Here is a 113,412-nt window from a genome sequence, read left to right as displayed (position 1 = left end):
GATTGCCCGTCAAGAATGTGGCCGACCTCGTGGCCCTCGCGAAGAGCAAGCCCGGCACTCTGACGTTCGGATATGCCAATGCGCTTGGCCAACTGTCCGGCGAAGCGTTCAAGCGGCGGGCGGGGATCGACATTGCCGCCGTCCCCTATCGAAACAGCCCGCAAGTCGTCACCGACATCATCGCACAACGCGTGTCCATGACATTCATGGATATGGCGCCGGCGGTCTCCCAGGTCGAGGCCGGTCAGGCCCGCGCGCTCGCGACCATAAGCCCGGACCGCGCGTCGCGTTTCCCCGATATCCCGACCATGAAGGAGGGAGGTGTCACGTTCATCAATATTTCCGCATGGAGCGGGCTCTTTGCTCCCAAGGATACGCCGCCCGAGATCGTTGCAAAACTCGCCGAAGGCGTGCGCGAGGTGCTCGCAGAACCCGAGATCCGCAAACGCCTCGCCGATATCGGCTTCGAGGCGCAGTGGATCGGGCCGGCGGATTTCGCCAAACATGTCAAGGATGACATGGAGCTCTGGGCGACGACAACGAGGGAAGCCGGCATCGAGCGCCAGTGAGTGATGACATGTCCGAGTATGAGATCTACGCGATCCGGTACGCCAGGAAGGACGAGCGCCGCTCGTCGGAGAACTTCATCGAGAACGACGCGCCGGACACTCCGATGCCGATCGACTTCTTCGTCTGGGCGCTGGTTGGCCGGGACCGTACGGTGATCGTCGATACCGGCTTCGACGAGAAGGCCGGCAAGGCGCGCAACTATGCCGTCACGCGACCGGTCGCCGAGGGGCTGAAGCAGATCGGGATCACCCCCGAGAGCGTCAAAGACGTCATCCTGACCCACATGCACTGGGACCATGCCGGCAATCACGATCTGTTGCCGCAGGCCCGCTATCACGTGCAGGAGCGCGAGATGCATTTCTGCACCGGCCGCTGCATGTGCGACGCCCAGCAAAGTAGGGCGTATAACGCCGAGGATGTCAGTTACATCGTCAGGCGAAACTTCGAAGGCCGTGTGACCCTTCACGATCCAAATTCCGATTTCGACGACGGAATATCGCTGCATTGGCTGGGTGGCCACACCGCAGGACTCCAGGTTGTGAGGGTGAAGACGCGTCGCGGGCACGTCGTGCTCGCCTCGGACGCTTCGCACTATTACGCCAACATCCTGCAGCGTCGGCCATTCCCGGTGCTGTTCGACATGAAGCAGATGCTGAACGGATTCGCGGTCATCCAGAAACTGGCCGACAGCCCGTCCCACATCATTCCAGGCCATGATCGGCAGGTGCTGTCGCTATTCCCTGCCGCGCGCGAAGGGCTCGACGGGATCGCGCGATTGGACGCCGATCCGATCGGACATCCCGCCTGAAACCCAATCAATCGAGAAGAAGGCCAGCGCGGGACGTGCTGTCCGGACCGAACACACAACAATTCGCCAATTGCGGAGATGACGGATCATGCCAATAAAGAAGTACGGGATTGCCATCGCCAACGAAACGGTGACCGCGGCGAACCAGGAATGGTTTTCCGCCATCAATCCCTATAGCCGCGAGGAATGGGCGTTCGTGGCGCAGGCGACCTCCGCGCAGGTCGCCGATGCGATCGCGGCAGCCAGGAGAGCCTATGACGCCGTCTGGAGCAAGACGACCGGGCTCGCCCGGGCGAATTTGCTGAACCGCTTGGCCGACCTGCTTGATGCGCAAGCCGAGCGCATGGCGATCATGGAGAGCACCGACAACGGCAAGATCATCCGCGAGACGCACGGGCAGATGCATTTTGCCGCGCGCGCCTACCGGTTTTTCGCGGGCTGCGCCGACAAGATCTTTGGCGATACCATTCCGCTGGACCAGCGCGATGTGTTCGACTTCACGCGTCGGGAACCGATCGGCGTTGCGGTTCTGATCACGGCGTGGAATTCGCCGATGGGCCTGCTCGCCAACAAGCTCGCTCCGGCGCTCGCGGCTGGCAATTGCGTCGTCATCAAGCCATCCGAGCATGCATCCGTGACGACGCTGGAATTCGCCGAACTGGTCCGGGAGGCCGGCTTTCCGGCCGGTGTCGTCAACGTCGTGACCGGCGACTACAGGACGGGGCAGGCGCTGCTCACGGGCGGCCGAATCGATCGGGTCAGTTTCACGGGGAGCCCGAATGTCGGTCGACAGATTGCAGCGGAGGCCGGGCGCTCGCTTGTCCCGGTGACGCTCGAGCTGGGTGGAAAGTCTCCCAACGTGATATTCGAGGATGCGGATCTCGATAAGGCGACGGTTGGTGCTCTCGCCGGCATTTTCGGTGCAACGGGGCAAACCTGCATCGCTGGCTCGCGGTTGCTTGTTCAGCGTTCGATCCATGATGAGATCGTGAAGCGGCTCGTCGCCCGCGCTCGGAAGATCAGGCTGGGCAACCCCTTGGACAAGACGACCGATATGGGAACCGTGGCGAACGAGCCGCAGTTCGACCGGATCCTCAAATGCATCGGCGATGCCCAGAAGGAGGGAGCGGTTCTCGCTTGCGGCGGAAAGCCTGCGACAGGCGGTGATCTGGGGAAGGGTCTCTTCATCGAGCCGACCATCTTCACCGCTGTCGAGAACAGGATGACGATTGCTCAGGAAGAGGTGTTCGGGCCCGTGCTGTCGATCATTCCCTTCGACACCGAGGAACAGGCGATCAGTATTGCGAACGATAGCAAGTATGGCCTGGCGTCCGGAGTCTGGACGACGAACCTGTCGCGCGCGTTGCGCGTCTCGCGGGCGGTCCACGCAGGAACTGTTTGGGTGAACACTTACCGTGCCTCCAGCGCCATGGCTCCTTTCGGCGGGTTCAAGGAGTCCGGATTTGGCAAGGAGCGCGGCGTCGCGGCACTGGACGAATTCCTGCAGACCAAGAACGTCATGATCGATTTCTCAAACGAGGAGCGTGATCCGTTTGCCCTCAAGCTGTGAGGCGAACACCGCAAATCGTCTGAGAGACAAGCGCAAGAATATTTCGTGAATAGAGCGGCGCGAATGCCGCTCCCTGCAATCTCCAGAGACGTCGTTGGTCTTTCCGGAGACAAGCGGCGGTCGATGAGATCACCGTGCGCCCTTCTCGGCGTTTCCTCCCTGGACTTGTGCTCCGCAGTCAACATGGCTGCGGAGCTCCTTTCCCCGGCACATCGCGCAATCGACGCCTCGCGGATGAGGACGGAGAGGCAATTTCCTCGTCCAAGCAACGTCGGCCAGCAGGGAGGGGGCTAGCGGTGTGTCGTCGGCGACCGTGCCAATAAAATGCATTATTTACGGGTATCGAGGCCGCTCTCACGGCCTGCACGTGCCCGTTTTTGCGAATTTTCGGCCCTCATCTCCAAATATCGCTGAAAATCTCAGGAATCAGGCGTTGACCGCCGTCAAATAGAATGCATTATGCATTTCATGTTGGTCACCGAAGCCCAGGGCAAGGCGCTGCTGCGCGCCGCTGCCGTCACCACACCTTCAAGCCACGAGCTCCGATCGCTGGACGAGGTCCGCGATTGCCGGGTCTATTTCCCGGTCGCCGTGAAGGCGCAGGTCGCCGCCGGAGGTCGCGGCAAGGCCGGCGGGATTCAAAAGGCGAATTCTCCGGCCGAACTGGAAAGCGCGTTCGCTGCCATCATGGGAATGCGGTTCGGCGGCGAGGCGCCAGCGTCCGTGCTGGTTGAATCCTGGCTGGACATCGAGCGCGAGCTCTATCTCGCAGTGGCGATCGACAGCCGCGTGGGCGGGTTCAGCGTGCTCTATTCGCCGCGCGGCGGGATTGACATCGAGGATGGACCGCCGCCGCTGAGCTATCCGGTCGGGCTCGCCCGCAATTTCCGCGCCCACGCCTTTCGTGCGCTCCTCGAGCCCGTGGAGAGCGATGCCAAGGTGCGCGAGCGCGTGATCTCCACGGCGCGGCGCCTGCTCGAGATCGCCCAGGCCAACGAATGCACGACGGTCGAAATCAATCCGCTGGTCGTCTGCCGCGGCGGCGCGTTGATCGCGGCGGACGCCAAGGTCGTCCTCGACGAGGCCGCCGCCTTCCGCAGAGCCGCAACCGCGGCGACCATCGCGGCCGCGCGCGACAAGGCCGAGCGCGAGATCCGGCTGTGCGAAGAGGCCAACCTGATGCTGGTCTGGCTCGACGGCGAGATCGGCCTGATCTCGGGTGGCGCCGGCATGACGATGGCCGCGATGGACGCGATCGACGGCGCCGGCGCGCAGCCGGCCTGCTTCCTCGACGTCAGCGGAAATCCGACCCCGGCGGGCTTCGGGCTTGCCTTCGATCTGCTCGACCGCGCACCGAACGTGAAAGGCATTCTGGTCAGCATGTTCGGTGGCGGGCTGCACACCGATCGTGTGGCGAGAACCCTCGTCGAGCTTCTGGCCAGGCGAGCATCCTCGAAGCCGGTGACGCTGCGCCTCAACGGCACGCGCAGCGATCTGGCGACGACGATCCTCGGCGAAGCCGGCCACCGCAACCATGCGACGCTGGAGATGGCCGTCGCCGACATCGTGAAGAAAGTTGCGGGAGCGCGGTCATGAGCATTCTCCTCGACTCCGATGCGCGCGTGCTGATCGTCGGCATCACCGGCAAGTTCGGGACGTTCTCGGTGAAGGATCTCGCGCAGAGCCACACAAGGGTCGTTGCCGGCGTGGCGCCGGGGCGCGGCGGTCAGGCCATCGAAGGCATTCCGGTGTTTTCGAGCGTCGCGGCTGCGATGCAGGAAACGCACGCCAATGCGGCGCTGATCTATGTGCCGGCCATGGTTGCGCTCGACGCGGTGCTGGAGACGATCGAGGCAGGCTGTCCGCTGATTGCCTATCCCGGCGACGGGCTTCCGGTGCTCGATGCCATGGAGATGCGTGCGGCAGCGCTGGAGCACGGCGCGCATCTGGTCGGGCCGAATTCGCCCGGCCTGATTTCGCCCGGCAAGGCCAAGCTCGGCTTCATGCCCTCATTCTGCTACGCGCCCGGGCCGATCGGCGTGATCTCCCGAAGCGGCTCGCTCTCTTATGAGGCCTGTTTCCGCCTGTCGCAGGCCGGCCTCGGCCAGACCAGCGTCATCGGCATCGGCGGCGATCCGGTGCGCGGCGTCAATGCCGCTGAAGCCATCGCGCTGTTCCACGACGATCCGGAGACGCGCGCCATCATCTATCTCGGCGAGATCGGCGGTTCGGAAGAATACGCGCTCGCCGACTATGCAAAGCGACCGGATGCAAAGCCGTCGGCGGCGCTTCTGGTCGGCCGCACCGCGCCCGCCGGCAAGAAGATGGGACATGCCGCCGCGATGATCGGCTCCTATGCCGAGAGCTGGGCGGCCAAGGTCGAGGCACTCGACCGCGCCGGCGTGGTGATCGCGCGTGACCTCGACGGCCTTTCGGCTGCGGCGGCTTCCGCATTGGCCCGCGCCATGAAACCCGCAGCCTAGCAAACCTCAAACTCATAACAGGGAATGGAGACCACAATGGCAGACGTCATGGAAAAAGAGGTCGGTCACGCACCGGCGGAGGGAAAGATCACCGACGAGGCGATCGCGCAGGCGCGCAGCATGATCGGTCTCCAGCTTCGCCCCGAAGGCCCGTACCTTCAGGATGCGACCGAAGACACCATCCGCAATTTCTGCAACGGCATCGGCGATCTCAATCCGCTCTACCGCGATGCCGAGCACGGACGCCAGAGTCGCTACGGCACCAATGTCGCCCATCCCATGTTTCCGATGGCGTTCGGCTGGATCGGCCGGACCCGCTGGGGCCTGCCCGGTGTGCACGGCTTCTACGCCGGCAACGACTGGGAGCTGTTTCGCCACATCCGTCCGGGCGACCGCATCACCGCGATCGAGCGCGTCGTCGGCATCGAGGAGAAGGAGAGCAAGTTCTCCGGCCGCCTCGTGCTGCAATATGTCGAAGCGACCTATTCCAATCAGCGCGGCGACATCGTGGCCCGCGCGCTCGGCACCTGCACCCGCCACGAGCGCAAGGCCGCGCGCGATGCCGGCAAGTACAAGGACGTCAAGCCATACGAATACACCGCGGACGAGTTCGCGGCGCTCGACGAGGCGATCCTGAAGGAAGACGAGCGGATGCGCGGCACCGCGGTCCGTTACTTCGAGGACGTCAACGTCGGTGACGAACTGCCGCCGATCGTGCGCGGGCCGCTGTCGCTGATGGACACGATGGGATTCCTCGTCGGCTGCGGCCGCGGCCACACGCACGGCATCGTGCTGAAATCTGCCGTCAAGCATCCCGGTCATTTCTTCCGCAATCCCGAGGCCGGCGGCGGCATCGAATATACCGGCATCGGTCATCACCGCGAGTCCGTTGCCAAGGAGGTCGGCGTTCCCGGCACCTATGATTACGGCCCGCAGCGTTCCTCCTGGCTCGCAAGCCTCGTTACCAACTGGATGGGCGATGCCGCGTTCTTGAAGCGCGTGCGCACCGAGATGCGGCGCTTCAACACCATGGGCGACTCCACCTGGTGCAAGGGCAAGGTCAGCAAGAAGTACGTCAAGGACGGTTTTGCGCTGGTCGATCTCGAGATCTGGGGCGAGAACCAGCGCGGTGAACTGACCACGCCCGGCCTTGCCACCGTGATGCTGCCGTCGCGCGAGGTGAAGAACCGCGTGTTCTTCGACGGTTCGGCACTCGAGCTGGAGCTGCCGACGATCCGCTAGAGCGGACGCCAAGAACGTCCCGGGAGCACGATACGCAGTCTCGCATCGTGCTCCCGAAAACGCCGGCCAATAACAAAAAGGGGAAGCGTTGCCATGATGGACGAGGCCGTTGCGCCGCTGCTCGCCGGGGTGACCGTCGTCGAGCTCTCGCGCGGAGTTGCGGCTGGCTACGCCGGCCGGCTGCTCTCGACCCTCGGCGCCGAGACGGTTCTGATCGAGCCGCCGGACGGCAATCCGCTTCGTCTTGAGCCGCCGTTTCTTCCGCCGGCGGGGGAAGCCAGCGCGCTGTTCGCCTTCCTGGCTGCAGGAAAGAGGAGCGTGATCTGCGATCTCGAAACGGCAAGCGGGCGGGCAGGGCTGTCCGCCCTGCTGGCGACGGCCGATGTCTTCATCCACGACCTGGGGACCGACGAACGTGCGGGCCTCGAACTCGACGAACAGTCTCTTCGGGCGCGGTATCCAAAGCTGACCGACGTGTCGGTGCTGCCGTTCGGTGCAGTCGGGCCGAAGGCCGGCTGGCAGGCCGAGGAGATCAACCTGATCCACGCCTCGGGCGAAGGCTTCCTGCTGCCCAACGGCCTTGCCGCCGAGCTCTTCCCCGATCGTCCGCCGTTGAAAGTCTACGGGCATTTCGCCGAATACCAGGGCGGTGTGGTGGCGGCGCTCGGCGCGCTGTCGGCGTTGATCGGCCGTGAGCATGGTGGAGCCGAAAGCGTCGATGTCTCCGTGCAGGACGCCGCGCTTGCGGTGGGCGCATTTGCGCTCCAGCGTTTCGGCGACGGTTCGTTGGAACACCGCCGCACGCGCTCGTTCAAGTATGGCGGCGTGCTCGAATGCGCCGACGGCTATGTCGAGCTGCTGACGCTCGAGGAGCGGCAGTGGCGCGGCCTGGTCGAACTGATGGGCCGTCCGGACTGGATGCTCGACCCCGCACTCGCGGACCAACTGGAGCGCAGCCGCCGTGGTGCCGAGATCAACCGCGCCGTTCGTGCCTGGGCACGCGAACAACAGACCGCGGATATCGTCGCGCGAGCCCAGGCGCTCGGCGTCCCCATGGCGAAATATGCGAGCCCTGCCGAAGTGCTGTCCGGCACCCACGAACGTGCGCGGGAGCTGTTTCAGCCGGTGAAGATTCCGGGTGGTGGCTCCTTGCCGGTGCTGTCGGCGCCGCTCCACGTCGATGGCGCGGCGCTGCGCTTGAAAGCCGGGCCGCCGCGGCTGGGCGAACATCAGCATCTGATCACGACCAGCCGCCACCGTGACCGGTCGCCCATCGCTGCGGAGGCCTCATGAAACCGCTCGCCGGAGTTCGTATCGCCGACTTTACGCTGCACGCGGCGGGTCCGTTCTGCACGCACATCCTGTCGCAGCTCGGTGCGGAGTGCATCAAGGTCGAGAGCGCGGCGCGACCCGACATCTTCCGAAAGCCGCATCCGGTCTATGGCCGGATGGGGCCGGCGAGCTTCGATCAGGTCGCGTCCAACAAGCTCTCGGTGCGCATCAATCTGAAGGACGCCAGGGGCGTCGCGCTGGCCAGGAAGCTCGTCGGCGCAAGCGACCTCGTCTGCGAGAGTTTCCGGCCCGGCGTGATGGAGCGGCTCGGTCTCGGTTATGCCGCGCTGGCCGCGCTGAAGCCGTCGGTGGTGATGGTGTCCGTGTCCTCGTCAGGCCAGAGCGGCCCGGATTCGCATTTCGCCGGCTATGCGCCGCTGTTCGGAGCCTGGGGTGCGCTCGGCTATCTCACGGGTTACGAAGACGGCCCGCCAGTCGAGATGCGGCATGTGATGGATCACAGCGTCGGCATGAATGCGGCGATGGCGGCGGTGGCCGCTGTGTATCGCCTGCGTCGCACAGGCCGTGGCGGACATGTCGACGTGAGCGCGCGCGAAGTTGCCTGCTCGCTGGTGGGCGAGGCGTTGCTGTTCGCCGCGGCGGGAGGAAGCCCGGTGCGGATCGGCAACGATCATCCGCGGATGGCGCCGCACGGCGTGTTCCGGACCCGCGACGAAGATCGCTGGCTGACCATCGCGGTCCGTTCCGATGACGAATGGCAGGCCTTGGCGAAGCTGATGGATGCGCCGCATCTTCTGGCTGATCCACGGTTTCAGAGCGCCGCAAGTCGGCACGAGCACCGGCGGCCGCTGCACGGCGAAATCGAGCATTGGACGATGGCCTGCACGGCCGGCGAGGCCGAGCGCATGTTGCAGGCTGCCGGGATCGCGGCGCACGTGTCCTGCAACATGGAAGACATTGCGCATGACCGGCATCTGCGTGCGCGCGGAGCCGTCATCGATGTCGAGGATGGGACCGGCCACCGTCGCGCGGCGCTGAAGGCGCCGATCCGTTTTTCGAGGTCCGACGTCGGCATGACGCGCGGCACACCGCGTCTCGGCGAAGACGAGGATTACGTGTTCGGCGAGCTGCTCGACCTAAGCCGCGAGGAACGCCAGAGCCTGATGGATCAGCAGGTGATTTATTGACCGCTTGAAGTGGAGTTGCCGTGATGAGCGAGAGGCAAGCGCTGACCGGAGAAGACTGGCAGGCCTGGGTCGGTCGCAAGGAGACGATCCGGGAGCAGATCGCGCCCGACCGTGTCGCAGCGCTCGGCGCCACGCTCGGCATCGAGGGACACCATGCGGCCGGCGCGCCGCTGCCGCCGGGATGGCACTGGATCTTCTTCAATCGCTTCGTGCCGCGCCATGAGCTCGGAACGGACGGCCATCCCAAGCGCGGCGGCTTCCTGCCGCCGGTGTCGCTGCCGCGCCGCATGTGGGCCGGCGGACGGCTCACTTATCACAAGCCGCTGACCATCGGCGGGGAAGGCGTGCGCGAGAGCACCATTCTCAAGGTCGAGGCTAAGTCCGGCCGTGCCGGACAGCTGGTGTTCGTGACCGTCAGCCACAGCATCTCCTGCGACGGCGCCGTGTGCATCACCGAGGAGCAGGACATCGTCTATCGCGAGGCGGCAGCGCCGGGAGCGCCTGCGCCTGCGGCCACGCCCGCTCCACAGGATGCCGCTTGGTCGGAGGAATTCCGGCCCGACACCGTGCTCCTTTTCCGCTACTCGTCGCTGACGTCGAACGGGCATCGCATCCACTACGATCAAGCCTATGCGCGGGCTGAAGAAAACTATCCCGATCTCGTCGTGCACGGGCCCCTGACGGCGACGCTGCTGCAAGGCTTTGCGGCAAAGCATGCTGGAAGGCCGCTCAAGTCGTTCGAATTCAGGGGCGTCTCGCCGCTGTTCGTGAGCTCGGCCTTCAGGCTGGAAGGCAAGAGCGACGCCAGCGCGCTGGATCTCTGGGCGAGTAGCCCCAACGGTGCGCTCGCGATGCGGGCAGCCGCACAGGTCTGAGAGCCGCTTTCGGAGCGGGCGATAACAAAAAGAGTGCAGGGGAGGTCAAGGCGATGAGATCGGCGCACCTGTCTGTTGTCCCTGCGCAAGGATGCGAGGCGGAGTGCACGCCCGCGGTCGAGCTGCGCGGCGTCGGCAAGACCTTCAGCTCGCGCAACGGCCGGGTCGAGGTTCTCAGCGGATTGAACTTCTCTCTCAACAATGGTGAGTTTCTCGCCATTGTAGGTCCGAGCGGATCGGGCAAATCGACCGTGCTGAATTTGCTCGCCGGCCTCGATCGGCCGACCGCGGGGGCCGTGCTGTGTCAGGGCGCGCCGGTTGCTGCGGTCAACACCGGGATCGGCTATCTCACGCAGCATGACAGCCTGCTGCCATGGCGGACGGTCGAGCAGAACGTTGCCGTCCCGTTGGAGCTGCGCAATGTCGACCGCACCGAGATCGCCGCGCGCGTACGCGACTTGATCGCGCAGGTCGGCCTCGAGGGCTTCGAGCGGCATTATCCGAGCCAGCTTTCCGGCGGCATGCGCAAGCGCGCGATGTTGGCCCGCACGTTGATCTACGATCCGCCGGTGCTGCTGATGGACGAACCGTTCGGGCCGCTCGACGCCCAGCTCAAGCTGGTGCTTCAGGCCGAGCTTCTGAAATTGTGGTCGGCGCGGCGCAAGACCGTGGTGTTCGTGACCCACGACATCGTCGAGGCGATCACGCTCGCCGATCGCGTCCTGGTGTTCTCGCCGCGCCCCTGCCAGATCAGGCTCGACGAGCCGATCGCCATCCCGAGGCCGCGCGAGGTGCACGAGGTGCGATTCCATCCCGCATTCGAGGAGCATTACCGGCGGCTCTGGGCCGCCCTGGAAGCGCCAGTGAGGCGGCCGTCATGAGCACAGAGGCACTGTCCGAGACGCAGGCCGAACCGGCCCTCAGCCCATCCAGCCGCGTGTGGCTCTATCGCGTGATCTTCCTGATTGCGATGCTGGCGATCTGGCAGGCTGCGTCGGGTCCGTTGCTCGACCCGTTCTGGGTCAGCAGCCCGGCAGCCGTGTTCAGGACGCTGGTGGCATGGACGGCGAGCGGCCAGCTCGGCTATCACCTGATGATCACCTTCAAGGAGACGTTCGCGGGGTTCGTGCTGGGGGCGACGGCCGGCGTGCTGCTCGCGTTGCTGGTCGGTGCGAGCGACACCCTGCATCGCACGGTCGATCCGTTCGTCACGGCGGTGTACGGCGTGCCCAAGGTCGCGCTCGCGCCGCTCTTCATCATGTGGTTCGGCATCGGGCTCGCGCCGAAGATCGTGCTGGCCGCGATCAGCGTCTTCTTCCTGGTGTTCTTCTCGACCCTGCGCGGCGTGCGCGAGGTCGACCAGAAGATGGTCGATGCGCTCCGCACCATGGGCGGAGGCAAATTCGCGGTCCAACGCATGGTGATCTTTCCGTCGGCGCTGCCATGGCTGTTCACCGGATTGAAGCTTGGGCTGCCTTACGGCTTCGTCGGCGCGGTCGCGGCCGAGATGATGGCCTCCAATGCCGGCATCGGCTACCTCACGCAAAACTCGGCGGGGCAGCTCGACACCGCCGGCGTGTTCGCCGCGCTGTTCGCGCTGATGCTCGTCACCACGCTGCTGAATGAAGCGCTCGGACGGCTGGAGAGCTGGATCTTCCGCTGGCGCTGAGAGGGAGACGGTCACAACAACAAGACAAGGGAGGACATCATGATCACGCGTCGGACGATGCTGGGTGGTATGGCCGGAGGCGCGCTGGCCGGCGCGATCACGCGAGGCCAGGCGCAAGGCGCAGGCAGGCCGGTCACGATCGCGATCGGCGGCTACACGTTCGCTTATCTGCCACTGCTGGTGGCAACGGCGGCAGGCTTCATGAAGGACGCGGGCCTTGACGTCAGCCTGATCGACACCGGCAGCGGCACCAACAGCATGGCGGCGATCCTTGGCGGCAGCGTCGACGTTGCCGGTCTCGTGATGAGCGACGTGATCCTCGCCGTCGCCAAGGGCCAGAAGATCAACGCCTTCGCGCCGCTGATGTCGCAATATGCGAGCGACGCCGTGATCAGCCGGAAGACGGCGGAGAAGATCGGCCTCGCGCCGGAGATGCCGCTGAAGGAGCGCATGGCCCGTATGAAGGGCCTGACGCTCGCGATCTCCGGGCGCGGCAGCGGCACCGACAAGATCTGGCGCTATCTGCTGTCGCTTGGTGGACTCGACCCCGAGAAGGATGTGAGCCTCACGGTGGTCAAGCTCGACAAGATGTATCTGGCGCTGCGCTCCGGGCAGATCGACGGCTTCAACACCACGGCGCCTGCCAATAACCAGGCGGTGGAGGACGGCCTCGCGGTCTGGGCAGCGCGCCCGTCGCACGGCGAGGTGCCCGGCATCGAGAACTTTCTCTACACCGTGCTATGCGGCCGGCCGGATTTTCTCGACAAGAACCCGGAGGTCGCTGCATCGCTGGTCCGCGGGATGACCAGGGCATCGGAGCTGATCCGGAATGACCCTGCTGCCGCCGGCCAGCTGCTGCATGACAAATATTTTCAGCAGACGAATGTCGAGCTGATCAAGCACACGGTGTCGGATCAGCGCATGACGGTCTCGGTGCCGCCGACATTGTCGGAGCAGCAGTTCGCGCACAATATCGAGTTTGAGCTGAAATTCAGCGACGCCGTGCGCGGCGTCACCTATCAGCAGGCGATCAACCCGCGCTGGCTTGGGACGTGAGTGCCGCGTTGGCAGTGCACCCTCTCCCGCAAAGGGAGAAGGAAGAAAGCGCTAGCCGAAGCTCACATCGGCGCTGGTCTTGATCGCCGCGAAGCGGGCGAGGCAGCGCAGCGCGCTCTCGTGCTCGTCCGTGGTGCCGCCGGCGCAGCAGTCTTCCAACACCGTGCAGGCATAGTCGCGGTCATGCGCTTCGCGCGCACCGGTGTGGACCACGCCGTTGGTGGAGACGCCGGTGAGGATCAGATCGGTCACGCCATGGGCGCGCAGGATCGGCTCCAGCGAGGTACCGTAGAACGGGCTCACCCGGTGCTTGATGATGTCGAAATCATCGGCCTCCGGCTTCAGATCGGGATGCACCTCGGTGCCCCAGGTGCCGAGCTTGAACAGGCCGGCGCCCTTGGCGCGGGAGAAGATCGGCGAATTGGGCGGGCATTCCCGATAGTCGGGCGAGAAGCCGACGCGGACATAGCCGATCAGCGCACCGGCGGCGCGCGCCTTCGCGATCAGCGCCTTGGTGCGGCCAAGCACGTCACGCTCCTTCATCAGCGGGACATATGTCTTTGCGCCCGCGCCGTTCTCGTGGACGAGGTCGTTCAGCATATCCATGACGAGCAGCATCGGCTTCATAGCGTCTCCTTCTCAGAGCTCTTCGATTTGACTGGATTTTCGGACCTGGCCGGCATGCTGTTGCGCAGCTCGGTCCAGCCGGTTTCGATGTGCTGCCGCATCGTGAGCATGGCGCTCGCAGCGTCGCCCTCGATCACGTTCTTCAGGAGCTCGTTGTGCTCCTTGGCGGCGCGTACCGCACGGCCGCCGATGCGATTGATGACGTCGAACGGATATTGCGCCCACAGCACCTGCACGAAATGCAGCGTCTTCGGCAACCGCGCGAAATCGTACATGCGGCGATGGAAGCGGTAGTTGATGCCGCGCGCCGACGTGCTGTCATTGGCGAGCGCGGCCTCCTCGAACTGCCGCGCCAGCTCGCGCAGCTCCGCGATCTCCTCGGCAGTGATGTTGCGCACGGCGCTTTCGACCAGCTGGGTCTCGAGCGTGATCCGCAGCTTCAGGATCTCGGTGGAGGCTTCGACGTCGAACGGCGCCACGGTCGCGCCGCGGTAGGAGTCGCTCGCGAGATAGCCTTCCGCCTCGAGCAGCTTCAGCGCCTCGCGAACCGGCGTGATGCTGATCTTGAGCTCCTGCGCGATCTCGGTCTGCTTCAGCCGGGCGCCGCGCGGCAACCGCCCCGAGATGATGCCCTCGCGGAGATAGTCGGCGACCTGCTCCTCTTTCGTCCGATATTCCATTGGATGCCGCTGCCCCCCGCCTGATTTGCCCGCGACCACCATAGACGCGGCACCTCGGGGAGGATAGAAGTACAAACGATAATGCATAATGCATAATCGAGGTTGAGGCCCAATGTCCAGCGCTTTGTCCCGCTCCTTCCTGTTTGTCCCGGCCAACCGACCCGAGCGGTTCGACAAGGCGGCCGCGTCGGGCGCGCATCAGGTCATCCTCGATCTCGAGGATGCTGTCGCGCCAGCGGACAAGGGCGCGGCGCGCGGCTTCATCGCGCAGTGGAGCGGGCGGACCGACGCGATCGTACGCGTGAACGGTGCCGATACTCCGTTCTTCGCGGCCGACATGGACATGATCCGCCGCGCTGGCGTGACCAGGTTGATGCTGCCGAAGGCCGAGCCCGGCGCGATCAACCGCTTGGTGGGATCGCTGGATCGGCCCTGCCAGGTCATCGCGCTGATCGAGACGGTCAGGGGTTATGCGGAGCTGCGGAGTATCGGCAAGAGCGGCCTGGTCTCGCAATTCGCCTTCGGCAATCTCGACTTCGGCATCGATGCCGGCGTGACCGAGACCGCACAGGAGCTCGATCCGGTTCGCCTGCAAATCGTGCTGGAATCGCGGCTGGCCGGATTGGCTCCGCCGATCGATGGCGTGACGACATCGTGGACGGATCCCGCGACCTTCGGCGCGGCGGTCGGCCGCGCCAAGTCGCTCGGCTTTGCCGCAAAGCTCTGCATCCATCCGGCCCAGGTCAAGCTGGTCAACGAGGCCTTCCTGCCCACGGCCGATGAAGTCGTCTGGGCCCGCCGGGTGCTGGAGGTCGCCAAAGGTGCCAACGGCGCCGCGGTGGCGCTGGACGGCAAGATGATCGATGCTCCGGTCATCCGCCGCGCCGAGCTGATCCTGGCCGGCACCGCGTCCAGCGCGACATAATGCATAATGCATTTTTTCTTGACCGGGTCGGTTCCTCCCTCTAAAGATCATCGGAGAAAAACAAATATCGGGGAGGGCCTATGAAGAGGCGTGACTTTCTCAAGCTGTCGGGCGCCGCCGCGCTGGCGTCGGCCTATCCCGGCTCATCGCTCCTTGCCGACGAGATCGGCGTCGATGCCGCCACCAAGACCATCACCATCGGCGGGTTCACGCCGGTCACGGGGCCGGTCCCCTTCTACGCAATCCTGACCCACGCCGCGGACGCCTATTTCAAGAGCGTCAACGAGGCCGGCGGCATCAAGGGCTGGAAGATCAACTACGTGACGCTCGATGACGGCTATGATCCCGCGCGCAGCGTTGCCGCCGTCCGGCGCCTCGTCGAGGACAATCACATCTTTGCACTGGTCGCCGCGGTGGGCACCGCCACCAATGTCGCCGTCATTCCCTACGCCAAGGAAAACGGCCTCGCCATGATCGGGCCGATCGGCGGCGCCAGCGCCTTCTTCGCCGAGCCGAACATCTTTCCGCTCCTGCCCGATTACGGCTGGTCGGCGGCCTCCAATGCCGAGTTCGCTGTCAACGATCTCAAGCTGAAGAAGATCGCGCTGCTGTGGGAGAATGACGAGCTCGGCCGTTCGGCCAAACGCGGCTTCGATCTCTTCATGGAGGCCAACAAGCTCACGCCGGCGGAGTCGGTCCCATTCGAGGTGAAGACCACCGACTTCACCCCGCACATCCGCCGCGTCGCCAATTCCGAGGCGCAGGCGGCGATCCTGTTCGGCTCCAATGCCAATCTCGCGGCCGCGTTGAAGGCGGCCGACCGCCAGGGCGTCAAGCTGACCTGGTTTGCGCCCTTCTTCACCGCCGATCCCGCGACCTACAAGCTGACCGGCGATCTCCTCAACGGCGTCTACTTCTCCTCGTGGCTGCTGCCGGTCCACAGCGCCGAACCCGAGATCAAGGCCTATCGTGACGCCGTGACGAAGTACTATCCGAACGATCCGGTCGGCGTGTTCGGGCTCAACGGCTGGAGCAATGCCGCGCTGTTCGGCAGCATCTTCGGCGCGCTGGTCGACAGCGGCAAGCCGATCACGCGCGCCAATCTGGTCGAGGCGGGCAACACGCTGCGCAACGCCTCGGTCGGCGGCGCCCGCAAGGTGACCTTCACCGGTGCCGATCACCGCGGCACGCGTCAGGAAGCGATCCTGCAAGCGCAGGGCTCGTTCGTCATGGTGCGCGACTTCAAGCCCTATCCGGCAGTGGCCTTCGACGCCAAGCCGGCCTGAGCCAATCGTTTTCAGCGGGTGACCGCAAGACGCGGTCGCCCGCTGCTCGTCTCAACTACCAAGAAAAACAAGGCAAGAAAAACAAGGAAAGCACGACATGGCTGGATCGCCCTTGAGCGGGCCCTCGCGTCTCGACGGACAAACTGCCCTCATCACTGGAGCCGCCGGCGGCATCGGCCGCGCCGTGGTTGCCGCGTTCTGCGCCGCCGGCGCCGACGTCATCGCCACCGACATCGTCGAAGACGGCGGCAAGTTTCCGGAAAAGGCGAGCTATCGCCGCTGCGACGTGACGGATCGCGCGGCCGTCGAGAGGCTGATCGACGCGGAGCTGAAGGCGCGCGGCAAGATCGACATCCTCGTGCTCTGTGCCGGCACGATCGCCAATACGCCGCTGCCGCAGTCGACTGATGAAGAGTGGGACAGGATCCTCGCCGTCAACCTGATGGGCACGGTCAATCCCGTGCGCAAGCTCTATCCCGTCATGGCCGAGCGTGGTTTCGGCAAGATCGTTGCGCTCGGCTCGATCGCCGCCAAGATCGGCGGCGTCGCGTCGGGCCCGGCCTATGTCGCGGCGAAATCCGCCGTGCACGGCCTGATGAAATGGGTTGCCAAGAACGGCGCTGCCAAGGGCGTCTACGCCAACATCATCGCGCCGGGCCCGGTCGAGACTCCGATGTGGGCGACTGTCACCGATCGCGCCGCGCCGTCGCCGAACGGCGCCGTGCCGCTGGGGCGGTTCGGCCAGCCCGAGGATATTGCCCAGAGCATTCTGTTCCTCTGCTCGCCGGCGTCGAACTGGATCACCGGCACGGTGCTCGACGTCAATGGCGGCATGTTGATGGATTAGGCCCATGAGCGCAGCGAAGACCATCGGCTTCATCGGCCTCGGCGTCATGGGCGGGCCGATGTGCAGGAACATGGCGAAGAAGCATGCCGGTCGCGTGCTGATGCTCGACCGCGATCCGGCGGCGATCGCCGCTCTCTCCGACACCAGAGCGGAAGCAGCCGCCTCGCTCGACGCGCTTGCCGCCGCCGCGGACGTCATCTTCCTGTCGCTGCCGGGCGGACCTCAGGTGGAGGCGGTCTCGTCCGCGATCGCGCAGGCCGCGCGGCCGGGGACGACGATCGTCGATCTCAGCACCACGCCGGTCGCGCTGGCGCGCAGCGTCTCCGATCGGCTGAAGGCCAAGGGCTTCGCCTTCGCGGACGCACCGGTGGCGCGAACGCGGGAGGCCGCGCAACGCGGCGAGCTCAGCATCATGGTCGGCGCGGAGGCGGTCGTGTTCGCAGAGATCAAGCCGCTGCTCGATCATATCGGGTCCGACGTCACCCATTGCGGTGAGGTCGGCTGTGGCCAGGTCGTCAAGCTGATCAACAACGCGCTGGTGTTCGAGCACACGCTGGCATTAGCGGAGATGATGGTGATCGGCGAGCGCGCCGGCGTGAAGCCCGAGACGCTGCTCAGCGCCGTGTCGAAGGGGTCGGGCGACAGCTTCGTGCTGCGCAATCACGGCACCAAGGCGATGCTGCCGCGCAACTTTCCGGCAAAAGCCTTTCCGCCGGAATACGTGCTGAAGGACCTTGACTATGTGCTTCAGCTCGCCGCCGATACCGGCACCCGTCCCGGCGTTGCCGAGCTTGCGCGCCGCTATTACGACGCGGCGTGCCGGCACGGACTGTCGGGCCGCTATTTCCCCGGCGTGATCGAGTTCATCGAGCAGGGCGGCGTGCCCGGCGAAGGGCAGGGGTGAGCGTGGCCGGATTCATCAGAGACATCCTGCCGCTGCTCTGGTCCGGCATCATCTCCGGCTGCCTTTACGGCGTCGGCGCGCTCGGTCTCGTCATGGTGTTCAAGAGCTCGCGCGTCGTGAATTTTTCGCACGGCAATCTCGCCTGTCTCGGCGCCTTCGTGGTTTACGGCTTCTCCAGCGGCAGCCTGCTGAGCCTGTCCTGGGGCAGCGCGGTGGCGCTGGCGCTCGGCATTGCCTGCGCGGTTGCGGTCGCAAGCTATGCCCTGATCGCGCCGATCGTCTTCAAATCCGATCTCGCCTCGACCATCGCAACGCTCGGCGTCGGGCTGGTCCTGCAGGGCGCTGTGCAACTCGTGTTCGGTGCCGATATCGTCAATCTCGATCTTCCGGTGCCGCGCTTCGGCTTCAGCCTCGGCGCAGTCCGTATCTCGTCCTATGATCTCGCCGTTCTCGCCGTCACCATCGCGATCGTCGCCGGCTTGTTCGTGATCATCGAGCGGACCAAGCTCGGCGTTGCGTTTCGCGCGGTGTCGACCAATCCGTTCGCCTGCGAGGTCTGCGGGCTGAACCTCCGCTCGGTCCACCTGTTCTCCTGGCTCGCGGGCGCCGTCCTCGGTCTTGTTGCAGCACTTCTGATCGTGCCGACGACGTTCCTGAGCTCGACGACGGTGCCGTCCTTCATGCTGCAAGCCTTCACCGCGGCCGTGGTCGGCGGCTTCTCGAGCCTGCCGGGCGCCGCCGTCGGCGGCATCCTGGTCGGCATCGCCATGAACCTGTTTTCGTTCTACGTCTCGCCGGAATTCATGAACACGTTCCTGCTCGGCGTGATCCTGCTGACGCTCAACTTCTTCCCCAACGGACTTTTGGAAAGGGCGATCGGTGGCCGTGTCTGAGCTCGCCCACGGGTCGAAGGCCGGCGTGTCGGCGCGCAACGGCAATGTCGATGCCGCGCGGCTGTCGATCTTTGCCTTGGTCGCGGCGCTGGTGCTGCTGCCGCTCCTTGCCGGAGGCTTTCTGCTCTACAGCCTGTCGCTGTGCTTTGCGAACGCGCTGGCCGTTCTCTCTGTCAGCATGCTGGTGCGTTACGGTGGCGAGGTGTCGATCGGGCACAGTTTCTTCGTGGCGCTCGGCGCCTATGCGGTTGCAATCGTCGAGCACCGCCTCGGCCTGTCGATCGCCGTGAGCCTCCCGCTGGCGGTCCTGCTCGGCGCAGGTAGCGGCTTCGTCTTTGCATTCCCCTCGCGCCGGCTGTCCGGGATCTATCTTGCGGTGGCCACCATGGCGCTGGCGCTCGCACTGCCGGAGATCCTGATCGGCTTCGAGAAGTTCACCGGCGGCTTTGAAGGTCTGTACATCGCGCAGGACTTGATTCCCGGCGTCTCGAAGGCGTTGCAGCGCTACTACGTGGCGCTCGTGGTTCTGGTCGTCGTCTGTCTGGCGCTGGCGCATTTCCGCAAGTCGGCGCAAGGGCTGGCGCTGCTGATGGCGCAGGCCCAGCCGCGCGCGGCCGAGGCCATGGGGATCACGCGGAGCTGGGCGCGCGTCTCGATCTTCACGTTGAGCGCCGCGCTGGCCTCGCTGGCAGGTGCCATGACGGGCTTTGCATCGTCGACCGTTTCGCCGAACAGCTTTACCTTCTTCAGCGGCGTCTTCCTGCTGGTCGGCTCGGTCGTCAGCCTGAACAGGCTGTCACTGCCGGCGGCGCTGGTCGGCGGCGCCTTCATCACGCTGGTGCCGACCTATCTCGCGAAGGCCGGCGACTGGGTTCCGATCCTTTATGGCGTGGCGCTGATCGTCGTCACGCTGGCAGCGAATGCCGGTGACCTGCGCCGCTTCCTGCCACGCCGGAGGGGACGATGATGGCCGCCACCGGCAGCGGGCTCGTCGCCGAAGGCATCTCGCTCGGCTTCGGCGGGCTTCAGGTTCTCAGCGACGTCTCTCTGAATCTGAAGCCCGGCGTCATCACCGGTTTGATCGGACCGAATGGCGCGGGCAAGACCAGCCTGTTCAACTGCCTTACCGGGCTCTACCACGGCCAGCGCGGGCACAGCAGTTTTGGCGGCACGCCGCTGGACGGCATGGGTCCGGCGCCGCGCGCCGCGTGCGGCATCACCCGCAGCTTCCAGAATCTGGCGATGTGCCCGGAGCTGTCGCTGCTCGAAAACGTCCTGGTTGGTCTCACCCTGAAGCGTCGGTCCGGCTGGTTCAGCGCCTTCGTGCCGACGCCGGCGCAACGGGCCGAGCAAGAGGACACCGAGCGCCGCGCCATGGCGGCGCTGAATGAGCTCGGCATTGCGTCGGCCGCCCATCACAAGCCGTCTGATCTGCCGCCGGGAACGCTACGCCTCGCCGAGATCGCGCGCGCCATTGCCAGCGAGCCCAGGGCGATCCTGCTCGACGAGCCGGCCGCGGGACTGAACGCCGTCGAGACGCGTGACCTGATGCGCGCCTTGAAGCGGCTGATGCGGCCCGACCTCGTGCTCCTCGTCGTCGAGCACGACATGGACCTGATCATGGAGCTTTGCGAGCACATCTATGTGCTCAATTTCGGCAGGATGATCGCGAACGGCACGCCGGCGGAAATCCGCGCGCATCCTGATGTGATCCGCGTCTACCTCGGAGACGACGCCGATGACTGAGCTGTTCTCGGCGCGTGGTCTCGCGGTCAGCTATGGCAGGGCGCGCGTCGTCGAAAATGTCGATCTTGCCGTGCCGGAAAGAGGCGTGGTGGCGCTGTTGGGTGCCAACGGCGCCGGAAAGTCGTCGGTGCTCAAGGCCATCGCGGGCCTCGTGCCGGCAGAGGGCGAGATGCGTTTTGCCGGCGAGGACATCGCTGCGCTCGCCGCCCGGCAGCGCGTCAGGCGCGGCATCGTCTATGTCCCCGAAGGACGCCAGATCGTCGGCTCGCTCACGGTCGCCGAAAATCTCCTGCTCGGCGGCTTCTTCCTCGATGCGCGGGTGCAGCGACAGCGGCGCGATCTCATGCTGGAGCTGTTTCCCGAGATCGCGAACCGCCTGAAGTCGCCGGCCTGGATGCTGAGTGGCGGCGAGCAGCAGATGCTCGCGATCGGGCGCGGCCTGATGAGCGCGCCGCGGCTGCTCCTGCTCGACGAGCCGTCGCTGGGACTGGCGCCACTGCTGATCCGGCGCGTGTTCGAACGCCTGGTGACCATCAAGCAGGACACCGGCCTTGCCATCATGCTGGTCGAGCAGAATTTCCGCATGACGATGAAGGTGGCCGACGAGCTCTATTTCGTGCGCAACGGTGCCATCGTCGGTCATCGCAGCGCGGCAGACCTCGCCACGCCGGCGAGCCGGGCCGAGGCCGTGGAAGCCTATCTCGGCGCCGGCCAGCCGGCGCCGGCCTAAGGATATGGAGTGAGGGGATGCGTCTCGAAGGCAGAGAGATTGCGAGCGGACTTGCCTTTCCCGAAGGGCCGGTCGCGCTCGCCGACGGCAGCGTCATCGTCGTCGAGATCGAGGGCGGCCGGCTAACGCGCGTGCTTCCTTCGGGCCGGAAAGAGGTGATCGCGCATCTCGGCGGTGGTCCGAACGGCGCGGCCATCGGCCCGGACGGCAAATGCTATGTCTGCAACAATGGCGGCTTCTCCTGGCACAGGGACAGTCGCAATTTTGCTCGCCCGACCGGCCGCGCCGAAGATTACACGACAGGCCGTATCGAGCAGGTCGACCTTGCTACCGGCGTCGTCAAGACCCTTTACGACAGTTGCAACGGCGTCAATCTGAAAGGGCCGAACGACATCGTCTTCGACGACAAGGGCGGCTTCTGGTTCACCGATCTCGGAAAGACCTATGGCCGGCTGATGGATCGCGGCGCGGTCTATTATACGCGCACCGACGGCTCCATGATCAAGGAGGCGATCTTTCCGATCATGACGCCGAACGGCGTCGGGCTGTCGCCGGATGGGCGCACGCTCTACGTCTCCGAGACCGAGACGAGCCGGATCTGGAGCTATCCCATCACCGGCGAAGGCGAAGTCGCCAAGGAGCCATGGCCATCGCCGAACGGCGGTCGTTTGCTGCACGGACTGCCGGGCTACCAGCGGTTCGATTCGCTCGCGGTGGAAGAGGGCGGCAACATCTGCGTCGCAACGCTGGTGCGTGGCGGTGTCAGCGTGTTTTCGTCGGACGGCCGGTTGATCGAATTCCACGAAGCGGATGAGGTCTACTGCACCAACATCTGCTTCGGCGGCCCGGACATGCGCACCGCCTTCATCACACTCTCCGGCACCGGGCGGCTGATTGCTGTCGATTGGCCTCGGGCCGGTCTCGCCCTCAACGATCCCCTGACCGCACGCGGTTGAAGCCCGCTTAGACCATATTGCGGTCGGACGAATTCGGCCGATGGCTTGACTTGAAAGCCGCCTTCGCGCGCTCGCGTACGCGCTGAAAGACCACATAGAGCATCGGCACCAGGAATATCCCGATCGAGCTTGCGGCCAGCATGCCGGCAAACACGGCCGTGCCTACCGCGCGACGGCTGAGCGCGGCAGCGCCCGTTGCGATGACAAGCGGCAGCAGGCCGAGGATGAAGGCCGCCGAGGTCATCATGACGGCGCGAAAGCGCATATGGGCGCCCTGGACGGCGGCCTCATCGAGCGCCATTCCCGCCTCGCGCTGCTCTTTCGCGAATTCGACGATCAGGATGCCGTTCTTGGCCGCGAGGGCGATCAGGACCACCAGGCCGATCTGGCCGTAGAGATCGAGGTTGAGCCCCGCGACCTTGATGCCGAGATAGGATCCGAGCACGCCGACGACGACCGAGAGCAGAACGGGGATGGGGATCACCGTGCTCTCATAGAGCGCGACCAGGAACAGATAGGCGAACAGGACGGCCAGCATCAGCACGATGCCGGTCTGGCCGGCGGCCTGTTGCTCCTGATAGGCGGTGCCGGTCCATGCAAAAGTGTAACCGGACGGCAGCACGGCATCGGAGATCTCAGTCATGGCAGCCATCGCGGTGCCCGAGGAGATGTTCGGCGCCGGGCTGCCGTTGACGGTCACCGAGCGGTAGTTGTTGTAGCGGGTGATGACCTGCGGCCCGGTGACGATCTTCAGCGCCGCCAGCGATCGGAGCGGTACCATCTCGCCGGTGCTGTTGCGCACATAGATCCGCCAGATGTCCGAGGTGTCGGCGCGGTCGAATGCCTCGCCTTGGAGATTGACCTGCCAGGTCCGGCCGAACAGGTTGAAATTGTTGACGTAGATGCCGCCGAGCGTGGCCTGGAGAGCAGTGAAGATGTCGCTGATGGTGACGCCCAGCGCCTGGGCCTTGCGGCGATCGATATCGAGATAGAGCGACGGGTTGGTCGCGGTGAATGTCGAGAACACGCGCGCAAGCCGTGGATCGGCATTGGCGGCGCCGATCAGCGCGTTCGTGACGCTGGAGATCGCTGCTGGAGTCTGCCCCTCCAGCGCCTGCAACTGATATTCGAATCCGCCTCCGGTCGAGAGCCCGATGATCGGCGGCAGGTTGAACGGCAGCACGTTGGCCTCTCGAATCTGCGCGCCGGCTGCAAACATCCTGGCGATCAGCGCCTGTGCCGAATCCGCCGCCGCCTTTCTGTCGGCGAAGGGTTTCAGCCGCGCCACCACGAGCGCGCTGTTCGGCTCGGAGGCGCCGTCGAGCAGCGAGAAGCCGATCACTGCCAGGACGTGGTCGACGGCCGGTATCTGTTTCAGGATGTCCTCGACTTGCCGGGTGACCACGCTGGTCCGTGCCACCGATGCGCCATCGGGCAACTGCACAGAGGTGAAGAAGGCTCCCTGGTCTTCCTCCGGCAGGAAGCCCGTCGGCGTGACCAGCGACAGGCCGAAGATGCCGCCGGCAAAGACCGCCACGAGCAGGAGTGACAACGAGGCCATGCGCACCAGGTGGCGGACGCCGCCGCTGTAGCGATCGCGCACCCAGTCGATCCCGCCGAGCACACGGCCGATGAGACCCCGGCGCGGGCCGCCGTGGCGCAGCAGCAGGGCGCACAGCGCCGGGGAGAGCGTGAGCGCGTTCAATGCCGAGATCATCATGGCGGCGCTGATGGTCACCGCGAACTGACGGAACAGCGTGCCCGAGATTCCGGGAATGAATGCGATCGGGACGAACACCGAGAGCAGCACCAGGGTGATGGCGATGATCGGCGCGGTGATCTGCCTCATGGCCTTCTTGCTGGCCTCCGCCGGCGACAGGTCGGGCTCCTCCGCCATGACGCGCTCGACGTTCTCCACCACGACGATGGCGTCGTCGACGACGATGCCGATGGCGAGCACCATGGCGAGCAGGGATACCGTGTTGGCCGAATAGCCGAAGGTCAGCAGGACGGCGAAGGTGCCCACCAGGCTGACCGGTACGGCGACGGCCGGAATCGCCGTGGCTCTGAGGTTTCCGAGGAACAGATAGACCACGACCACCACGAGGACGAACGCCTCGCCCAGCGTCCGCAATACTTCCGCAATGGTATCGCGGACGAACGTCGTGGAATCGTATTGCACGAGATGGCTGAGGCCTGCAGGAAACCGGGCGGACAGTCGCTGCATCGTCTCCGCCACCGCGCGCGCGGTGGTCACCGCATTGGCGCCCGGCGCGAGATAGATCGCGATCGGGACGGCGGCGCGCCCGTCGATCCGCGCTTCGCTGTCGAGATTTTGCGCGCCCATCTCGACGCGGGCGACGTCCTTCACGAGCAGCGATGATCCGTCCGGATTGGCGCGCAGCACGATGTTGGCGAATTGATCGACGGTGGCGAGCCGGCCCAGTGTCTGCACGTTGAACTGGAACTGCTGATCGTTGCTGATCGGCCGCGCCCCGATACGGCCGACGGGAGCCTGGACGCTCTGCGCGCGGATTGCGGCGATCACGTCCGCCGGGGTCAGGCCGAGGCTGGTGAGCCGCTGCGTATCGAACCAGATCCGCATCGAATAGTTCATCTTGGCGAACAGATTGGCCTGGCCGACCCCGGGTGTGCTGGCGATGGCGTCGAGCACGTTGATGATGGCGTAGTTGGTGATGAAGAGCGGATCCTGCCGGCCATCGGCACTGTACAGCACCAGAAACTGCAGGATCGAGGAGGATCGCTTCTGCACCGTCACGCCCTGCTGCTGCACCTCCGTGGGCAATTGCGACAGCGCGCTCTGCACGCGATTGTTGACGTTGACGGTGTTGATGTCGGGATTGGTGCCGAGCGCGAACGAAACCGTCAGCGTGTAGCTGCCGTCATTGCCGCTGGTCGATTTCATGTACAGCGCGCGGTCGACGCCGATGACCTGAGCCTCCAGCGGCTGGGCGACGCTGCTCTCCACCACTTCGGCCGAGGCGCCGGGGAAGGTCGCGGCCACGGTGACCTGAGGCGGCACGATATCCGGAAACTGCGCCACCGGAATCTGCGTGAGCGCCAGCGCGCCGGCGATGGTGATGATGAAAGCGATCACCATCGATAGCCGCGGGCGGTCGACGAAGACGTCCGATATCATGGGCTGCCGTCCGCCGGGCGTGTCGGGGGAGGGGTGCTGCGGTCGGCCGGTGGCGCCAGCCCGCTCGCTGCGCCCTTGATGCTCGACAGAATGAGTGCGCTTGCCGGATCCGGGGTGACGGTCTGGCCGGCACGAACCCGTTGCAGGCCTTCGGCGATCACCTTGTCGCCGGCCGCAAGCCCATTGATGACCGCGGCGATCGTCGGTGTCGATTGTCCGAGCTGAATGCGTCGCTGCTCGGCCTTGTTGTCCGTGCCCACCACGAGGACGTAGTCGCCCCGCTGGTCGGACAGCACCGCCGAGCGCGGGATCGCCAGCACCTCGATCGGCTGGACGCCTTCGAGCACGACGGTCACGAACTCGCCGTCGGTCAGCTCGTGGGCGATGACGCCTGCCGCGGAGGGGGCGCGCAGGATCGGATTGGCGATCTCGCCCCGCACCGTGATCGTGTCGGTGTTTTGCGCGATGCTGTTGTCGACGAAGTTCAGCTTGCCGGACTGGCCGTACATGCGCCCGTCGGGCAGCCGCAACCGGATCACCACCGCCTCGAGTCCGCCTTGCGGACCGTATCGCTCGCGCAGTTCGAGCCCCTGGCGCAGCGGCACGGGAAACGTGACGTACATCGGATCCTGGCTGACGATCGTGGTCAGCACGCCGGAAGAGGGGCTCACGATGTTGCCTTCCGTCACCGCCGTGCGTCCGATCTTGCCGTCGATCGGCGCGCTGATCACGGTGTAGTCGAGGTTGATTTGCGAGGCCTGGACCTGCGCCTGCGCGGCCTGCACCTGGGCTTCCAGGCTGCGCTGGTTTGCGCAGCGTCGTAGGTCGACTGCTGCCCGGCCGGTCCGCCGAGCAGGGTGCGTGCGCGCTCCGTCGTCAGCCTTGCATTCTCCAGCGTTGCCTCCAGCTGCGCCACCTGCGCCTTCTTGGCCGCAAGATCGGCTTCGAATGGGCCACGCTCGAGGCGATAGAGCTGGTCACCCTTCTTGATCTCGGCGCCCTCGTTGAAGAGCCGCTGTTCCAGAAAGGCGGTGACGCGGGCCGCAACGTTGACCCGGTTGATCGCCTCGATGCGGCCGAGAAACTCGCTGCTCTCGGTGATCGGCCGCCGTGTCGCTTCGACGATCCCGACTGAAGGCGCGGAGGCGGCAGGTTGCGTCCGAGCGGCCCCGCCGGTCAGCCCGATCATGAGACCTGCCGCCAGCAATCGGATCGCGACATCGGCAAGGTTCATCGTCCGCTCCTTGCTCCGGACTCAGAACAACGAACTGGGTCACTCCCGCGCGGCCCTGTCGCTCCGCGCGGGTTCGTCGTAGCCCTTGCGATGGCTGTAGAACATCAGTGCGATCAGGCCGCAGCCCGACACCAGGAAGAGGACCGCGGCCCCGGCAAGGATGATATTGCCGTAGACCGGCATCGCCGGCGTCGAGCGCCAGACCGACACGCAAAACCAGGTCGCCGCAACGAGAAGCGCGGCCAGCACGGCGGCGAGGATCCATTGGTAATTGTTGCGCACGATTTCCTCCATCACCCTGCCAAGGGCCCGACAAGCGTCCTAGCGCCAGCGCCATCCGCAATGACGACGGCCGCGATGCCACCAGCAAACCCAGCGGCGGCGACGACGCGGCGGTGGGGGACGCCAACCGGGACGCGGTGGCGGCGCGCCCCAGCCCGGGCCGCCCCAGCCCGGACCGGGTCCCGGTCCCCACTGCGCCGGCGTGACAGGGAGCGACGCCCCGCCGGCCCGTCCGGGATCGGGATCGATCGGCATCGCCTCGGCGACGCCGATGAGGCGAACGCCGACGGTGCCGATCGCGGCTGCGGCAATGGCATTCGTTGCAAGACCGAGGAAGGCGCGGCGGTTGGGAGCATTCATTGTGCTTCTCTCCTTTGTGATTCGGCGGTCCGCAGCGACTGCAGCGCGTAGAGCAACCATGCGAGGCCATGCGAGATCAGGTCGACACCGAGCAGGAAGCCAAGCGCCCAGACGCTGATGTCGGGGAAGCCGAACAGGATGAGCACGCCGGCGATGACGGCAAAGATGCCGGAGATCAGCATCATCCAGCCGTTCTGATGCCAATAGGCAAAACTGAGCACGCACCGAATGACGCCCGACGCGAACAGCACCGCGCCGAGGAAATAGGTCAGGATCAGCGCGCCCGAGTCGGGCTGGGTGAGCAGCAGCAGGCCAAAGACGAGGTAGAGCGCGCCGAGAACGATCCGCCATAGGAAGCCGCCCCATTCCTTGGTCCAGAACGCATGCGCAATCTCGAAGCCGCCGGCGGCGATCGCGGTCAGTCCGATGAACTTGACGCTGATGATGGTCGCGAACGCGAGATCGCCCAAGGCGAAGAGGCCGGCGGCAATCAGGACGGCCCCGAGGAGAGCACAGACCCAGAGTGGCGGAGGGCCCAGCGCTTCGATGCCGGACCGGCTGTCATAGGCTGTCATGCGATCCTCCCGGACAACGATGGTTCCATCGACAGACGGTGAATCGTAGCGGCGAACCCGCGGCGCCGACATCAGACGAAACCCTGAGCCACCGGGCGGGAATGTTCGCATCCCCCTTGGGTTCTGTGCCCGTTTTAACGCGAGCTGGTCCCCGAGGACCTCATCTGAGGAATTGCCGGAAGCGACGCAGAGACAGGAAGAACAACAGTCCGCCAATCACCAGCAATGCCGTCAGCTGCGGCCACACGACGGTGAGCCCGGCGCCGCGAAACAGGATGGCCTGGGCCATGATCACGAAATGGGTGTTCGGCGCGGCGAGCATGATGTTCTGGATCAGCTCGGGCATGCTCTCCCTCGGTGTCGTGGCGCCCGACAGCATCTGCAGCGGCATCAGCACCAGCATCAAGAGCAGACCGAACTGCGGCATCGTGCCGGCGGAGGTGGCCAGAAAAATGCCCATGCTGGTGGTGGCAAAGAGATAGAGCGCTGTGCCGCACAGAAAGAGCGGGACCGAGCCGCCGATCCGGACGGCCAGCAGTCCCTGCACGACGAAGATGAGCGACATGCTGGCCGCGACGAGGACGACCAGGCCCATCGACCAGATCTTGCTCGCCATCACCTCGAAAGGCGTCACCGGCATGACCAGCAGATGCTCGATCGTGCCGTGCTCGCGTTCCCGGATCAGGGCCGCCCCGGTCAGGATGATCGACAGCATCGTGACGGAGGAGATGATGTTGTTGATGGCTCCGAACCAGCTCTTGTTGAGTTCGGGATTGAAGCGTGCGCGCAGCGCCAGATCGATCGGCAAGGGTGCAGCCGAACGATAGCGGGACAGGAACTCGCTGACCTCGTCGCTGACGATGGACTGGATATAGCCGCTTCCGGTGAAGGCCTGCGACATCCGGGTCGCATCGACATTGAGCTGGATGGCCGGCGATCTCCGCGCAAGCAGGTCGCGCTGGAAGTTGGGCGGGATGTTGAGCGCGAAGGTGTCGAGGCCCGCATCCATGCGGCTCATCATGTCCGACTGCGATATCAGCCGCGGAACCGCGAAATAGGGCGGGCTGAACGCCGTGATGATGCGCGTGGCGGCGGGCGATTTGTCCTCGTCGACGATGGCCAGTGCCGCCTCGTTGAGCGTCTCCGGCTGAGCCCTGGAGGCGGTGTAGATCGAGACGGTAAAGGCATAGATGATCAGTGCGAGCATCATGGGATTGCGCACGAGGCCGCGCAATTCCTTGATGCCGAGCTGAACGATATTGCCGCTGCGCATCTAGGTCGCCTGCTTCTTGAGGAGCGCGACGCCGAGGGCGAGCAGCACCGGGATGGTGACGAGAAGCGCCAGGAACGGTCCGGAGAGATCGCCGAAGTCGAGCCCCTTGGAGAACGTGCCGCGCGTGATGGTGACGAAGTGCGCGGCCGGATAGATCCGCCCGATGATCGCGCCCGCGCCCTGGAGCGAGGATACGGGATCGACGAGTCCCGAATATTGCGTGGCCGGAATCATGGTGAGCAGCGCGGTCGCGAAGATCGCAGCGATCTGGCTCGTCATGAACGACGAGATCACAAGACCCATCGCGGTGGTGATGATGACGTACAGGAGCGCGGCCGACGTGAACGCGACGAAGCTGCCCGTGAAGGGGACGCGGAATACGAAGACTGCAAAGGCGGTCAGCAGGAAGAAGTTCAGCATGGCGAGCGCGACGTAGGGAAGCTGCTTGCCGACCAGGAACTCGATCCGCGTCACCGGCGTGACGTAGAAATTGATGATTGATCCGAGCTCCTTCTCGCGCACGACGCTCAGCGTCGCCAGGATCGCCGGAATGATCAGCAGCAGGATCGGGATCACGGCCGGCGCCATCGCGACGATGCTCCGGATGTCGGGGTTGTAGAGGAAGCGGACCTCGAGCTGGAAGTCGCCGGTCGTGGCGGCATTGCCATAGAGTTGCCGGGCGCGCTGCGCCAGCCAGGTCGCGTGCATCGCCTGCACGTAGCTGCGCACCGTCTCGGCACGCGACGGCATTGCGCCGTCGACCCATGCGCCGATCTGAACATTGCTGCCGCGCGCGACGTCGCGGCCGAAGCCCGGAGGAATTTCGATGGCGAGACTGAGCTCGCCGCTGCGCATGCGGCGGTCGAGATCGTCATAGTCGGTGATCGGCGCAAGCTCGGTGAAATAGCGCGAGCCGGCAATCTGGAGGATATAGTCCCGGCTGACAGTGGTGTCGTCGCGGTCCATGGCGGCGAAGGAGAGGTCTTCGACGTCCATGTTGATGCCATAGCCCATCACGAACATCAGGATGAGGCTGCCGAGGATCGCGAGGGTGGCGCGGATCGGATCGCGCTTGAGCTCGAGCGCTTCGCGTTGCGTATAGGCGAACATGCGGCGCGGATCGAAGAAGCTCAACGCGCCATGTGGCGCGCCGTGCGTCTCCGCTGTACCGGTGGTTGCCATGTGCGGCGCGGGAGCGGCCGCGGTCGTCTCCGTCGCGGCGATCGCGTCCTTGAGGTAGGCGACGAAAGCCTCCTCGAGGCTTCCATTGCCGCGCCGTGCCGCGATCTGTTCCGGTGTGTCGCTGATCATGACCTTGCCGGCATGCATCAGCGAGATGCGGTCGCAGCGCTCGGCCTCGTTCATGAAATGGGTAGAAACAAAGATCGTGACGCTGTCCTGCCGCGACAGGTCGGACAGGATCTGCCAGAAGCCGTCGCGTGCCACGGGATCGACGCCCGACGTCGGCTCGTCGAGGATTAGGATATCGGGCGCATGTATCATCGCGACCGCCAGCGACAGGCGCTGACGGACGCCGAGCGGCAGGGCGTCGGGCAGGGCGTCGATCACCCTGGTGAGATCGAAACGTCCGGCCATGTCGCGGACCCGATCGTCGATCGTATCAGGTGCGAGCCGGAACAGGCGCGCGTGCAGCTCGAGATTTTGGCGGACCGTCAGCTCGGAATAGAGCGAGAACGCCTGCGACATGTAGCCGACTCGATGCCGCACATCCATGTCCTTGGGATCGACCTCGCGCCCGAGCAGCCGGGCATCGCCCTCGCTGGCCGGCAAGAGTCCGGTCAGGACCTTCATCGTCGTGGTCTTGCCGCAACCGTTGGAGCCGAGGAAGCCGAAGATCTCGCCGCGGGGGATGCGGAAGCTGACATTGTCGACCGCGGTGAAGTCGCCGAATCGGACGGTGAGATGCTCGGCCTCGATCGCGATGTCGTCGTCGCGATCGCTCGCGCGAGGCGGGATCACCACCTCTCTGTGCTCCCGTCGCTGTTCCTCGGGCAGCAGGGCGATGAAGGCGGCATCGAGATTGTCGGTGCCGGTCTGTCGCAGCAACTCGGCCGGCGTCCCCGTGGCGAGCACATGCCCGTCATTCATCGCAACCAGCCAGTCGAACCGCGCCGCTTCCTCCATGTAAGCGGTCGCGACGACGACACTCATGCCGGGGCGATCCTTCCGGATCTCGTCGATCAGCTCCCAGAACTGGCGGCGCGAGAGCGGGTCGACGCCGGTGGTCGGCTCGTCGAGGATCAGCAGGTCGGGATCATGGATCAAGGCGCAGCAGAGCCCGAGCTTCTGCTTCATGCCGCCGGACAGCTTGCCCGCGGGCCGGTCAGCGAAGGGCGCAAGGCCGGTGTTGCCCAGGAGCTGTCGAATTCTCTCCTCGCGCTCGCGCCTGTCATGACCGAACAGGCGGCCGAAGAAATCGACATTCTCGAATACGGAGAGCGTCGGGTAGAGATTCTTGCCGAGGCCCTGCGGCATGTAGGCGATCTGCGGGCAGGTCCGCCGCCGGTGGGCGGCGTCGGCCATGTCTCCGCCGAGCACTTGAACGCGGCCATCCTGGATGGCGCGAGCGCCGGCAACAAGCGACAGCAGGCTGGATTTGCCGACGCCGTCGGGTCCGATCAGACCCACCATGCGTGCCGCGGGAATCTCGAGGGCGATGCGATCGAGCGCGCGGATCGCCCCGTAGCGCAGGCTGACCGCCTCGAGGCGTATCACCGGCGCGACGAAGGATCGAGATTCGGGCGACGCGTCATTCATTTGACCAGGCGTTCCGTCAGCTGTGCCGGCCATGCGGCGTCGGGATCGAGGCGGACAAAGGCGCGGCCGGGCAGGCCGGTCTTGACCTGCTCGATGTTTCGCCGCAGCAGCTCCGGCGAAATATGCGCCCTGACGCGGAACATCAGCTTCTGCCGCTCCTCCTCGGTCTCGACCGTCTTGGGCGTGAATTGGGCAACGCTGGCAACGAACGTCGCCGTGGCCGGGATGACCCATTGCGGCGCGGCATCGAGGACGAGGCGAACCTCCGAGCCGATCGCGACGCGGCCGGCCTGCGCCGTCGGCAGGAAGAAAGTCATGAAGACATCGCCGAGATCGACGAGATTGAGCACGCGTCCGCCGGCGCTGAGAACCTCGCCCGGCTGGGCGACGCGAAACTGGACGCGCCCGTCGCGCGGTGCGCGAAGTGTCGAATCGTTGAGGTCTGCCTTGATGCTCTCGATGGCCGCCTTCGCCGCCTCGACCGCAGCCTCCGCATCGACGACCTGCGCCTCGGCCGCACTGATGGCGGCGCCCGAGGCGGCGAGCTGGGCCTCTGCGGCCGCGACCGCTGCGCGGGCGCCGTTGGCGGCCGCGCGGTCGTCGTCAAGCACCTGCTGGGGCACGGCGTTGGTTCTGATCAATTGCTCGGAGCGCTGCAGCTTTCGATCGGCTGAGTCCAGCTCTGCACCGCGCTGGTCGACGACGGCCGTTGCGGCCTTCTTCTCGGCCTGACGCTGGGTCACGAGGCTCCTGGCGGTCTCGATGCCGATCGTGGCGCGCCGCATTTGGGCTTCGGCCTGGCGGTACTGCGCTTCGAGCTGCACGGTGTCCATCTGTGCGAGCGCCTGTCCCGCCGAGACGAGATCGCCTTCCCGCACCAGGATGTCGCGGATGCGCCCGGGCGTCTTGGTGGCGATGTCGATCTCGACGGCCTCGATGCGCCCGTTGCCACTGGCAAACCCGCTCGGAAGGCTGTCGCTCCCAAGTGTCTGCCAGGCGAAGTATCCACCTGCGCAGACAGCAGCGACGAGGAAGGCGATCAGCCAGCGTTTTCGATTGCGTGTCATGGTCCAGGTCGTTTTCATCGAACCACCAGGCGGATACGAACTATTGCGGGCCTCGCGGTCCCAATGTCAGATGGGTCACGCCAGCCGCGAGATTGAGCCCGATCGAACGTTCGATCGAGATCGGCTGCAGCATCACGCTCCTCCGCGAGCCGCCGATCAGGACGTTGGCGCCGAGGCCGGGACCCAAGGCAAAATTGCCGCTCGCGCCGACATAGCTGCCGCGGAGCGTGCCGGGGCCAATCCGTGAATTCCGGGCGAAGACCGCCCAGGACAGCGTGCCGGCACTGGTCACGCCGAGGTCAAGGCCGACGCGTCTGATCCGTCCCTCGTAGACGTACTGCCGGGGCGGGCGCAGTCCGTTGAACACGCAGCGCATTGCCTGTGTCGACCCCAGCACCAGCCCGACGCGAGGTTCGGAGAAGCACAGCAGCCTGCCAATCCTGAATCTCTCGGCGCGCGCGGACGTGGTGGTGGTGCAAAGAACGGTCACCGCGCAGATGGCCGCAAGACATCGCAATGTTCGCATTCAAGCCTCCGTCTGGTGTTGGGCTCCGGTCGTGCCGCCCGCGGGGCGGCCGTCCTGGCGCAGCCAGAACGAGATCGCGAGGCCGATCAGCAGCACGGCGCCGAGCAGGAAGAAGAAGATGGACTGCTTCAGCCAGGATATCGCCGGCACGGCCGCGCCCATCGCAAGGCCGAGAAAGGCGATCTGCAACGACAGCAGGCTGACGCCCGCAAGGAACGTGCCGAGCGCAAGCAGCATCAGCAGCACGAGACCGGTCGCCGGCGTCGGAAGCATCTGCTGTACCCCGGAGACCAGCATGATGTTCATCGTGACCAGAACTGCGATCCAGTGCAGTGCCTGGGTCCACACCAGGCGGATCTGCCTCTCCCTGCCTTCGGTCTCCGGCCATTTGGTAATGACGCAGACCACGCCGATGGCAAGCGCCAGGAACTCCCAATAGCCGACCAGAGGCTGGTGCGAGACGTTCGTATAGGCGACGCCTGCGATGGCGAGCAGCAGCGCGACGGCATACGGAAGCTGCTGCCAGAGAAAATGGCCGGCCCCTGCGCGCGTCAGAGTAGGCTCGGGAGCATCGTGTTGCTGTGCATCGATTTCGCTCATGGCGGGTCACCCACGATTTTCCGTTGCCGGCTCGCGACCGTCGCCGAGATAGTCCTCGACGTAGAACCGGATGATCGCGACCCGTCCGACGGCGACGAGCGGCATCGCCAGCGCGATGCCCATGACGCCAAACAGGGCGCCGAGCAGGACGATTGCAACCAGCGTCCAGGCCGGCGGTGTCTCGACCGCCCGGCGCTGGATCAGCGGGCCGATCACATAGCCTTCAATCGACTGGATGATGGTGTAGACGACGACGGCCCAGATCAGCAGCGAGGCGCCGAGAGGCATCGCCACGAGCGCGATCGGGATCGCGGCGACGATCGGCCCGAGATAGGGGATGAAATTCGACAGGCCCGCCTGCAGTCCCAGCAGGAACGGCCCCGGCAGTCCGATGAGATAGAGCGCCGGCCAGACGCAGAGCGTCATCAGGATGATGCGGATCAACTGGCCGACGAACCACAGCCGCATGACGTTGCCGATCTCGTCCATCACGGCGCGCATGCGGGCGCGGTAGGATGGCCTGACCAGCACGACCAGGCTCTCGCGGTGGCTGGTGGGATCGAAGGCAAAGAGAATCCCCAGGAACACGACGACGAGCACGCCGGTCAGAAGGCTCGAGGCACCCCCCAGCAGGAATTGCGCGTGGCTGAGAAACCGGCCCTGATCGGCGAACAGCCATTGGGCGAAGTCGCGCCCCCATTCCGGGCCGAGCAGGTCCACGCCATAGGACAACAGGTGCTCTTGCAGGATATCGACCTGCGCATCCATGACCTTCAGCAGCAGGCGCGTCTGTTCCGGCAGCTTGCCGGCGCCCCAAACCAGTCCAAAGCCCGACAAGGCCGAGAGCAGCATGAGAACGAATGTCAGACGCCAGATGCGGCTGAGCGGAAGGACCGGCGCCAGAGCCCGCGCTGCGGCATCCAGAAAGGCTGCGAACAGCACCCCCGCGAAGACGATGAGGAGGCTGGACACCGTCTGCCACACCAGGAACAGGGCAACGGCTACGGCGAGCAAGGTGAGGCCGATTGCGAGGAGGCTCGGCCGTCCGGCTTGCCCGGATTCGTCGACGGGGTTTTCGTGCAGAACGACCCCGCGGACCCGCTCTGGTCCGATCCTGGAATCGCTCATTGATCGGTCCGCCGTCATGTGGCCGTGTCTCAGGTGCGAACGCGGCGGCTGCCGTAATGCGGATGCTTGCCGCCGCGATGACGCCAGTAGCGGTGCTTGACCGGATTCGTATTGGTGTTGGGCCTTGCATCGCCTGGCGTGGCCGCGCCGGTCTGCTTCGGTGCGGCCACGGTGCCATCCTTCGGCTGAGCCATGGACATGGCCGACGGTGCGGCGACGGCCACCACCGCGCCCAGGATCAAGGAGCGATACACGGTCCAGATGTTCATACTCGCCTCCATGCGGTCAGCGACAATCGGTCAGATCGAGATGGCTCCGACAGCCAGCCCGTAGATTCCGGCGCCCGCGGCGATGGCGATGGCCCCGAACAGGACGGACTCGACCGGCCTGAACAGCCTCTCCTTGCGCTCGCGCTTGGCGATCAGGAACAGCAGCGTTCCCGGCGCATAGAGGATTGCGGACAGCAGGAGAAATTTCGGTCCGCCGGCGTAGATCATACCGGCCGCGTAGAGCGTCGCGACGGCTGCGACGATCCCGTCGGTGATGCGGGCGCGCTCGCCGGCATCATAGGCCTCGCCGGTCGATGCGAGCTTAAGGCCGTACGCGGCGACGAGAAAATACGGGATCAGCGTCATCGCGCTCGTCATCTTCAGGGCGAGCGTGAAGGCATATTCGGCGAACCAGCTCACGAAGAGAAACGCCTGTATCACGCAATTCGTGAGCCAGAGCGCCCCGACAGGAACCTTGTGCGCGTTCTCGCGCGCGAGAAAGGCCGGCATGGTGCGCTGGTTCGCCGCCGAGTGCAGGATCTCGGCCGCAAGCAGCGACCAGGACAGGTAGTTGCCGAGGATCGAGATCAGCAAGGCGATGCTGATGAACACGCCGCCCCAGCGGCCGACCATGGCTTCCATCACGCCCGCCATCGACGGTGTGGGCAGATCCGTGAGCTCAGCCCGCGGCAGGATGCCGTAGGACAGGAGCGTCACGAGCACGAGAAGGCAGAGCACCGTCAGAAATCCGGTGACAGTCGCGATGCCGATGTCGGAACGCGTCCTGGCGTAGCGCGAATACACGCTCGCGCCCTCGATGCCGACGAATACGAACACCGTGAGCAGCATCGTGCCGCGGACCTGGGTCAGCACGTCCCGCGCGTCCGGCCGCTCCGCACCCCAGAAATTCCCCGAGAACACTTCGCCGTTCAGGGCGATCCCAGCCACGACGATGAACAGCAGGATCGGAATGATTTTCGCGAAGGTCGTGGCGGTGTTGAGCGCGGCAGCGCCCTTGATGCCGCGCAGCACCAGGATATGCACGCTCCAAAGCAGCACGGACGCCGAAGCGATTGCGATCGGCGTCGTGCCGTCGCCGAAGACGGGGAAGAACTGCCCGAGCGTGGCCTTGATCAGGATGAGACAGGCGACGTCGGCGAGGCAACAGCCGATCCAATAGCCCACCGCGGAGGCAAAGCCGATATAGTCGCCGAAGCCGTCCTTGGCGTAGGCGTAGATGCCGGCATCGAGCGCCGGCTTGCGCCGGGACAGCGACTGGAACACGAAGGCGAGCGTCAGCATGCCGGTACCGGCGATCACCCAGGCGATGATCGCGCCGAGAGCACCGGTGGTGCGTCCGAATTGGGCCGGCAATGCGAAGATGCCGGAGCCGACCATCGACCCGATCACAAGCGCAATCAGCGCGTTGCGCGAGAGTTTCTGATCGGCCTCGTTCGCCGCCATGACGGATGGCCTTCCAATCCAAGGCGGCCGCAGTTGGAGCGGCCGCCTCATGCGCGGACCTTAGAGGGCCGCACCCCGTGCGCCCATCAGGGATTCTCTGTAGGCAGCAGGGCAGGAAATCGGCGGCCGCGCAGGGCGTCAGGTGCGGACGTCAGCTCTTCGGAAGCGATGCGGCGGCGTCGTTCTCGCTCGCCGGGCGGGGGAGGGAGTCTGTGGCCCGGGCGACGAGCACGACACTGCCGCGGAAGAATTCGCCAGCCTTGGCAAGCTCGGCGGCAAGGCGGCCGGCATGCAGGGCAGCTGCGTCCTGCCCGGCATATTCGCATCCGATCCCGTCGGTCGAAACACCGTACTTGTCAGCGATATGGAAGAAAAAGCGCATGCGCCCGATTAAGCCGGACTACGGCGGGTCTCTAGTGACAACGGCGTAAGGTGCCTCCGCCAAAAGACTGAGAGCCGAAGGCAGAGGTTCCCGAGTTGCGGATTGGTAACGACGCGGCTGCCGTGGGCGCTTCGGCGCCGCCGTGCAATTTGCATCGGAAGGCGGTGGTTTTCACCGTTGGCCCTCGGGAGATTGACCGATGTCGGTCGGCAGGTTCCAAGGCTAGCGTAACCTCATCCGGCGAGTGCCAGAGGAGGCAAGCGATGTCGAACTATGATCACAACCTGACGGCCACCGACGCTGCCGGCGGCGCGATCGGGATAGATACCGGATTGCGCGATTACATGCTGCGGATCTACGGCTACATGGCCACCGGCGTCGGCTTGACCGCCGTCGTCGCCTGGGTGACCTATCAGGCCATCGGCCCCGAATTGCTCCAGAGCCCCCTGATGTGGGTCTTCATCCTGGCGCCGCTCGCCCTGGTGTTCTTCATCGGCTCGCGCATCAACACGCTGTCGGTGCCCACGGCGCGGATCCTGTTCTTCGTCTATTCGGCGCTGGTCGGCGTATCGCTATCGATATTGCTGCACATCTATACGAGTTCCTCGATCACCCGCGTCTTCTTCATCGCGGCCGCAATGTTCGGCGCGCTGAGTCTTCTCGGCTACACGACCCGGCGCGATCTCTCGGGATTAGGCACCTTCCTGTTCATGGGCCTGATCGGAATCATCATCGCGAGCCTGATCAACCTGTTCCTGGGGTCGACCGCGCTCGACTGGCTGATCTCGATCGTCGGTGTCGGCGTGTTTGCCGGCCTGACGGCCTACGATACCCAGCGGATCAAGGGGATGTACGACATCTCGGATGACCACACCGCCACGGGCCGCAAGTCGGTCGTTGCGGCGCTGTCGCTCTATCTCAATTTCCTCAACCTGTTCATGATGCTGCTGCGACTTGCCGGCGGTCGCCGTTGAGGCGCGGGACGACGGCGGCTCAGGCCGCCGGCCGCTCCACCGCACTGGCGAGCGCGTCGCGCAGCGCCGCTTCCTTGGTCTCATCGAGCGAGGTCTTGAGCACGACGCCGCCGGCGTCCTTGATCTCCTTGATCACCTTGTCCGCGGTCATGTGCTTGATCAGGACGAACAGGGCAGCGTTGCCGGTCTGGAGATTGGCCGACAGGTTCTTCATGAAGGAATCGTCGATGCCGAAGTCGGAGAGCGCGCCGCCGAGCGCGCCCGACGCGGCGCCCACGGCGACCCCGAGGATCGGATTGAGAAACAGGACTCCGATGAGGAGGCCCCAGAAGCTCCCGGTCATCGCACCCATGGCAGTGGTGTTGACGAGCTGATTGAGCTTGATGCCGCCCGAATCCGTCTTCACGGCGATCACGGCGTCGCTGATCGTGATCAGATATTCCTTCTGCAGCTTGAGCAGCCGCTGACGCACTTCTTCGGCTTTTGCCTCGGACGGGTACACGATCGCGACCAGATCGGACATGAAGACCTCCCGTTGGATCGACAAAATGCGGACCGGAACATTCCTGCTGACGGTACCGTGCAAGGGGTACTTCCGCGATCAGAGGAAACCCTTGGCCGTCGCGGATGAATGTCCCAATGGGCGCATGCGCGCTGCAACGCTGGCATCCGGGACATCGCTTGGGCAGGACGAGAACGTTCGCCCGACCCGATCGATGAAATCCCTTGGTTCCACAGCTCGGTTGAGGTGTCCTCAATTCGCCGCCAACATCAATGCGGCGAGCAGCAATGCCACGACGAGCAGGGAGATGCCCGCCGTGGGCCACTGTCGAATGACGTCGTCACCTCGCTCGACAAGTCCGCCGAATTCAACAGCGGCGCGCCGCAACGGACGGACTACGCTCACGAGCGCCTTCCAGGTCGTCGAAGATGCGAGCGGATGTGGCCAGGGACTGAGCAGGATCGCCAGCACCGCGCCCCCGAGGGCAGGCAACAGCAATTTGTCGATGCCGAAGACGTTCGATGCCGTACCAAACGGAACGGGTAGATACGGGTCCCAGGGCACGAGGCCGAGCAATAGCGAGCAGAGCGCCAGGGCAAGCGCCGCCAGGTCCTGATTGCGCAATGCCGGGCCTGTTACGGCAATTGACTCGTCTGAAGCCGCCAGCGCGTGCGCCAGAACCAGCACCACATAGGCGGCCGTAAACATCCCGCCCGCCTGGAGCACGACCGCCCACCACCACTGCCCGCTCTCCTCTGCCGCCTGGAGCAACAGATCCTTCGCAAGGGATGCACCACTCGGAGGTACGCCCATCAGCGCGATGCCACCCAGCGCAAAGGCCAGAAAGCTCAGGGGCCGAGCTCGCACGATGCCGCGCAATTCCGTGATGCGATCGTGACCCAGTGCCACGTAGATCGATCCGACGGCCATGAACATCGCCGCTTTTGCGGTGGCATGGGAGACAGCCTGCAGCAGCCCCCCCGCCAAGGCTTCGTCGCTCTCGAGCCTCCCCGAGGCATTGAACGCAAGTGGGAACATCAAGAAGAGATACCCGATCTGCGCCAATGTCGAATACGCGATGAGGAGCTTGAGGCGTTCTTGCCGTAGAGCGACAACGCTCCCGAATACGATCGCTGCCGCTCCCAGCGTCGCGAGCAATTGCGTGGCGGCGAAGCCGGGCAAGGCGGGCATCACGTTGAACCAGAGCCGTATGATGATGAAGAAGGATCCCTTCACGACCAGGCCGGACAGGATTGCGCTCGCCGCCGCCGGTGCACCGGCGTGAGCAGGCGGCAACCAAAGATGCAGCGGAAAGAGCGCGGTCTTGGCGAGAAGACCCGTTGTCATCAATGCCGCCGCGGCGAGTGCGGCCGCCTCCGCACTGACGCGCCGCGACAACAGCACGATGTCAAGTGTACCGTAGAGGCCATAGAGCAGTGCCGTACCCAGCAAGTAGAGAACGGAACCGAGCAGCGCGAAGAGCAGATATCGCAGCGCGGCTCGCAGCGTCTCGGCGCGGCCGTCGAGCGAGACCAGCGGCACGGCGGCAAACGTCAACAGTTCGAGGGCGACATAAAGGGTGAAGAGGTCGCCGCCGATGAAGATCGTGTTCAACGCCCCCCAGATCGCCAGCAGCAGGACCCAGAATGTGAACGGCGCGCGCGTTTCGGCTGCCGCTGGACAAAAATCAGTCGCGGCAAAAACGGAGATCGCGGAGATTACGAGTGCCGTCGTCGCGAGCATCACAGCTGACAAGCCGTCCCCGCGCAGTGCCACACCCAGCGGCGGCGGCCAGGCGCCGAGCAGGTAAACGAGGGGGCCATCGCTCTGCGGCAGGATCGCGAGGGTAGCTGCGGCAATCGCCAATCCAAGGGGAATGACTGCGAACGCGACCAGCCTGACGTGACGGTCGCCGAGAACGAACGCCAGCAAAACGCCTGAGACCGGGACAATGATCGATAGCACCAGCAGGAAACCGCCCGTAGTCGTTGCCGCGTCCAACGCCGTGGGATGGAGTAGCATCAGTCACCGGACGGATCGGGGCCAGCGCCCTCAGGTGCGCCACTGCGCAGCGTCGTGGAACCAGCGGTCTGGAACAGCCGCAGCAACAGGGCGATCGCCAAAGCCGTCGCAGAAAACGCGACGACGACGCCGGTAATCACCAGGGCTTGTGGCACCGGATCATTGCCAAAGCCCGCTGCCGCACCCCGCCGTCCCACGATGCCGAACAGAAGGAATACGCCGCTGCCCAGCAGATTGAATGCGATGATCTTGCGAAGCGGCTGCGGATTTGTAATCAGGCCATATAGGCCAAGCCCGACCGCGGCGGCAGCGCACAATCCCAATACCGTCACGCTGCTCATCGTTGCTCGCTCCGTTCCGGTGCGCCGGCGAGCAGCAGGCCGAGCGTTGCCGCGATCGTCAGGATCATGGCGACCTCGATACCGAGAATCAGGGGCTTGGCTAGCGGGGGCGGATAGGCAAGGAACGCCGGGCCAAGACAAAGCCCTCCGATGCCAACGACTAGGAACAGGCCAGGTCCGGCCACCAGGATGAACCGTAGCCACCGACTGCTCACCGGTGGCGTGTCCGTCAATCCGGCCATGATGACGAGAAGCCACATGGACGCGAGAATCGCGCCACCCTGAAAAGCTCCGCCGGGATGGTCGGCTCCCGTCCAAAAGACATAGATGCCGACGACGATACCGACGGGCGGCAACAGGCGCGCAAGAAAGGCGAGAACGCCATGGGGATCGGCCTCGTGGCGCGGCCCCGGACGACCTCCCCAAGCCGGGTCCGACGCAAGCGACCAAACACCGACGATGGCCAGCAGGAGTACGACTTTCTCGAGCATGGTATCCATAGCGCGGAATGCCATGAGCACGTTGGTCACGGGGTTGGCCAGGCCCGTCGCCCAGGCTTTCGCGACGGCGGCCGGAGCAAGCGTTGGTGCCGGATCGGGCAGGAGCAGTATGGCGGCGACGAGTGCCGCCGCGATCAACGAGGATAGTGCGGCCGCGCAGAGGCGCACCAACTTGCACGGCGTTTCCACGGCTGTCAGATCGGCATTCCGCAGCCGCGCGGCTGCGCCCAACAGCAGCACACCACCCAGGCCTCCACCAATTGCGGCCTCCGTCAGCGCGACATCGACAGCGTCGAGACGCACCCAGATCAGCGCGACCAGCAATCCGTAGGCAACGAAACCGACCGTTGCCGAATAGGTTTCGGGAACAGCGATAGTCCAGATGGCGAGGCCCAGTACCACGGCGGCGAGCGCGATCTCGAAGACCGTCACGATGCTCATGGCGCCGGCCCGCCTCGGCGCGCGGTGTGCGCGATCAGTTGGGAGACTGTCGCGCCCGCGAGGAGCCCGAGCAGCCAGATGCTAACCAATTTCAGCCCGCCGCGGAGGCTCCCTGCTTGCGGGAGCAGCCCAAGCACGACAAGACCCAGGCCGAGATTGTCCGCCTTGGTGAGCGCGTGCAGACGAGTCAGCGTATCGGGGAAGCGAAGAAGGCCGACAGTGCCGGCCAGAAAGAAGAACGCGCCGGTCGACACTGCCGCAATCGTCACGATGTCGCGAGCGAGGCTCATTTGTCTTCCGTTGATCCGGCTCCATCGGCGTCGAAGCGGGAGAGCCCTTTCTTGACGAACGCGATGGACGCGAACGTGGCGAGAAGTGCCAAAGTCAACGCCACGTCGATTGCAGCGGGTACGCCCGTTACGGTGCCGAGCAGAAGCAATACAGAAATACCTGCGGTCCCGATCAGCTGCGCGGCCATCATGCGGTCAGCGTCTCCCGGACCACGCAGGATCGACACGAGCCCCAGAGCCAGCATTGCGAGAATGAAGCCGACTGCGGCAGTGAGAAACTCAGTCATTGTAGAGCGCTCGGATCAAGGCCGCTTCCTCTGCAGCAAGCTCTGCGGCCACCGGCTGTTCGACGTCGAGGCAGTGATAGAGGAGGTGCCCATTCTCGTCTCCTGTTGGCACAGTGCCGGGCAGCAGGCTGGTGAGCGTTGCGAATACGTTGCGGCGCAGGCCGCGTGAAAGACGGGTTGGATAGGCCACAAATCCCGGGCGCAGGGGCAATCGAGGATCGAGCGCGCGCCTTGCGACGTCCGCTCCGGCAACGACGGAGTGGTACAGGAAAAGCAGCGCCAGCCGGGCGATGGCACGCGGTGAGCGCCGCGAGGCGCTGGGCTCCAGCAGGTACAAGCTTGTCCAGGTCGCCGCGCCAACAGCGGCTGCGGCGGCAGGAATATCTCCGGGATTGGCGCCAGCAAGCACGAGCCAGAGGCAGAGGAACCATGCCGCTCGGGAAGTCGCGCTCACCCCCAATGACCCCATGGATTTTCCGCTCCATTTCTAGGGACGACGCTTCCAAGCACGTGTGTCTCTAGGGACTATCTCGCGCCCCGGCGAGATCAGCGCAAATTCCTTGGTCAGCTCCGCCGATGACATAAAGCACAGTCTCCGCGCGGTTCGCTTTGCCTCGCGGCATCGCTTCACTTGAAGATCGAACCCTGCGCTATCGATGTGACCGGGGATATCGGGTGTTTGCCTGATCAAGCATCAGGAATCCCCTGAGCATGCTCCAGGGTTGACCACGATTGCATCCGGCCGCACTGGGTAGATTTACCGATGTCTGCGCCAGCTCCCTTCGGTAAAAATACCGAGGACGATACCGGGAAATCGCAATCTCCGGAAAGGCTCGCCTGCCCGGCAATGTGTCCGGGAACGCGGAGGGGCTGAAGATGATTATGCGCAGCAGGCGAAGGCCGTCTCGACAGCTCTTCACCTTGGCCCTTGCTGCGGCCGCTTCCTCGCTGCTGCTGGCGGCCTGTGAAAGGGAAGCGGAAACGAACGCCGCACCCTCGCCACGCCCGGTTCGGACCGCAACTATCGAGAAACGCGAGACGTCAACTCCGTTGACGTTTACCGGCCGGATCGAAGCCGAGGATGAAGTGAATATCGCGTTCCGGATTTCCGGACGCCTCCTGGACAACGCCTGCAAGATCGGAGACCAGGTGAAGGCCGGGCAGGTGCTGGCACGACTGGAATCTCAGAACGAACTCAACACGCTGCGACAGGCACAGGCGGCGCTTGCCGCTGCTCAGGGCCAGTTGACGCAGGCTCGCAATCATTTCGATCGCCAGGAGACATTGCTTGCACAGGGATGGACCACGCGCGCCAACTACGATGCCGCAACCCAGGCGCGACAGACCGCGCAGTCGCAGGTGGATGCCGCCGAGGCGCAACTCAACTCGGCGCATGATCTCGTTAGTTTCACCGAGCTTATGGCCGACGCGCCGGGTGTAATCACTGCGACGGGGCCAGGCGCCGGCGAGGTCGTCCAGGCTGGGCAGATGATCGCCAAGATCGCACGGCAGGACGGTCGCGATGCCGTCTTTGATGTCCCCGCTCAACTGATCCGATCCGGGTCGGTTGATCCGAAGGTCACGGTCAATCTGGTGGATGACTTGAAAATAACAGCTCAGGGCCGCATCCGGGAGGTCGCTGCACAAGCCAGTCCCGTCACCCGGACCTTCGAGGTGAGGGTGGGGTTGACGAACCCTCCTGCGGCGATGCGACTTGGCGCGACCGTCGTGGGGCGGGTCGAAACGAACGCCGGGCCGATGATCGACATTCCGTCAACGGCCCTAACCAAGATGAATCAACGGCCGGCCGTTTGGATTGTCGATCCGTCCACCAGCACGGTCTCCATCCGCAACGTTGACGTGTTGCGGTTCGATGAGGCGCAAGCGATCATCTTGCAGGGACTCGATAGCGGCGAAGTCATCGTTACGGCCGGAGTCCAGGCACTTCATCCGGGTCAGAAAGTCCGCGTGCTCGGGTCGACGCCATGATCGGACTGAACCTTTCCGATTGGGCCCTCAAGCACCGCTCGCTTGTCGTCTACATGATGATCGTTGCGGTGGTCGCCGGAGCGCTGTCCTATTTCCGGCTCGGCCGGAACGAGGATCCTGCGTTCATCATCAAGACCATGGTCGTCCAGGCAGCCTGGCCGGGCGCATCCGTCGACGAGACGATGAAGCAGGTAACGGAGCGGCTCGAACGCCAGCTTCAGGAAACGCCTCATCTGGACTTTCTGCGCAGCTTCACCCGGGCAGGCGTTACGACCATCTTTGTCAATTTGAAGGGGAGTGCCAGCGCCAAAGAGGTCTCCGACACCTGGTATGAGGTTCGAAAGACAGTCGGCGACATGAGGCACACGCTGCCAGCTGGGGTTATCGGGCCCGGCTTCAACGATGACTTCGGCGATACGTTCGGCATCATCTACGGCTTTACCAGCGACGGCTTTACTCAGCGCGAACTGCGTGACCGCGTCGAGGCTATCCGCTCCAGGTTGCTCCTTGTGCCCGACGTGTCGAAAATCGAGCTGCTGGGAGCGCAAGACGAGGTGATCTTCGTCGAATTCTCCAAGCAGCAGCTTGCGACTCTCGGGATCGATCGGTCGGCTCTGCTCGGTGCACTGCAGGCGCAAAATATCGTGCGCCCGGCCGGAACGATTGAGACTGGTTCCGAAAGCATTTCGCTTCGGGTGTCGGGAGGTTTTTCGTCCGAGCAAGATATTGCCAACATCAACTTTGCAGCCGGCGGGAAAATGCTGCGGCTGAGCGATATCGCCCAGGTGCGGCGCGGTTATGTCGACCCACCCCAGCCGATGTTCCGTGTCAACGGCCAGCCGGCAATCGGGCTTGCGATTGCAATGCGGGAAGGCGGCGACATTCTCGCGCTCGGCGCAAACATAAAGAAAGTGATGGCGCAGATCACCGCGGACCTGCCGATCGGCATCGAGCCGAGCCTCGTCGCAGATCAACCCGTCGTCGTGCGCCAGGCGATCGGCGAATTCATGACGTCGCTGCTGCAGGCGATCGCGATCATACTCGCCGTGAGTTTCATCAGTCTCGGCGTTCGTCCCGGCCTCATTATCGCGCTCGCCATACCATTGACCCTCGCGATCGTGTTTCCGATCATGGAGATCGTCCGCATCGATATGCAGCGAATATCTCTGGGTGCCTTGATCATCGCCCTTGCATTGCTCGTCGACGACGCGATGACAACCACGGACGCGACACTCACCCGGCTGGCGCAGGGAGCCAGCAAGGTCGAGGCCGCGACCTACGCTTTCCGGACTCACGCCTTCGCCATGCTCGCGGGGACGCTGGTGACGATCGCCGGGTTCATTCCGGTCGGCTTTGCGGCCAGCTCGGCGGGCGAATACACGTTCTCGCTGTTTGCCGTGGTCACCATCGCGCTGCTCGTGTCCTGGTTCGTCGCGGTCATCTTCACGCCGTTGCTCGGAGCCGTCATTCTGGTTCCGCCAAGGCAGAAGAGCGACGATGCTCCCGGCAGGATCTACCGCCTTTATCGGAGTTTCCTCACATTCGCGATGCGCGCAAAATGGCTGACGATACTTGTTTCATTGGCTCTCTTTATTGCGTCTCTTCTCGCACTGCCTCTCATCCCGCGCCAGTTCTTTCCGTCGTCTGATCGACCGGAACTGCTGGTTGATCTTAGTCTGCCGCAGAACGCATCTATCTACGCAAGCGAAGCGGCCGCCAAGCGCCTGGACGCGAAGTTGACCGGCGATCCGGATGTCGCGCACTGGAGCAGCTATGTGGGTCGCGGCGCAATTCGCTTCTATCTGCCGCTCAATGTCCAGCTGCCCAACGATTTCTTCATGCAGGCGGTTGTCGTTGCGAAGGACGTTGCAGCACGCGAGCGGTTGCACGCGAAACTGGACAAATTCCTGGCAGAGGAATTTCCTAATGCCATTTCGTCCGTATCTCCGCTTGAACTCGGGCCGCCGGTTGGCTGGCCGGTGCAGTATCGGGTCGGCGGTCCCGACGTAGGGCAGGTGCGTGAAATCGCACTCAAGGTCGCGCAGATCGTTTCCCGCTACCCCGGGGCCAAGCAGGTCAATTTCGACTGGATGGAGCCTGACCGCCAAGTGCGCATTCGTGTCGATCAGGATGAAGCGCGCCTTCTCGGACTCAGTTCGCAGGCGATAGCCTCCGTCCTGAATACGGTCATATCAGGCACCCCCGTCACCCAGCTTCGCGACGATATCTATCTGGTCAACGTGGTGGCGCGCGCAACCGACGAACAGCGTGTCTCGCTAGCCACCCTCCGTACCTTGCAGGTACCGCTGCCGAGCGGACAGACGGTCCCGCTCAACCAGTTTGCATCCTTCGAGTATACGCAGGAGTTTCCGCTGATCTGGCGGCGTGACCGCGTTCCAACTCTGACGGTCCAGGCGGCCATCGCCGGCGACACTCTTCCGGAAGCTGTAGTAGGCGCGCTCTCGCCTGCCATCGAGAATCTGAAAAAGACCCTGCCAACATCGTACAATGTGGTTGTCGGCGGCACGGTGGAAGAGAGCAGGAAGTCGCAGGCGTCCGTTCTGGCTGTGGTGCCCATGATGCTATTCGTCATGTTCACGGTTCTCATGATTCAGCTGCAGAGCTTCCCGCGATTGTTCATGGTCGTGAGCGTGGCGCCGCTCGGTCTGATCGGTGTGATTGCGGCGCTGATGCTTTCCGGCAGACCGCTGGGTTTCGTCGCCATTCTCGGCATCCTCGCGCTGCTCGGCATGATCTGCAAGAACGCGGTGATCCTGATCGGTCAGATCGAGGCGGAGCGCGCGCAAGGGAAGGGACCCTGGGAGGCCGCGGTCGATGCCAGCAGCTCCCGCTTTCGTCCGATCATGCTGACGGCTGTCTCCACCGTCCTCGGCATGATTCCGATTGCTCCGACTGTCTTCTGGGGGCCGATGGCCTTTGCGATCATGGGCGGACTGCTCGTCGCGACCGTTCTGACACTGGTGTTCCTTCCGACCTTGTATGTGGCCTGGTTTGGCGCGAAGGAGTCGGCCGGCGCTTCCGATGCATCCAGCCCGGCCTGAGCGTCGTGCCGCGAGGGTAATCCCGGACTCCGACTAGGTAATCACCCGATAGGCCGCCTTCATGCGTCGGCGCATGGTTCGGCCTCGGAATGAGCAGGCCGATCGGTCACGGCATCGGTCTTCGTTCGCGGTTCGAGGTCCCTCCATGACTGCGACGCCAACGGTCCAAAAGCTTTCGTTGTTCGCACTGACGGCAATGGTCGTCGGCTCCATGGTCGGCTCAGGCATCTTCTCGCTGCCGCGAACGTTCGGCATCGCCACCGGTCCGTTTGGCGCCATCTTCGCCTGGTGCATCGCTGGCGGCGGCATGTACACGATGGCGCGCGTGTTTCAGACGCTGGCCGAGCGAAAGCCGGATCTCGATGCCGGCGTCTACGCCTATGCGAAGGCGGGTTTCGGCGACTATCCCGGCTTTCTGTCGGCGCTCGGCTACTGGATCGGCAGTTGCATCGGCAACGTGTCCTACTGGGTGCTGATCAAGTCGACGCTTGGCGCGTTCTTTCCCGTGTTTGGTGACGGCAATACGGTCACCGCGATCATCGTCGCCTCGATCGGAATCTGGCTGTTCCACTTCATGATCCTGCGTGGCGTGCAACAGGCCGCCGCGATCAACACCATCGTCACCATCGCCAAGATCGTGCCGATCCTGATCTTCATCGTCATCCTGGCGTTCGCCTTCAAGGCCGACCTGTTCCGCGCAAATTTCTGGGGAGGCGAGGGGATGCCGGACAAGGGTCTGTTCGATCAGATCCGCGCGACCATGCTGGTCACGGTGTTCGTCTTTCTCGGGATCGAGGGCGCCAGCGTCTATTCCCGCTACGCCAAGGAGCGGTCCCATGTCGGTGCCGCGACGATCATTGGCTTCGCGGTCGTCACGAGCCTCATGGTGCTCGTGACGATGCTGCCCTATGCCGTGCTGCCGCGCGCCGAGATCGCGGACGCGCGGCAGCCGTCGATGGCGACGGTGCTGGAGGCGGTGGTAGGGCATTGGGGCGCCGTCTTCGTCAGCATCGGACTTCTGGTCTCGGTGCTCGGAGCCTATCTCGCCTGGTCGCTGATCTGCGCCGAGGTGCTCTCCGCCGCCGGCCGGACCAGGGACATGCCGCGCGTGTTCGGCACCGAAAACGCCAACAAGGTGCCGGCTGCCGCGCTCTGGCTCACCAATATTGTCGTGCAGCTGTTCGTCATCAGCACCTATTGGTCGCGGGATGCCTTTGCGTTGATGCTCAATTTGACGAGCGTCATGAACCTCATTCCGTTTTTCCTGGTCGCCGCCTACGGGCTCCTGCTGGTCAAGCGGGGCGAGACATACGAAAAGAGCCCGGGCGAACGCAGGCGCGACCTGATCTTCGCCGGTATCGCCGTCGTCTACACGCTATTCCTGATCTATGCCGCCGGAATGAAATATCTTCTCCTGTCGGCGATCCTCTACGCCCCCGGCACGGTGCTGTATTTCTGGGCGCGCCTCCAGCAGAAGGCGAAGATCTTCACTTCGATCGATTGGGTCATCTTCATCGCGGCCGTGATTGGCGCCGTGGTCGGGATTCATGGCCTGGCTACCGGCTACATCACCATCTAGGCGAGGCATCTGCCATGGCGACAGCACAGACGTCGGATTCAAAGATCCCGTTCGGTGTTCATTCGGAAGTCGGTCAGCTGCGCAAGGTGATGGTCTGCTCACCGGGCCGCGCGCACCAGCGCCTCACGCCCACGAACTGCGATACTCTGCTGTTCGACGATGTGCTGTGGGTCGACAATGCCAAGCGCGATCATTTCGACTTCGTGCAGAAGATGCGCGACCGCGGCATCGATGTCGTCGAGATGCACAACCTGCTCACCGACACCGTGGCCATCCCTGAAGCCAGGAAGTGGATTCTCGACAACCAGGTGGTTCCCAATCAGGTCGGGCTCGGGCTGATCGACGAGCTGCGCGGCTATCTGGAAAGCCTCAAGCCTCGCGAGCTGGCGGAGACCCTGATCGGCGGACTGTCGACCCACGATTTTCCCGAGGCCCATGGTGGCGAGATGCTCAGGCTGATCCGGGAAGCGGCGGGCATGACCGAATATCTGCTGCCGCCGCTTCCGAACACGCTGTACACGCGCGATACCACCTGCTGGATCTATGGCGGCGTGACGCTGAATTCGCTGTTCTGGCCGGCGCGTCATGAAGAGCCGATCCTCGCCACCGCCATCTATAAGTTCCATCCGGATTTCGCCGGCAGGGTCAATGTCTGGTGGGGAGATCCGACGCAGGATCACGGCCTCGCCACGCTGGAAGGCGGCGACGTGATGCCGATCGGCAAAGGCAACGTTCTGATCGGGCTCAGCGAGCGGACGTCGCGGCAGGCGATCAGCCAGCTTGCTGCGGCGCTGTTCAGGAAGAAGGCGGCCGAGCGGGTGATCGTGGCTGCGATGCCCAAGCTCCGCGCGGCGATGCATCTCGATACCGTCTTCACCTTCGCCGACCGCGATTGCGTGCTGCTCTATCCCGATATCGTCAACAACATTACCGCATTCTCCTATCGGCCGGCCGACAATCCGGCTGGCCTCGAGTTGCGCAAGGACGAGAAGCCCTTCGTCGACGTCGTCGCAGAAGCGCTCGGTTTGAAGAAGCTGCGTGTCGTGGAGACCGGCGGGAACGCCTATCTGCGTGAGCGGACCCAGTGGGACAGCGGCGCCAATCTCGTCTGCGCGTCCCCCGGCGTCGTGTTCGCCTATGACCGCAACACCTACACCAACACGCTGCTGCGCAAGGAGGGGATCGAGGTGATCACCATCGTCGGCGCCGAGCTCGGACGGGGGCGCGGCGGCGGTCATTGCATGACGTGTCCGATCATCAGGGATGCAATTGACTACTAGCCGTGCGCGGTCTGGCGGCCCTGACCAACGTTGGTCGATCCGATCAACCAGTGATTTAAAATCAAGACATTAACACGCCACAATCATTGCGCAGCGTGGCGCGAAACCCAGTCTGAGCAGCATCGGAGGTGGGCGCCATGCGAAGCTCTGGATTTCTTCTGCCGATCGTCGGCCTGCCCGTCCTCGGCTTATTGAGTGCGGGCACGGCCGGGGCGGCGGACCTTGATCTCAACGAGTTCAAGACGAGCCCGATTGCCGCTGTGCCCTACTATTCCGCACCGTCCTGGAGCGTCGTCGGTTCCGTCTCGCCGACCTTCACCGACAACGCGCTCTTCACCCGCGACAACCGCAAGTCGGACATCTACTACGAGCCGGACGTCAGTGTCAGGCTCGACGGAAATCTCAGCAATGATCTGTCCTACCGGCTCTACGCGCGGGCCCAGTACGAAGCCTTTTCGCGGGAGAAGGACGGGAACTTCGCCGTCGCGCGCATGGGCGCGCGTCTGACCGAGAATTGGAACGGCTGGCGCTTCTCTGCCATCTATGAAAACCGGTATGATTTCGACGGGGTCTACCGCGACCTCGCATTCGCGTCCCATGATGTGATGGGCTCGGTGGCACGCGACTTCCGCATCGACAACGCGACGTTCTCGCCGCTGCTGCTGCTGACCTATCGGTTCTCAGATCTCGCGGAAGCGCGCCGCTGGCGCTTTGACGCCGTGCTCGGTATCGAGGTCAAGCTCGATCCCAGATGGTCGATCGTGAGCACGCCGCTGTTCGAGGCTTATTGGTTCACCGATGGGCTCAATAGCGGCCGTCAGGATCAGCTTTATTCGGTTGATGTGGGCCTGAAGTATAATTTCGCCAGCAATGTGTCGCTCACGACCACTGTGCTATACGAGGCGCGAACGTCGAATGTTCCGCTGCGGCGATACAGAGACGTTCGCATCGGCCCTCGCCTGGATTTCGCATTTTGAGTGAGACCTGAAAGATGCCCGCAAGACGCCTGTTGACGCTGACCTGCATCGTCGCCGGAAGCCTTGCGGCATCGGTGGTGCTCGCCGATCCGCGCGATGCGGTGGATCGAGGCCAGCGTCTCGATACCGATGCGCTTCGGGATGATGCGGCGATACACCGTCTGCAACAGCCGTCGCATCCCCTCGATATTGCGCCGCCCCGCCCCGCACCAGCGGCGAAGGCGACGAAGAAGAAGTCAGGCACCAGCAGCAGCCGCTAGGCTGGTCGCGCATCGTGCCCGGCGGGCCGCCGCGCGCCGGAAATGGTGCTGGCAAATTGCGGAAGGTGTGCTGCCGCGTATCGGTGCAACCACGTTGCCGCAATGACCTCGCGGCCACCCACATCCTGATTTTGAATCTCTGTTGCATCGGATTTGACGTCGCGAGCGTGGCACAAACTGCATATTGCTCGCTGTCGAAAGCATGCCTCACGAATCCGAGATTTCAATCCGGAAATAATACTACCTGATGGTGTGGCCGCGCCGCAGGGTGTATGATTGGTCAGCCCCAATGGCGTGCGTCTTCCGGATCCGGTGGCGGACGTCTCGCTGGTGGGGTGGGGAGGGGACCTGCGATATCGTCGCCAATATCGGGCGTCGCCGGAATATAGTGAGTGCGTACCGTGAAGCCACATGGCTCCCCCGACAGCGAGTCGGATCGAACCGGTCTGAAGAACTGGCTGCGCATAGGTTCGCAGGAACCGATCGACGAGCTCTATTGGACGTCTTCGGCCGATCTTCTCTTCGCCGCGCGTCCGTCCTTCCGCGGACACTTCGCCTATGAAGGAATCAATCCGGCATTCGAGTCTCGGCTTGGCGTATCATCGGAAGACGTCAGCGACATGGACGTTTTCGATTGCGTGAGTGCGGACGACGCAAGGTCCGTCTGCGAGGCGCTTCGGGCGGGCCTCGCGGAGGGAACGGAGGTCAGGATCCGCCAGCGACTCGCGCTCGGCGGGTCGCCGCGGGCGATGGAAACGACGGTCACGCCGATCGTGGATGGCAGTGTGGTCCGGTTGATCGGCAGCCACCGCGAGCTGCGCAACGGTGCTTTCGAGCGCGCCGCGGCATGCGACGACGGGCTCGATATCGACGTCGGCCTGCTTGCCATTCAGGAAGGCATCCAGCAGCGGATCGCCTCCGATCTGCACGATTCGACCTGTCAGCATCTGATCGCCGCCAGCCTCGGCGTGATGCGGATGCGGAACAATCTGGGCGATGCGGCCCTGGCGGAGCGGCTCTGCGACGACATTGACGCGTCGGTCGATGAAGCCCTCCGGGAGCTCCGCGCCTTTGCCTATCTCCTGCATCCGCGGAATCTGGCGGGCGAGGGATTGAAGGCCACGATCGAGCGATACGCGGAAGGATTCGCGGCGCGCACGTCGTTGCGTGTGACCGTGAACATCGTGCCGGATATCGATCGGCTGCCGTATGAAACGAAGCGCTCGCTGCTGCGCGTTGTTCAGGAAGGCCTCACGAACGTCTTCCGTCATGCGAAGGCGACGGAGGTGGCCATCTCCATCGACCTTGTCGACAGCCGTTTCGCGCTGACGATCAGCGACAATGGACGTGGTCTTCCCGATGCCGTCGGGCGCGGCCACAAGGCGGCATCGATCGGAGTCGGCATTCCGGCGATGCGGGTAAGGCTGCATGAGATCGGAGGCACGCTCGACATCCGCTCCAGCCGGACCCCACCACTTTCCGGAACCGTCCTGTGCGCGATGTTTCCGCGCCGTTTCGCGGCGAACAGGCGGAACAGGCGAAGAGCCTCGACCATCATGAGGGCCCACGCAGGCACACGATCAGCGAAAGAACACTAGCCCGCGGCGGCAGGCCGGAAGGGCGGCCGGACCGCCGTGAAGGATTTGGAGCGTGCTGCCATGAAACGAATTCTGATAGCCGACGATCACGAAGCGGTGCGGTCCGGCTTGCGAGCGGTGCTCGAACAGCGAGCGGATTGGGAAGTGGTGGCAGAGGTTACTGATGGCGGCAAGGCGGTCGCTGCGGCGATCGAGAGCCAGCCCCACGTCGCCATCCTCGATTTCTCGATGCCCCGGATGACCGGCGTGGAGGCGGCGCGGCGGATCAAGGACTATCCGCTGCAGACCGAGGTCCTGATCTTCACCGTGCACAATTCTGGCCTGATCGCGCAGCAGGCATTCGAGGCCGGCGCGCGTGCATTCCTGGTGAAGTCGGACGCCAACAAGCTGCTGCTTGCGGCGGTCGAGGCGTTGCTGTTGCACCGGACGTTCTGCACCACGAGCTGCGTGACGGAATTCGACCGCGGGGCGGGCGGCAACGGCGAGCGGCATCACGAGCTGACGGCGCGCGAGCAGCTCGTGGTCAAGCTTGTCGCGGAAGGCTACAGCAACAAGGGGATCAGCGCGATCCTCAATCTCAGCGTCAAGACAACCGAGGCGCATCGGGCCGCCGCGATGCGCAAGCTTGAGGTGAATTCGACGGCGGGCCTCGTCCGATACGCGGTCCGGACCGGGCTGGTCGAGGCCTGAACGGTGACGTCCGCGAGCCGACCCTGGCGTCAGTACCTTCGCCGGGACATCTCAGGGTTTTGTTGGATAACGATTGCCGCGGGGCGCCGTATGATCGTTTGACCTTGCGGCCGGTCACTGCCGTTGTCCGCCCGGTCGGACAGGAGCCGGCAAACGGGAACGATGTCGTGAAACGCATCTTGATTGCGGATGATCATGAAATCGTACGTTCCGGCCTTCGCGCGATCGTTGGAACGCGTTCCGACTGGATCGTGAGCGGGGAGGCCACCAATGGCGAGCAGGCCGTCGCGCTGGCGCTCGAAACCCGACCGGACGTCGTGATTGTCGATTACTCCATGCCGATCATGAACGGCCTGGAGGTCAGCCGTCGCCTCAGGACACTGCACGTGCGAACCGAGGTGCTGATCCTGACCATGCACGAAAGCGAGGAACTCCTGACGGAGGCCATCCTGGCCGGCATCCGCGGCTTCCTCTTCAAGTCCGATGCCCGCAAGCACCTGATTTCCGCTATCGAAGCCTTGCTCGACGGCAGGCCCTACTTCACCAGCGTCCTCCTGGAAAAGCTGCTTCATGATTACCAGGCGAACAAGCAGCACCGCGCCGACATGCTGCTGACATCTCGCGAGCAGAGCGTGGTCCAGCTGATCGCGGAAGGGAATACCAACAGGTCGATCAGCGCGATCCTAAATCTGAGCGTGAAGACCGTCGAGACCCATCGCGCCTCGGCCATGCGCAAGCTCAGAATGTCGTCCACCGCCGAGCTGGTGCGCTATGCCGTCCGCAAGAAGCTGGTCTCGCCCTGAACGGATGCTGATGCGCCGCGCCAGATGCTGCTTCGGTGCGGATGATGATCTCATCCCCGAACTTGCTCATGCCACGTTCGGCGCAATGGCGAAGATGCCTCGTCCGGTGTCTAACTCGCTGATGCCGGGAGATTCCACTTCGCCAGGATCTTGGCGAGCGTTCCATCCGATTTGAATTTGGCTATGGTGGCGTTCATCCGGGTCACCAGCGCTTCCTGTCCCTTGCGAACACCGATATTGACCGGACCGACGACGAAGGGCTTGTACTCGCCAACGAGCCGCACCTTGGGATAGCTGGCATGGCTGAACTGGTAACCCAGGATCGGTCCGTCGCCAAAGCCCGCTTGCAGGCGGCCCGCCGCAACATCGGTGATGATGTCGGCGATCGTCTCGTAGGAGCGCACCTCGGAAAAGACGCCACTCTTTTGCAGGAGGTCGAGATAGCGGGTGCCGACCTGCGCCCCGACGCGATAGCCCTGCATCGCTTGAATGGAGGGATACGCGGCCTTGTCCTCGCTCGGAACGATCGCGCCCTCGCCGTAGGCGTAGACCTGGTCGGTGAAGTCCACGACCTTGGCTCGCTCCGGAGAAGCCGACATCGCCGCCGAAATGATCTCGATCTTGCCCGAGGTCAATGCCGGGATGAGCGACGAGAATCCCATCGGCTGGATCTGGACCTTGAAATTCAGATCGTCGCCGACGGCATGAATGAGGTCGACCATCATGCCCTGGATGGTCCCCGATGCGGTGTCCAGGAACGTGAAAGGCACGCCGGTGGGCGTCGAACCGACTTGCATCAAGGTTTCGGCCTTGCCGATGCCGTTCAGCGATGCTGCGGGTGCAGCTGCCATCATTGAAAGAAGAAGTCGGCGAGAAATCATTGGGGTTCCTTCGGTCGGTGGGGTGTGTTTCCAGCTAGCCGGCCGCCTGGCGCTCCGTGCGAAGCGTGGGATAGCGCGCCGCCAATTGTTCGAAGAGCTCTCGCACCAGCCCGGCATCCTCTTCGTGTCTGCCGGCTTTGAGCCGCGCGTCGAGTGCCTCGAACAGCTGATGTTTGACGAAGAACCGCCATGCCACCGGCAGCCGCGCCAGGATGTCGGTGAGCTCGCGATAGCGGGCCTCGGTCCAGTGGGCCTCGAAGGCGGTGCGATAGATTCCGAAATCGAACACGTCCTTTTGCTCCGGCCGCGCCTTCTGCATCTCCTCGCGTAGCCTACGCGTTGCGTCCTCATCGACGCGGTTGCCCTCGATGACGACGCCGTATTGCCGGCGCGCGGCTTCGACCGAGACGTAGCCCGACAGAACGTCGACCAGCACACGGCGTGGCTCACGCAGGAGCGGATCGCCAAATCCTCCGGCACCGGCACCCACGAGGCGGATCCGGTCGCCGGGCTTGCAGGGCACCACGTCGGTATTGCCGAGCGCTTCGGTATCCGGCCCGTCGGGATTCCTGGTGAAGATCGCGTTGGCGCCGGCGCCGCCACCCAGCACGCCCCAGGAGGCGAAATAGGTGCGGTCGCGATTGCGTGCGGTGACGGTGGTGCCCGGCGTGAATACCTCGAACTCCATGGTGAGGCCGAGGCCGCCGCGATAGGCTCCGGCGCCACCGGAGTCCGGTGCAAGGCAATAGCGCCGCATACGGATCGGCACTTCCAGCTCGTTGATCTCGACCGGCGTGTTGCGCAGGAAGGCGTTGTTGGCGCCCGAGCCGTCGCTGCCGTCACCATTCGCCATGCCGCCCGCTCCGCCGCCGACCGGCCCGAGCGAAGCCATGACGCCGCGCCCGGCCTGGTCCATCGTCTTCACCGTGACGATCGCCATGCCGCCGGCCGAGCAGGCGGGCAGGCGCTCGGGTATCGCGCGTGAGAACACGCCGAAGGTCAGCATGTGCGTGATCTTGCAGGTCAGGCTGCGCATGCCGACGGCGGCCGGCGCCGTCGCATTGACGACGGTGCCTTCCGGCAGGATGCAGCGAACCACGCGGTCGAGCCCGGAATTGAGCAAGATATCGCTGTTCAGCGTGTAGAGAACGTAGTGGAATCCGACCAGCGCAAGCGCGTGGCGCGGCATGCCGCCGGTCGGCATGTTCAGCGAAGAGGCGAGCTGCGGATCGCTGCCGGTATAGTCCATGACGGCCCGGCCGTTGTCGATCGTCAGCGTCAGCGCCACGCGCATCGGCTTGCCGCCCTCGCTGTCCTCGTCGGCATATTCGGCGAAGAAGTACTCGCCGTCGGGGATCGTCTTCAGGACGGCCTCGGCCTGCTTCTCGGCGTAATCCATCACCTGGTACATGCCGGCCTTGAAGTCGTCGATGCCGAAGCGTTCGATGATCTCCAGCACGCGCTTCTCGCCGTTCACCAGCATGGCAATCTGCGCCTGCAGGTCGCCGCGATTTTGCGACGGCGCGCGCACGTTCATGGTCATGATGTCGAGCAGGCCTTCATCGAGCTCGCCCTGGTCGACGATCCTGCATGGCGGAAAGCGGATGCCTTCCTGCTGGATCTCGGTCAGCCTGCGCGATAGCGATGCGGGGACCGCGCCGCCCATGTCGGTGTTGTGGATGTGGCCGCCGACATAGCAGACGATCTCGTCGCGGTAGAACACCGGCTTCCACATCAGGATATCGGGCGTATGCGTCGCCACGCTGCCGCTATAGGCGTCGTTGGTCATGCAGATGTCGCCGGGGCGATACTCCTTGATCAACCCCAGCACTGGACCGTAGTCGAGGCCGATGTACCACGTCGCCCCCAGCGTCTTCGGGGACGCGAAGGCCAGTCCTTCCGGCGTGATCAGCGCGCAGGAGAAATCCTCGGTCTCCTTCACGAAGGTCGAATGCGCCGTGCGGATTAGCGTGTAGGCCATGCTCTCCGCGGCGGCCACACAGTAATTGGCGAAGATCTGAAGAGCGGAACCACTGAGTGGCATGATTCAAAATCCTTTAGGCCTTCGCGGCGAGATTGATGATGTGAAGATTGCCCCAGCGGTCGACGTTCACCTCGAAGTCGGGGAGCACGCAGGTGGTGGTGTCGTCCTGCGCGATGATCGCGGGACCCGCGAAGCGGTCGCCGGCGCGCAGCGTCTCGCGCCGATAGAGCGGCATCCGCTGCATGGCGCCGTCCATCCAGCAAGGTACGGTCGCGGCGGGCTTCGCTGGCCCAGTCGAGTCCGGAATGGCGGTGATCGCAGGACGCGGCGTGCGGACCTTGGCCACGACGCGCAACGCCACCACCTGGATGACGGCTTTCTCGTCGCGGTAGCGATAGAGACGCTCGTGGGCCTGATGGAAGGCCTCGCGAAGGGCGGCGATATCCTTCGTGCGCATGGCCTCCGCATCGAATGCGGTTTCGATCTCGAAGGACTGGCCCTGGTAGCGCATCTCGGCGGTGTAAGTCAGTTCCGGTACCGGTCCGGCGCCGACCTCGGCGTGCACCCAATCGAGCGCTTCCTGCTCGAGTGTCAGCCGCGTGCGCTCGAGCGATTCCCAATCGTCGTCTCCGAGTGTGCACCAAGCGACCGCGACGAAATCGTTGCGCGTGTCGGCGATCAGGCCGCCGAGCGCGCTCAGCACACCAGGCGTCAGGGGCACGGTGATCCGTTCCATATTGAGCGCACGGGCGAGATGACAGGCGAGCATCGGACCCGCGCCGCCGAAGGCCATCAGCGCGAACTCCCTGGGATCGATCCCGAAACGCGAGATCAGCCGGCTGATCCCCGAATACATACCCGAGATTGACACATTGATGATCGCCTCGGCGACGGCTTCCATCGATTCGCCGAGCCGTGCCGCGAGTGGAGCGATCGCTTCGCGCGCGGAGGCGACGTCGAGCCTGACCGAATCGTAGCCGAGCGCCGTCTGGCCGAGCACGCCGATCGCGGCGAAGGCATCGGTGATGGTTGGCTCGCGTCCGCCGCGCCCGTAGCAGACTGGGCCCGGGGTCGAGCCTGCGCTCTCCGGTCCCACCTTGAGCACGCCGAACGGATCCACGCGCGCGATCGAACCGCCGCCGTCGCCGATCGAGGTCACGGAGACGGACGGGATGTGGATCTGATGGTCGCCGATATATTCGCCGGTCGCGTATTGCGGCTCGCCTCCGACGATCAGCGCGACGTCTGCGGTGGTTCCGCCGATATCGAGGCTCATGACGTTCTTCAACTCGCAAAGCTGCGCGACCCAGGCGGCGCCGATCACGCCGGATGCCGTGCCTGAAAGCACGATCTGGACGCAGTCCGTCTTGCCGCGCTCGGCGCTCATCACGCCGCCATTCGATTTGGTGACCTTGAGATCCGCGGTCACGCCGGAGCTGCGCAATGCTGCCTGCAAGGACGTCAGGTAGTTCGAGACCACTGGCTGCACATAGCCGCCGATCACTGCCGTGTTGGTCCGCTCGTATTCGCGGATGATCGGCCACACTTCGCTCGCACAGGAGACGAAGAGCTCCGGCGCTGTCTCGGCGATGATCGCGCGCACCTGTCGTTCGTGCTCGGGATTGCGGTAGGCGTGCAGCAGTGAGATCACCACGCCCTCGCAGCCGGTCCGCTTCAGCCCGGCCACCGCTTCGCGCACGCTTGCCGCATCGATGGGCTCGAGCTCCTTGCCCTCGGCGTCCAGCCGTCCGTCGATGCCGAAGGTGCGATAGCGCGGCACGAGCGGCTCCGGCCGCGCCGACATCAGATGGTACATATCGGGCGTCTTGAGACGCGCCAGCACCAGGACGTCCTCAAAGTAGCGGTTGGTGATCAGCCCGAGGCGGATGCCCTTGCGCTGCACGACCGCGTTGACGCCGACCGTGGTGCCATGAGTGAAATGCACGACCTCGGCGGGATCAATCCCGTAGCGCTCGCCGAGCATGCGCATGCCGTCGGCGACCTCGCGGCCCGGCGCGTCCGGGCGCGAGAACACCTTGAGGCTGCGTACGGTGCCATTGCGCTCATCGAGCACCGCGAAATCGGTGAAAGAGCCGCCGATATCGACGCCTATTCTCAAACCCATAGTTCAGGTCTCTCCTTTAAAGTCGTGTCGAACCATGCCCGCGGTCGGGCAAGGCTTCAGCGGCGCTTCTCCATGTGATCGCGCAGCTGGAAATAACTGCCGAGAATCGGCATGAACCACGTCTGGCCGTGGTAGAGCGGATGGGATGGCAGCGGCGTGCCGAAGGCGTCGAGCGCCAGGTCGTGTTCGCCCAGCAGATGGCGCGCGAGCCGATGGCCGAGCCAGGTCATCGTGGTGACGCCGCTGCCGTTGCAGCCGGCGGCGTAGTAGCAGCCTTGCGGATCGCGCCCGAGATGAGGCAGGGCATCCAGCGTCACCGCGACCTTGCCGCCCCAGCTATGGCTCACCTTCACATCGCGCAGTTGCGGGAAGCGTTCCGTCATCTGTGCGAACAGGATCCTTGCGCTCGCCTTGCGGTCGAGCGGATAGAAGCGCGCGCGACCGCCGAACAGGAAGCGCTGTCCGTCGGGCGAATAGCGGTAGTAGGCCGTCACCCGGTTCGCTTCGGCCACGCCGCGATCCCTGGGGATGAGCGACGTGTGCAGCTCTGCGGGCAGGATCTCGGTCGCGATCTGATGCGAGGTGACCGGGACGAGACGCCGCTTGAGCCAGGGCGTGGCCGCGCCCGTGTACCCGTTGGTCGCGATGACGACGCGTCTTGCGCGAATCTCGCCGCGGCCGGTCACGATCCGGTAGCCGGCGCCGGCGCGCTCGATCGACGTGACGGGCGCATGGCAGGCTAGCTTCGCGCCGGCAGCGAGGGAGGCTGCGAGCAGCCCGCCAAAGAACTTTGCGGGATGCAGATGTCCCGCGCCGTTGATCAATGCGCCGCCGACATAGACGTCGCTCGCGAGCTCGCTGCGCAGTTCACTGCGCTCCAGCATTCGCACGTCGCTGTCGGTATGCGCGTTGAGCCTGGCGATCCGTCCTTCCCAGGTGCGGACCTGCGCGGCCGTCCATGCGGCGGCGATGCGGCCCGCACGGCGGTAGTCGCAGTCGATGCCGTGTCGTGCGATCAATGTCTCGAGGAAGCGATAGCCGGCTGCGGCCTCGCGTAGCCTGTCCTCCACGGTGGCCTTGCCGGCGGCCGCGGCCGCCGCACTGACGCGTTTGGACATGCTCTTGCCGACATTCACGCCGCCGGTGACCTGGCCGCCGCTCAGCGTGCTGGCGCCGATGCCGGGTAGCTCGGCCTCGAGCACGACGACCTCGGTGCCGTGAGCGGCGAGTTCGAGGGCGCAGGAGATGCCTGCATAGCCGGCACCGATGATTGCGACATCGGCCTCGCGCGGCACGCCGCCGTCGCCGGCGTCGTTCGGACGCCAGTCGTCCCACCAATAGGGAGTCTCGGAAAAGTCCGAAGCGAAGATGGAGGACCGAGCTGTCATCGTTGCATCTTTCCGCAGCCTAAGACACGGGCTCTGCAACGGCCGCCACCGGGACGGCATAGGGCGCGGAACGTCTCTGGTCGTAGTAGAGGAAGACGCTGATGAAGGAGGCGGTCGCGATCACGGCGACATAGCAGGGAACGGCGTAGGGCGTTCCGGTCCGCTCGATGAGAAATGATGCGACCAGAGGCGCAGTCCCGCCGAACAGTGCCGTGCCGGTGTTGTAGGCGATGCCGCTCGCGGTCACGCGCATCTCGCGCGGGAACATGTCGACGAGCCCGATCGTCATACCGCTGGTGATCAGCGGATAGACCAGCACCGGAATAACGGCGGCGGCAATCGCGCTCGCCGGCGTAGCGAAGCCTGCGACATAGAAGGAGAGGAACATCGCGGGGATCACGAGCACGCAGCCGGCCAGCAGGGTTGGCCGCCGTCCTACGGTGTCGTTGACCCAGCCATAGAAGATGGTGCTCGCCATCAGCACCAGCTGCGCAATGAAGATCGCCAGGGATGCGTGCGTCTCGCCGATCTTCACGAAATTGGTGAGATAGGTCGCAAGGAAGCCGAGCACGAGATAGTTCGACAGTGTGTGGCTCATGAGGATGCTGATGAAGAACAGCATGCGCCGCCACTGGCTGCGGACCACGGCCGAAAGCGGTGGCGCTTCTCTCCGGAGGCGACGGCGTTCTTCCTCGATCGCTAGAAATTCCGGCGATTCATCGATGTGGTAGCGAATCCAGAGACCCAGCAGCCCAAGCGGGACGCCGAGCCCGAACATCAGGCGCCAACCCCAACTGGCCATGCTCTCTGCGCCGATGACGGCCGAGACGAGTGTGAAGATGCCGACCGCGATTGCGGTGCCGGAATAGGCGGCCGCGGGAGAGAAAGAGGCGCGCAGCGCCCGGTGCTGGCTGCTTCCCTGTTCGACGATATAGGCGGTCGCCGCCGTGTACTCGCCGCCGGCGAAGAAGCCCTGCGCTAAACGGCAGAACACGAGACCCGCGGTCGCAAAGCTGCCCGCCACGGCGTAGCTCGGCAAGAATGCCGTGAGAGCGGTCACGACGCACATGCCGCTTACCGAGATGAAGAGGGCCGAACGGCGCCCGAACCGATCACCAACACGTCCCATGACGATCCCGCCGAGCGGCCGGATCAGGAAGCTCGACGCGTAGATCATCATTGTCTGCAGCAAGGCCACGGTCGGATCGCCGGGCGGGAAGAATGTCGTGGAGATCACCTTCGCCAGCAGGCCGAAAATCGCGAAATCCAGGAAGTCGATGAGATTTCCGGCCACGGCGCCGGAGATCGCCTTCAGTTGAAGGCGGCGAGTGATTGGGCCGGGTGCAGTCGCTCCATCTCGGGGCAAGGCCAGTACTCCTGTTGTTGGACCCGTCCGCTTGCGCGGACCGTCGAGGACGAGCCCCGCACGCATGTCTTGCCCCGGCCAAGCAAGTGTCCCACAATGTGGAACGTCGTTCCATTTACGAAGCTAGCAAGGACCTGGAGGGATGGCAAGCGCTGTGGAGAAAAGCCGGCTCTGTGCTATGGGCCGCGCTCGGGGCCATTCCTGCGGGATGCCGAACGGGGCCGGACTGCTCCGCAGAAATCGCGGTCAGGGTGATGAAGAGTCTGTTGAAGAGCCTGGAAGTTCTGGAAGCCGTTGCGGAGATGCAGCCGGTCGGCGTGAGCGAACTTGCGCGCCGCCTCGACCTGCCCAAGTCGACCACGCAGCGCATCTTGCAGACATTCGCGACGACCGGCTGGCTGCGCCCGGTCGGAGGGGAGGCGACCCGCTGGCAGATCGGCCATCGCGTGCTCCACCTTCAGGTGCCCGAGCTCCAGGCGGGACAGCTGTACGCCGTGGCCCGCAAGCCGATGCAGGAATTGCGCGACCAGGTGAACGAGACCGTGCATCTGTCGATCCTGGATGGGCTCGATGTGATGCTTCTGATCGATCGCGCGGATTGTACCCAGAGTGTGAGGACCTTCAGTCCGATTGGCGATCGATCGCCCATTCATGCGACCGCCATCGGCACGGCTGTGATGGCGCACCTCTTGCCGGAGGAAATCGAAGCCATCATCCAGCGCGGTCTGAAGCGCTATACCGAGAACACGATCACGGACCCCGAGGCATTGCACGCGGAGCTCGAACGTGTGCGCAAGCGCGGCTATTCGCTGAATCTTCGCTGCTATCGTCCGGCCGTCTGCGCCATCGGCGCCGCCATTCTCGATTCGCAGGGCCGGCCGGTCGGCGGCCTCTGCATCTCCATGCCGGCTTCCCGCTACGTCGAGCAGAACGAGAAGGTCTGGGGCGACATGGTCAATGCGACGGCGCGCAAGATCAGTATCGGCTGAGCCTGCGTTGCATGTCCCCGCAGCAACGCGCCGCTCGGTTGCGATCCCTAGAAGTCAGAGACTTTTCCGACCGCAAGTCCGGCAAAGCGATCCGGCCGATAGGGCTGGGGATCGACGATCGGCGCGGCGCCGGTCACGAGATCCGCAATGAGATGCCCGGCTCCGGGACCGATACCGAAGCCGTGGCCGCTGAAGCCTGCGGCCAATATCAGCCCAGGCAGGCCGGACGTCTCTCCGATGGCCGGCACGCCATCTGGTGTCGAGTCGATGTAGCCGCCCCACGCGGCGGTGATTTTGGTGTCCTTCAGGGCGGGCAACAGCTCGAGCGCGCGCCGATGCGTGAGCTTGATGGTGTTCTGATCGGGCGTGGGATCCAGAATGCGCATGCGCTCCATCGGTGTCGGCTCGCTCACGCGCCAACGCTGGAGCGTTTCATGTCCGGACTTGATGCCTTCGAGGCCGCCCGGAAGCAGGCTGCGCCAGCGCCGCCGAAACATCGGCAGGAATTGCGGGGAGAAGCGCAGCTGCTGCGCAGTCGGATCGACGCGGCCGCGGCCACTGATGGCGAGCGTGTATCCGCCATCGCCACGCCTCGTCACCGAAACGGCGGAGGTGTGGAGCGCGTCCGGCAGGCCTTTCGCGCCTTGCGACACCGACAGGATGGACGCGCGGATCGAGGCGAGCGGAAGTCGGATGCCGGCCTGATGGCAGAAGGACGAGGACCACGCGCCGCCCGCCAATATAGCCACACGCGTGCGAATCGTGCCGCGCTCCGTCACGACCGCGCTCACGCGGCCGCCCTCGGTCTCCAGTCCGCGTGCCGCGCACATCTGATGCACGGTGCCCCCGCGCCTGAGCATCGCCCGCGCCACCGCGGGCGCAGCCCTGGCGGGATCGGCGATGCCGTCGGTCGGCGAGAAGACGCCACCCTTCCAGGCGCGTCCCGTCGCCGCGCCGCGCTGCGTTGCTGCGGCTGCATCGAGCATGTGCGTGGTAACGCCGACCGTCCGAGCGAAGTCGCGCCAGCGCGCCCAGCCCTCGAGCTCGACCTCGTCGTTGCTGAGATACAGAAGGCCGCAGCGGGAGAAGCCGGTGCTCTCGCCGCTTTCAGTGCCGAACTTTTCCCACAGGTCCAGGCTCTTCGTGGCCATCGGCAACTCGCGGGCATCGCGATTCTGTTGCCGGCACCAGCCCCAGTTGCGGCTGGACTGCTCGGCTCCGATCCGCCCCTTCTCCACGAGTGCGACGCCGAGCCCTCGCAGGGTGAGATAGTAAGCCGCGAACACCCCGATGATGCCGCCTCCGATGACCACCACGTCGGCGCTGCGGGGGAGCTCCGGCGAGGTCTCGATGTGGCTGAGTGGTGCGGGCATCCTGGCTTCCTAGATTTCGCTGGGCGCATCGTAAGCCGCGGATCGCCCCGCGCGGCGCCGGATTCGATGGAAGCTCAGCACTTTATGCTGCATCCTCGGGCGGCTGCAAAACTGTGTTCTAGCAGAGCGGTATGATGTCTGTGGTGGACAATGGAAGCAGGATAAGTGAGCTTCTGGCCCGTTGTGCCCAATTTTCTGCTGCGCCTCCCGGCGCGTGCTCAATGGAGAGTCACCAATGAAGCTGGACCGGATCGACATCAAGATCCTCCACGAACTCCAGAAGAACGGTCGCATCACCAATGTCGAGCTTGCCGAGCTGGTGAACCTGTCGCCCAGCCCGTGTCTCATGCGCGTGAAGAGACTGCAGGCCGAGGGCTACATCGAGGGGTATTCCGCCCAGATCAATGTGCGCAAGCTGGGACAGACGCTGACGGTGTTCACCGAAGTGACGTTGAAGAACCATCGGCAGATCGACTTCGCTCGTTTCCTGTCGGCCGTCGACAAGGTCGACCAGCTGATCGAATGCCATCTGGTCTCGGGAGGGTACGACTACATGCTGAAATTCGTCACCGCCAGCATCGGTGAGTACCAGACCATCATGGAGCGGTTGACGGACATGGATATCGGCATCGACAAGTATTTCAGCTTCGTCGTCCTCAAGTCGCCCATCGTCCGCTCGCAGATGCCGCTGACCAGCCTGTTTCCGGCTTGATTGCCGGCTGCGCCTACGGATGGCAATAGGCCCGCACCTGTTCGGCGTCCTGTTCCAGATTGTCGAGCCAGCCGGTATCGAGCTTGGGCACCGAAGAGAACAGCAGCCGCGTATAAGGGTGCTCCGGTGCTGCCAGGCGGGTCGACGCGATCTGTTCGACCTTCCGACCGCGATACATCACGATGATTTCGTCGCAGATCGCCTCGACCACCGACAGGTCATGGCTGATGAAGATGTAGGAGATGCCGAGCTCGCGTTGCAGCTCCTTCAGCAGCTCGACCACCGCGGCCGCCACGACCGTATCGAGGGCCGACGTGATCTCGTCGCACAGGATGAGCATCGGCTCGGCCGCGAGCGCCCGGGCAAAATTCACGCGCTGCTTTTGCCCGCCTGAAAGTTCTCCCGGCAATCGATGCCGTACAGATTTGGGAAGGCGGACCAGATCGAGCAGCTCGCTGACGCGCGCATCGCGCGCCTTGCCCCTCATGCCATGATAGAAGGCGAGGGGACGCCTCAGAATGTCTTCCACCGACTTTGCCGGGTTGAGTGCGGTGTCCGCGTGCTGGAACACGATCTGGATCTGGCGGAGCTCGTTGCGGGTGCGGTTGCGGCCGGCCTTTCCCAATTCGCGCCCGTTGAAGACGATGTCGCCCGCATGAGCCGGCAGGATACCGGCAATCGCCCGGGCAAGCGTTGACTTGCCGCAGCCGGACTCGCCGATGATGCCGAGATTCCGCCCCTGATCCAGCTTGAGGCTGACCGCCTGCACGGCATTGATCAGCGGCTGTCCATCGCGCGAGCGAGGCCCGTAGCCGACCGTGAGACTGTCGACCTCGAGCAACGGGCGCTTCGTCACGCCCTCGCCGTCAGGCTGCCGCTGCTGGGTCTTCGGCCTGAACGCGGCCAGCAACTCCCTGGTGTAGGGATGCCGGGCCTCCTCGAGGATATCGTTGGTCGTCCCCACTTCCTGGACCGTACCGTCCTTGAGCACGACGATCCTGTCGGCGATCTGGGCGACCACGGCCAGATCGTGCGAGACGTAGACGCCGGCGATGTTGTGCTGCGCCGTGACGGACTTGAACGCCCGCAGCACCTCCACCTGCGTCGTGACATCGAGCGCCGTGGTGGGCTCGTCGAAGATGACCACCTTCGGCTGGCCGATCAGGGCCATCGCGGCGGCGAGACGCTGCAACTGACCGCCCGAGACCTGGTGCGGGTAGCGGTTGCCGATCGTTTCGGGCTCCGGCAGCGACAGGGCCTTGAACAGCAAGAGGGCTTTCGCCTGCGCTTCGGCGGCCGACATGAGCCTGTGGATGCGCGCCACCTCGATGACCTGATCCATGATGGTGAGCGCAGGGTTGAAGGCGGCGGCAGCGCTCTGCGGCACATAGGCGACGCTCGTCCCGCGGATGCCGGCGCGTTCCGCTTCCGAAAGCTTCACCATGTCGACGCCGCCCACCCGTACCTCGCCGCCGGTGATCGCGCAGCCCTGCCGGGCGTAGCCCATCAGCGTCATGGCGATCGTGGTTTTGCCCGAGCCGCTCTCGCCGATGAGGGCGACGATCTCGCCTTCGGCAATGTCGAGGCTGACGCCTTTGATGATCTCGACCCGCCGGCCGGCGTCGGTCGTTGCCTCAACCCTGAGATTGCGGATTTCGACGAGGTTTCCCGTCATTCGGCGCTCCGGTCGCGGATCCTGCTCGGCAGGTTATCGATCAGAAGGTTGACGCTGATGGTGAGACTTGCGATCGCGAGCGAGGGGAAGATCACCGCCGGCGCGCCAAAGGGCAGCCCGCCGATGTTCTCGCGAACCAGTGCGCCCCAGTCCGCGTAGGGCGGTTGCACGCCGAGCCCGAGAAAGGACAGGCCGGAGAGCAGCAGCACGATGAAGACGAAGCGCAGGCCGAGATCGGCGAGCACGGGGCCGAGAATGTTTGGTAGAATCTCTGAGGCGATGAGATAGGGCAGGCGTTCGCCCCTGATACGGGCGACCACCATGAAGTCCATCGTATTGACGTTGACGGCGAGAGCGCGCGCGAAGCGATAGGCGCCGGGCGTGTAGATCACCGAGAGCGTCGCAATGAGTGCCGGGATCGACGAGCCGACCGCGGCGACCACGACGAGGCCGAACAGCTTGCTGGGTATAGAGTTGAGCGCATCGAGAAACCGGCTCAGCATGCTGTCGAACCACCCTCCGGCGACTGCCGCAGTCATGCCGAGCGCGACGCCGCTGAAGCAGGCAATGGAGACGGCTGCAAGCGAGATGCCGAGCGTGTAACGCGCGCCCATCAGGATGCGCGAGAAGATATCGCGGCCGAGATAGTCGGAGCCGAACCAGAGCTCCCGGCTCATCGGGCCAAAATAGTCGGTATCGACGATCTCGCCCACGGAATGCGGAATGATCTGTGGAGCGAACAGGGCGATGCCGGCCCAGAGGAGGATGATGCCAAGGGCCGACATGCCCACGAGATTGAAGCGATAGCCCAATCGCATGCTGAGCCGGCCTGACGAGGTCGGATTCGTCATCGGAGCCTCGGATTGGACAGGACGGCGATGATGTCGGCGGCCGTGATCAGCGCCAAATAGCCGAGGCAGAAGATCATCGCGCAGGTCTGGATCAGCGGCAGGTCACGGGTCGAAACGGCATCGACCATCAGCTTTGCGACGCCGGGATAATTGAAGATGGTCTCCACGATGATGACGCCGCCGAGCAGGTACGACAGCGAGAGCGCGACCGCATTGATGATCGGACCGAGCGCATTCGGCAGTGCGTGTCGCAGCACGAGCCGGGGGCGCGAGGCGCCCTTGAGCAGTGCCATCTCGACATAGGGCGTATTCAACGTTTCGACGACGGCGGCGCGGGTCATGCGGATCATTTGCGCCGAAACGCCGAATGTGAGCGTCATGACGGGCATCGCGTAGATCCGTACCAGATCATGGAGCGACTTGACCTCGTTGGTGAGGGACAGGGCCGGCAGCCATTTGAGGTAAACCGCGAAGAGCAGCACCGCCAGCGTTGCGATCATGAACTCCGGCACCGAGATGATGCCGATGGTCCCGACGGTCACGATGCGGTCGTACAGCGTGCCGCGCCACATCGCAGCGGTGATGCCGAGGGTCAGCGCGAGCGGCACGGCGATCGCAGCGGTCAATCCTGCAAGCTTCATCGTGTTGACGAACCGTCCGCTGATCAGCGTGGCGACCGGGACGTTGTTCGCGTAGGACTTGCCGAAATCGCCCTGGAACAGGCCGGCGATCCATCTCAGGAAGCGGATGATCGCGGGATCGTCGAGATGCATTGCCTTGCGCAGGCCCTCGACGGCTTCAGGTGTCGCGGATTGCCCGAGCAAAATAGTTGCCGTATCGCCCGGCAGGAGCGTGGTGGCAAAGAAGACGGCGAAGGAAACGATCACGAGTGTGATCAAGGCGATGACAAGCCGCCTCGCCACGAGCGACGAAATTTGTCCTCTCACATTCGTCCTCCCACGCCACGCCGCGCATTTTGGTCAGCTCGGGTTCCAAATCCAAGGAGCCCGAGCTGCGACCTCGCCTTGTGCCGGTCAGGCGGTCAGCCAGACGTATTCGGCGAAGGCGTAGCCCATCATGCCGCCGAGCGGGTTGGGCTGCAGCCCCTTCAGCTTGGCGGTGATGGCGTCCACGTTGGAGATGTAGGCCGGAATGATGGTGCCGGCTTGCTCCGACACCAGGACCTGCATCTCGTTGTACATTTCGCGGCGCTTGGCCTGATCGAGCGAGCCACGGGATTCGAGCAACATCTTGTCGAATTTTTCCGAGACGAAGCGGCTCTCGTTCCACGGCGCATCCGACTTGTAGAGCAGGGAGAACAGGATGTCGGGCGTCGGACGCGGGTTGATGTTGCCGAAATGGATCGGCGCCTTCAGCCAGTAGTTGCTCCAGTAGCCGTCGGAGGGCACGCGCTTCATATCGAGCTTCATGCCGATCTGGGCCGCGCTGGCCTGGATGATCATGGCCATGTCGATCGCCGAGCCGGGTGCCTCTGACGTGATGACCTCGATGGTCTGGCCGAGGACGCCGGCCTTCTGGAAATGGAATTTCGCTTTGTCCGGGTCGAACGATTTCGGCTTGAGCGCCGCATTGTGGTAGACGTTGGCGGGCGAGACGGGTTGGTCGTTGCCGACGACACCGAAGCCGCGCAGGGCCGATTTGACGATCTGCTCGCGGTTGACCACGTATTTCATGCCCTCGACGAAATCGCGGTTGTTGCCGGGCGCCATGTCCATGCGGATGTTCAGGTCGGTATAGGTGCCCGACGTGGTCGTGGACAGCGCAAGGCCATCCTTGCCGTCGAGGAGGCGCACCGATCGTGGGTTGATCGAGGCGGCGAGATGAATGTCCCCGGACAGCAGGGCATTGATCCTCGCGTTTTCATCCGGGATGGCGAAGAACTCGAATGAATCGACGTTCGGCCCTCCCTTGAAGTAGTTCGGATTCCGCACGCCGATCGAGCGCTCGCCGGGGGTGAACTGCTTGCACGTGAAGGCGCCGGTGCCGTTGCCGGAGGAGAAGTCGGTGGCGCCGTCGGCCACGATCATGAAGTGATGCATGGACAGGATCGTCGGCAGGTCTGCATTGGGGCTCGCCAGCGTGATCTCGACGGTGCTCTTGTCCACGGCCTTGAAGTCGGTCATCTGGGACGCGATCGCAGCGACCTTCGATCCGGTTGCCTTGTCCAGATGGCGCTTCAGCGAGAAGATGACGTCGTCGGCGCTCAGCTCCTTGCCGTTGTGGAAGGTGACGCCTTTCTTGAGCTTGATCGTCCAGGTCTTGGCATCGCCGCTCTCGATTGACTCGGCGAGCTCCATCTGGGGCACGCCGGTCTGGTCGAGAAATGTCAGGCGATTGTAGAAGGAGCAGCAGCGAACATAGTCGGTCGAGAGCGAGGCCTTGGCGGGATCCAGCGTGTCGGCAGTCGACGAGGACCAGGCCGCGGCTTTCAGGGCACCGCCCTTCACAGGCGTCGCCGCCACCGCGTCCGACGCGCGGCCGAAGATCGTGCCGGCTGCGGCCATGGCCACGCCATTGGCGAGCATCAGCTTCAGTAGATCGCGGCGCGAAGCCCCGCGCCGAATGGCGTTCTCGATCATGGCATCGTCTGAACAGGACCAGTTCGTCGTGTCGCTCATGTCAATCCCCTCGCTGGCTAAGGCTACGACTCGTGTTGCGGTGAGCGGCAGATTGTTCTGCCGCGCCATTGTGGTGGATGCTGGCGGTCTGTCGTAACGACGTTGCCGCGTTTCCACTCAGGACTGCATTCTTTCCCGCGATCGAAGTCTGGCAGGATAGTCCCGCGGCTTTGGCCGAAAAAACCGCGGGCCGCGGCACAAAATTGCGAAGATGTCTCTGTTTCCAGTGTTTCGGACCTGCTTCCAGCCGGCTTGTTGTGCATGCCTATTATTATCGCAGTGCGGCGCGAACTTCGGCATCAGCCAGCGTATCGTCGAGCGTCCTCGTCGTGCGCTCGATGATGGCGTCGATCTCCGACTCGGAGCAGCAGAGTGGAGGGGCGTAACCCAGCACGCCTGTTGGGAAGGCCCGGATGACGAGGCCGTTCTTCCAGGCGCGGTCGAAGATGCGTTTTGCCGGCTCGGCCGCGGCGGGAAGCGGCGTCTTGCGTTGCTTGTCGGTGACGAGTTCGACGGCGGCCAGCATGCCGCGGCCGCGCACGTCTCCAACGAGGGGATGATCCCTGAGCGATTGAAGACCGGCCATCAGGCGCGCACCCGCCTTCGTGCCGTTCTCGAGCAGGCCGCTTTCGTAGAGGCGCAACACTTCCAGGGCGACCGCGGCGCTGACCGGATGCGCGGAATAAGTGTAGCCGTGGCCGACGGCGCTCGCGCCCGCCGCATCGGCGATCGTGTCGTAGACGTGATCCGACATGAGGACCGCGCCCATTGGGACGTATCCCGAGGTCAATCCCTTTGCGACCGTCATGAGGTCGGGGACGATGTCGTCCTCGCTGCATGCGAACAGCGGCCCGGTTCTGCCGAACCCGGTGATGACCTCGTCCGCGACGAACAGGATGCCATGCGCCTTGCACCGCGCGCGCATGGCCTTCATCCAGCCCTTCGGTGGTACCAGCACGCCGCCCGAGCCCTGGATCGGTTCGGCATAGAACGCGGCGACGCGTTCTGCGCCGCCGATCTCCTCGATCTTCGCGTCGAGCGCGGCGAGCGAGGCCGCGATGATGGCATCATCGTCCTCGCCGGCCGGATTGCGATAGACATAGTGCGAGGGGATCCGGTGCTGCCAGCTGAGCGGCACGCCGAATCCGGCGTGGAAGGCGGGCAGGGCCGTCAGCCCGGCACCAACGGTCGAAGACCCGTGATAGCCCTGTTCGACCGAGATGAAATGCTCGCGCTGTGGCTCGCGCCGCGCGTGCCAATAATAGCGGACGAAGCGAACAGTGCTGTCGACGGCATCCGAGCCGCCGAGCGTGAAATAGACATGGTTGAGATCGCCGGGCGCGCGCTGCGCCAATTCGGCTGCGAGGCGGATCGCGGGCTCCGAGCCGAGGCTGAAATAGCCCGTCGCGTAGGGAAGCTCCTGCATCTGCCTGGCAGCGGCTGCAACGATGCTCTCGTGCCCGTAGCCGGCATTGACGCACCAGAGGCCGGCGAAGCCGTCGATCAGCTGATGTCCGGAAGCGTCCGTCACGGTCGCTCCCCTGGCAGATTTCAGCACCTTGACGCCGCTCGCTTCGTGGCCCCGGTAGGATGCGACCGGGTGGATGAGGTGAGCCCGGTCGAGCTCGACGAGCGAATTGCTCAGCATCAAAGTCTCCGTCTATCCAAAAGCCTGGCTGGCGAGGGCGAATGTCGTGAATGGGGAGGGGTTGGACGGCACCGCGACGGGGCGCTGCATGGCGATGCCGTCGCCCACCTGCACCAGCCCGTGCTCTGCGAGCCAGGCGCTCAATTGCGCGGTTTCGGCAGTATCGACGCGAACGAAACGCCCTTCGCTTCGGGCCAAGAAAAAGCTGAGCAGAGCTTTTCCGTCATCGGCATTGCCTGCAACCACGGGTCCGATCACTTCACCTCTGCCGAAGCTGCGCGACGCCGCAAATCCAGCGATCCCGTGGCCACGATCGAGTACGGCCAGTTGGCCGACCTCTGCGAGCGTCCGCAGCAGACATCTGCGGTCTGCGCCGAATGCACTTCGGTCGAGCTCAAGGATGCCGAAGATGTCGTGCGACTCGGCCGGCCGGACATTGACGGGCGCGGCAACAGGCAAGACCATTCCCTGGTGCTGGATGATCGTTCCGGTCCGGCAAAAGCCGAGCTTTTGATAGAGTGGCAGGCCCTCACCGGTCGCAACCAGCCTCAGCGCACGCAATCCCGCCTGCTCGATGATTGCATCCATGAGCTTGCGTCCCAATCCGCGGCCTCGGACGGCTTCATCGACGATGACCATGTTGACGGTCGCGACATCCCGCTTGTAGGGCGTCATCAGGATCGTTCCGACGACGGTTGAAGCATCCAGGGCAACGAACCCCGCGCTGAGATCGAGCGCCAATTGCCAGTCCTCGAGGCGGTGCGGCCATCCGGCCTGGCGCGAAAGACGTAACGCGCCTTCGAGATGGTCGGTGCGAAAGGCCGTGAGCGATATGGTGCTCTGGGTCATTGACTCGTGTTCCTGTCCGGCACCAGTTTCTTATCTTGGTGACGTGCAGATCGTCTGAAGCGCCCGGCGCGAACGATATCTTCCACCGCAGCCGGCGAAAAAGCCGCATCTTATGCCGCGTTGACGTTCTATTGTTGCAGCCCTGACATTGCGCGAGCGCACCGGGATAGGATGATGAGCCAGTTTCGCCCGAAATACGTGACCTTCGACTGCTACGGCACGCTGACGAATTTCCAGATGGCGGAAGCGGCGCAGGATATCTATCGCGCGCATCTTCCTGAACCGCAAATGGCTGCGCTCGTGCGGGATTTCGCGGCGTATCGGCTCGACGAGATTCTCGGCGACTGGAAGCCCTATGCCGACGTGATCCACAATGCGCTGGAGCGTGCGTGCAAGCGCAACGGCGTCGCCTTCAAGTCCGAGCATGGGCAGATGGTCTATGACCGCGTGCCGAGCTGGGGGCCGCATTCCGACGTGCCAGCCGGCCTTGCCAAGGTCGCCAGGGAGATCCCGCTCGTCATCCTCTCCAACGCCATGAATGCGCAGCTGCCGTCCAACGTTGCCAAGCTCGGGGCGCCTTTTCACGCTGCGCTCACGGCCGAACAGGCCCGATCCTACAAGCCCCGCATGAAGGGCTTCGAATTCATGTTCGATACGCTGGGTTGCGGGCCTGAGGACGTCGTGCACTGCTCCTCGTCCTTCCGCTACGACCTGATGACCGCGCACGACCTCGGCATCAAGAACAAGGTATGGGTCAATCGGGGGCACGAGCCCGCCAATCCCTATTATGGCTATGTCGAGATCAAGGACATCGGCGGCCTGCCCGGTGTGTTCGGACTTTGAGCCGGCGGGATCTGCGGTGAAATACGTCTCCTACTGGCACGATACCGCACCGCGCTTTTCCGGCGGCGCCGAAGGTCCCGTCGAAGGACATTATGATGTTGCGGTGATCGGCGGTGGCTTCACCGGTCTCGGAGCTGCGCGCCAGCTCGCCAAGGCGGGAACGAAGGTCGTCGTGCTCGAGGCGGACCGGGTGATCGGCGGCGCATCGGGTCGGAATGGCGGGCATCTCAACAATGGTCTTGCCCACAGCTATCTCGCCGCCAAGGCGGAATTGGGCAAGGAGCGAGCCGTCGCCCTCTACCACGCGCTCGATTCCTCGATCGACACGCTCGAGGCGCTGATCGCGGAGGAGGGCATCGCATGCGATTTTCGCCGTGCCGGCAAGCTGAAGCTCGCCTCCAAGCCGAAGCATCTCGACGCCATCGCGCGCAATTTCGAAGCGGTCCATCGCGAGGTTGACCCGGACACCGCATTGCTGTCCGCCCGGGATCTCGGCGCCGAAATCGGCTCACCCTTCTTTGGCGCGATGCTCTCGAAGAAGAGCGCGATGATGCATATGGGCCGCTATGGCGTCGGGCTGGCCGAGGCCGCCAAGCGCCGCGGCGCGATCGTCTTCGAGCAGGCACCGGTCACCGCGCAGGCGCGCGAAGGATCGCGCCATCGCCTGAGCACGCCGCGCGGCAGCGTCACCGCCGATCAGGTGCTGCTGGCGACGGGCGCCTATACCACGCCCAATTTCGGCTACTTCCGGCGGCGCCTCGTCGCCGTCGGCAGCTTCATCATAGCGACCCGTCCACTGGACGCTGCTGAAATCGCGGCCACCATGCCCGGCAATCGCACCTGCGTCACCTCGATGAATGTCGGCAACTATTTCCGCCTCGCGCCTGACAACCGTCTGATCTTCGGCGGACGGGCTCGCTTCTCGGCGACGTCGGACCAGCGTTCCGACGGCAAGAGCGGCGCCATTCTCGTCGACGGTCTCACGCGACTCTTCCCGCAGCTCGCCGGCATCGAGATCGACTATTGCTGGGGCGGGCTGGTCGACATGACCAGCGACCGCTTCCCGCGCGCCGGCTATCAGGACGGGCTGTGGTATGCGATGGGCTATGCCGGTCACGGCGCGCAACTGTCGACCCATCTCGGCATGATCATCGCCGATGCGATGCTCGGACGCGAAGACCGAAATCCCATGAAAGGTCTCGACTGGCCTGCGGTACCCGGTCATTTCGGCAAGCCGTGGTTCCTGCCGCTGGTGGGGATGTACTACAAGATGCTGGATCGCGTTCAGTAGCGTCGGGCACTGGGCCCCGTCGCGGGCCGTCAATCAGATGCGCGAGAGGGCGCGCACCCGCGCCCTCTCCATTGCGGCCTAGCCCAATCCGCCGATGTGGAAGGCCTTCATCTCGAGGTATTCCTCGATTCCGATCTGCGCGCCTTCGCGCCCCAGGCCGGATTGCTTCACACCCCCGAACGGCGCCACCTCGGTCGACACCATGCCCGTGTTGAGGCCGACCATTCCGGCTTCGAGCGCCTCCGCAACGCGCCAGGACCGCTTCAGGTCTCGCGTATAGAAATAGGCGGCGAGGCCGAAGGGCGTCGCATTGGCGATGGTGATCGCCTCCTCGTCGGTCTCGAAGCGGAAGAGAGGCGCAACGGGACCAAATGTCTCCTCATGCGCCAGCACCATGTCGGTGGTGGCCCCGGTCAGGACGATCGGCGCAGTGAATTGCGGACCCTTGGGCAGGCTCGCCGGTTGCGCGGCAATACGGGCGCCCTTGGACAGCGCATCGGCGACATGGCGGTTGATCTTACTGATCGCCGCTTCGTTGATCATCGGCCCGATCGCCACGCCCGGCTCGAGGCCCGATCCTACCTTCATGGAGTTGACGCGGGCGACGAGTTTGGCCGCGAAGGCGTCATAAACGCCCGACTGCACGAGGATCCTGTTGGCGCAGACGCAGGTCTGGCCGCCGTTACGGAACTTCGACATGATTGCACCGTCGACCGCGAGGTCGAGATCGGCGTCGTCGAAGACGATGAAGGGCGCATTTCCGCCGAGCTCGAGGCTCACGCGCTTGACGCTCTCGGCGGCACCGCGCATGAGCAACGAGCCGACGCGGGTCGAGCCGGTGAACGAGATCTTGCGCACCGTCTCGTTGGCCATGATCTCGGCGCCGATCTCTGTCGGCAGGCCGGTGACGATGTTGACGACACCGGCGGGAATGCCGGCGCGCTCGGCCAGCACGCCGAGAGCCAGCGCCGAATAAGGCGTGAAGTCCGATGGCTTGATCACGACGGTGCATCCCGCCGCGAGCGCCGGAGCCACCTTGCGGGTGATCATCGCATTCGGGAAATTCCAGGGCGTGATGATCGCGCACACGCCCACCGGCTCCTTGAGCACGACGATGCGCCGGTCCGGAGTGGGCGAGGGGATCGTGGTGCCGCCGATCCGCCGCGCTTCCTCCGCGAACCATTTGACGAAGGAGGCGCCGTAGCGAATCTCGCCCTTGGACTCCTCCAGCGGCTTGCCCTGTTCGAGCGTCAGGATGCGCGCGAGATCGTCGAGATGCGCGATCATGAGGCCATGCCAGGCTTCCAGAAGCGCGGCGCGCTCGGCATTGGTCTTCGCGCGCCAGGCTGTGTAAGCCTTCGCGGCGGCGGCGATGGCGGCGCGTGTGTCGTCCCGTCCCATATCCGGCACGGTGCCGAGAACGGATTGCGTCGCCGGGTCGATCACGTCGATCGTCGCGCCCGAGAGGGCTTCTTGCCATTGTCCGCCGATCAAGCCCTGCTGGCGGAAAAGCTGCTTGTCGCTGAGGTTCTGCATCTGTTGCGCCTTTTCGATCAGGAGAGACGAGAAAGTACGGCTGTCGTGATGGCCTCGGTGCGCTCCTTGCCTGGAACCGTACCGATGCCGCTGGACGTCGTGGCCTCCAGGGCGGACATGACGCGTGCCGCCGCTTTGGCCTCGCCAAGATGCTCGAGCATCATGGCCCCGGACCAGATGGCTGCGATCGGATTGGCGGTGCCGAGATGGGCGATGTCGGGCGCCGAGCCGTGAACGGGTTCGAACATCGACGGCGCGCTACGCTCCGGATTGATGTTGGCGGAGGCGGCGAAGCCGAGCCCGCCCTGGATGGCTGCGCCGAGATCGGTCAGGATGTCGCCGAACAGGTTGGAGGCGACGACGACGTCGAGACTCTCCGGCGCCATGACCATGCGCGCGGCGATCGCATCCACATGGTAGCTCGTGCATTCGACGTCCGGATAGTCGGCAGCAACCAGTCGGGTGACCTCGTCCCAGAAGACCATCGAGTATTTCTGGGCATTGGACTTGGTCACCGAGGCGAGCTTCTTGCGCCGCTTGCGGGCCTGGTCGAAGCCGAACCGCAGGATCCGTTCGACGCCGGCGCGCGTGAACACCGAGGTCTCGACGGCGATCTCCGCGGGGGTGCCCTGATGCACACGCCCGCCGGCGCCCGAATATTCGCCTTCGGTGTTCTCGCGGATGCAGAGAATGTCGAACTCGGTGGTCTTCAACGGACCGTTGACGCCCGGAAGCAGGCGGTGTGGCCTGACATTGGCATTTTGCGTGAACCCTTTCCGGATCGGCAGCAGCAGGCCGTGCAGCGACACGGCATCGGGCACCTCCGCCGGCCAGCCGACCGCGCCAAGCAAAATCGCGTCGAACGTCGCGAGCGCCTTGATGCCGTCGGCAGGCATCATGGCGCCCGTCTCCTTGTAGAACGCACAGGACCACGGAAACGTCTTTCCGCTGAGTGCGAAGCCCGAATGCCTGGCGGCGGCTTCGAGCACCGTCCACGCGGCGTCCGTGACGTCGCGGCCGATGCCGTCGCCGGGAATGATTGCGATCGTATAAGCTTTCATGAATGCCTCTCGACGTGGATGAGCACGCTCTTGGAGCGACGATTGGCGTGATAGGCTTCGCGCCCGAGATCCTTGCCGATGCCGGAATGCTTGTAGCCGCCCGTCGGCAGGATGTGATCGCGCGAGCGGCCGTAGCGGTTGACCCAGACGGTGCCTGCCGGGAGGGCGCGCGTGATCCGCATGACGCGCGCGACGTCACGGGTGAAGAGCCCGGCGGCAAGGCCGTAGGTAGGGTGGTCGGCGAGTGCCAGGGCTTCCTCCTCGGTCGTGAATGTCTGAAGCGTCAGCACCGGTCCGAAGATCTCCTCGGTGATCGCGGGAGAGGACCGGTCGACCTTCGCAAGCAGCGTCGGCGTATAGAAATAGCCCTTGCCTTCCATCGGTCCGCCGCCCGTGCGGCATTCGGCGCCCTTTGCGCGGGCTGCCTGCACGATCGCGTCGATCCGCGATCGCTGTTTCTCGGAGATGATCGGCGAATAAGTCGTCGTGGCGTCCCAGGTGGGGCCGGCCCGGAAGGCCTGCATGCGGGCGATGATGGCTTCGACAAGCGGTTCGGCCACAAGACTGTGGGCGATGAGCCGAGATCCGGCGACGCAGGCCTGGCCGGCATTTGCGAGGATGCTGCCCGCAATCGCGGCGGCGGCTTGCTCGAGATCAGAGTCAGCGAAGACGAGCTGCGGGCTCTTGCCACCGAGCTCGAGAGTCATGGGTTTGATGCCCGTCTGCGCGATATTGGCCATGATGGCAGCGCCCGCGCGGGTCGATCCGGTGAAGCTCACCTTGGCGATGTCGGGATGTCCGGTGATGGCTGCGCCGGTGGTCGGTCCATCGCCGAGCACGATGTTGATGAGCCCCGCAGGCATGCCCGCCTTTACGGCCAGTTGGGCGAGAAGGATGGACGAGAACGGCGTCATCTCGGACGGCTTCAGCACGACCGCATTGCCCGCGGCGAGGGCCGGCCCGAGTTTCCATCCCGCCATGTTCACCGGAAAATTCCAGGGCGTGATCGCGCCGACAACCCCATATGGCTCGGTCATGATCATGCCGAGGTGCTCGTCGTCGGTGGGCACGAGGTCGCTGCCCTCCTTGTCGGCGAATTCGGCGAAGAAGCGGATCTGCTCCGCGGTGATCGCGATGTCTCCCGCGACGAGTTGACCGACCGGGCGGATCGATGAAATCGCCTCGACCTTGGCGAGCATCTGGGCTTCGCTCTCGATGAGGTCGGCCCAGCGCTTGAGGACGTTGGCTCGTTCGCGCGGGCGCACGCCGCCCCAGTTGCTGGTCTTCAACGCCCTCCTGGCGGTTTGGACCGCCTCGTCCACGGTCTCCGCCGAGGCAACAGGACACTCGGCGTAGAGCGCGCCATCCGAAGGCCGGTGCAGCGGAAGCAGACCGGAAGTCTCCAGCAATCGATCGCCGATGAAATGGCCGATCGGCAGCGGAATCCGGTCGGGATCGAAGCTCAGGCTCATGACACCGTGACGTAGATCTTGCGGACGGTCTCGATGGTCTTCCAAACGCCGGTAAAGCCGGGCTTCATGACGAAGCTGTCGCCGGCCTTGAACGTGATCGGCTCACCGCCATCCGGCGTGATCTCGATCCTGCCGGCGAGGATGTGACAGAATTCGAAGGTCTCACCCTTGATGGAGCGCGTCTCGCCCGGCGTCGCTTCCCACACGCCGGTATGCACCAGCTCACCCTTGGCCTCGTCCTGCGCCCAGGTCTTGAAATGCGGCGCGCCGGCAATGAGCCGCTCCGGGATCGGGCCGGATTCCTTCGGGGCGAAAGTCGGGTTGGGATCAATCCGTTTCAGCAGCAAGTTGGGCTCCTCTCAGTAACCACAAGTCCGATCCAAGAGCCCGACGAGGTCGAGGCCCGCTTCATATCGCTTGATGTTGTCGATGACCGCGCGAGCGGCGCTGTCCGCAGGGGCTTTGGACACGCAGGGCATGGCGGGTTCACCCGATTGCGCTATGCTATCGGAGCGGTGTTCCATCCGGTGCCGAATGCAATCGCGATTTGGTGGATTGTTTCGCCAGATGGCTGTTCTGAAACGTAATCTGCGGCGAGGCTCGGTTTATGCTGAGCGCTACCGCGGCTCTGGAGCGAACTTAGAAGAAGTTACTGCGACCAATGTCAGGCCGATCAGGGGAAGACATGAAGTCCCGCACGACCCGTTCGCTGACCATCGACGCATTCGATGCGCGTGCGGTCGACATCGACACGGTCGAGCTCGATCAACTTTACACCCTCTCGATCGGCGTCGGCTGGCCGCACCGCCCGGAGGACTGGCAGTTTCTGCGTGACACCGGCCACGGCATCGCCGTTCATGATGAAATCGGACGGGTGCTGGGATCGGCCATGTGGTTTCCTCATGGGGCGGATTTTGCAACTGTCGGCATGGTCATCACCTCGCCCCGTCTTCAGGCGCTTGGCACAGCCCAGTGGCTCATGAAGCGCATTCTGTCCGCCTCCAAGGGGCGCAATCTCCGCCTCAATGCAACGCATGCAGCGCGCAAGCTCTATCTTTCGCTCGGCTTTCATCGCGAACGAACGGTGTTCCAGCGGCAAGCCGAGGTGCAGCGATCCGGTGAGATGCCGAGTCCTTCCGAAGGGGGGGAGCTCCGGAAGCTGGCTCGGAAGGATCTACGGGCCATCGCTCAACTGGATGCGCAGGCATTTGGCGCCGCGCGGCCCGATTTGCTTGCGGCGCTCCTCGGACAATCCGCCGGGTTCGGACTCTATCGGCATGGTCGTCTCGAAGCGTTCGCATTGTGTCGTCCGTTTGGGCGAGGGCACGTCGTGGGGCCTGTCGTCGCGTCAAGCGACGAAGATGCGATCCTGGTCGTCGCGCCGCATGTCGCCGCTCATGACGGGCAGTTTCTGAGGATCGACACGCATCTGGCCGACGGTGAGTTCTGCTCCTTCCTGGCTAGGTGTGGGCTCGTCTTTTTCGACACCGTCACGACGATGTCGCTGGGGGGAGAGTTTCATGATCCGAATGATCGCTCTGGACAGACGCCCGTAACCTACGCGCTTGCAAGCCAGGCGCTTGGCTGAGAATTGTTGAAGTCTCGTCCTGGCCGCCGGATATCGGCCGATCGGACATGGTGCGGCTATTTCTGCCTGCCAAACGTCGCAAGAATCTGCAGCAACTGCTTGTGGCCGGCGACGCCGACTTTCTTCATGAGCCTCTTCTCGTGCTCCTGAACGAGAACCTCGGCACGCTCCAGCAGCATCCTTCCTTCGGCGGTCAGATAAAGGGCATGGGATCGACGGTCTGTCTTCGAGGGGGTGCGCTTCAGCAGGCCTCGTGATTCCAGGCCATCCAGCATCGGGACGAGGGCGGATCGCACCACGCCCAGAACATGTGATAGCGCCATCTGTGACAAGCCTGGGTTTTCCCCAACGATCGTCAGGATCGAAAAGTGCACGGGCCGCAATTCGAGGGGGCCGAGTGTCGCATTGAAGTCCTCGAAGACCCATAGCTGAGCCTGCCGGATCAGGTAGCCGGCAAGGCCGTTCAGCTTCTTCAGGCTGACCGGTGCAGACGACTCGTTCCCGGGATTTGCATGTCGGGGCGCTGCTCCCGACCGCGCGACCTGCTCTCGGACCCGCATCGGCGCCGGACGAAGCTTTTGGTCGGACACGCTTTTCCTTTGCTCCATCTGTTGGACTTGTTCTTCGCTTGGTTCGTCCTGTGGTGCAAATGCTTTCTCATTTGTTCTTGACAAGAACTGTTCATATTCTGAACAATATCAGAAGCCGCGCAGCAAGCGCGGGAAAGTGGGGAGGGGCATGGCTGGGATGATGAAACGGTTGCTTTGTGCTCTGGCGATCTCGTCAGGGGCATGCGCGCCGGCGCTTTCGCAGGTCTCCGACGATGCCGTCAGGATCGGCGTCATGACCGATCTGTCGAGCTGGGGCCGGGACAACACCGGGCCGGGATCTGTGGAAGCGGCCAAGATGGCCATCGAGGAGTTCGGATCCACCGTGCTCGGCAAGCCGATCGAGCTGATCAGCGCCGATCACCAGATGAAGGTGGATGTGGGCACCCAGCTCGCGCGCGGCTGGTTCGACAACGGCAAGGTCGACGCGATTGTCGACGTTCCCAACTCGGCGATCGCGATCGCGCTTCACAACATGGCGCGGGAGCGCAACAAGGTCCTGTTGCTGTCGGGCGCCGGCGCGAGCTCGCTGACAGACGAGCTGTGCAGCGCCAACACCGTGCAGTTCACCTACGATACTTACGCGCTGGCAAAGGTGACGGCCTCGGCAATGGTCGCGGAAGGCGGCAAGTCCTGGTTCTTCGTCACGGCGGACTACACGTTCGGACACCAGCTCGAGCAGGACGCCACCCGCTTCATCAAGCAGGCGGGCGGGGAGGTGATCGGAAGCGTCCGTCATCCATCCAACACGTCCGATTTTTCGTCCTTTGCCCTCCAGGCACAGAACTCCAAATCAAACGTCGTCGCCTTCGCCAATGCCGGCCAGGACACGCAGAATGCGATCAAGCAGGCGACAGAGTTCGGCCTCGTGCGCGGCGGTCAGAAGCTGGTCGGGCTACTGATGTTCGATGCCGACATACATGCCATCGGCCTGCGCGAGGCGCAGGGCACCTACATGACGACAGCGTCGTACTGGAACATGGACGAGAAGACCCGTGCCTGGTCGAAGAAGTTCTACGCCCGGACCGGCGTCATGCCTTCGATGATCCAGACCGGCGTCTATGGCGCCGTGCTTCATTATCTCAAGGCCATCAGTGCGGCGGGCGGTGATGATCCGGCCAAGGTTATGCCGAAGATGCGCGAACTGCCGATCGAGGACGCGTTCGTGCATCAAGGCAAGCTGCGTGAGGATGGACGCGTCATCCGCGACATGTACCTTGCCCGGGTGAAGAAACCGGAGCAGTCCAAGGAACCGTGGGACTATCTCGAGATCGTCAAGACGGTGAAGGGTGAAGATGCCTTCAGGCCGATCCCGGAATCGAAGTGTCCTTTGCTGAAGCGTTGATGACGAATGGCAAGTCTGTTTGACCGGATCCGGCTCGGCTCCATCGAAGCCGCCAACCGGATCTTCATGGCGCCGATGACGAGAGGCCGCGCCACGCCCGACCACGTGCCGACGCCGATCATGGCGCAGTACTACGGACAGCGGGCATCGGCGGGGCTTATCCTCACCGAAGCGATCGGCATAAGCCTCGAGGGGTTGGCCTGGCCCTACGCGCCGGGAATCTGGAGCGAGGAGCAGATCGACGGCTGGAGTGCCGTCACCGACGCGGTGCATCACGCCGGTGGGCGCATCGTTGCTCAGCTCTGGCACATGGGCAGGCTGACGCATTCGAGCTTCCCGGGACGCGGTCGCCCGGTGTCCGCATCCGCAACGACGGCCCCGGGTCTCGCTCAAACCTACGACGGCAAGCTGCCTTACGAGGAAGCGAAGGCGCTGGACGTCGCCGAGATTCCCGCCTTGGTCGATCAGTTCGCAAGCGCGGCCCGCAACGCAGTGCGCGCGGGCTTCGACGGCGTCCAGATCCATGCGGCGAACGGCTATCTCCTCGATCAATTCCTCCGCAGCAGTTCCAACTTGCGGCGCGACGGGTATGGCGGAAGCGCCGAGAACCGTATTCGGCTTCTTCAGGAGGTGACGGCTGCGGTTATCCAAAGTATCGGCGCCGACCGGACGGCGGTACGTCTTTCGCCAAACGGTGAGATCAAGGGCGTGAACGACGATGATCCGGAGGGGCTCTTCGTCGTCGCGGCGAAAATGCTCTCCACGCTTGGAATCGCGTTTCTGGAGGTGCGCGAACCGGATTTCAACGGGACCAACGGCAAGGCGGATCGGCTGCCCGTCGCGCCGCTGATGCGCAGGGCCTTCAACGGCCCGTTGGTGCTCAACTCCGACTACGACGCGGAGAAGGGGCAGGCCGCGCTCGATGCGGGCCAGGCCGATGCAATCGCGTTCGGGCGTCTCTTTATTGCCAATCCCGACTTGCCGGACCGACTTGCACGAGGTCTCCCACCTTCGTCGTCCGATCCGGCGACCTGGTATTCGCGGGGCGCCGAAGGCTACACCGAATTCTGAGCCGCTGGATCGCTCCGAGCACCTGGAGGTGACGCCGACGCGGCTGCGCGACGCCTCCGGCCGGCGAGGGGCGTTCGCGAGGAAGACATGCGCGCGAGTTGTGCAGCTCGTCTCTGCACACGTCGACGTCCGCGAGGCTCTCCCGGCCAACCCATCCACAAATGCAATTGACACGTAATAGTTATATTTAATAACTAAATCGACCGGCGCGAAGTGCCGCAGGCAGGTCGTCTCGACGGCGTAAGGAGGAAGACATGGACTATGCTGCGCCGGTACGATCGATCGCGTTTGCATTGGATGCGGTCGCCGATCTCGGCGAGCATATCCGCGCGGGCATGCACGGGAACGCCGGCGCCGACACCATCGACAGCGTGCTGAACGAAGCCGGCACGTTCGCGAGCGAAGTTCTCGGCCCGCTCAATCGGCAAGGCGATCTCATCGGCGCCCGTTTCGCCGATGGCCGGGTCACTCTGCCGGATGGCTGGCGCGAAGCCTACTCCGCCTGGAGCCGGGCGGGCTGGAACGCGATCGACCTGCCGGAGCAGTGGGGCGGCATGGGGCTTCCGACCCGTCTCGCCGCGGCCTGCATAGAGATGTGGACGAGCGCCTGCATGTCGTTCGCGCTCGGGCCGGTTCTGACCCAGGGTGCGAGCGAAGCGTTGTTCCTTCACGCGGATGAGGCGCTCAAGGCGGCCTATCTCCCCGAGTTGGTCAGCGGCGAATGGACCGCGACCATGAATCTGACGGAGCCTCAAGCCGGCTCCGATCTCGGTGCGCTCAAGGCCAAGGCCGTACCCGCAGGCGATGGGACCTACCGCATCACGGGCCAGAAGATCTTCATCACCTATGGTGAGCACGATCTGACGGAGAACATCGTGCACCTGGTGCTCGCGCGCCTGCCCGATGCGCCTGAAGGGTCGAAGGGCATCTCCCTCTTTCTCGTACCCAAATTTCTGCTCGATGCGGAGGGGCGCATCGGCCGGCGCAACGATGTGAAATGCACGCGGCTCGAGGAGAAGGTCGGCATCCACGCCAGCCCGACCTGCGCGATGTCTTTCGGCGAGGATGGCGGCGCGTTGGGTTGGCTCGTCGGGAAGGAGAACGAGGGCCTGACCTGCATGTTCACCATGATGAACAAGGCGCGCCTCTATACGGGAATCCAGGGCGTGGCGGTCGCCGAGAGGGCCTATCAGCACGCGCTCGCCTTCGCGAAGATCCGACGTCAGGGACGCGCGCCGGGAAGCTCGCAGCCCTGCGCGATCATCGCGCATCCGGATGTTCGCCGGAACCTGATGACGATGAAGGCGCTCACCGCCGCGGGCCGTGCGATCGCCTATGCCGCCGCGGCGGCCATCGATCAGGCCGAACACGGCTCGGCCGCGGCGCGCGAAGACGCTGCCGCCCTTGCCGGCCTGCTCACGCCGATCACCAAGGCGTTCTGCAGCGAGGTCGGCGTCGAAGTCGCGTCGATCGGCCTGCAAGTTCACGGCGGCATGGGCTATGTGGAGGAAACCGGAGCGGCGCAGCTCTATCGTGATGCCCGGATCACGCCGATCTACGAAGGGACTAATGGAATCCAGGCCATCGACCTCGTGACGCGCAAGCTTCCCCGCGGGGCGACCGCGGCGAAGCTGTTCGACGAATACGAGAGCTACGGACGCACGATCGAGAAGCGTGCAGACGCTCTCTTCGGGCGGACAGGCCTTTCGCTATGCGACGCCGTAGCCGATCTCCGGCGAGCCTCGGCCCATCTCCTGCACGGCGGAACATCCATGGAAGAGCGGTTGGCGGCCGCTACGCCCTATCTGCGTCTGTTCGCCGTCACTGCCGGTGCAGCCTATCTTGCCAAGGCAGCGCTGGCTGCCGCGGACAGCCTGAAGCAGCATCCGGACGATAGCTTCCTGCATGACACGATCGCGACAGCCCGCTATTTCGCCGAGAACCTGGCGGTTCAAAGCTTTGGGTTGGCACGGATCGTCACCGACGGCTCGGGCGCCTTGAAGGCCGGTTGCATCGCCGAGTTAGCCGACTGAATTGGTGGCCGCGATAGAGATCGTCCAAACCGTGGATCGGCGGGTCATCCATCAATTGGATGTCCTCAGTGAACAGTCCCGTGTCCGCAATTCCCCCGCCTCGAAATAATGGGTTTGGAACGCGGGCAGGCGCCTGCAGTTCCTATCCTCAGGCGTGAGAGGGAGGGTCGACATGGCCGACGAACGCTTTGCCTATCTGCTGGGTCAGGCTGCCATGGACGTGTGGGGTGATATGCCGCGCGATGTCCAGGAGGCGCTGTTCGAGACGGCGATGAAGGGGCATGCCTCGGAGCGGGAAGCGCTCGCGCGACTGCTTCACGACCGTCATCCGCGTACGGCACATCCTGCCAAACCTGTTTGAACGGGGACGAACAACGTCTCGCTGATCGAGGCGTTTTGCGAGTGTTGACCATGGAGCCGATGCAAGTCGAATCCGTAAGGCAAGGGGCGTAAAGCCGGATGAGCGATAGCGGCGCTCGTCCGCGCCTGGAACGTGGGGTGCGGGACGACGTTGAGGTCGCATCGCAAGATGGCGGGACCCGGCTCCGCCAAGCACTAGCCGGTGAATGCGAGGAAGGAGATTGTCATGCTTGGAAAATCAATGCTGGCCGGCGCTCTGCTCGTGCTCAGTTCGACCATTGCGCTCGGCGGGCCCTGCAATACGGCCAGCCGCGATGCCGGCTCCGGGCCGGTGACAACAGGGAAAGCCGGTGAAACGACGGGAGTTGCTTCATCGAATGCCAAGGAGCATCCGCCGACCTCGGCCATGAACAAGGCGACCGAGGGCACCGCGGCTTCGTCGCAGGATGCCCAGCGTCAGATGCAGAGCCAGCCGACGGCTGCCGAGCAATCGACCAAGTCCACTGCGGCCGACGCCAGCAAGTCGACCGCTGCCGACGACGAGGGCTGCTGACTGGGGTCGTTGTGGTTCCGATGAACGAGGGCGCCCCGTGACCGGGGCGCCCGTTTATGCGATCGTCCTCTTCGTTCTAAGGCATGGACTGCGGCGTCTCCGCCGGCCGGCTTGACCAGCGGTTCGAATGCGTCATCCAGGTGGAAAGTGGTGCGCCGTCCCTGTGCCGTCCGCCCGCCGCGGCGCCGGCCCAGGCGGCAACGGCTCCAAACAGCAGTGCAGCGGCCGCCGAAAAGGCCAGGATGATGCTGGCCGCGCGCGCCCTGGAAATCGCCTGCTTGGCGTTCACAATCGTCGCATCGACCCGCTTCTCCGAATCCGGGCCTGTCAGGCCGGTCAGCGCGGTGACCTGCTGGACGAGGTAGGCGCGATCGTCGGTGGCAACGCCGTTGTGGCTGGACGACGTCATCAGGATGCGCGCGGCCTCAGCTCTTTCGGCGCTCAAATCGACGTTCGGCGGCCGACGCGGCGCGCGGAACAGGCGATCGACCTCGTAACTCAGAACCGATGGTTCGGAAGACGAAGGCGCCTGCATCATCGATGATGATGGCTTGCTGGCCGCCCCGGCAACCAATGCGGTCAGGACGGCGCCAATCACGACGGCGAGTGCCCAGGAGGCGACACCATGCATCCCGTCACGGGTCGCGACGTCCTCGTTGACGGAAGAATAGGGCGCCCGGATGCGTCCGGCAAAATAGCCGCCACAGCCGAAGCTGATGAGGGCTTGAAAGATCAGAAAAACGCCCGAGAGCAGCCAAAGTGCAAACGATGCGTCTCGCCACGTCGGTGCCGCCGAGGCCACGCCAAGCCCGAGGGCGGCTGCAAACGAGATCAGGATCAGCGAAAGCGCCGATGCTGCCAAGGCGCCGGCGATGACAGGCGTCCATTGCAGGCTCCATGGTCGCAATCGGCCTTGCTCGCGCACCGTCGCGTCTTCGGCTCTCACCAGCGTTTCCATGATGATCACCGCAAGCCGAACAGAGACAGGATGAACATGATGATTACGATCAACCCAACGAGATAAATGATCCCATCCATGCGAAGTCCTCCGAATTGTGCGGTACCAATTCGGTGTCGTCGCGGGGGTTCCTATTCAGGACCGTGGGTGATCCAGGACGCTGCCCACACGACGTCACGCCCCGTGGCGGTACGGTCGTCTCATGGAGCGGTCAAGGTTACGTACCTTTGAGCAGAGGAGGCGGCCTGCCGGCTACATCCAACGCCAAACGATCGGCGCGAGGAGCGTCGCTGACAGCTTGGTCGGTGCACTTTCGCGCCGGTCGGCGCGGCCGTTCAATCGTCGCGCCCGTGCACCTGGGCCGGCGGTGCTGTCGCCTCGACCGCGGTGAAGGTCTTCTGAATCCGGTAGGCGTGCTTTGCCTGCGCTGGAACAAGCCAGGAATCGCCGGGTTTCAGATTGATCGTTTGCCCTTCAAGCGTGAGCTCGGCCTGCCCCGCAATGACATAGCCAACAGTCTCGTACTCTCGCTGCGTCGTGGCGCCCTGTTGCGGCGCCTCATTCTGCCACAAGCGCATTGAAACGTGCTTTCCGGAGACGAGGTACGTCTGTCCCATTTCCCCGATCGGGGAGTGGCTCGCCGAAACTTTCTTGATCGTGGTGTCGCCCATGCTGACCTCCGACGTCGTTCTGTCCGGTTAAGAAGGCAGGCTCCTGCTTGTTCCTCGCGGACGCGTCTTGGAACCAGCGTTCTTGTTTCAGGTTTCTTGGGCAGGCCTGCAGTGGCCGGAAACTAGTCCGCGCGCCGCAACGCACCTCAGGCGTGAGCGTTGCAAACGGATCGATCGGACTCGTGACTACGGGTCATACAGGCCGTCGGTGACAGACAATGAGGGATAGCAAGTCGGAGGTCGCGGAGATTCGCGATGCCGTTCATCTCTGCATCGACATGCAAAACATCTTTGCGCCCGGCGGTCTCTGGGAGACTCCATGGATGGAGCGCGTCCTGCCAGCGATCGTCACGATCGTGTCGCGCCACGAGGCGCGAACCGCGTTTTCGCGCTTCATCACGCCGCAACACCCGGAGGACCGTCCCGGGCAATGGCGCAGCTATTTCCGGCGTTGGGAGCAGGCCACCCGCAACCATCTCCCGGCATCGGCGCTTGACCTGGTCCCGGCCCTGGCACGCCACGTTCCGCCCGCTCGCATCATCGACAAGCCGGCCTATTCGGCGTTCAGCAATCCGGCGCTGGCCGCCTCGTTGATCGAAAAAGGAATCGGCACGGTGGTCATCACCGGCACCGAAACCGATGTTTGCGTCCTGTCGACGGTCTTGAGCGCGGTCGATCTCGGCTTCAGGGTCGTCATCGTGGAGGACGCCCTGTGCAGCTCATCCGACGTTGGCCATGACGCGCTCATGACGATGTATCGCACGCGCTTCCATGGTCAGGTCGATCTGGTGACCGCCGAGGAGCTCGCGGAATTCTGGCGTGAATAGCAAGATGGTACTGCGCCGCCTATAGCAGCGACGCCTCCTGCCTTAGGAACCGCACGCAGCACTCTCCGGTTTATCGGATCGCACCGATATCCAGAGGAGACAGCATGACGCAACCGGACGTTCGCAAGGGAATGCCGCCCGTCAAACTGTCGCGCCAGGAGTTTGAGCGCCGCTACAGGGACCAGTTCGTTGATCCCTCGTTTGCGCCCCTGCAGCATGAGCTGGATGCTGTGATCGGAGCGGCCTGGGATGCCTACAGTCATTCGCGCAAGGCGCCGGTGACCCGAAAAGCAGGGGCAGGCTTCTCCGATCCGGATTACGATCTCGCGGTCGACTGGCTGAATGCCCGCTCTGCAGTCATCGAGGCTCAGCGGCGGCATGATGACGCCAGTGCGCCTCTCCGCGTCCTCATCATCAACGGATCAGCCCGGAGCGAGCACACCTGTCCTGGCGAAATGTCCAAGACCTGGCGCATGGTCGAGATGGCCGAGCCGGTCTTCATCGAGATGGGCTTTGCCGTGGACATCCTCGATCTTTCCCGCCTGACCTCGGAGTTCGGCAAGAACATCCATCCCTGCAAAGCCTGCGTTTCCACCGCCATGCCGCTCTGCCACTGGCCGTGCAGCTGCTATCCGAACTACGCGCTGGGCCAGACCAGTGACTGGATGAACGAGATCTATCCGCTCTGGGTCGCGGCCCACGGCATCCTGATCGTGACGCCCGTGAACTGGTACCATGTCCCGGCCGGATTCAAGGCGATGATGGACCGGCTCGTGTGCGCCGATGGGGGAAATCCCGATCCGACCTCGACGCACGGCAAGAAGGCGGACGAGGCCAAGGCGATCGAGCTGAAAGGCTGGCCCTATCCGCGTCATCTCGCCGGCCGCCATTTTGGCCTCGTGGTTCACGGCGACAGCGTCGGCGCCGAGGGGGTGCGTAGAACCCTCTCTGACTGGCTGACGGACATGCACCTGATCTCGGCGGGTCGCTTCGGTGAGCTCGACGGCTATGTCGGCTATATGGAGAAATATGCGACGTCGCATCAGGAGCTGGACGAAGACCGCGAATTTCAGCAGGAGGTGCTGAACGTGGCGCGCGCGCTCGGAAATGCGGTCCGGCTCGCGAGCGGCGGCCGGTTCGATGAACCGGGCGCGGGTTTGGAGGAGCCAAACCCGAAGTGATGCGAGGCCGTTCAGCGCTCGCCTCTGTTCAATCGAACGCGGAAATCACGCCGCCAATGAGATTGCACGCCAGCAAATGGTCGCTCGTCGGTGCGGCGGTACGCTGGATCTCGACCAGGGATGCATCGATGCGCCTGATCCGTTCGCGCATGTCGCGGGCGAGCTGCACGGCAACGTCTTCCTCGATCGCCTGAAAGCGGATGCGTTCGCCGGGGCGGAGCTGAGCGAGCCGCGGCAGGTCCGCCGAGATCACGGTTGCGATCTTTGGATATCCTCCGGTGGTCTGGCGATCGGCGAGCAGGATGATCGGCTGGCCATTTCCCGGAATCTGGATGCTGCCGAACACTGTGCCGTCGGAAACGATACCGACCGCACCCGCGTGCTGAACCCGCGGCCCTTCGAGCCGGCATCCCATGCGATCGGACAGCGCGGTGACGGTGTAGTCGGAGGCGAAGAACGTTGCGATCCCCTCGGCGCTGAAGGCATCGTCCTGCGGGCCGAGGAGGACGCGAACGGGGCCTTGCGTGCGGCGGCGGTGCGCGGGGGACACCATCAGATGCGGCCGCGGCGGCAGTCCGGGAGCTGCCAGCGGCAACCGATCGCCCGCACGCAGCGGACCACCGTCGAGCCCGCCGAGCTGGCTGCGCGAATGCGTCGAGACGCTGCCGAGCATCGGCGCGATCTGAAATCCACCGGAGACGGCGAGCACGGCGCGCGCGCCATCCCGCGCGGTCCCGATCGAGAGGCGCTGGCCTGCCTTCAGATCGTGCGTTTCGTGGGATGAGACCGGCCGGCCGTCGATGGCGATAGCGAAGTCCGCACCTGCAAGCGCGAAGCGGATATCGGCACCGGCGCAGGTGAGCGTGGGTCCTGCGAGGGTGATTTCGAGGGCGGCCGTCTCAAGCTTATTGCCGACCAAAGCGTTGGCGGTTGCGAGCGCAATCGGATCCATCACGCCCGACGCCGAGATGCCGAAGCGTTGGAAGCCGCTGCGGCCAAGATCCTGGAGGGTCGTTGCGAGACCGGGCTCGATGATTTCGAGATCAACAGGCATTGCGCCGCTCAGACCTTCAACTCTTCTCTCTCGGCGATGATCGCGCTCGTTTCAGCCGCGCGCTCCAGCGCGGCAAATTCGGTAGCGGCGATGGGATGAAACCGCAGCAGATCGCCTGCGCGGAACAGGAAGGGCTCGTGCGTGCGTCGCGGGTCATAGGAGCGCACGGGCGTGCGCCCGAGCATGTGCCAGCCGCTTGGCGCGGCGAGTGGCGGCGCGACTGCGGCCTGCTGGCCTCCGACGGAGACGCTGCACGGGGGCGTTACGAGCCGGGGTTCCGGGCGCCGGTCGACATGAAGCGCGGGATCGAGCCCGCCGAGATAGGCAAACCCCGGCATGAATCCGATCATGTAGACACGGTATTCGGCTGCGCTGTGCCGCGCGACGATCTCGTCCGTGGTGGTGTCGAGCCGCTGTGCGAGCCAGTCCAGGTCCATGCCGTTGTCGCCGCCATAGGCGACTGGAACGGTCCAGCGGCGGCGGATCTGTCCCTTCGGGGCGACCGGCGGCCACAGCGCCATGATCTCTGCCTCGACGTCGCGCCGTGACAGCACGACCGGATCGAAGCAGACCAGCAGCGTGCGGTAGGTCGGCACGATTTCGACGATGCCGGGCAGCGCACGCTCGGTCAACGCACGGTCGAGGTCGACGACGCGCGCGTTGACATCGGCGTGGATGCCGTCGCCGACTTCGACCGTCAGCGCAGCGTCGCCGGATCGGCGGAATCGCGGCACCGCGTAGAGTGCATCATTCAACATGCTCGTTCATGCCATCGCAAAGGTGTTGGAGCTACGCATGCCCTTCGAAAAGCGTCACCGCCCCATGCAAGCGGCGCGCCGGATTTTTCGTGACGCACACCCCGTATCATGGGTATATCGAACCTGCACGCCTAATGAGGACGACGATGACTCTGATCGATATGAACTGCGACATGGGCGAAGGTTTCGGCGTCTATAGCCTCGGCGATGACGCCGAGATGCTGCGGACCGTCACCTCCGCCAACATCGCCTGCGGCTTTCATGCCGGCGATCCGCTGGTCATGCATCGCACCTTGAGCGAGGCGAAGGCCAATGGCGTGCAGGCCGGTGCGCATCCCGGCTTTCTCGATCTCTGGGGTTTTGGCCGCCGGCCCATCCAGGGCGAGCGCCCCGCCGACATCGAGAAGATCGTGCTCTACCAGGTGGGCGCGCTGATGGCGCTGGCCTCCGACGCCGGTCACCCCGTCCGCCACGTCAAGACCCACGGCGCGCTCGGCAACATCGCCGCGGAGGATCGCGACCTCGCCGAAGCCGTGGCACGTGCGATCCGCACCATCGACCGCAACCTGATCTTCGTGGTGATGCCCGGCCAGGAAACCGAGCGGGCCGGCGAGAAATTCGGCCTGCCGCTGGTGCGCGAGATCTATGCCGATCGTGCCTATGCCGACAACGGTAATCTGGTGTCGCGCCGCCTCGCCGGATCCGTCATTCATGATGCTGAGGTCGCCTCCGAACGGGTCATTCGCATGATCGAGGACCGCGCGATCACGTGCCTGTCGGGAGCGCAGCTACCGACTCGTATCGACAGCGTCTGTGTCCACGGCGATACGCCCGGCGCAGTTGCGATGGCGCAGCGCCTGAAGGCGCGCCTTGCCGCAGCGGGAATGATGCTGGCGCCAATGGCTGACGTCATCGGCGCCTGATCGTCTGCCGGCCGCTCCCTCACGAGAGAAGCCCGTCTCGCGATGAAGCGATGATCGCCTCGATCCTGCGCGCTTCCTCCTTCATCGTGGCGATGACGTCGATCAATCGCGTCTCCGGCAGCCGGGCTTCCGTCGCGCCGATCGCGATCGCCGCGATCGGATGGCCCTTTGGGGTCATGATCGGAACGGCCGCTCCGACGATGCCGGCGACCGAGCGATTGACCTCATGGCAGAAGCCGCGCTTGCGGATTGCCGCCAGATCCGCCTTGGACGGCACGTCGTGTCCCAAAGCGAGGATGCGTTCGCGGTTTGCGACGAGCACCTCCGCTCGCTCGGCCTCCGGCAGATGCGCAAGGATCGTCGTGCTGCCCGGACCTAGTCCCAGCGGGGTCGCCCCGCCGACATGACCGGTGAGGCTGCGTATCGTGTAGTTCGCATCCTGGCGGTCGAGACAGACGGCGTCGAAGCCGGAACGCGCCATCAGGAACATGCAGTCGCCCGAGGCTGCCGCAAGTCGGACCAGTGCGGGGCGCGCCGCGGCGGCAAGACCTCCGGCATCGGCTCCCGTCGCGCCGAGTTGAAACAGCTTGAGCCCGAGGCGGAGACGCTTGCTATCGCCGACGCGGGTGAGATAGCCGCCGCGTTCGAGGGCCGCGACGAGACGATGCGCTGTTGGTTGCTCGAGCCCGCAGATCTCGGCGATTTCGGTGAGCCGCATTCCTTCCGGTGGCGCAGCGGCAACGGCCTCGAGCACGGCGAGTCCTCGCTCCAACGCCTGTGCTCCGCTCTGTTTCTTCATTTTGTCTCCAAGAAATCCATATTCTGGAAGTTATTATAGAATTTCAATCACTATACGAATTTTTGTTGACCAGTTTCGGGAGATGATCAATCTTTCCGGTAACGCTGCGATGCCGGGGCGGCGCCTACACCGATCGAAAGGATCGTCATGCGTCTTTCCACTATCGGCGGCGCGGGCCGCCTGATCGCTGCCTGCGTATGGGTTCTCGTGGCCGGCCTCGGTGCCGCGCACGCGGCTGAACCTTCGCTTCCGGATTTCATCAAGAGCCAGGGCGTCCTGAAGGTCGGCGTCAAATGCGATTACCCGCCCTCCGGCTTCCTGGACGAGAAGGGCAAGTTCGCCGGCATTGAGGTCGAGATGGCGAGGCGCATCGCCGAGATCGCGTTCGGTTCGCCCGACAAGGCCGAATTGCAATGCGTCACCTCCGAGGCACGCATTCCGACGCTGAACGCCAAGAAGGTCGATCTGATCATCGCCACGCTCGGGATCTACCCCGAGCGGCAGAAGGTGATCGACTTCACCACTCCCTATTGCTGGGGCGCAAGCGGCGTCATCCAGCTCAAGAGCGGCGCTGCGAAGTCGCTCGCGGACTTCAAGGGCAAGACCATCTCCGTGCTCAAGGGCGCATCGCAGGCCGTCTGGCTCGAGAAGAACATGCCAGATGTCCAGACGCTGCGACTGAACACGGTCGCCGAAGCGCTTCAGGCGATGCGCCAGGGGCGGGCGGACGGTTACGCAGGCGACACCTCGGTGCTGTTTCCGATCCTCTCGGCCAACAAGGATCTGGCGATCCTGCCGGAACAGGAGGTCTTCGACGTCGCGTTCATCGGCGCCGGCCTGCGCAAGAACGAGGCGGAATGGAAAGCCTGGCTGGATGCGCAGCTCGGCAAGCTGCGCGACGAAAAATTCTATTCCAAGGTCGTGCCGACGGTAGTCTCCGACGTCATGGTTCGCGACGAGACGATCAAATTCTACGAAAGCGACGCACCGAAGAAGTGAGCCAGCCTTGCTGGGTGACGGCCGTCTTCCGCGGCCGTCCTCGAGGTGACGCAGCATGATCGACGGCTTCGATTGGGCCTACCTCTACGATACGCTCCCCGCGCTGCTGCGCGGGTTGCGCACGACATTAATCGTCAGCGTGATCGCGATCCTGCTTTCGCTCGCGATCGGCGCGATCGGGGCCGTCATGCGCCTCTCGGGCCGTCCTTTCCTCGTCTGGCCGGCCCGCGGCTATGTTGCCTTCATCCGGAACACGCCGCTGCTGGTTCAGCTCTTTTTCATCTTCTACGGGCTGCCCGTGATCGGCGTCCGGCTGTCGGCGTTCTGGTCGGGCGTCCTCTGCCTCTCGGTCTGGGGTGGCTGCTATCACCTCGAGAGTTTTCGCGCCGGGTATGTCGGGGTATCCCAGGGCACCCGTGATGCGGCGCGCGCGCTCGGGCTCAAGGCCTGGCAATACGCGCTGCTGGTCGCGCTTCCCATCGCCTTGCGCACCGCCGTTCCGTCGATGGCCAATACCAGCATCGCGATGCTGAAGAACTCGTCCTACTTGCAGGCCATCGGGCTTGCCGAGCTGACGTTCGTGGCGATTGATCGCAACTCGCTCGAATTCCGCACCATCGAGCTCTTCGCCGCGATCTGCATCTTCTATCTCGTCCTCGTGCTGGCGATGTCGGCCGGAGCGACCAGGCTCGAATCCTACCTGCAACGACCTTTCCTGGCGCGATAGCGATGCAGACCATCCTCATCAACCAGGAGATCTTGGCGCAGGGGCTCGCCCTGACCCTGGCGCTGACGCTCGCAGTCATCGTCGCTGCGACGACGGTTGCCGTCCTGCTCGCCGCGGGGATGCTGTCGAGGTCGGTCTGGCTGCAATGGCCGTCCCGGATTCTCGTCGAAGTGATGCGCGACATTCCGCTCTTCGTCACCATCATGATGGTCTATTTCGTGGCGCCTGCCATCGGCATCGGCCTCAATCCGTTCGGCGCAACGGTGGTGGGTCTCGGCGCATGGGGCGGCGCCAATGGTGCGATCATCATCCGCGCAGGCATCAGGGCGATTCCGAGAGGGCAATTCGATGCCAGTGCGGCCCTGGGACTGCATCCGCTCAAGGCGATGAGGTTCGTCATCCTGCCGCAGGCATTGCGGCCGATCCTGCCGCCCTATCTCGGCCTCGTCACGCAACTCGTGCAGGGGACCTCGATCGGCGCGTTGATCGGCGTGCGCGAACTGCTGAAGACCGCCCAGATCGTCATCGAGCGCACCACCATCATGGATGGCGGTCTCTCGCCCTTCACGCTGTATGGCGTCGTGCTCGTCATCTATTTCTTGCTTTGCTCTACCCTGTCGTTCGCCAGCGGACGTCTCGAGGCCGGGCTCGGCCGGCATGAGCGCGCGCAGGCCGATAAGCCGTCTCTCACCCGCCTCTCGCAGGTCCCGCGCGGCTGAGCATCTCCTTCCACTCGTATCCAGCGAATGTGCCATGACCGTTGACGCCGCAACTCTCGAAGCCAGTCTCGCCGCCGCGATCGTTGCGCGAGCGCCTGAGTTGCCGCCCGCGATCCGAACCCTCGCCTGCGAGCATATTGCCGACTTCGTCGGCGTGGCTGCGGCCGGCCTGCGCTCCGAGACCTTTCTGCGCCTTTCGCATGTGCTTGCGCCGCGGCCGTCGGCTGCGCCAGGGCACACCAGAATCTGGGGCGGAGCGGGCTTCCTGCCGGCGCGGGACGCTGCGCTGCTCAACGCGGTCGCAGGCCATATCGATGATTTCGACGACGACGAGGCCGAGCTGTCGCTGTCGCATCCGACGGTCACGGTGCTGACCGCGGCGGCCGCCGCCGCCGAGCTTGCCCCCGTTCCCGGTGACCGGCTCGTCGAGGCCTATGTCGCCGGCGTCGAGTTGATCATGCGCCTCGGACCATTGCTGAATCCCTCGCACTACACGCGCGGTTTCCACGCGACCGCGACGCTGGGTGCGCTTGGCGCCGCCGCGGCCGCGGGCCTCGTTTTCGATCTGGCCCCCGAGCGCATGCGGCATGCGCTCGGAATTGCGGCCTCACTCGCTGGCGGCCTACGCAGCAATTTCGGCAGCGACACGAAATCGCTCCAGACCGGCAACGCCGCGCGGAGCGGAGTCATGGCGGCAGAACTGGCCCGCGGCGGCTTCTCGTCGACGCCCGGCAGCCTGTTCGGCCCGACGGGTTTTGTGAAGGTCTTCGGCGGCCAGGCCTTGCAGATGGAGCCCGCCGATTTCGGTCGTCCCTGGCTGCTCGATTCTCCCGGCGTGACGATCAAGGCCTATCCCTGCTGCACCTGCGCGCACACCGCGCTCGATTCGCTCTTCGCCCTGATGTCGGAGCGCAACCTCGATCCGGCCGCGATCCGCTCCATCGAGGTCGACGTCGACGAGGCGGCGCCGGGCATCCTGATCCATGACGGCGCGAGGACCGCGCTGGAGGGCAAGTTCAGCATGCCCTATTGCCTTGCCGTCGGGCTGATGCGCGGCCGGCTCGGCCTTGCCGAATTCGACGACGCGCTCGCCGCCGACGATCGCGTGCGTGCATTGATGGCGCGCATCGTGATGAAGCCCGACGCCAGCCTGCCGAAGGCCGGCGGCGGCATCTCGCTGGCGAGTCGCCTGCGGATCATTTTTGAGGACGGCTCGATCGTCGAGCGCTACACGGAGCAGCCGAGTGGCAGCCGCCGGCATCGGCTCAGCCGCGCACGGTTGCGCGAAAAGTTCCTCGCGAATGCCGGCAGCGTGCTTGGCGCGGCGGCGGCTTCGACCTTCGAAACCTTGCTTGGCGCCGATGCGCTTGCCGATGCGGCCCGATGCTTCGACGCGCTCTGCGCGCCGCAGGGCCCCTTGATCTAGGAGATGAAGATGGACGTTTCGCAGCTCATCACGGACCCCTATTGGTGGGACGCCGCGCCTCCCGAGGACGCCAGGGATCCGCTTCCGGCCAAAGCCGACGTCGTCGTCGTCGGCAGCGGCTATAGCGGGTTGTCAGCCGCGGCCGAGCTCGCCAGGAACGGTACCGACACGGTGGTGCTGGATGCCGAAGCGCTGGGCGCCGGCGCGAGCACGCGTAGCGGCGGCATGGTCTCCAGCGGTCAGAAGATGGTGATGACGGGCGCCGTGCGCGGCAAGGCGCGCGAGCGCGTGTCGGATCTGCTGGCCGACTCCGTCGCATCGTTCGAGCACATCGAGAACCTGATCGCCCAGGAGAAGCTCGACGCGGGCTATCACAAGAGCGGCCGCTACTTCGCTGCCTTTGTGCCGAAGCATTTCGATCGCCTGCGCAGGCAGGGCGAACTGCTGCACCAGATGACGGGCGTGACCGTGCACACCATCCCCCGCAGCGAGCAGCAGCGCATCACGGCGACCGAGTTCTATCACGGCGGCATCGTGGTCGACGACTATGGCGGGCTGCATCCGGGACTCTATGCGCGCTCACTGCGTGACCTCGCGCGCCGCTGCGGTGCCCGCCTGTTCTCGCACGCGCCGGTCAAGGCGATCGAGCGCGAGGAGGGCGGCTTTCGCGTTGTCACCGGGCGGGGTGAAGTGCGTGCGCGCGAGGTGGTGGTGGCGACCAACGGCTATACCGGCCAGGCGACGCCGCGGCTGCGCAAGCGGGTCATTCCGGTCTACAGCTACCAGATCGCGACCGAACCGCTCCCGCCCGAATTGATGGATGCGATCAATCCCGGCCGGCGCATGATCTCCGACAGCCAGCGTGAGCTGTACTATACACGGCCTTCGCCCGATGGCACGCGGATCCTGTTCGGCAGCCGTCCGAGCTTCGTCGATGTCGACGAGCGCACGGCGGCGACGACGCTCGCCGCCCGGCTCGAGGAGGTCTGGCCGCAGCTCTCCAAGTTCCGGATCACGCATTCCTGGCGCGGCAAGGTCGCGATGACCTTCGACAAGGTCGCGCATATGGGGACCGACGAAGGCGTCCATTTCGCGATGGGCTGCAACGGCAACGGCGTCGCGCTGATGACCTATCTAGGCCATCAGACCGCGCTCAAGATTCTCGGCAAGGCGAACAGGCGCGTTGCGTTCGATGCGCCCGAGTTTCCGACCGAGTTCTACTATGGCGGTCGACCATGGTTCCTCCCGATCGTCAGCGCCTGGTATCACCTGCGTGACGGCATCGACCGGCGGTTCTCCTGATCGGAGCGGTAACGAAGCTAGACGTGGATGGCGTGGCCGAGCGCCTTGAAGGCGGCTTCCTGGATCGCTTCGCCCAGCGTGGGATGCGCGTGGATCGTGCCGGCGATGTCCTGCAAGACCGCGCCCATCTCGATCGCGAGGCCAAACGCGGCAGAAAGCTCCGATACGCCCTGGCCGACCGCCTGGATACCAAGGACGCGCTGATTGTCGGCCCTGGCGACGACGCGCACAAAGCCGGGCTCGCCATGGCGCGTCATCGCGCGGCCGTTGGCTGCAAAGGGAAATTGCCCAACCTTGATGTCGATGCCTGCTCGGCGAGCCTCTTCCGGTGACAGGCCCGTCGAGACGATCTCGGGATCGGTGAAGCAGATCGCCGGGATGCACTGCTTGTCCCATGCGCGCGGCATGCCGGCGGCGATTTCCGCCACCATCTCGCCCTGCGCCATGGCGCGATGGGCCAGCATCGGTTCTCCCGTGACATCGCCGATCGCGTAGATGCCGCGCATCGAGGTCTCGCAATGCTGGCCGATCCGAATGAAGCCGCCGTCCATGTCGAGCACGAGCTGCTCCAGCCCCAATGCGGCAGTGACCGGCGCGCGCCCGACCGTGACGAGAATCTTGTCAGCCTTCAGGCTGCGCTCGCGGCCGTCGGCCGTCTCGACGCGCAATCCGTCGCTCTTAGCGGTGAGGCCGAGCGCCTTGGCGCCGGACATCACTTCGACGCCGAGCGCGCTCAGGCGTCTTGTGATCGGAGCGGTCAGCTCGGCATCGTAGAGCGGCAGGACGTTGTCCTGCGCCTCCACCACGGTCACCTTGCTCCCCAGCTTGGCGAAGGCGGTCCCGAGTTCGAGCCCGATATAGCCGCCGCCGACGACGACAAGGGACTTTGGCACTTCTGCGAGCGAGAGAGCGCCGGTCGAGGAGATGACCCTGCCGCCGAACGGCAGCGACGGCAACTCGACGGGCGCCGAGCCGGTCGCGATCACGACCGTCTCGGCCTTGATCGTCTTCGGGCCGGTCTCGGTCTCGACGACGATCGTCTTGCCGTCGCGGAAGCGTGCATGGCCCTGCACGATCTTGACCTTGGCCTTGCGGAGCAGCGCGGCGACGCCGTTGTTCAGGCGTTGGACGATGCCGTCCTTCCAGGCGATCGCCTGCTTGAAGTCCAGTGCTGGTTGCGCGGCCGTCAGGCCGAACGGTGTCTTGCCGCTGGCGGCCTCCGTCAGCTTCTCGAATTCCTCGGCAACGTGAATCATCGCCTTGGAGGGAATGCAGCCGACGTTCAGGCAGCTTCCGCCCAGCTTGCCGCGTTCGACGAGGACGGTGTCGAGGCCGAGCTGGCCGGCGCGGATCGCGCACACATAGCCGCCGGGGCCGCCACCGATAACGACAAGCTGACAGGTGATCTCGGTCATTGCTTCTTCCGTCTCAGGGATCGACGAAGATCGTCGCCGGATTCTCCAGCAGCTCCTTGAGCCTCTGCACGAAGACGGCCGCGTCCCATCCGTCGATGACGCGGTGATCGAAGCTGGAGGAGAGGTTCATCATCTTGCAGGGCACGAACTGCGTGCCGTCCCAGAGCGGACGCACCGCGATCTTGTTGACGCCGACGATGGCAACTTCGGGATGGTTGATCACCGGCGTGGTCGCAAGGCCGCCGAGCGCGCCGAGCGAGGTGATGGTGATGGTCGAGCCGGTCAGTTCCTCGCGCGTCGCGGTGCCCTCGCGGGCGCGCTGCGCGAGGCGATTCAGCTCGATGCTGCAATCGCGGAGGTCTCGCGCCTCCACATGCTTCACCACGGGCACGACGAGGCCCGACGGGGTCTGGGTCGCGATGCCGATATGGATGCCGGCATGCTGATGCACGATGCCGGCCTCGTCGTCATAGAGCGCGTTGAGCGCGGGCTGTTCGGCAAGCGCCTTGGCCATGGCACGCATCAGGAACGGCAGCAGCGTCAGCTTGGGATGCTCCGGCGTCGGCTTCCTGTTCAGCGACGCGCGAAGATCCTCCAGCGGCGAGACGTTGACTTCCTCGATGATGGTGATGTGCGGAATGCGTGACTTCGACAGCGCCATCTTCTCGGCAATGCGGCGGCGCAAGCCCACCACCTTGACGTCGGTGATGGCGGTCTTCGGGCTCAGGCCGCGACCGTGGACCGGCGCCGGTCCGCGCGACAGGAAGCCGTCGATGTCCTCGTGGGTGATGCGTCCGGCGGGGCCCGTGCCGTGAACCTGACGCAGGTCGATGCCGGCTTCGCGCGCCTTGAGGCGTATCGCGGGCGAGGCCAGCGGCTTCTCGCCCGGCGCGCGGCGGACCGCAGATGTGGGTGATGGCGGGGTCTCGATCGCCGCGGGGTGAACGCGGGCGGCGGGCTCCGGCCGAGCATCCGGGGCTTCGGCTTTCGTCGCGGCCGGTGGCGCTGGGGCGTCCTTCGCCGGCGCCTCGTCTTTGGGCTCTGCGGCGTCGTCGCCGGCGACCTTGAGCTTCACGAGCGTCGAGCCGATCGCCACGGCTTCGCCGATCTGGGCGCCGATCCAGCTGATCTCGCCAGCGAGCGGCGAGGGAATTTCGACCGAAGCCTTGTCGGTCATCACGGTGGCAAGCAAATCGTCCTCGCGGACGAGATCGCCCAGCTTGACGTGCCATTCGACCAGCTCGGCTTCGGCAATGCCTTCCCCGATGTCCGGAAGCTTGACGCTGCGCTCGCCCATCAGCGTGCCTCCGCGATGTCGCGCAGCGCCTGCCCGAGTCTGATTGGGCCGGGGAAATAGTCCCATTCCTGCGCATGCGGGTAGGGCGTGTCCCAGCCGGTGACGCGCATCACCGGCGCTTCGAGATGATAGAAGCAGTGCTCCTGCACCAGCGCCGTCAGCTCCGCGCCGAAGCCGGAAGTCAGGGTGGCCTCATGCAGTACGATGCAGCGGCCGGTCTTGGCGACCGAAGCCACGATCGTCTCGAGATCGAGCGGAAGCAGGGTGCGCAAGTCGATGACATCGGCATCGACTCCCGTCTCCTCGACGGCGGCGAGAGCGACGTGAACCATGGTGCCGTAGGCAAGGATGGTGACAGCCTCGCCGGCCCGACGCGTCACGGCCTTGCCGAGGGGCGTGGTGTAATGTCCGTCCGGCACTTCGGAGAGCTCGTGCCTCGCCCATGCGGTGACCGGGCGATCGTGATGACCGTCGAACGGGCCGTTGTAGAGCCGCTTGGGCTCCAGAAAAATGACGGGGTCCGGATCCTCGATGGCCGCGATCAGGAGGCCCTTCGCATCATAGGGATTGGACGGCACTACGGTCTTCAGTCCCGCGACATGCGTGAACAGCGCCTCGGGACTCTGGCTGTGGGTTTGTCCGCCGAAAATGCCGCCGCCGGTCGGCATGCGAATGACCAGGGGACAGGTGAAGTCGCCGGCCGAACGATAACGCAAGCGAGCTGCCTCCGAGACGATCTGGTCGTAAGCCGGATACATGTAGTCGGCGAACTGAAGCTCGACGCAGGGGCGTAAGCCGTAGGCGGCCATGCCGATCGCGGTGCCGACGATGCCGCATTCGCTGATCGGCGCGTCGAAACAGCGCGAGACGCCGTACTTCTGCTGCAGGCCCTGCGTGCAGCGGAACACTCCGCCGAAGAAACCGACGTCCTCGCCATAGACCACGACGTCGTCGTTGCGAGCCATCGAGACGTCGAGCGCCGAACGGATTGCCTCGATCATCGTCATGCGCGGCATCGCATCAAACTCCGATCTGCTGGCGCTGGCGCCGCAGATGCGGCGGCAGCTCGGCATAGACATCCTCGAAGATATCGCGCGCCGAGGGCTTGCCGCCGGAATGCAGGGTGCCGAAGGCCTCGGCTTCCTTCTGCGCGGCGATGACGGTGGCAAGAATCTCGGCCTCGGTCTGCTTGTGGCGTTCTTCCGACCAGGCGCCGGCTGCGATGAGATGCTGCTTGAGCCGGATCACGGGATCGCCCAGCGGCCACTCCTCGGATTCGTGCTTCGGCCGGTAGGCGGAAGGATCATCCGACGTCGAATGCGCGCCGGCGCGGTAAGTGACGTATTCGATCAGTGTCGGCCCGAGGTTGAGCCGCGCCCGCTCGATCGCCCATTTTGCGACGGCATAGGTCGCGAGATAGTCGTTGCCGTCAACCCTGAGCGCAGGGATGCCGAAGCCGAGGCCGCGCGCCGCGAAGGTGCCGGAGCCGCCACGCGCGATGCCCTGGAAGGTCGAGATGGCCCACTGGTTGTTGACCACGTTGAGGACGACCGGCGCCTTGTAGGTCGAGGCGAAGACAAGCGCCGCATGGAAATCCGACTCCGCCGTCGAGCCGTCGCCGATCCAGGCGGCGGCAATGCGGTTGTCGCGCTTGATCGCCGACGCCATGGCCCAGCCGACCGCCTGGACGAACTGCGTGGCGAGGTTGCCCGAAATCGAAAAGAAGCCGTGTTTTTTCGAAGAGTACATCACGGGCAATTGCCGGCCCTTTAGCGGATCATGCTCGTTGGAATAAATCTGGCACATCATGTCGACGAGCGGATAGTCATGCGCGATCAGCAGGCCGGCCTGACGGTAGGTCGGGAAGTTCATGTCGTCGGGGCCGAGGGCGATGCGGAACGCGCAGCTCACCGCTTCCTCGCCGGTGTGCTGCATGTAGAAGGATGTCTTGCCCTGCCGTTGCGCCATCTGCATGCGCGCGTCGAACGTGCGCAGGGTCATCATGTGGCGCAGGCCGGCGACCAGCTCGTCCTGGGAGAGGTCCGGCACCCATGGCCCGATTGCCCGGCCCTCGTGATTGAGCACGCGGATGATCGAGTAGGCGAGGTCACGAATCTCCTCGGGGAGCACGTCGACCGGCGGACGCCGGACCGAGCCCGCCTTCGGAATCGAGACGCCGGAGAAATCCGGCTTGCCTCCCGGACGGCTGGCAGGCTCCGGAACGTGAAAATGAAGGGGCGTGGGGCTGGTCATGGCAGCATCAGCTCGTTTGCAGGTCCTGGAGAGACAGGCCGACCGGGGTCCTCGTACGCGAGCTCTTCGACGCGAAGGTCCGTGATCGCCGGATGGCGCGACAACCGTTCCGTCAGGTCCGCGCAGTCGGCCGACGGCTGGACTTCAAGAACCATCCGTATCGTTCGGTTCCCATCGGATCGTGTCGTCATCGCGACCTGGTCGAGGCCGAAGCCGAAACGCGCCGCGTCGAGCACAAGCCGGACGATCCCGTCAAAGGGGTCGGGCGTGGTGGCCATCACGCTGACGCGCCGGGGCTGCTGAGGTTGCATGTCACGTTCTCTCGCGGCCCATGATAATCTCCTGTTTCAAGAAAATTTCCCAAAATTCAGGCAGGTGTGCCAAAATGCCGGAAGGTTTTACTGGCAAAATAAGAAATGACAGAAGGATTTCCCGATGCCCTCCAAGCGCGGCTCTGTCGAGGAGCTTGATCAACTGGATCGCCGGATTCTCTCGGCGCTTTGCGAGGACGGCCGGTTGACGACGAGTGCGCTGGCGGAGCAGGTCGGGCTCTCGAGCTCGCCGTGCTGGACCAGGGTGAAGCGCCTGGAGGAAAACGGCGCCATCGAGAAATATGTCGCGGTGCTCAATCACGCCCATCTCGGCTATAACAACATCGCCTTTGTCGAGATCACGCTGGACAAGCATGACGAGAAGGTGCTCGAGCGCTTCGGCGCCGCCCTGTCGCGCATTCCGGAGGTGATGGAAGCCTATCTGGTGACAGGCGAATACGACTACCTCATCAAGGTCGTAGTGCGGGACACCGATCACTACGAGCGCTTCCTGCGCCAGGCGTTGTACAGGATCCCGGGCATCCGACAGTCGCGAACCACATTCGGCCTGCGCACCCTGAAGCGCCAGATCTCGATCGACCCTTCCAAGGCCGGTCAGCCCTGACATTCGGTTTGACGCCTGCCCGAGGCGCAGAATCACCGCTATGAAAGCGCGAAAGCAAACGGTGGCGGGCATCAGTCCCTCGCCTCCGTCGACACAGGAGTACACCGATGACGAAAGCTGACATCCGATTTCCGGTCGACGGCCGAACCCGAAAGATGTTCGTCGACGGCGCCTGGGTGGAAGCCCGCTCGGGCAAGGTCTTCGAGACGCGCAACCCCGCGACCGGCGAAGTCATCGGTCGCGTGCCGCGTGGCGAAGCGGCCGACATCAACGCAGCGGTTGCCGCGGCCCGTCGCGCCTTCGTCGGACCGTGGAGCCGTTTCAAGCCGTTCGAGCGGCAGGCGCTGCTGCTGCGTATCGCCGACCTGTTCGAGAAGCACTGGGAAGAGATCAGCCAATCCGATACGGCCGATATGGGAATGCCGATCGTCCGGACGCGGGCGAACAAGCTCCGCGTGATCGGCATGCTGCGATACTACGCCGGCATGGCGACCGCGCTCCACGGGCAGACCATCGATAATTCGCTGCCAGGGGATATCGTCTCGTTCACCCGGAAGGAGCCCATCGGCGTCGTCGGTGCCATCATCCCATGGAATGCGCCGACGGCCGCGTCGGTCTGGAAGATCGGACCCGCGCTCGCGACCGGCTGCACCATCGTGCTCAAGCCGTCGGAAGAGGCGCCGCTGACGCCGCTATTGATCGCGGATCTGATGAACGAGGCCGGCGTGCCGCCCGGCGTCGTCAACGTGGTGACCGGGACCGGGGCGGAGGCCGGCGCGCCTCTGGCCGAACATCCCGGTGTCGACAAGATCGTCTTCACCGGCTCCACCGCGACCGGCCAGGCGATCATCCGGGCGTCGGCCGGCAACCTCAAGCGGGTCTCTCTCGAGCTTGGCGGCAAGTCACCGGTCATCGTCTGCGCCGACGCTGATCTCGACAAGGCCGTGCCGATCGCCGCGATGGCCGCGTTCGCCAATTCAGGCCAGATCTGCATTGCCGGCTCGCGCCTGTTTGTGGAGCGTAAAATCCATGATGAACTGGTCGAGCGGCTCGGCAAGTTCGCGTCTGCGCTGAAGATCGGCGATGGCGCGGATCCAACGACGGAGATCGGGCCTCTCGTTTCCCAGCGACAGCTCGACAAGGTCGAGGGCTTCCTGCAAAGCGGTCGCGACGAGGGCGCGAAGGTGGTGGCCGGCGGACGGCGCGCAAAGGAGGGCAGTCTTGCCAAGGGCAACTTCGTCGAGCCGACCGTGTTCGCCGGTGTCTCCGATGAGATGCAGATCGCCCGCGACGAGATTTTCGGCCCGGTCATTTCCGCTCTGCCGTTCGACACTCTCGACGAGGCCGTGGAAAGAGCCAATGCGACGCCCTACGGGCTCGCGGCAGGTGTCTTCACGCGCGACGTCAGCAAGGCGCACGTGATCTCGCGCAGCCTCCGTGCAGGGTCGGTGTGGGTGAACACCTATCACGCAATCGATCCCGCCATGCCGTTCGGCGGCTACAAGATGAGTGGATATGGCCGCGAGGGCGGCACCGAACAGCTCGACGAATATCTGCAGACGAAGGGTGTGTGGATTAAGCTGGACTGACTCGGGGGCAACTGCGGCTAGGGCACTCGTTCGACATGGGCGCGGATCGCCTGCCGCTCGGCATCGATCCAGCCATGCTCGCGGGCCTTGGCCACCATCACCGCGTAGCCCTGGTCCCAGCTTGCATCGTCGGGGCGGCCCGGCAGGGTCGGGACCAGACCGATCGAGACGAGCGCATTGCGATCGTCGAGAAGCGTGATGCCGTTCCAGCTCTGTGTGTCGGTGCGGACTTCGCCGCGCAGCACCAGCTTGAACTTTCTGAAGTCGGATGGCTCGGTCAGACGGACGGCGCCGCCGTCCAGGCATTCGATGATCACGACGCGGCTCCTTCTTGCGCTCTCGACCTAGTTGGTGACGATGCCAGGATCGCCACCAGGGAAGCGGCTAAAGCATGATCCGGAAAAGTGCGAAGCGGTTTTCCGGAAAGATCATGCGTAGACAACAACCTGAAGCGCGATGACGATTCATCCAGATCTCATCGCGCTTTAGGCTTGCGGCAGCGCGCGCAATGCGCCCTGGAAATTGACGAGCGGATCGCCGTTGCCGCCGCGGGTAGCCACGATCCGGCCGATGAAGAGACCGTGCGTGCCGACCACCTGGTGATGATGCAGCACGCATTCCAGCGCGCCGATCGCCGGCTCCAGAAGCGGCACGTCGAGAATGCCTTGCTCCCACGGCGCCGTGGCGAAGCGATCGATGCCCTTGGCGCCGCCAGCGAAGCGCAGCGCCAGATCCTCCTGCCCGCTGCCGAGGAGACTGATCCCGAAGCCGCCGTTGGCGAGGATGGCGGCATGCGTCTCGGAGCTTGAATTGACGCCGACGAGAATGCAGGGCGGGTCCATGCACAGCGAGGTGACGGAGCTGACCGTCAGCCCCCGCCGTGTGGTTTCCGTTCCCGTCGCCACGATGGCGACGCCGCTCGCGAGGTTGCGCATGGCCAGCCGGAATTCGGCGGCTTCGACCGAGCGGAAATCGGTCATTTGAGACATCTGGCATCCCATGGCGTGCCTCCGAACCTCGCGCCTCGCCGGTTGCGCTTACGCCGAAACCGCTTCGCTTGCGACCTTGCCGCGGCCGGATTTCAGTTCTTTCCGGATCGCGGGGATGATCCTGCTGCCCCACAATTCGATCTGGCGCAGCATCGTGCGCTGATCGAAATCGCCGAGCTGGGTCTGCAGCGCGATGTGGGTCGGCTTGAGGATGCTGATCTCTTCCAGCATGCGGTCGATCACCTGGTTGACGCTGCCGACGGGCAGGTTGCTCCGCATCGTCTCAAGGCTTATGTCGTTCGGCCCGGCTTCTTCCTTGATCAGGTAACCGTCGTCGCTCTGGGCGCGCCGGAACTTCAGGCTCTCGGACAGCCGGCGCTGGAAGCGCGCGTTATCCAGATACGACTGGATCTCGCTGTCATTGTCGCTGGCATAGGCGCAGCGCAGGAAACCGAAATGCGTGTCGTCGATCGACCGGCCTTCCTTGGCCGCGATCCCTTCGAGACGTTCACGCAAGGCCTTGATTGCGTCGAGGCCGTTGAGCAGCGCGGTGACGAACAGGTTGTGGTTGTCGCGAATGGCGCGGCCGAGGGTCTCGCCGTGGCCGGACGTGACCCAGATCGGCGGCATCGGTTTCTGCACCGTGCGTACGGCGATCGCGGTCGGCGGCATCTTCAGATGCTCGCCGGAATAGGAGAAGATGCGCTCGCGCATGCCGGCCTGCAGCACGTCGTAGAATTCGGCGAACAGCGCATGCGAATGGTCGAGGTCGACGCCGAAGCGGTCGAACTCGAATTTCTGGTAGCCCGAGCCGATGCCGAGATCGAGGCGGCCGTTCGAGACGGTGTCGGCAAAGCCGATCTCGCCGAGCAGTCGCGCCGGATTGTACAGCGGCAGCACACAGACCGCAGTGCCGAGGCGGATGCGCCTGGTCAGGCCGGCGCAATGCGCGACCATCATCAGCGGCGAGGGGCAGAGGCTGTAATTGTTGAAGTGATGTTCGGCGTACCAGGCCGTATCGAAGCCGGCGTGCTCGGCGGTGACGGTCTGCTCGACGGCGTTGTTGATGACCTGCTGCGAGCTCTGATGATAGCCGCGCTGCTGCGCCAGAATGAATACGCCGAATTCCATCGATTGCTTCCTCCACCTTGGTCGCTCTTGCGACGCGTTCTCATGACGTTAGGGGCTTGAGCATTTTCGAACAATTGACGTAATCTGAGCATGTCCTTTGCAGAATTTGAAAAGATCGATGAATCGCCTCCAGGCCATGGAATTGTTCGTTAGCGCCGTCCGCGAGGGCAGCTTCTCGGCCGCCGGGCGCCGCGTCGGGCTCTCGCCGGCGTCGGTGTCGCGCTATATCGGCGAGCTCGAGGCGCAGCTCGGCGTGCAGCTTCTGAACCGCAGCACGCGCCATCTCGGGTTGACCGATGCCGGCAAGATCTTCTTCCAGCGGACCGAGCAGGTGCTGCACGGCATCGAGGATGCCGAAGCCGCCGCGCTCGCCCTCCAGACTGCGCCGCGCGGAACGCTGCGGGTGCATTCGCGGACGCTGTTCGGCATCAAGGTGCTGTCGCCGCTGATCCCGGGCTTTCAGAAGCTCTATCCGGAATTGAAGGTGGAGCTGCGCCTGTCCGAGCGGCGTCCCCAGCTTCGCGAGGATGAATTCGACGTCGACTTCCAGATCCAGGCGGCGAAGGACCCGGCCCTCATGCAGCGAAGACTGCTGAGGAGCGAGCGGATTCTCGTGGCTTCACCGGACTATGTCGCCCGGATGCCGAAATTGCGCGAGCCGGAGGACATTACCCGCCACAATTGCCTGACCTACTGGATGGGGCCGGACGACGTGGTCTGGAAGTTCATGCACAGAAACAGGCTGCGCGAGATCGTCGTGCCGTCGTCGTTCAGCAGCAACAACGGGGTCGTGCTTTGCGATCTCGCCGCCGGCGGGCACGGCATCGCCCTGCTGGATGATTACACCGTAGCAGAGGATTTGAAGCGTGGCCGCTTGATACGTCTGCTGCCGGGCCTCCGGGTGACGAATTCCACCTTCGACGAGGGCATGTACGCGACGTTTCTCCAGAGCAGCTATCTGCCGGAAAAGATCAGAGTGTTCGTGGACTACATGGCGGAGAACGTGCCGAAGCAGGTCAAGAGATCGACGCGGTAGTGGAGAGCCCCGTCAGTCCGCGCCAAATTTGTGCGCCGGCAGTCCGCGAACGCCGAGGCCCTCGATGGCGAACAGGCCGCCGGCATCGGGGTGGTCGTCCCTGAGAGCGTGGCTGCGTGAAATCGACGTCACGTAGAGAATGTCGAGATCGGGGCCGCCGAAGGTCACGCTGGTCGGATGACGGACCGGCATGTCGATCGTTCGCACGATCCTTCCGTCCGGCGCAAACCGCGCGATCTTGCCGATGCGCACGAGCACGGACCAGAGATGACCATCCGCATCGACTGTTGCGCCGTCGCAGCCGGATCCTTGCGCCTCCGTATCGACGAAGGCGCGCTTGTTCGCGAGGGGGCCATCCGCCCGGTAGTCATAGGCCCAGATGATCCGCCTTGCGCTGTCGGCGATGTAGAAGGTGCGGCCGTCCGGGCTGAAGCATGGTCCGTTGCTCACGGCAAGGTCCGTCTCCAGCAGTTGCAGCGAGCCCGATGCGTCCAGCCGATAGAGGCCGCCGAGCGGTGCCTCATCCGGGGCGCGGTCGCCATGCATCGTGCCCGCCAGGAAGCGGCCATGCGGATCGGCCTTGCCGTCGTTGAGCCGCACCTTCGGGTGGTCGAGCCCGATCGACGGGCCTTCGGTCAGCGCGCGCTTGTCGAAATCGTAAGCCGCAAATCCGTTGCGCAAGGCCAGGACCGCGCCGCCGTCGCCTCGCAGTGCCAGCGAGCCGATCGGCGCGGGCACAGTGAACTGCTCGGCTGCAGCGCTGACGGGATCGAGCGCATGGATCGATCCGGCCAGAGAATCGATCCAGTAGAGGCGCTGCCGGCGCTCGTCCCAGACCGGGCTCTCGCCAAGCTGGTCCCTGGTCGTGCCGATGCGCCTGATGCGGATTGCGCTCATGGTTCCTTCCGCGGGAATCGCCGGGCTTGACCGATCGGTCGGTGAAAACCTAGTTTCATTCTAAAGACTCTACTGGCTGACGAATGGATTGCGGAGTTCATGACTGAACTGTCAACGATGAAGGATGGCGCTGCGAACCAGGCCGAGGCCTCGGACCGCGTGCTGCAGATCCTTGCCGAGGCCGGGCGGCTGTTCGCCAGCAAGGGCTTCGAGGGTACATCGATGCGCGACATCGCGCTCGCCTGCGGCATCTCCAAGTCGCTGCTCTATCATCACTTCTCCAACAAGGACGAAATCTACGCGCGTGTCGCGGTCGGCTCGACCCTTGAACTCTATTTGTTCGTGCGCGATCGCATCCCTGACGGGCCGCCGTCGCAGAAGATCCGCGCGTTCATGGTCGCCACGGCGGAATATTTCCGGCGTTACCGCTGGGCCTGGATCGCCTCGACGACCGCCTTCTGGAACGACCCCGATCGCCACCGGCACAAGGAACGGCTGACGCGGCGCGACCGCTTCGAGAATTTTCTGCGTGGCCTGATCCAGGAAGCGATCGATGCCGGCGAGATCCGCAAGGTCGATGTTCCCATGACCGGGCGGCTGATCCTGTCCTCGCTCAACTGGATGCATCGCTGGTACAATCCCAACAAGTCCGCGACCCCCGAGCAGATCGCCGACATCTTCTTCGACATGATCTTCAACGGCCTGCGAAGCGGCGAGCTTGTCGAGCTTCCGACGGCGGAGCCGCCCAAGGCAGGCCGGCGCAAATCGCGCTGACCAGCGGGGGCAGCCACGCCTCATTCCAGAACGATGTTTTGCGCCTTGATCACCGGCCCCCAGAGCGCCGCGTCCTTGGTCAATTGGGCGTCGAGCCGTTCCGGCGCGCCGGTATCCACCATCAGGCCATCGGTCTCGAGCTGCTTTGCGATCTCCGGCTTCTGCATCGCGGCGTTGGCCGCCGCGTTCAGCCGTGCGACAACGTCGCGCGGCGTGCCGGCCGGCGCGTGCAGCGCGGTCCAGAACGAGGCCGTGAGGTCGGGATAGCCGGATTCCGCCAGCGTCGGGATCTCCTGGAGGGTCGCCATGCGCTTTTCCGATGAGACCGTGAGGATGCGGAGCTGACCGCCGCGCGCATGCTCGATCACGGCAGCGGGCGTTGCGAAATTGAGGTCGCATTCTCCCGACAGCGTCTCCATGATGGAGGCCGGATTGTTGCGATAGGCAACCTCGGTGACGGCAAACCCCATCGACTTGCCCATCATGATCCCGAACAAATGCGTGACGCTGCCCGGACCGAGCGTGGCGTAGAACAGCGGCTTGTCGCGGCCCTTGGCGTAGGCGACGAAGCTCTTGACGTCGGTGGCTGGCGTGCGCGCGTTCACGGTGAGCGACAGCGGCCCGTTGCAGAGCATGGCGACGGAGGCAAAGTCCTCGAGCTTATAGGGCAGGTTCTTGCGCAACAGCACGTTCAGCGAGATCGGCCCGGTGCCGCCGGCGAGCAGGACCGATCCGTCCTTCGGCGCCCGTGCGACGTATTGTGATCCGACGATGCCGTTGGCGCCCGGCTTGTTGTCGACCAGGACCGGCTGGTCCAGGCTTTCCGCCATGGCTTTTGCGATCGAGCGCATCAGGCTGTCGATCGAGCCGCCCGGTGCATAGGGCACGATGATGAAGATCTGCGACGCGCGCGCCCGGACGATTGCAGGCGCGCCAAGCGGCGCGGCGAGGGCGCCGGCGATCAGAGCTGTCGCCCGGCGTCGGCTGATCCTGGGCATGGAAATCCTCCTCAAGGTCGTTCTTGCTTGCGGCGAAATCTAATGGCTGACCGATCGGTCGGTCAATAGGACGACAAGAGGATATTGCAAGCGGCTTCAGTTGGTGTTATCAGCGCCAAAAGCTGACCGATCGGTCAGGCGTAGCGATACGACCACAAGCAAGACGAACAGAAGCTCAAGGAGGAAGCCATGTCAGGAGATATCGTCACCCTCGAAGTGTCCGACAACATTGCGCTGGTGACGCTGAACCGGCCTCCGGTGAACGCGCTCGACCGTGCCATGCGCGACCGCATCGTGGCGGTGTTCGACGAGATTTCCGAGCGCCAGGACGTCAGAGTCGCGATCCTGACCGGCGCCGGAAAAGTGTTCTGCAGCGGCGCAGATCTGAAGGACCGGCCGGACCCGACCAAGATCGGCGCGTTTCACAGCCACAACCGGATCACGCGCGAGACCGGCAACTGCATCCGCGAAT

At 64.5% G+C, this 113,412-nt stretch carries 109 protein-coding genes and 1 pseudogene (2 of these 110 cut by a window edge); 54 read left to right on the top strand and 56 right to left on the bottom strand.

The window, feature by feature from the left end:
- From XH79_RS38955 to XH79_RS38900, 12 genes are all read left to right on the top strand, one after another.
- On the top strand, positions 1–569 hold the 3' portion of the coding sequence (locus XH79_RS38955; RefSeq protein ID WP_271585136.1) for a Bug family tripartite tricarboxylate transporter substrate binding protein. Its footprint begins 391 nt before the window's first position; only the last 569 of its 960 coding nucleotides appear in the window; its start codon lies off the left edge, out of view; the stop codon is at positions 567–569.
- A gap of 8 nt (positions 570–577) precedes the next feature.
- Positions 578–1,378 carry an N-acyl homoserine lactonase family protein gene (locus XH79_RS38950; RefSeq protein ID WP_271585135.1) on the top strand — a complete coding sequence of 267 codons (801 nt, stop codon included), beginning with the start codon at positions 578–580 and terminating at the stop codon, positions 1,376–1,378.
- Between the two features lie 130 nt (positions 1,379–1,508).
- Entirely contained in the window at positions 1,509–2,948 is a 1,440-nt protein-coding gene (locus XH79_RS38945) for an aldehyde dehydrogenase (RefSeq protein ID WP_271585134.1), read from the top strand.
- Between the two features lie 459 nt (positions 2,949–3,407).
- Complete coding sequence (locus tag XH79_RS38940) at positions 3,408–4,544, top strand: ATP-grasp domain-containing protein (protein WP_271585133.1); 1,137 nt, start codon at positions 3,408–3,410, stop codon at positions 4,542–4,544.
- Positions 4,541–5,431, top strand: a complete 891-nt coding sequence (locus XH79_RS38935; protein WP_271585132.1) for a succinate--CoA ligase subunit alpha — start codon at positions 4,541–4,543, stop codon at positions 5,429–5,431. The genes XH79_RS38940 and XH79_RS38935 overlap by 4 nt, the downstream gene beginning before the upstream one ends.
- Before the next feature lie 36 nt (positions 5,432–5,467).
- On the top strand, positions 5,468–6,673 hold the full coding sequence (locus tag XH79_RS38930; RefSeq protein ID WP_212337794.1) for an FAS1-like dehydratase domain-containing protein: 1,206 nt from the start codon (positions 5,468–5,470) through the stop codon (positions 6,671–6,673).
- A 93-nt stretch (positions 6,674–6,766) separates the two neighbouring features.
- A complete protein-coding gene (locus XH79_RS38925; protein WP_271585131.1) occupies positions 6,767–7,966 on the top strand; it encodes a CaiB/BaiF CoA transferase family protein in 1,200 nt (399 codons plus the stop codon).
- The gene (locus XH79_RS38920; RefSeq protein ID WP_271585130.1) at positions 7,963–9,153 is read left to right on the top strand and encodes a CaiB/BaiF CoA transferase family protein; all 1,191 of its coding nucleotides are present in this window, start codon (positions 7,963–7,965) and stop codon (positions 9,151–9,153) included. Before XH79_RS38925 ends, XH79_RS38920 begins: the two co-directional genes overlap by 4 nt.
- 23 nt (positions 9,154–9,176) lie before the next feature.
- Positions 9,177–10,028: an FAS1-like dehydratase domain-containing protein gene (locus tag XH79_RS38915; RefSeq protein ID WP_271585129.1), complete on the top strand. Its 852-nt coding sequence runs from the start codon at positions 9,177–9,179 to the stop codon at positions 10,026–10,028.
- Positions 10,029–10,081: 53 nt separating this feature from the next.
- Positions 10,082–10,909, top strand: a complete 828-nt coding sequence (locus tag XH79_RS38910; RefSeq protein WP_271585128.1) for an ABC transporter ATP-binding protein — start codon at positions 10,082–10,084, stop codon at positions 10,907–10,909.
- Positions 10,906–11,697, top strand: coding sequence for an ABC transporter permease (locus tag XH79_RS38905; protein ID WP_271585127.1), 792 nt, complete (start codon positions 10,906–10,908; stop codon positions 11,695–11,697). Before XH79_RS38910 ends, XH79_RS38905 begins: the two co-directional genes overlap by 4 nt.
- A gap of 39 nt (positions 11,698–11,736) precedes the next feature.
- Positions 11,737–12,753, top strand: coding sequence for an ABC transporter substrate-binding protein (locus XH79_RS38900; protein ID WP_271585126.1), 1,017 nt, complete (start codon positions 11,737–11,739; stop codon positions 12,751–12,753).
- A 51-nt stretch (positions 12,754–12,804) separates the two neighbouring features.
- Here the strand turns inward: XH79_RS38900 and XH79_RS38895 are convergent, their stop codons facing one another.
- Both XH79_RS38895 and XH79_RS38890 read right to left on the bottom strand, forming a co-directional pair.
- Positions 12,805–13,380: a cysteine hydrolase family protein gene (locus tag XH79_RS38895; RefSeq protein ID WP_271585125.1), complete on the bottom strand. Its 576-nt coding sequence runs from the start codon at positions 13,378–13,380 to the stop codon at positions 12,805–12,807.
- A complete protein-coding gene (locus XH79_RS38890; protein WP_211410102.1) occupies positions 13,377–14,060 on the bottom strand; it encodes a GntR family transcriptional regulator in 684 nt (227 codons plus the stop codon). Before XH79_RS38890 ends, XH79_RS38895 begins: the two co-directional genes overlap by 4 nt.
- 112 nt (positions 14,061–14,172) lie before the next feature.
- Between XH79_RS38890 and XH79_RS38885 the strand changes: the two genes are divergently transcribed.
- The 9 genes from XH79_RS38885 to XH79_RS38845 all read left to right on the top strand — a co-directional run bounded on the left by XH79_RS38885 (position 14,173) and on the right by XH79_RS38845 (position 22,347).
- Entirely contained in the window at positions 14,173–14,985 is an 813-nt protein-coding gene (locus tag XH79_RS38885) for an HpcH/HpaI aldolase/citrate lyase family protein (protein ID WP_271585124.1), read from the top strand.
- An 80-nt stretch (positions 14,986–15,065) separates the two neighbouring features.
- A complete protein-coding gene (locus XH79_RS38880; protein ID WP_271585123.1) occupies positions 15,066–16,271 on the top strand; it encodes an ABC transporter substrate-binding protein in 1,206 nt (401 codons plus the stop codon).
- A gap of 97 nt (positions 16,272–16,368) precedes the next feature.
- Entirely contained in the window at positions 16,369–17,118 is a 750-nt protein-coding gene (locus XH79_RS38875; RefSeq protein WP_212337812.1) for an SDR family NAD(P)-dependent oxidoreductase, read from the top strand.
- A 4-nt stretch (positions 17,119–17,122) separates the two neighbouring features.
- On the top strand, positions 17,123–18,022 hold the full coding sequence (locus tag XH79_RS38870) for an NAD(P)-dependent oxidoreductase (RefSeq protein WP_271585122.1): 900 nt from the start codon (positions 17,123–17,125) through the stop codon (positions 18,020–18,022).
- 2 nt (positions 18,023–18,024) lie between these two features.
- On the top strand, positions 18,025–18,915 hold the full coding sequence (locus tag XH79_RS38865; protein ID WP_271585121.1) for a branched-chain amino acid ABC transporter permease: 891 nt from the start codon (positions 18,025–18,027) through the stop codon (positions 18,913–18,915).
- Entirely contained in the window at positions 18,908–19,882 is a 975-nt protein-coding gene (locus XH79_RS38860) for a branched-chain amino acid ABC transporter permease (RefSeq protein WP_271585120.1), read from the top strand. Before XH79_RS38865 ends, XH79_RS38860 begins: the two co-directional genes overlap by 8 nt.
- Positions 19,879–20,661, top strand: a complete 783-nt coding sequence (locus tag XH79_RS38855; protein ID WP_271585119.1) for an ABC transporter ATP-binding protein — start codon at positions 19,879–19,881, stop codon at positions 20,659–20,661. Before XH79_RS38860 ends, XH79_RS38855 begins: the two co-directional genes overlap by 4 nt.
- Positions 20,654–21,391 (top strand): ABC transporter ATP-binding protein, encoded by a 738-nt coding sequence (locus XH79_RS38850; protein ID WP_212337817.1) that lies wholly within the window; start codon positions 20,654–20,656, stop codon positions 21,389–21,391. Before XH79_RS38855 ends, XH79_RS38850 begins: the two co-directional genes overlap by 8 nt.
- Before the next feature lie 17 nt (positions 21,392–21,408).
- Positions 21,409–22,347, top strand: coding sequence for an SMP-30/gluconolactonase/LRE family protein (locus tag XH79_RS38845; protein WP_271585118.1), 939 nt, complete (start codon positions 21,409–21,411; stop codon positions 22,345–22,347).
- Between the two features lie 7 nt (positions 22,348–22,354).
- On the opposite strand, the gene XH79_RS38840 is transcribed toward XH79_RS38845, so the two are convergent.
- The 14 genes and pseudogenes from XH79_RS38840 to XH79_RS38775 form a co-directional block, all read right to left on the bottom strand.
- On the bottom strand, positions 22,355–25,507 hold the full coding sequence (locus tag XH79_RS38840) for an efflux RND transporter permease subunit (protein WP_271585117.1): 3,153 nt from the start codon (positions 25,505–25,507) through the stop codon (positions 22,355–22,357).
- Positions 25,504–26,741: pseudogene (locus XH79_RS38835) on the bottom strand (efflux RND transporter periplasmic adaptor subunit). Before XH79_RS38835 ends, XH79_RS38840 begins: the two are co-directional and overlap by 4 nt.
- A gap of 39 nt (positions 26,742–26,780) precedes the next feature.
- Complete coding sequence (locus tag XH79_RS38830) at positions 26,781–27,023, bottom strand: hypothetical protein (RefSeq protein WP_271585116.1); 243 nt, start codon at positions 27,021–27,023, stop codon at positions 26,781–26,783.
- A gap of 39 nt (positions 27,024–27,062) precedes the next feature.
- The gene (locus XH79_RS38825) at positions 27,063–27,383 is read right to left on the bottom strand and encodes a twin-arginine translocation signal domain-containing protein (RefSeq protein ID WP_271585115.1); all 321 of its coding nucleotides are present in this window, start codon (positions 27,381–27,383) and stop codon (positions 27,063–27,065) included.
- Positions 27,380–27,958 carry an HdeD family acid-resistance protein gene (locus XH79_RS38820; RefSeq protein WP_271585114.1) on the bottom strand — a complete coding sequence of 193 codons (579 nt, stop codon included), beginning with the start codon at positions 27,956–27,958 and terminating at the stop codon, positions 27,380–27,382. The genes XH79_RS38825 and XH79_RS38820 overlap by 4 nt, the downstream gene beginning before the upstream one ends.
- A 160-nt stretch (positions 27,959–28,118) precedes the next feature.
- Complete coding sequence (locus tag XH79_RS38815) at positions 28,119–29,231, bottom strand: ABC transporter permease (RefSeq protein ID WP_212337828.1); 1,113 nt, start codon at positions 29,229–29,231, stop codon at positions 28,119–28,121.
- On the bottom strand, positions 29,232–32,009 hold the full coding sequence (rbbA, locus tag XH79_RS38810; RefSeq protein WP_271585113.1) for a ribosome-associated ATPase/putative transporter RbbA: 2,778 nt from the start codon (positions 32,007–32,009) through the stop codon (positions 29,232–29,234).
- A complete protein-coding gene (locus tag XH79_RS38805) occupies positions 32,006–33,076 on the bottom strand; it encodes an HlyD family secretion protein (RefSeq protein ID WP_271585112.1) in 1,071 nt (356 codons plus the stop codon). The genes rbbA and XH79_RS38805 overlap by 4 nt, the downstream gene beginning before the upstream one ends.
- Before the next feature lie 40 nt (positions 33,077–33,116).
- A complete protein-coding gene (locus XH79_RS38800; protein ID WP_212337831.1) occupies positions 33,117–33,602 on the bottom strand; it encodes a DUF992 domain-containing protein in 486 nt (161 codons plus the stop codon).
- Positions 33,603–34,202, bottom strand: a complete 600-nt coding sequence (locus XH79_RS38795; RefSeq protein WP_212337832.1) for a hypothetical protein — start codon at positions 34,200–34,202, stop codon at positions 33,603–33,605.
- A 6-nt stretch (positions 34,203–34,208) separates the two neighbouring features.
- Entirely contained in the window at positions 34,209–35,330 is a 1,122-nt protein-coding gene (locus XH79_RS38790) for an AI-2E family transporter (protein ID WP_212337834.1), read from the bottom strand.
- A 29-nt stretch (positions 35,331–35,359) separates the two neighbouring features.
- Positions 35,360–35,599 (bottom strand): hypothetical protein, encoded by a 240-nt coding sequence (locus XH79_RS38785; RefSeq protein WP_212337836.1) that lies wholly within the window; start codon positions 35,597–35,599, stop codon positions 35,360–35,362.
- Positions 35,600–35,629: 30 nt separating this feature from the next.
- Positions 35,630–37,063 carry a basic amino acid/polyamine antiporter gene (locus XH79_RS38780; RefSeq protein WP_212337837.1) on the bottom strand — a complete coding sequence of 478 codons (1,434 nt, stop codon included), beginning with the start codon at positions 37,061–37,063 and terminating at the stop codon, positions 35,630–35,632.
- Between the two features lie 151 nt (positions 37,064–37,214).
- Entirely contained in the window at positions 37,215–37,445 is a 231-nt protein-coding gene (locus XH79_RS38775; RefSeq protein WP_212337838.1) for a DUF6894 family protein, read from the bottom strand.
- Positions 37,446–37,708: 263 nt separating this feature from the next.
- On the opposite strand from XH79_RS38775, the gene XH79_RS38770 reads away from it, so the two are divergent.
- A complete protein-coding gene (locus XH79_RS38770) occupies positions 37,709–38,419 on the top strand; it encodes a Bax inhibitor-1/YccA family protein (RefSeq protein WP_212337839.1) in 711 nt (236 codons plus the stop codon).
- A 19-nt stretch (positions 38,420–38,438) separates the two neighbouring features.
- On the opposite strand, the gene XH79_RS38765 is transcribed toward XH79_RS38770, so the two are convergent.
- From XH79_RS38765 to XH79_RS38735, 7 genes are all read right to left on the bottom strand, one after another.
- Positions 38,439–38,942, bottom strand: a complete 504-nt coding sequence (locus XH79_RS38765) for a DUF1269 domain-containing protein (protein WP_018642556.1) — start codon at positions 38,940–38,942, stop codon at positions 38,439–38,441.
- A gap of 231 nt (positions 38,943–39,173) precedes the next feature.
- Positions 39,174–40,943, bottom strand: coding sequence for a complex I subunit 5 family protein (locus XH79_RS38760; RefSeq protein WP_271585111.1), 1,770 nt, complete (start codon positions 40,941–40,943; stop codon positions 39,174–39,176).
- On the bottom strand, positions 40,943–41,284 hold the full coding sequence (locus XH79_RS38755; RefSeq protein ID WP_271585110.1) for an NADH-quinone oxidoreductase subunit K: 342 nt from the start codon (positions 41,282–41,284) through the stop codon (positions 40,943–40,945). Before XH79_RS38755 ends, XH79_RS38760 begins: the two co-directional genes overlap by 1 nt.
- A complete protein-coding gene (locus XH79_RS38750; RefSeq protein ID WP_271585109.1) occupies positions 41,281–42,225 on the bottom strand; it encodes an MnhB domain-containing protein in 945 nt (314 codons plus the stop codon). Before XH79_RS38750 ends, XH79_RS38755 begins: the two co-directional genes overlap by 4 nt.
- Positions 42,222–42,515 (bottom strand): cation:proton antiporter, encoded by a 294-nt coding sequence (locus XH79_RS38745; protein ID WP_212337843.1) that lies wholly within the window; start codon positions 42,513–42,515, stop codon positions 42,222–42,224. The genes XH79_RS38750 and XH79_RS38745 overlap by 4 nt, the downstream gene beginning before the upstream one ends.
- Positions 42,512–42,802, bottom strand: a complete 291-nt coding sequence (locus tag XH79_RS38740) for a monovalent cation/H+ antiporter complex subunit F (RefSeq protein WP_212337845.1) — start codon at positions 42,800–42,802, stop codon at positions 42,512–42,514. The genes XH79_RS38745 and XH79_RS38740 overlap by 4 nt, the downstream gene beginning before the upstream one ends.
- Complete coding sequence (locus XH79_RS38735; protein ID WP_271585108.1) at positions 42,795–43,256, bottom strand: Na+/H+ antiporter subunit E; 462 nt, start codon at positions 43,254–43,256, stop codon at positions 42,795–42,797. Before XH79_RS38735 ends, XH79_RS38740 begins: the two co-directional genes overlap by 8 nt.
- 428 nt (positions 43,257–43,684) lie before the next feature.
- On the opposite strand from XH79_RS38735, the gene XH79_RS38730 reads away from it, so the two are divergent.
- The 9 genes from XH79_RS38730 (at position 43,685) to XH79_RS38690 (ending at position 55,040) form a co-directional block, all read left to right on the top strand.
- Positions 43,685–44,791: an efflux RND transporter periplasmic adaptor subunit gene (locus tag XH79_RS38730; protein ID WP_212338255.1), complete on the top strand. Its 1,107-nt coding sequence runs from the start codon at positions 43,685–43,687 to the stop codon at positions 44,789–44,791.
- On the top strand, positions 44,788–47,853 hold the full coding sequence (locus XH79_RS38725) for an efflux RND transporter permease subunit (protein ID WP_271585107.1): 3,066 nt from the start codon (positions 44,788–44,790) through the stop codon (positions 47,851–47,853). The genes XH79_RS38730 and XH79_RS38725 overlap by 4 nt, the downstream gene beginning before the upstream one ends.
- Before the next feature lie 145 nt (positions 47,854–47,998).
- Positions 47,999–49,432 (top strand): basic amino acid/polyamine antiporter, encoded by a 1,434-nt coding sequence (locus tag XH79_RS38720; RefSeq protein ID WP_271585106.1) that lies wholly within the window; start codon positions 47,999–48,001, stop codon positions 49,430–49,432.
- A gap of 14 nt (positions 49,433–49,446) precedes the next feature.
- Positions 49,447–50,712: an arginine deiminase gene (gene arcA / locus XH79_RS38715; RefSeq protein ID WP_271585105.1), complete on the top strand. Its 1,266-nt coding sequence runs from the start codon at positions 49,447–49,449 to the stop codon at positions 50,710–50,712.
- A gap of 137 nt (positions 50,713–50,849) precedes the next feature.
- Positions 50,850–51,689, top strand: coding sequence for an outer membrane beta-barrel protein (locus XH79_RS38710; protein ID WP_271585189.1), 840 nt, complete (start codon positions 50,850–50,852; stop codon positions 51,687–51,689).
- A gap of 32 nt (positions 51,690–51,721) precedes the next feature.
- Complete coding sequence (locus XH79_RS38705) at positions 51,722–51,949, top strand: hypothetical protein (protein WP_271585104.1); 228 nt, start codon at positions 51,722–51,724, stop codon at positions 51,947–51,949.
- Positions 51,950–52,341: 392 nt separating this feature from the next.
- Positions 52,342–53,547, top strand: coding sequence for a sensor histidine kinase (locus XH79_RS38700; protein ID WP_271585103.1), 1,206 nt, complete (start codon positions 52,342–52,344; stop codon positions 53,545–53,547).
- A gap of 60 nt (positions 53,548–53,607) precedes the next feature.
- Positions 53,608–54,237, top strand: a complete 630-nt coding sequence (locus XH79_RS38695; RefSeq protein ID WP_271585102.1) for a response regulator transcription factor — start codon at positions 53,608–53,610, stop codon at positions 54,235–54,237.
- 167 nt (positions 54,238–54,404) lie between these two features.
- Entirely contained in the window at positions 54,405–55,040 is a 636-nt protein-coding gene (locus tag XH79_RS38690) for a response regulator (RefSeq protein WP_212338259.1), read from the top strand.
- A gap of 110 nt (positions 55,041–55,150) precedes the next feature.
- On the opposite strand, the gene XH79_RS38685 is transcribed toward XH79_RS38690, so the two are convergent.
- The 5 genes from XH79_RS38685 to XH79_RS38665 all read right to left on the bottom strand — a co-directional run bounded on the left by XH79_RS38685 (position 55,151) and on the right by XH79_RS38665 (position 62,712).
- Entirely contained in the window at positions 55,151–55,894 is a 744-nt protein-coding gene (locus XH79_RS38685) for an ABC transporter substrate-binding protein (RefSeq protein ID WP_271585101.1), read from the bottom strand.
- Positions 55,895–55,955: 61 nt separating this feature from the next.
- Positions 55,956–57,965 carry a hydantoinase B/oxoprolinase family protein gene (locus XH79_RS38680; protein WP_271585100.1) on the bottom strand — a complete coding sequence of 670 codons (2,010 nt, stop codon included), beginning with the start codon at positions 57,963–57,965 and terminating at the stop codon, positions 55,956–55,958.
- Positions 57,966–57,978: 13 nt separating this feature from the next.
- Positions 57,979–60,030 (bottom strand): hydantoinase/oxoprolinase family protein, encoded by a 2,052-nt coding sequence (locus tag XH79_RS38675; protein WP_212337858.1) that lies wholly within the window; start codon positions 60,028–60,030, stop codon positions 57,979–57,981.
- A 56-nt stretch (positions 60,031–60,086) separates the two neighbouring features.
- Entirely contained in the window at positions 60,087–61,418 is a 1,332-nt protein-coding gene (locus XH79_RS38670) for an NAD(P)/FAD-dependent oxidoreductase (protein WP_245003411.1), read from the bottom strand.
- Between the two features lie 19 nt (positions 61,419–61,437).
- Positions 61,438–62,712: an MFS transporter gene (locus tag XH79_RS38665; protein ID WP_271585099.1), complete on the bottom strand. Its 1,275-nt coding sequence runs from the start codon at positions 62,710–62,712 to the stop codon at positions 61,438–61,440.
- A gap of 326 nt (positions 62,713–63,038) precedes the next feature.
- Here XH79_RS38665 and XH79_RS38660 point away from each other — a divergent pair, with 326 nt between their 5' ends.
- Positions 63,039–63,773 (top strand): IclR family transcriptional regulator, encoded by a 735-nt coding sequence (locus XH79_RS38660; protein WP_212337864.1) that lies wholly within the window; start codon positions 63,039–63,041, stop codon positions 63,771–63,773.
- 47 nt (positions 63,774–63,820) lie between these two features.
- On the opposite strand, the gene XH79_RS38655 is transcribed toward XH79_RS38660, so the two are convergent.
- Positions 63,821–65,146 (bottom strand): NAD(P)/FAD-dependent oxidoreductase, encoded by a 1,326-nt coding sequence (locus tag XH79_RS38655; RefSeq protein ID WP_271585098.1) that lies wholly within the window; start codon positions 65,144–65,146, stop codon positions 63,821–63,823.
- 235 nt (positions 65,147–65,381) lie between these two features.
- Between XH79_RS38655 and XH79_RS38650 the strand changes: the two genes are divergently transcribed.
- On the top strand, positions 65,382–65,858 hold the full coding sequence (locus XH79_RS38650) for an Lrp/AsnC family transcriptional regulator (RefSeq protein ID WP_211405921.1): 477 nt from the start codon (positions 65,382–65,384) through the stop codon (positions 65,856–65,858).
- Between the two features lie 13 nt (positions 65,859–65,871).
- Here the strand turns inward: XH79_RS38650 and XH79_RS38645 are convergent, their stop codons facing one another.
- The 6 genes from XH79_RS38645 to XH79_RS38620 form a co-directional block, all read right to left on the bottom strand.
- Positions 65,872–67,533, bottom strand: coding sequence for an ABC transporter ATP-binding protein (locus XH79_RS38645; protein WP_271585097.1), 1,662 nt, complete (start codon positions 67,531–67,533; stop codon positions 65,872–65,874).
- The gene (locus XH79_RS38640) at positions 67,530–68,384 is read right to left on the bottom strand and encodes an ABC transporter permease (RefSeq protein WP_212337869.1); all 855 of its coding nucleotides are present in this window, start codon (positions 68,382–68,384) and stop codon (positions 67,530–67,532) included. The genes XH79_RS38645 and XH79_RS38640 overlap by 4 nt, the downstream gene beginning before the upstream one ends.
- The gene (locus tag XH79_RS38635; protein WP_271585096.1) at positions 68,381–69,331 is read right to left on the bottom strand and encodes an ABC transporter permease; all 951 of its coding nucleotides are present in this window, start codon (positions 69,329–69,331) and stop codon (positions 68,381–68,383) included. Before XH79_RS38635 ends, XH79_RS38640 begins: the two co-directional genes overlap by 4 nt.
- An 87-nt stretch (positions 69,332–69,418) precedes the next feature.
- Positions 69,419–71,023, bottom strand: coding sequence for an ABC transporter substrate-binding protein (locus XH79_RS38630; RefSeq protein WP_271585095.1), 1,605 nt, complete (start codon positions 71,021–71,023; stop codon positions 69,419–69,421).
- A 271-nt stretch (positions 71,024–71,294) separates the two neighbouring features.
- On the bottom strand, positions 71,295–72,671 hold the full coding sequence (locus tag XH79_RS38625) for an aspartate aminotransferase family protein (RefSeq protein ID WP_271585094.1): 1,377 nt from the start codon (positions 72,669–72,671) through the stop codon (positions 71,295–71,297).
- Between the two features lie 12 nt (positions 72,672–72,683).
- The gene (locus tag XH79_RS38620; RefSeq protein WP_271585093.1) at positions 72,684–73,520 is read right to left on the bottom strand and encodes a GNAT family N-acetyltransferase; all 837 of its coding nucleotides are present in this window, start codon (positions 73,518–73,520) and stop codon (positions 72,684–72,686) included.
- Between the two features lie 174 nt (positions 73,521–73,694).
- Here XH79_RS38620 and XH79_RS38615 point away from each other — a divergent pair, with 174 nt between their 5' ends.
- A complete protein-coding gene (locus XH79_RS38615) occupies positions 73,695–74,363 on the top strand; it encodes a haloacid dehalogenase type II (RefSeq protein ID WP_271585092.1) in 669 nt (222 codons plus the stop codon).
- Between the two features lie 16 nt (positions 74,364–74,379).
- A complete protein-coding gene (locus XH79_RS38610) occupies positions 74,380–75,654 on the top strand; it encodes an NAD(P)/FAD-dependent oxidoreductase (RefSeq protein ID WP_271585091.1) in 1,275 nt (424 codons plus the stop codon).
- A 78-nt stretch (positions 75,655–75,732) separates the two neighbouring features.
- Here the strand turns inward: XH79_RS38610 and XH79_RS38605 are convergent, their stop codons facing one another.
- Genes XH79_RS38605 through XH79_RS38590 form a run of 4 tightly spaced genes read right to left on the bottom strand, consistent with a single transcriptional unit; the run spans position 75,733 to position 80,070 of the window.
- Positions 75,733–77,190 carry an NAD-dependent succinate-semialdehyde dehydrogenase gene (locus XH79_RS38605; protein ID WP_271585090.1) on the bottom strand — a complete coding sequence of 486 codons (1,458 nt, stop codon included), beginning with the start codon at positions 77,188–77,190 and terminating at the stop codon, positions 75,733–75,735.
- Between the two features lie 17 nt (positions 77,191–77,207).
- Complete coding sequence (locus tag XH79_RS38600) at positions 77,208–78,251, bottom strand: tartrate dehydrogenase (RefSeq protein WP_271585089.1); 1,044 nt, start codon at positions 78,249–78,251, stop codon at positions 77,208–77,210.
- Positions 78,248–79,723, bottom strand: a complete 1,476-nt coding sequence (locus XH79_RS38595) for an aldehyde dehydrogenase family protein (protein WP_271585088.1) — start codon at positions 79,721–79,723, stop codon at positions 78,248–78,250. The genes XH79_RS38600 and XH79_RS38595 overlap by 4 nt, the downstream gene beginning before the upstream one ends.
- On the bottom strand, positions 79,720–80,070 hold the full coding sequence (locus XH79_RS38590; protein WP_271585087.1) for a cupin domain-containing protein: 351 nt from the start codon (positions 80,068–80,070) through the stop codon (positions 79,720–79,722). The genes XH79_RS38595 and XH79_RS38590 overlap by 4 nt, the downstream gene beginning before the upstream one ends.
- 338 nt (positions 80,071–80,408) lie before the next feature.
- Here XH79_RS38590 and XH79_RS38585 point away from each other — a divergent pair, with 338 nt between their 5' ends.
- On the top strand, positions 80,409–81,311 hold the full coding sequence (locus tag XH79_RS38585; protein ID WP_271585086.1) for a GNAT family N-acetyltransferase: 903 nt from the start codon (positions 80,409–80,411) through the stop codon (positions 81,309–81,311).
- Between the two features lie 56 nt (positions 81,312–81,367).
- Here XH79_RS38585 and XH79_RS38580 read toward each other — a convergent pair whose 3' ends face one another.
- Both XH79_RS38580 and XH79_RS38575 read right to left on the bottom strand, forming a co-directional pair.
- On the bottom strand, positions 81,368–81,901 hold the full coding sequence (locus tag XH79_RS38580; RefSeq protein WP_271585085.1) for a MarR family winged helix-turn-helix transcriptional regulator: 534 nt from the start codon (positions 81,899–81,901) through the stop codon (positions 81,368–81,370).
- Positions 81,902–82,009: 108 nt separating this feature from the next.
- On the bottom strand, positions 82,010–82,156 hold the full coding sequence (locus XH79_RS38575) for a hypothetical protein (RefSeq protein WP_271585194.1): 147 nt from the start codon (positions 82,154–82,156) through the stop codon (positions 82,010–82,012).
- Here XH79_RS38575 and XH79_RS38570 point away from each other — a divergent pair.
- The 5 genes from XH79_RS38570 to XH79_RS38550 all read left to right on the top strand — a co-directional run bounded on the left by XH79_RS38570 (position 82,089) and on the right by XH79_RS38550 (position 87,281).
- Positions 82,089–83,264, top strand: a complete 1,176-nt coding sequence (locus XH79_RS38570) for an ABC transporter substrate-binding protein (RefSeq protein ID WP_271585188.1) — start codon at positions 82,089–82,091, stop codon at positions 83,262–83,264. The genes XH79_RS38575 and XH79_RS38570 overlap by 68 nt on opposite strands.
- A gap of 6 nt (positions 83,265–83,270) precedes the next feature.
- Positions 83,271–84,335 (top strand): alkene reductase, encoded by a 1,065-nt coding sequence (locus XH79_RS38565; protein WP_271585084.1) that lies wholly within the window; start codon positions 83,271–83,273, stop codon positions 84,333–84,335.
- A 254-nt stretch (positions 84,336–84,589) separates the two neighbouring features.
- On the top strand, positions 84,590–86,368 hold the full coding sequence (locus XH79_RS38560) for an acyl-CoA dehydrogenase (RefSeq protein WP_271585083.1): 1,779 nt from the start codon (positions 84,590–84,592) through the stop codon (positions 86,366–86,368).
- Positions 86,369–86,540: 172 nt separating this feature from the next.
- Entirely contained in the window at positions 86,541–86,729 is a 189-nt protein-coding gene (locus tag XH79_RS38555) for a hypothetical protein (protein ID WP_271585082.1), read from the top strand.
- A gap of 225 nt (positions 86,730–86,954) precedes the next feature.
- Positions 86,955–87,281 carry a hypothetical protein gene (locus XH79_RS38550; RefSeq protein ID WP_271585081.1) on the top strand — a complete coding sequence of 109 codons (327 nt, stop codon included), beginning with the start codon at positions 86,955–86,957 and terminating at the stop codon, positions 87,279–87,281.
- Positions 87,282–87,357: 76 nt separating this feature from the next.
- Here XH79_RS38550 and XH79_RS38545 read toward each other — a convergent pair whose 3' ends face one another.
- Positions 87,358–88,239: a hypothetical protein gene (locus XH79_RS38545; protein WP_212337891.1), complete on the bottom strand. Its 882-nt coding sequence runs from the start codon at positions 88,237–88,239 to the stop codon at positions 87,358–87,360.
- Between the two features lie 335 nt (positions 88,240–88,574).
- Positions 88,575–88,910 (bottom strand): cupin domain-containing protein, encoded by a 336-nt coding sequence (locus XH79_RS38540; protein WP_212337892.1) that lies wholly within the window; start codon positions 88,908–88,910, stop codon positions 88,575–88,577.
- 218 nt (positions 88,911–89,128) lie between these two features.
- Here XH79_RS38540 and XH79_RS38535 point away from each other — a divergent pair, with 218 nt between their 5' ends.
- Both XH79_RS38535 and XH79_RS38530 read left to right on the top strand, forming a co-directional pair.
- Positions 89,129–89,737 carry a cysteine hydrolase family protein gene (locus XH79_RS38535; RefSeq protein WP_271585080.1) on the top strand — a complete coding sequence of 203 codons (609 nt, stop codon included), beginning with the start codon at positions 89,129–89,131 and terminating at the stop codon, positions 89,735–89,737.
- A 104-nt stretch (positions 89,738–89,841) separates the two neighbouring features.
- Entirely contained in the window at positions 89,842–90,918 is a 1,077-nt protein-coding gene (locus XH79_RS38530) for a flavodoxin family protein (RefSeq protein ID WP_271585079.1), read from the top strand.
- A 28-nt stretch (positions 90,919–90,946) separates the two neighbouring features.
- Here XH79_RS38530 and XH79_RS38525 read toward each other — a convergent pair whose 3' ends face one another.
- Positions 90,947–91,972, bottom strand: a complete 1,026-nt coding sequence (locus XH79_RS38525) for a biotin-dependent carboxyltransferase family protein (protein WP_271585078.1) — start codon at positions 91,970–91,972, stop codon at positions 90,947–90,949.
- A gap of 8 nt (positions 91,973–91,980) precedes the next feature.
- Positions 91,981–92,730 (bottom strand): 5-oxoprolinase subunit PxpB, encoded by a 750-nt coding sequence (gene pxpB, locus XH79_RS38520; protein ID WP_271585077.1) that lies wholly within the window; start codon positions 92,728–92,730, stop codon positions 91,981–91,983.
- 146 nt (positions 92,731–92,876) lie between these two features.
- On the opposite strand from pxpB, the gene XH79_RS38515 reads away from it, so the two are divergent.
- Positions 92,877–93,653: a LamB/YcsF family protein gene (locus XH79_RS38515; protein WP_271585076.1), complete on the top strand. Its 777-nt coding sequence runs from the start codon at positions 92,877–92,879 to the stop codon at positions 93,651–93,653.
- A gap of 19 nt (positions 93,654–93,672) precedes the next feature.
- On the opposite strand, the gene XH79_RS38510 is transcribed toward XH79_RS38515, so the two are convergent.
- Complete coding sequence (locus XH79_RS38510) at positions 93,673–94,452, bottom strand: IclR family transcriptional regulator (protein WP_271585075.1); 780 nt, start codon at positions 94,450–94,452, stop codon at positions 93,673–93,675.
- A 147-nt stretch (positions 94,453–94,599) separates the two neighbouring features.
- On the opposite strand from XH79_RS38510, the gene XH79_RS38505 reads away from it, so the two are divergent.
- Genes XH79_RS38505 through XH79_RS38485 form a run of 5 tightly spaced genes read left to right on the top strand, consistent with a single transcriptional unit; the run spans position 94,600 to position 99,625 of the window.
- A complete protein-coding gene (locus XH79_RS38505; protein ID WP_271585074.1) occupies positions 94,600–95,451 on the top strand; it encodes a transporter substrate-binding domain-containing protein in 852 nt (283 codons plus the stop codon).
- 55 nt (positions 95,452–95,506) lie between these two features.
- Positions 95,507–96,178 carry an amino acid ABC transporter permease gene (locus tag XH79_RS38500; RefSeq protein ID WP_271585073.1) on the top strand — a complete coding sequence of 224 codons (672 nt, stop codon included), beginning with the start codon at positions 95,507–95,509 and terminating at the stop codon, positions 96,176–96,178.
- 2 nt (positions 96,179–96,180) lie between these two features.
- Positions 96,181–96,897 carry an amino acid ABC transporter permease gene (locus tag XH79_RS38495; protein WP_271585072.1) on the top strand — a complete coding sequence of 239 codons (717 nt, stop codon included), beginning with the start codon at positions 96,181–96,183 and terminating at the stop codon, positions 96,895–96,897.
- Positions 96,898–96,931: 34 nt separating this feature from the next.
- Complete coding sequence (locus tag XH79_RS38490) at positions 96,932–98,323, top strand: MmgE/PrpD family protein (RefSeq protein ID WP_271585071.1); 1,392 nt, start codon at positions 96,932–96,934, stop codon at positions 98,321–98,323.
- 9 nt (positions 98,324–98,332) lie between these two features.
- Positions 98,333–99,625: an NAD(P)/FAD-dependent oxidoreductase gene (locus XH79_RS38485; protein ID WP_245003413.1), complete on the top strand. Its 1,293-nt coding sequence runs from the start codon at positions 98,333–98,335 to the stop codon at positions 99,623–99,625.
- Positions 99,626–99,642: 17 nt separating this feature from the next.
- Here the strand turns inward: XH79_RS38485 and lpdA are convergent, their stop codons facing one another.
- From lpdA to XH79_RS38460, 5 genes are read right to left on the bottom strand one after another with little or no spacing between them, the layout of a single operon-like run.
- On the bottom strand, positions 99,643–101,040 hold the full coding sequence (gene lpdA, locus XH79_RS38480) for a dihydrolipoyl dehydrogenase (protein WP_271585070.1): 1,398 nt from the start codon (positions 101,038–101,040) through the stop codon (positions 99,643–99,645).
- A gap of 13 nt (positions 101,041–101,053) precedes the next feature.
- Positions 101,054–102,337 (bottom strand): dihydrolipoamide acetyltransferase family protein, encoded by a 1,284-nt coding sequence (locus tag XH79_RS38475; protein ID WP_212337907.1) that lies wholly within the window; start codon positions 102,335–102,337, stop codon positions 101,054–101,056.
- Positions 102,337–103,353 carry an alpha-ketoacid dehydrogenase subunit beta gene (locus tag XH79_RS38470; protein ID WP_212337908.1) on the bottom strand — a complete coding sequence of 339 codons (1,017 nt, stop codon included), beginning with the start codon at positions 103,351–103,353 and terminating at the stop codon, positions 102,337–102,339. Before XH79_RS38470 ends, XH79_RS38475 begins: the two co-directional genes overlap by 1 nt.
- A 4-nt stretch (positions 103,354–103,357) precedes the next feature.
- Positions 103,358–104,590, bottom strand: coding sequence for a 3-methyl-2-oxobutanoate dehydrogenase (2-methylpropanoyl-transferring) subunit alpha (locus XH79_RS38465; RefSeq protein ID WP_018642593.1), 1,233 nt, complete (start codon positions 104,588–104,590; stop codon positions 103,358–103,360).
- Positions 104,587–104,901, bottom strand: coding sequence for a hypothetical protein (locus XH79_RS38460; protein WP_271585069.1), 315 nt, complete (start codon positions 104,899–104,901; stop codon positions 104,587–104,589). The genes XH79_RS38465 and XH79_RS38460 overlap by 4 nt, the downstream gene beginning before the upstream one ends.
- Before the next feature lie 124 nt (positions 104,902–105,025).
- Here XH79_RS38460 and XH79_RS38455 point away from each other — a divergent pair, with 124 nt between their 5' ends.
- On the top strand, positions 105,026–105,526 hold the full coding sequence (locus XH79_RS38455; RefSeq protein WP_271585068.1) for an Lrp/AsnC family transcriptional regulator: 501 nt from the start codon (positions 105,026–105,028) through the stop codon (positions 105,524–105,526).
- 107 nt (positions 105,527–105,633) lie between these two features.
- Positions 105,634–107,115, top strand: a complete 1,482-nt coding sequence (locus XH79_RS38450) for an aldehyde dehydrogenase family protein (protein WP_271585067.1) — start codon at positions 105,634–105,636, stop codon at positions 107,113–107,115.
- 17 nt (positions 107,116–107,132) lie between these two features.
- Here XH79_RS38450 and XH79_RS38445 read toward each other — a convergent pair whose 3' ends face one another.
- The 3 genes from XH79_RS38445 to XH79_RS38435 all read right to left on the bottom strand — a co-directional run bounded on the left by XH79_RS38445 (position 107,133) and on the right by XH79_RS38435 (position 109,235).
- Positions 107,133–107,432, bottom strand: coding sequence for a hypothetical protein (locus XH79_RS38445; RefSeq protein ID WP_271585066.1), 300 nt, complete (start codon positions 107,430–107,432; stop codon positions 107,133–107,135).
- Positions 107,433–107,600: 168 nt separating this feature from the next.
- On the bottom strand, positions 107,601–108,104 hold the full coding sequence (locus tag XH79_RS38440) for a flavin reductase family protein (protein WP_271585065.1): 504 nt from the start codon (positions 108,102–108,104) through the stop codon (positions 107,601–107,603).
- Between the two features lie 48 nt (positions 108,105–108,152).
- Positions 108,153–109,235: an LLM class flavin-dependent oxidoreductase gene (locus tag XH79_RS38435; RefSeq protein WP_271585064.1), complete on the bottom strand. Its 1,083-nt coding sequence runs from the start codon at positions 109,233–109,235 to the stop codon at positions 108,153–108,155.
- Between the two features lie 118 nt (positions 109,236–109,353).
- On the opposite strand from XH79_RS38435, the gene XH79_RS38430 reads away from it, so the two are divergent.
- On the top strand, positions 109,354–110,271 hold the full coding sequence (locus tag XH79_RS38430; RefSeq protein ID WP_271585063.1) for a LysR family transcriptional regulator: 918 nt from the start codon (positions 109,354–109,356) through the stop codon (positions 110,269–110,271).
- Positions 110,272–110,283: 12 nt separating this feature from the next.
- On the opposite strand, the gene XH79_RS38425 is transcribed toward XH79_RS38430, so the two are convergent.
- Positions 110,284–111,168, bottom strand: a complete 885-nt coding sequence (locus XH79_RS38425) for an SMP-30/gluconolactonase/LRE family protein (protein ID WP_271585062.1) — start codon at positions 111,166–111,168, stop codon at positions 110,284–110,286.
- A 99-nt stretch (positions 111,169–111,267) separates the two neighbouring features.
- On the opposite strand from XH79_RS38425, the gene XH79_RS38420 reads away from it, so the two are divergent.
- The gene (locus XH79_RS38420) at positions 111,268–111,942 is read left to right on the top strand and encodes a TetR/AcrR family transcriptional regulator (protein ID WP_271585061.1); all 675 of its coding nucleotides are present in this window, start codon (positions 111,268–111,270) and stop codon (positions 111,940–111,942) included.
- A gap of 20 nt (positions 111,943–111,962) precedes the next feature.
- Here XH79_RS38420 and XH79_RS38415 read toward each other — a convergent pair whose 3' ends face one another.
- A complete protein-coding gene (locus tag XH79_RS38415; protein ID WP_271585060.1) occupies positions 111,963–112,940 on the bottom strand; it encodes a tripartite tricarboxylate transporter substrate binding protein in 978 nt (325 codons plus the stop codon).
- A 189-nt stretch (positions 112,941–113,129) separates the two neighbouring features.
- Here XH79_RS38415 and XH79_RS38410 point away from each other — a divergent pair, with 189 nt between their 5' ends.
- On the top strand, positions 113,130–113,412 hold the 5' end (the start) of the coding sequence (locus tag XH79_RS38410; RefSeq protein ID WP_271585059.1) for an enoyl-CoA hydratase/isomerase family protein. Its footprint extends 488 nt past the window's final position; only the first 283 of its 771 coding nucleotides appear in the window; the start codon lies at positions 113,130–113,132; the stop codon falls past the right edge of the window.

Origin of the sequence: Bradyrhizobium sp. CCBAU 45389 (genome assembly GCF_028128625.1) — a bacterium.
Classification (GTDB): domain Bacteria; phylum Pseudomonadota; class Alphaproteobacteria; order Rhizobiales; family Xanthobacteraceae; genus Bradyrhizobium; species Bradyrhizobium liaoningense_B.
The sequence above is the reverse complement of the archived record's forward strand: the minus strand, read 5'-3'. Positions and strand labels throughout refer to the sequence as shown.

Excerpts from the sequence above, each read along its gene's own strand:
- XH79_RS38825 (WP_271585115.1), bottom strand. The coding sequence starts at position 27,383 with ATGAATGCTCCCAACCGCCGCGCCTTCCTCGGTCTTGCAACGAATGCC.
- XH79_RS38685 (WP_271585101.1), bottom strand. The coding sequence starts at position 55,894 with ATGATGGCAGCTGCACCCGCAGCATCGCTGAACGGCATCGGCAAGGCC.
- XH79_RS38920 (WP_271585130.1), top strand. The coding sequence starts at position 7,963 with ATGAAACCGCTCGCCGGAGTTCGTATCGCCGACTTTACGCTGCACGCG.
- XH79_RS38420 (WP_271585061.1), top strand. The coding sequence starts at position 111,268 with ATGACTGAACTGTCAACGATGAAGGATGGCGCTGCGAACCAGGCCGAG.
- XH79_RS38475 (WP_212337907.1), bottom strand. The coding sequence starts at position 102,337 with ATGGGCGAGCGCAGCGTCAAGCTTCCGGACATCGGGGAAGGCATTGCC.
- XH79_RS38930 (WP_212337794.1), top strand. The coding sequence starts at position 5,468 with ATGGCAGACGTCATGGAAAAAGAGGTCGGTCACGCACCGGCGGAGGGA.
- XH79_RS38515 (WP_271585076.1), top strand. The coding sequence starts at position 92,877 with ATGACTCTGATCGATATGAACTGCGACATGGGCGAAGGTTTCGGCGTC.
- XH79_RS38895 (WP_271585125.1), bottom strand. The coding sequence starts at position 13,380 with ATGAAGCCGATGCTGCTCGTCATGGATATGCTGAACGACCTCGTCCAC.
- XH79_RS38910 (WP_271585128.1), top strand. The coding sequence starts at position 10,082 with ATGAGATCGGCGCACCTGTCTGTTGTCCCTGCGCAAGGATGCGAGGCG.
- XH79_RS38490 (WP_271585071.1), top strand. The coding sequence starts at position 96,932 with ATGACCGTTGACGCCGCAACTCTCGAAGCCAGTCTCGCCGCCGCGATC.
- XH79_RS38845 (WP_271585118.1), top strand. The coding sequence starts at position 21,409 with ATGCGTCTCGAAGGCAGAGAGATTGCGAGCGGACTTGCCTTTCCCGAA.
- XH79_RS38840 (WP_271585117.1), bottom strand. The coding sequence starts at position 25,507 with ATGATATCGGACGTCTTCGTCGACCGCCCGCGGCTATCGATGGTGATC.
- XH79_RS38710 (WP_271585189.1), top strand. The coding sequence starts at position 50,850 with ATGCGAAGCTCTGGATTTCTTCTGCCGATCGTCGGCCTGCCCGTCCTC.
- XH79_RS38900 (WP_271585126.1), top strand. The coding sequence starts at position 11,737 with ATGATCACGCGTCGGACGATGCTGGGTGGTATGGCCGGAGGCGCGCTG.
- XH79_RS38505 (WP_271585074.1), top strand. The coding sequence starts at position 94,600 with ATGCGTCTTTCCACTATCGGCGGCGCGGGCCGCCTGATCGCTGCCTGC.
- XH79_RS38695 (WP_271585102.1), top strand. The coding sequence starts at position 53,608 with ATGAAACGAATTCTGATAGCCGACGATCACGAAGCGGTGCGGTCCGGC.
- XH79_RS38415 (WP_271585060.1), bottom strand. The coding sequence starts at position 112,940 with ATGCCCAGGATCAGCCGACGCCGGGCGACAGCTCTGATCGCCGGCGCC.
- XH79_RS38660 (WP_212337864.1), top strand. The coding sequence starts at position 63,039 with ATGAAGAGTCTGTTGAAGAGCCTGGAAGTTCTGGAAGCCGTTGCGGAG.
- XH79_RS38655 (WP_271585098.1), bottom strand. The coding sequence starts at position 65,146 with ATGCCCGCACCACTCAGCCACATCGAGACCTCGCCGGAGCTCCCCCGC.
- XH79_RS38465 (WP_018642593.1), bottom strand. The coding sequence starts at position 104,590 with ATGACCAGCCCCACGCCCCTTCATTTTCACGTTCCGGAGCCTGCCAGC.
- XH79_RS38555 (WP_271585082.1), top strand. The coding sequence starts at position 86,541 with ATGGCCGACGAACGCTTTGCCTATCTGCTGGGTCAGGCTGCCATGGAC.
- XH79_RS38645 (WP_271585097.1), bottom strand. The coding sequence starts at position 67,533 with ATGACGGGAAACCTCGTCGAAATCCGCAATCTCAGGGTTGAGGCAACG.
- arcA (WP_271585105.1), top strand. The coding sequence starts at position 49,447 with ATGGCGACAGCACAGACGTCGGATTCAAAGATCCCGTTCGGTGTTCAT.
- XH79_RS38720 (WP_271585106.1), top strand. The coding sequence starts at position 47,999 with ATGACTGCGACGCCAACGGTCCAAAAGCTTTCGTTGTTCGCACTGACG.
- XH79_RS38815 (WP_212337828.1), bottom strand. The coding sequence starts at position 29,231 with ATGCGCAGCGGCAATATCGTTCAGCTCGGCATCAAGGAATTGCGCGGC.
- XH79_RS38805 (WP_271585112.1), bottom strand. The coding sequence starts at position 33,076 with ATGACACGCAATCGAAAACGCTGGCTGATCGCCTTCCTCGTCGCTGCT.
- XH79_RS38510 (WP_271585075.1), bottom strand. The coding sequence starts at position 94,452 with ATGAAGAAACAGAGCGGAGCACAGGCGTTGGAGCGAGGACTCGCCGTG.
- XH79_RS38725 (WP_271585107.1), top strand. The coding sequence starts at position 44,788 with ATGATCGGACTGAACCTTTCCGATTGGGCCCTCAAGCACCGCTCGCTT.
- lpdA (WP_271585070.1), bottom strand. The coding sequence starts at position 101,040 with ATGACCGAGATCACCTGTCAGCTTGTCGTTATCGGTGGCGGCCCCGGC.
- XH79_RS38620 (WP_271585093.1), bottom strand. The coding sequence starts at position 73,520 with ATGACCCAGAGCACCATATCGCTCACGGCCTTTCGCACCGACCATCTC.
- XH79_RS38450 (WP_271585067.1), top strand. The coding sequence starts at position 105,634 with ATGACGAAAGCTGACATCCGATTTCCGGTCGACGGCCGAACCCGAAAG.
- XH79_RS38795 (WP_212337832.1), bottom strand. The coding sequence starts at position 34,202 with ATGAGCGAAATCGATGCACAGCAACACGATGCTCCCGAGCCTACTCTG.
- XH79_RS38485 (WP_245003413.1), top strand. The coding sequence starts at position 98,333 with ATGGACGTTTCGCAGCTCATCACGGACCCCTATTGGTGGGACGCCGCG.
- XH79_RS38530 (WP_271585079.1), top strand. The coding sequence starts at position 89,842 with ATGACGCAACCGGACGTTCGCAAGGGAATGCCGCCCGTCAAACTGTCG.
- XH79_RS38880 (WP_271585123.1), top strand. The coding sequence starts at position 15,066 with ATGAAGAGGCGTGACTTTCTCAAGCTGTCGGGCGCCGCCGCGCTGGCG.
- XH79_RS38625 (WP_271585094.1), bottom strand. The coding sequence starts at position 72,671 with ATGCTGAGCAATTCGCTCGTCGAGCTCGACCGGGCTCACCTCATCCAC.
- XH79_RS38540 (WP_212337892.1), bottom strand. The coding sequence starts at position 88,910 with ATGGGCGACACCACGATCAAGAAAGTTTCGGCGAGCCACTCCCCGATC.
- XH79_RS38500 (WP_271585073.1), top strand. The coding sequence starts at position 95,507 with ATGATCGACGGCTTCGATTGGGCCTACCTCTACGATACGCTCCCCGCG.
- XH79_RS38430 (WP_271585063.1), top strand. The coding sequence starts at position 109,354 with ATGAATCGCCTCCAGGCCATGGAATTGTTCGTTAGCGCCGTCCGCGAG.
- XH79_RS38820 (WP_271585114.1), bottom strand. The coding sequence starts at position 27,958 with ATGACAGCCTATGACAGCCGGTCCGGCATCGAAGCGCTGGGCCCTCCG.
- XH79_RS38455 (WP_271585068.1), top strand. The coding sequence starts at position 105,026 with ATGCCCTCCAAGCGCGGCTCTGTCGAGGAGCTTGATCAACTGGATCGC.
- XH79_RS38770 (WP_212337839.1), top strand. The coding sequence starts at position 37,709 with ATGTCGAACTATGATCACAACCTGACGGCCACCGACGCTGCCGGCGGC.
- XH79_RS38730 (WP_212338255.1), top strand. The coding sequence starts at position 43,685 with ATGCGCAGCAGGCGAAGGCCGTCTCGACAGCTCTTCACCTTGGCCCTT.
- rbbA (WP_271585113.1), bottom strand. The coding sequence starts at position 32,009 with ATGAATGACGCGTCGCCCGAATCTCGATCCTTCGTCGCGCCGGTGATA.
- XH79_RS38885 (WP_271585124.1), top strand. The coding sequence starts at position 14,173 with ATGTCCAGCGCTTTGTCCCGCTCCTTCCTGTTTGTCCCGGCCAACCGA.
- XH79_RS38460 (WP_271585069.1), bottom strand. The coding sequence starts at position 104,901 with ATGCAACCTCAGCAGCCCCGGCGCGTCAGCGTGATGGCCACCACGCCC.
- XH79_RS38850 (WP_212337817.1), top strand. The coding sequence starts at position 20,654 with ATGACTGAGCTGTTCTCGGCGCGTGGTCTCGCGGTCAGCTATGGCAGG.
- XH79_RS38680 (WP_271585100.1), bottom strand. The coding sequence starts at position 57,965 with ATGCCACTCAGTGGTTCCGCTCTTCAGATCTTCGCCAATTACTGTGTG.
- XH79_RS38950 (WP_271585135.1), top strand. The coding sequence starts at position 578 with ATGTCCGAGTATGAGATCTACGCGATCCGGTACGCCAGGAAGGACGAG.
- XH79_RS38550 (WP_271585081.1), top strand. The coding sequence starts at position 86,955 with ATGCTTGGAAAATCAATGCTGGCCGGCGCTCTGCTCGTGCTCAGTTCG.
- XH79_RS38760 (WP_271585111.1), bottom strand. The coding sequence starts at position 40,943 with ATGCTACTCCATCCCACGGCGTTGGACGCGGCAACGACTACGGGCGGT.
- XH79_RS38750 (WP_271585109.1), bottom strand. The coding sequence starts at position 42,225 with ATGAGCATCGTGACGGTCTTCGAGATCGCGCTCGCCGCCGTGGTACTG.
- pxpB (WP_271585077.1), bottom strand. The coding sequence starts at position 92,730 with ATGTTGAATGATGCACTCTACGCGGTGCCGCGATTCCGCCGATCCGGC.
- XH79_RS38640 (WP_212337869.1), bottom strand. The coding sequence starts at position 68,384 with ATGACGAATCCGACCTCGTCAGGCCGGCTCAGCATGCGATTGGGCTAT.
- XH79_RS38585 (WP_271585086.1), top strand. The coding sequence starts at position 80,409 with ATGAAGTCCCGCACGACCCGTTCGCTGACCATCGACGCATTCGATGCG.
- XH79_RS38755 (WP_271585110.1), bottom strand. The coding sequence starts at position 41,284 with ATGAGCAGCGTGACGGTATTGGGATTGTGCGCTGCCGCCGCGGTCGGG.
- XH79_RS38905 (WP_271585127.1), top strand. The coding sequence starts at position 10,906 with ATGAGCACAGAGGCACTGTCCGAGACGCAGGCCGAACCGGCCCTCAGC.
- XH79_RS38785 (WP_212337836.1), bottom strand. The coding sequence starts at position 35,599 with ATGAACATCTGGACCGTGTATCGCTCCTTGATCCTGGGCGCGGTGGTG.
- XH79_RS38495 (WP_271585072.1), top strand. The coding sequence starts at position 96,181 with ATGCAGACCATCCTCATCAACCAGGAGATCTTGGCGCAGGGGCTCGCC.
- XH79_RS38875 (WP_212337812.1), top strand. The coding sequence starts at position 16,369 with ATGGCTGGATCGCCCTTGAGCGGGCCCTCGCGTCTCGACGGACAAACT.
- XH79_RS38780 (WP_212337837.1), bottom strand. The coding sequence starts at position 37,063 with ATGGCGGCGAACGAGGCCGATCAGAAACTCTCGCGCAACGCGCTGATT.
- XH79_RS38935 (WP_271585132.1), top strand. The coding sequence starts at position 4,541 with ATGAGCATTCTCCTCGACTCCGATGCGCGCGTGCTGATCGTCGGCATC.
- XH79_RS38740 (WP_212337845.1), bottom strand. The coding sequence starts at position 42,802 with ATGACTGAGTTTCTCACTGCCGCAGTCGGCTTCATTCTCGCAATGCTG.
- XH79_RS38940 (WP_271585133.1), top strand. The coding sequence starts at position 3,408 with ATGCATTTCATGTTGGTCACCGAAGCCCAGGGCAAGGCGCTGCTGCGC.
- XH79_RS38800 (WP_212337831.1), bottom strand. The coding sequence starts at position 33,602 with ATGCGAACATTGCGATGTCTTGCGGCCATCTGCGCGGTGACCGTTCTT.
- XH79_RS38670 (WP_245003411.1), bottom strand. The coding sequence starts at position 61,418 with ATGACAGCTCGGTCCTCCATCTTCGCTTCGGACTTTTCCGAGACTCCC.
- XH79_RS38775 (WP_212337838.1), bottom strand. The coding sequence starts at position 37,445 with ATGCGCTTTTTCTTCCATATCGCTGACAAGTACGGTGTTTCGACCGAC.
- XH79_RS38630 (WP_271585095.1), bottom strand. The coding sequence starts at position 71,023 with ATGAGCGACACGACGAACTGGTCCTGTTCAGACGATGCCATGATCGAG.
- XH79_RS38535 (WP_271585080.1), top strand. The coding sequence starts at position 89,129 with ATGAGGGATAGCAAGTCGGAGGTCGCGGAGATTCGCGATGCCGTTCAT.
- XH79_RS38870 (WP_271585122.1), top strand. The coding sequence starts at position 17,123 with ATGAGCGCAGCGAAGACCATCGGCTTCATCGGCCTCGGCGTCATGGGC.
- XH79_RS38425 (WP_271585062.1), bottom strand. The coding sequence starts at position 111,168 with ATGAGCGCAATCCGCATCAGGCGCATCGGCACGACCAGGGACCAGCTT.
- XH79_RS38545 (WP_212337891.1), bottom strand. The coding sequence starts at position 88,239 with ATGGAAACGCTGGTGAGAGCCGAAGACGCGACGGTGCGCGAGCAAGGC.
- XH79_RS38605 (WP_271585090.1), bottom strand. The coding sequence starts at position 77,190 with ATGCAGAACCTCAGCGACAAGCAGCTTTTCCGCCAGCAGGGCTTGATC.
- XH79_RS38575 (WP_271585194.1), bottom strand. The coding sequence starts at position 82,156 with ATGACGCCGATCCTGACGGCATCGTCGGAGACCTGCGAAAGCGCCGGC.
- XH79_RS38525 (WP_271585078.1), bottom strand. The coding sequence starts at position 91,972 with ATGCCTGTTGATCTCGAAATCATCGAGCCCGGTCTCGCAACGACCCTC.
- XH79_RS38435 (WP_271585064.1), bottom strand. The coding sequence starts at position 109,235 with ATGGAATTCGGCGTATTCATTCTGGCGCAGCAGCGCGGCTATCATCAG.
- XH79_RS38925 (WP_271585131.1), top strand. The coding sequence starts at position 6,767 with ATGATGGACGAGGCCGTTGCGCCGCTGCTCGCCGGGGTGACCGTCGTC.
- XH79_RS38600 (WP_271585089.1), bottom strand. The coding sequence starts at position 78,251 with ATGAAAGCTTATACGATCGCAATCATTCCCGGCGACGGCATCGGCCGC.
- XH79_RS38565 (WP_271585084.1), top strand. The coding sequence starts at position 83,271 with ATGGCAAGTCTGTTTGACCGGATCCGGCTCGGCTCCATCGAAGCCGCC.
- XH79_RS38650 (WP_211405921.1), top strand. The coding sequence starts at position 65,382 with ATGAAGCTGGACCGGATCGACATCAAGATCCTCCACGAACTCCAGAAG.
- XH79_RS38560 (WP_271585083.1), top strand. The coding sequence starts at position 84,590 with ATGGACTATGCTGCGCCGGTACGATCGATCGCGTTTGCATTGGATGCG.
- XH79_RS38470 (WP_212337908.1), bottom strand. The coding sequence starts at position 103,353 with ATGCCGCGCATGACGATGATCGAGGCAATCCGTTCGGCGCTCGACGTC.
- XH79_RS38745 (WP_212337843.1), bottom strand. The coding sequence starts at position 42,515 with ATGAGCCTCGCTCGCGACATCGTGACGATTGCGGCAGTGTCGACCGGC.
- XH79_RS38440 (WP_271585065.1), bottom strand. The coding sequence starts at position 108,104 with ATGTCTCAAATGACCGATTTCCGCTCGGTCGAAGCCGCCGAATTCCGG.
- XH79_RS38790 (WP_212337834.1), bottom strand. The coding sequence starts at position 35,330 with ATGAGCGATTCCAGGATCGGACCAGAGCGGGTCCGCGGGGTCGTTCTG.
- XH79_RS38675 (WP_212337858.1), bottom strand. The coding sequence starts at position 60,030 with ATGGGTTTGAGAATAGGCGTCGATATCGGCGGCTCTTTCACCGATTTC.
- XH79_RS38615 (WP_271585092.1), top strand. The coding sequence starts at position 73,695 with ATGAGCCAGTTTCGCCCGAAATACGTGACCTTCGACTGCTACGGCACG.
- XH79_RS38915 (WP_271585129.1), top strand. The coding sequence starts at position 9,177 with ATGAGCGAGAGGCAAGCGCTGACCGGAGAAGACTGGCAGGCCTGGGTC.
- XH79_RS38890 (WP_211410102.1), bottom strand. The coding sequence starts at position 14,060 with ATGGAATATCGGACGAAAGAGGAGCAGGTCGCCGACTATCTCCGCGAG.
- XH79_RS38765 (WP_018642556.1), bottom strand. The coding sequence starts at position 38,942 with ATGTCCGATCTGGTCGCGATCGTGTACCCGTCCGAGGCAAAAGCCGAA.
- XH79_RS38595 (WP_271585088.1), bottom strand. The coding sequence starts at position 79,723 with ATGAGCCTGAGCTTCGATCCCGACCGGATTCCGCTGCCGATCGGCCAT.
- XH79_RS38855 (WP_271585119.1), top strand. The coding sequence starts at position 19,879 with ATGATGGCCGCCACCGGCAGCGGGCTCGTCGCCGAAGGCATCTCGCTC.